The sequence below is a fragment of the Comamonas denitrificans genome (assembly GCF_042654745.1).
GTDB lineage: Bacteria > Pseudomonadota > Gammaproteobacteria > Burkholderiales > Burkholderiaceae_C > Comamonas > Comamonas denitrificans.
In genome coordinates this window covers 111823-226027 of sequence record NZ_JBHSEY010000010.1, presented here as the reverse complement: position 1 = coordinate 226027, position 114205 = coordinate 111823, and the positions used below count along the sequence as shown (strand labels likewise).

The window sequence follows — 114205 nt, the reverse complement described above, 5'->3', positions numbered from 1 at the left end:
CAAACGGGCATTTTTTGAAAGGGTGAGCATGCCATTTGCCATTTTGGAAACCCTGGCGCTGGATGGCGGCCAGCTGCGCCACCACGACTTGCACCTGGAACGCATGGCCAGCGCCGCAGCGCATTTTGCCTATCCCTGGGATGGGCACGCCGCCCACAGCGCCCTGGCCCAACTGGCCCAGCAGCACCCGCACGGACTATGGCGCTGCCGCCTGCAACTGCACGCCAATGGGCAGGTAGAGGCGCAGGCCTTTGCCTGCCCGCCCGCGCCGGCGCACATCACCTTGCAGTGGGCCAGCGCAGCTTTGGCGCAAGCGCACAGCGAATTTGTGCGCTTTAAAACCACCCGCCGCGCCCATTACGAGGCGCTGGCCCCGGCCGCCGACAGCGGCATTTTTGACAGCGTGCTCTTTAACGAAGCGGGCGAAATCACCGAATGCACGCGCGGCAACATCGCCGCCCAACTGGCCGATGGCCGCTGGGTCACGCCGCCCCTGGCCTGCGGCCTGCTCCCCGGCATTGGCCGCGCTGTGGCGCTGCAGCAAGGGCGGGTGGTGGAGGCAGTGATTCGGCTGGAGGATGCGCCCCAGGTGCGGGCCTGGGCTTTTATCAACAGCCTGCGCGGCTGGATCCCGGCGCAGCTATCAAAACCGCACCCCTAGCCGCAGGTAGTACGCCGCTCCGTTAAAACCAAAGGGCGCGTATTGGGAATAAGCAATGGGTTTGCCCACGCCAATAATGGGGTCGGTGGTCTGACCCCACTGGCTTGGCCGGGTATTGAGTAGATTGGTGCCGCCCACGGTCAGCGTGGTGTTTTTGCTCAGGTGGTAGCTCAGCTGGGCATCCAGCGTCCACTGGGCGGCAAAGCCCACCTTGTCGCTCCCGTAGGTGCTGGCGTAGCTACCGAAGTAATTGAGGTTGAAGGTCAGGTCGTACTGCGCGGTGCTGTAGCGGCTCCACAGCTTGGCGCTGTGCCTGGGCTGGCCCGCTTCCAGGGTGACGCGCGCGTATGGATCCAGCACCAGATCGGTCATATCCACCCCCAGCACCGAAGGGGCCGCGTTCACGCCGGTAATGCGGGTGGCCGCGTAGCTGTAGGCCGCCCGCAAGTGCCAGCGCCGACCAGGGGCCAGGTCGTGCTGGTAGTCCAGGCGCAGATCGACACCGTGGGTGCGAGTGCGTACGGCGTTGGTGAAGTAAGTGGCACCCTCCACCCCGTACTGCTGCAAGATCGCCTGGGCTTGGGGGCTGAGCTGCGCCAGGCTCGATTTGGCAATGTAGCTGGTGGGCATGATGCGATCGTCAATCTCGGTGACAAAGCCATCCATGCTGGCCGTCAGCTGCGGGCTGGGTTGCCAGACCGTGCCAAAAGTCAGGTGCCGGGATTTTTCCGGCTTTAAATCCTGGGCCCCCAGAGCGCGGGCCACCGGGTGGCTGACCCCGTAGTGGCCGTACTGCAAGAGGGCGCTGCCGTCAAGCACCGTCGAGGTGGAGGTGAAGCCGGTCTGGGTCAGCGAAGGGGCGCGAAACCCGGTACTCAAGCCGCCGCGCAGCAGCCATTGGGGCGTGGGCTGATAGCGCACGGCCAGTTTGCCATTCAAGGTAGGGCCAAAGTCGCTGTAATGCTCGGCCCGCAGGGCACCCAACACAGTCCACTGAGGGTGCAGGGCGTACTTGGCATCCAGGTACACAGCATGGCTGTCGCGCTGGACGTGGGTGGCGTTGTCGGGGCTGAAGCCACCAAACCCCTGGGCCCCGGCGTACCAGGGTGAATCGGGCCCCAGGGTGTACGAGGCGGGCTCGCCCGCACGGATGCGGTAATCGGCACGGCGGTATTCGTAGCCCCCCGCCAGGCTGTGTGGGCCGAAGTTGTGCTGCACATCGGCGTTGAGGGTGTGCTGAACAAACGCCGTGCTGCCACTGTCAAACCGAGTGGGCGAGTCAGCGCCCAAAGAGCGGTTGAGCGAGTTGCGTACAAAAAACCGGTAGTCGTTCATGCCTGCGGTGTAGGCCAAGCTCCAGGGGCTGCCGCTGGCCAAAATGCCTTTGACCCCGAAGGAAGCGGACAAGTCCGTAATGCGCGGCGCAATCTGCGGCAAAAAGCCCTGGGGGTAGATGCTGGGCAGATTTTTATCGCTGTCGGCATCACGGAAAAACGCTCCGGCCCTGCTGTGGCGGCGGCTCAGATGGCCATGGCTGAACAGTGTGGTGTCGCCCTGCGGCAACTCGGCGTTCCAGGCCAGTTGGCCGTCTTGGGTATCGGCATCGCCAAAGTGCAGCCGAGTCTGCCCATCCGCATCAGGCCGGGCCCGGTTGCTGCTGCCCCGGTCGCGCAGCTCGGCAGTGATATTGAAAAAACCATCGCTCGCCAAGGCCGTGCTGTGAAACAGGCTGGCCTGGCGCTGAATGCCATCGCCCTGGGTGGTGCGGCCCCAGCCCAGCAGCGCCTGGTTGGTCTGGCCATAGCCTTTGAGCACGATGTTGATGATGCCGGCAATCGCATCCGAGCCGTATTGCGCTGCCGCGCCATCGCGCAGCACTTCCACCCGCTCCACCGCCAGCAGGGGGATGGTGTTCAAGTCCACGCTGGAGCTGCCTCGGCCAATCGTGCTGTTGGTGTGCAGCAGCGAGCTTTGGTGCAGCCGCTTGCCATTGACCAGCACCAGCACCTGGTCGGGGCTGAGGGAGCGCAGGGTAAACGGCGGGGCATGGTCAGTGCCATCCGCAATCGAGGGGCGGGGGTGGTTGAATCCGGGCACCAAAGCGGCCAGGGCGTAGGCCAGGCCCATTTCGCCCACGGACAGCAATTGCTCGGTGGTGTACACATCGGTGGGCACGATGGCGTGCAGGGCGGTATGCGCCCCATCGCGCGTGCCAACATCCGCTTGCAGGGGCACTTGAACACGCACCAGCTCCTCCAGCGGCAGGTCGTACAGGGTCTGGCCAGCGACAACGGGCTCGGCCTGGGCCCTAGGCAGGCCCAGTACAACCAGCGACAGGAGGCACAAAAATAGCTTCATGGCGAATCTTTTCGAAGCACCGTTGCAATCGACAACAGCGGGGCAGCAATGCGCAGTCCGGAGGTCAGGGCCGCGTCGTAATTAATTTTGATCTGGACGTTCTGCGCCACCCGGGTCATTTGGATGATGCCACCTTGCTCGGCAAAGCCTTTGGCATCGCTGACCGTCAAGATGTGGGCACGGTGCGCGTAGGCGATGGCCGCCTGACGCTCAGCGACCGTGGGCAGGGCGATAAACAGCAGATCGGGCGGTTGTGGGCCCAGTGCGGCCAAACTGTCGGCCTGGGTAATGCGCACGGGCCGCCCATGGATAAGCTTGTCGGCATACAGCGCCTGCAGCTGCTGGCCAAAGGGATTGGGGCCGACGACAGCCATCTCAAAAACCTCGCGCTGCGACCCTTCGAGCCATTGCACGTAACTGGCAAAACGCCCCAAAAAGACGGCTTGCAGCTGCAGCTGCGCTTCGTTGGCATAGGCTGCAGGGCTGGCACTGCACAGGCACATTGCCAACAGCACGCCGTGCCACCAGCGTCGCAGCGTGGTCAGGCCGAGCACTAGGCGGCCCCCTCGGTATGGGCAACTACCCGATTACGCCCCGCTTGCTTGGCGCAATAGAGGGCTTGATCAGCCGCTTCAACCAACTGCATCATGGCTTCAGGAGTGGTGATGCTGGCTTGTACTCCCAGGCTAACGGTAACGCGCAGGGTGGCCCCCTGGGGGGTGGTAAATACCTGCTCGGCAACTACCGTGCGGATGCGCTCGGCCACTTGCACCGCCGTGGGCACATCGGTATCGGCACAGAGCACCAAAAACTCCTCCCCGCCAAAACGGGCCGCAATGTCGTCAGTGCGAATGCTGGACTGCAGCCGCTGGGCCACTTGCTGCAAGATCAAGTCGCCCACCGGGTGGCCATAGGTGTCATTGACCTGCTTGAAGTGGTCCACATCCAGCAAGATCACGCCCAGCGGGGTTTGGTTGCGCTCGGACTGGGCGGCCAAGGTCTGCATGGTTTCAAGCGCAAAGCGGCGGTTGGCCAGGCCCGTCAAAGGGTCGGTGGTGGCCAGGTGGCTAAGCTTTTCATCGCGCACGCGCACCTCGCGCAGCATGGCGTTAAAGCCCTGGTAAAGCTCGCCGAATTCGTCGGTACGGTCGGTGTGCAGCGTGGTGCTGTAGTCCTTGCTGCTGCCGATGTGGCGCATGCCCTGCACCAGTTGCGTAATGGGTTGGGTGAAAATCAATTGCAAGCGCCAGGACAGCAGCAGCAGGCCGGTAAAAATCAACACGGTCACACCGATTTGCAGCACCATGTATCGCCGCATCTTGGTGTACATGGCCTGGTTATCGGACAGCACGGCCAAACGACCAACGGGACTGCCCTCTAACTCAATAGGGTAGATGACGTAGTGAAACTCCCGATCCATGTGCTGCTGCAGGGCCGAGGGCTGCAGCAGCAGTTTGTGCCAGCGCGTGGCACGGTCGGCCGAGATGCTGGCCGCCTAGTACTGGGCCAGCACGCTGCCGCGCTCATCCAGCGCCACGGCGTACTGAATGTGGGGGTCGGCCTGCAAGGAGTGCAAGATTTTCTGGGCGCTGTGGCTATCGCGAAAGGCCAGGGCAGCGCGCATGTTTTCGCTGGTCACGGCCGTCACCTGGCGCAAAGTGCGCAGCGAGGCCTGCTGCTCGGCCACAAAGGTGGTGTACAGCGCCACGCCCGAGGAGATGAGCAGCCCTACCCCCAAGCTGGCACCCAGTAGCACCAGAAGTTTGTAGCGGATGGAGAGTCGGTTGAACATCAGGTGGGACGATGCCGCCAGTTTGTTTCTAAATGCAGCACTATAGCGAAGCCGCAAGACCAAAGCGAGAGGCCAACCAGCGGCCCTGCACCGCTGCAGTGCCAAATGAAGGAGCGCCTAAAGAGGCACATCGCGCCCTTAGAACTCCAGGTTGTCAATCAAGCGCGTGCTGCCCAGCCGGGCTGCGCCCAGGGCGACCAGCGGGGTGTCGGCCAGTTGCTCTGCAGCCGGGCTTTGCAGGCTGTCGCGCAGGCGCACCGTCAGGTAGTCGGTCTGCCAGCCCAGGGCATTGAGGGCTTGGGTGGTTTGCGCCTCCAGCACCGGCAGGGGCTGCTGGCCTTGGCGGGCCGCTTGCGCCAGGCTGTGCAGGGCGGCGGACAGGGCGCGGGCTTGCTCCAGCTGCTCGGCGCTTAAGTAGCCGTTGCGTGAACTCAGGGCCAAACCGCCTTCAGCGCGGGCGATTTCGGCCCCGACGATGGTGATCGGCAACGCCAGCTGCTGCACCATGCGTTCAATGACCAGGCGCTGCTGGTAATCCTTTTTGCCAAACACCGCTGTGCCGCCGCCGGTGGTGCCAAAGACGGCGTTAAACAGCTTGAGCACCACGGTGCAGACCCCGGTGAAAAAGCCAGGGCGAAAGTGCCCTTCCAGAATGTCGGCCAGCGCCGGGTCGGGGTGGACGGTGAACGTCTGCGGCTGGGGGTACAGATCGCTTTCTTTGGGGGCGAAAACGATGTCGCAGCCTTGGGCTTCTAATTGCGCACAATCGGCCTGCAGCGTGCGTGGGTAGCTATCAAAATCTTCATGCGGTAAAAACTGCAGGCGATTGACAAAGATGCTGGCCACCAGCACTTCGCCAAGCGGTTTGGCTTGGCGCACCAGGGCCATGTGCCCCGCGTGCAAATTGCCCATGGTGGGCACAAAGGCGGGGCGGCCACGCCCAGCCAGGGCGCTGCGCAGATCGGCAATGGTATGAACGACTTGCATGATTCAATGGCAATAAAAAGCGTAAACAAAAAGCTTAAACAATGAGCTTGCTGCGCAGATGAATAAAGGGTTTCAGCCTTGATTGGCCTTGAAACGCTTTATTTCAAAGCGGTAACAGCTATTGATAAAGAGTAGATCAAGCGGTGATCAAGACGTGATTTACCAGGCGTGCAGCGTGTTGTCCGGAAAGCTTCCGTCCTTTACCGCGCGCACGTAAGCGGCCATGGCCTCTTTGATGCTGCCGGTCTCCTGCATGAAATTGCGCACAAATTTGGGCATCTTGCCCAGGTTCATGCCCAGCATGTCGTGCAGTACCAGCACCTGGCCGGCGGTGCCGTTGCCCGCGCCAATGCCGATGGTGTGGCAGTGCGTCAGCTCCTCGGTGAGGCGGGCCGACAGCTCGGCCGGCACCATCTCCAGCACCAGCATGGACGCGCCCATGTCTTGCAGCTGCAGCGCATGGCGGCGCAATTGGGCCGCGCCTTCATCGCCCCGGCCCTGCACGCGGTAGCCGCCCAGGGCATGCACGGTTTGCGGGGTCAGGCCCAGGTGGGCGCACACGGGGATGCCGCGCTCCACCAAAAAGCGCACGATCGGGGCGGTCCAGCCACCACCCTCCAGTTTGACCATGTGCGCCCCGGCCTGCATCAGCACCGTGGCGCTGCGCATGGCCTGTTCGGCCGATTCTTGGTAGCTGCCGTAGGGCAAGTCGGCCACCACCCAGGCGGTACCCTGAGCGCGGCGCAGTCCCCGGGCCACGCTGGCGGTGTGGTAGGCCATGGTCTCCAGGCTCACGCCCACGGTGCTGGGCAGGCCTTGGCAGACCATGCCCAGCGAATCGCCCACCAAAATCGTCTCCACCCCGGCCGCATCGGCCACGGCGGCAAAGGTGGCATCGTAGGCGGTGAGCATGGTGATTTTTTCCCCGGCTGCGCGCAGCTGCGCCAGGCGCGGCAGGCTGATGGGCTTGCGCTGGGGCAAGGGGGAGGCAGGCGGAATGGTGCCGTAAGGGGTGCCAGCAGCGGCGGTGTCAGCGGACATGGGAAAGTTCTCTCTTGGAGGGGCTGCAAAAAGAAAAGCCGCAAGTCTATGCCCATGCACCGCCTTGTGCCAACACGGGTGTGGATTGGCACCTGGCCCACACCGTGCTGGGCATTGTCCGCAAGGGCCATACCTTTTTGGAATACCGCTATGCTTGGCGCCCTTCAAGCCCCCCTTGAAACCCCCCTTTCGAGACAACGCAACGTGGGTTTCCCCATCCACCTACCCTGTATGACTTTTGACAACATTGCTGCCCAGGCACAAGACGATGTGCGCCGCGCCTTGGCCGAAGACGTGGGCAGCGGCGACCTGACCGCCGCCCTGGTGCCCGCCAACCAACGCATCCGCGCCCACATTCTGGCGCGCGAAGCGGCGGTGATTTGTGGTGCTCCCTGGGCCGAAGCCGCGCTGCGGGCGCTGGACCCCCAGGTGCAATTGACCTGGCATGTGGCCGAGGGCCAGCGCTGCGCCCCCGACCAGGTGGTGCTGGAGATCGAGGGCGATGCCCGCGCCCTGCTCACGGCCGAACGCACGGCGCTGAACTTTTTGCAACTGCTCTCGGGCGTGGCCAGCAAAACGGCCGAATATGTCGATGCCGTACAAGGCACCAAGGCGGCGATTGTGGATACGCGCAAAACCCTGCCCGGCCTGCGCATCGCGCAAAAGTACGCCGTCAAAATCGGCGGCGGGGTAAACCACCGCATTGGCCTGTACGACGCGGTGCTGATCAAAGAAAACCACATTGCCGCCGCCGGTGGCATTGCCCCGGTGCTGCGCGAAGCGGAAAAAGTCGCCGGTCAGGCCCGTTTTATTGAAATTGAAGTCGAAACCCTGGCCCAGCTGCACGAGGCGCTGGAGGCGGGGGCCAAGATGGTGCTGCTGGACAATATGCCCCTGGCCGACTTGCGCCAGGCCGTCGCCATCAACGCCGGGCGGGCGATTTTGGAAATCTCCGGCGGTGTCACGTTTGAAAGCTTGCGCGCCTTGGCTGAGACCGGGGTCGATCGCATCTCCATTGGCGTTTTGACCAAGGATGTCAAAGCCACCGACTTTTCCATGCGCATGCAGGAGCTGTAATGACCAAAGCTGTGAATGTTATTGACGTTGAATACGAGCAACCCGAGCAAGAAGGCGCTGTTTGCGCCACCAAATACGCCTGGGCGCGCGTGCCGCCTGAGCCCAGCCAGGCCGAGCGCGGGGCGCTGAAAGACAAAATCCGCCGCCTGCTGAAAGAGAAAAACGCCGTCATGGTGTCGCACTACTACGTGCATCCCGATTTGCAGGACTTGGCCGAAGAAACCGGCGGCATCGTCAGCGACAGCCTAGAGATGGCCCGCTTTGGCCGCGACCACGCGGCGCAAACCTTGGTGGTCAGCGGCGTGCGCTTTATGGGCGAGACGGCCAAAATCCTCTCGCCCGAAAAAACCGTGCTCATGCCCGACCTGGATGCCACCTGCTCGCTCGATTTGGGTTGCCCGGTGGATGAATTCAGTGCTTTTTGCGACCAGCACCCCGATCGCACCGTGGTGGTGTACGCCAACACCAGCGCCGCCGTCAAAGCGCGGGCCGATTGGCTGGTCACCTCCAGCTGCGCCCTGGAGATCGTCAGCGCCCTCAAAGACAAGGGCCACAAAATCCTTTGGGCCCCCGATCGCCATCTGGGTGGCTACATCCAGCAGCAAACCGGCGCGGACATGCTGTTTTGGAACGGGGCCTGCATCGTCCACGATGAATTCAAGGCGCTGGAGCTGGAGCTGCTGAAAAAAGAGCACCCACACGCCAAAATCCTTGTCCACCCGGAAAGCCCGGCCGAAGTCGTCGCCCTGGCCGATGCCGTGGGCTCGACCAGCGCCATCTTGAAAGCCGCGCAAACCCTGGATGCCAGCGAATTTATCGTTGCCACCGACAAGGGCATGATGCACAAGCTGCGCCAGCTCAACCCCGGCAAAACCTTCTACGAAGCGCCCACCGCCGGCAACAGCGCCACCTGCAAAAGCTGCGCCCACTGCCCCTGGATGGCCATGAACGGCCTGGCCGGCGTGGCCCATGTACTGGAGACGGGGGCCAATGCCGTCCACGTTGATCCGGCCCTGATCCCCCGTGCCCGCCTGCCCATTGACCGCATGCTGGCATTTACCGCCGGGCTGAAAAACGGCCAATCCCCTGGGGCCTTGGTGCCGCATTTTGGCGCGGCATGAGGCCACTTCAGGCACCAAATAAGCGCGGTTAGCTATCAAAAATAACAAAAGGCAAGGTGGATACCTTGCCTTTTTTAATGGCTGCTAGCGCTCAATCTACAAGATTTTTACTATGTTTTAGCAGTGAAAGCCTTGTTTTATAAGCGCAAGCAGCTCCTTTATTGTTCATAGGCCACCTGGTTGCGGCCCTGTGTCTTGGCCAGGTACAGCTGGGCATCAGCCTGCGCTTGCAGGGCCTGGGCGCTGCTGGTCTGCGGCCCCAGGGTGGCAACGCCGATGCTGGCCGTCACGTGCCCATAGGGGGATTGGGCGTGGGCCAGGCCCAGGGCAGCCACGGCAGCGCGAATGGCCTCGGCAATCTGCACGGCCTGGGCCAGCGGGGTATCGGGCAGCAGGCAGACAAACTCTTCCCCGCCGTAGCGGGCCGCCAGATCGCTGGCCCGGGCAGCGTGCTGCTGCAAGACCTGGGCCACCGCACACAGGTAGTCGTCCCCCGTGGCATGGCCGTAGTGGTCATTCACGGCTTTGAAAAAATCCAAGTCCAGCATCAGCAGGCTCAACGGGCTGCCGCTGCGCTGGCTGCGGGCGTACTCTTGCGCCAGCACCTGGTCGTACCGGCGGCGGTTGGCCAGATGGGTCAGGGCATCGGTTTGGCTAACGCGCTCCAGCTGCGCATTGACGGCTTGCAAGGCGTGCTGTTGGGTGCGGATTTGTTGGTTGCTGCGCGCCAGTTGGCGAGTCAGGCGGCTGTAATAGCGCAACGCCAACAAGGCCACTATGGCAAGCAAGGCCGCACCGATGCTGGCCGCCTGCCATGCGCTGCGTTGCTGGCGCTGGGCCAAATAGCGCTCAATGAGCTGGTGCTCGCCTTGCGCATGGGCTTGCAGCGAGGCGCTGGTGTCCAGTGCCTGCACATAGCGGCCCATCACCTGGGCCAGGGTGCGGTGCGCGTCACTTTGCCCCAGGTAAAAGCCATAGCTGCGCGGGTATTCTTTGAGCGCATGGATGATCTCCAGGTCAAACAGCTCGTAGTGGTAGCGCTGCTCCTGATAAAAATCGCGGCTAAAGACGGCAATGTCAATCTGCCCATCGCGCAGGGCATCAAACAAACCACCCGCCGAAAACGACTCGCGAAAGCGCAGCAGCTGCGGGATGCTTTGCTGCAAGATCGGCTCCAGCGCCACACCAGCGACCACCCCCACCCGGTAGCGGGCCAAGTCTGCGGTACTCGCCACCTCCTGCATTTGCCCTTTGCGGGCAATGGCCACGTAGTGGCTTTGGTACAGCGGCGCGGTGAAATGCCCGCGCTGGCTGCGCTCGGGCGTGGGACTGAGGGGCAAGAAAATATCGGCCTGTCCGTTTTGCACCAGGGCTATTTTTTCCAGCACTTTGAGATGCTGGGCGCTTTCGATATGAAAGCGCAGCCCCAATTGCGCACTGATAAAGCACAGGGCATCAATGCCCAAGCCGCTGTAGCGGTCATGGGCCTGGTCGTACAGGGCCAAAGGCGGGGTGCCCACGGCAACCACGCGCAGCGGCTGGGGCAGTTGCTGCAACGCGGCCTGCTCCTGCGCCGTGACGACCACGGGCTGGCGCAGCTGCACCCGCGCCGGCTGCGGGCACTCGGTGGCGGCGTGGGCACAGGCGCAGCACAGCCCCAGGGCTGGCAGCCACCGACGCATAAGCAAAAAAATAAACAACCCCTGCGTATCAAAGCATTTGCGTGGGCACTTTGTGGCGCAGCTCGACCTGCTGGTTTTTTTCGTTCACAAACACCAGTTGGGGCTGGTGGCTGGCCACTTTTTCTTCGGCCACCTGGGCAAAGCTGGCAATGATGAGCAAATCGCCCGTGCAGGCACGGCGGGCGGCCGAGCCGTTCACCGAGATCATGCCGCTGCCGCGCTCGCCCTTGATGGCATAGGTGACAAAGCGCTCGCCGTTATCAACGTTCCAGATGTGAATCTGTTCGTTTTCCATGATGTTGGCGGCATCCATCAGGTCTTCGTCAATGGCGCACGAGCCTTCGTAGTGCAGCTCGCAGTGCGTGGTTTTGACGCGGTGGATTTTCGATTTGAGCAGGGTGCGGTACATGGTGTCTCTCGTAAAAAACGCGAAGTCTATGCAGGTTTTCACGAATTTGTCACATACCGTCCGTGTAATAGCCGCAGCCTCCGGGCTATTGCATAGATAGCTATTTCATTAAACCAATACCGTAGTGAAGACTGTATGAAAACCACACTTTTTGCCCTTGCTGCCCTCACCGCCACCGGCGGCGCTTTGGCCCAAAGCTCCAGCGTTACCCTTTTTGGGGTGGTGGATGCCTCTGTCGCCCATGTTTCTACCAAGGATGGCTCTGTCACCGGCCTGGCCAATAGTGGCAACGCCAGCAGCCGCCTCGGGTTTCGCGGTGTGGAAGACCTGGGCAACGGTCTGAAAGCCAGTTTCTGGCTGGAAGGGGGCATCAACGTGGACGATGGGGGCTCGGGCTTCAAGTTCGACCGCCGCTCCACCATCGGCCTGCTGGGCAACTTCGGCGAAGTGCGCCTGGGCCGCGACAAAACCCCCACTTACCAAAACCTGGAAACCTTCCACGCCTTTGGCGATTGGGGCATGGGCGCAATCAATGGGCACAACCTGATCAGCAGCTCCGCCGCCGGCACCATCGAGGGGAGCAACCCCAAGCGCTACTCCAACAGCATCAGCTACCTGCTGCCCAAAATGAACGGTTTCTACGGCCAGGCCAGCTATGCTTTTGGCGAAAAAGTCAAGGGCAATAGCAACAGCCTGTCCAGCAGCATGGGGGTGCGCCTGGGCTATGGCAACGGCCCGCTGAACGTGGCGCTGGGCTACGACACCACCAAGGGCGGCACCGCGGCCGACACCATCAACTACAAGACTTTCAACCTGGGCGCGTCCTACAACTTCGGCATGCTCACACCCATGGTGCTGATTGCCTCAGAGCGCGGCAACAACCAGCGCGTCGATTTGTACAGCGTGGGCGTGAAAGCGCCCGTCGGCCCGGGCGAAGTGCGGGCCGCCGTGTCTTGGTACAAAGACAAAAAGCGCAACGAGCGCGACTCGGTGCGCCTGGCCCTGGGCTATGGCTACAAACTGTCCAAACGCACCGAGCTGTACGCCACCGTGGCCCACATGAGCAACGACGACAACGCCACCCGCAAGCTGGGCACCTCCCTGACGCACACCGTGGCAGCGGGCAAAAACGCCACCGGTTACGAGCTGGGCCTGCGCCACAACTTCTAACCCCCTCATCGCGGCGCTGGGTGCCGCAACGCTTTTATTCCTTTTGACAGAGGAGGCGGCTGCGAAATATTTTTCGCAGCCGTTTTTTTGGTGGTTTTGCGGTATCGGGGTTGCGCTTGCGTGCAGGGAGTGAGTAGGCGCTGGAGTACTGCATCAGATCCGCGAAAGGATTGCTGGGTTTAGTAGTTGGCACCTTTCGGCCAGAAGCAGCCTTTCGAACATTGCTCGTCAAGAGCGATATCAAAATTTTTAGGCTTGTCTAAAAACTACGACAACGAATTTTGCTATTGAGTTGTTTACTCATACAGTATTAGACGAACCAGACATGCACATCGCTTGTCTTCTAAATCTAGTGGAATAGCTATAAATGGCCGCCTCGACCTTTAAAACCAACCCCATCGACCTAATCGAGCTGCTTGAAGATTGCCACCGCGGCAAGCTGCAACTCCCGGACTTTCAACGTAGCTGGGTATGGGACGAAGATCGCATTAAAAGCCTGATTGCATCAATCTCACGTTCTTTTCCAGTCGGTGCGCTAATGGCGCTGGACACAGGCGGTGACGTGAACTTTAAACCGCGTCCGGTGGAAGGTGCCCCGGTCGAAGCAAAGAACGCGACACCGCAATCCTTGCTTCTGGACGGTCAGCAGCGCATGACCTCGCTTTATCAGGTGACGCTGCGCAACAAGGTGGTCGAGACGGTCACACCAAAAAACAAGAAGGTAAAACGTTGGTTCTACATCGATATCCGCAAGGCGCTGGACCCGATGATTGACCGGGAGGAGGCAATCGTTGGCGTGCCAGAGGACAAGATCATACGCACTGACTTCGGCCGCGACGTGAGTCTGGATCTATCTGCTCCCACCAAAGAGTACGCTGCTCTGATGTATCCGCTGACTCAAGTCTTCGACTGGGATCGCTGGCAGGACGGCTTCGATCAGCATTGGCGTGGCAACGAGCATGAAGGAGTGCGCGACACCTTCCGCGCCTTCAAACGCCAGGTGCTGGAGAACTTCAAGTCCTACCGCGTACCGGTAATTTCACTGGACCGCGCTACGTCCAAGGAGGCGGTGTGCGTAGTGTTCGAGAAGGTAAATACGGGCGGCAAAGCGCTGGACGCCTTTGAACTGGTCACGGCGATGTATGCAGCAGAGGGGCACGAGCTGCGCAAGGACTGGTATGGCAACGACGAGCACAAGGGCCGGCACCGACGCTTCGTGGACACGATGCGCCCGGCCGATTCCCAGGCAGGGATTATCGCTAATGTGAGCAATACGGACTTCTTGCAGGCGATCTCGCTGTTCTACACGCGTGACCGCCGACGAGATGCGGAACGCGCTGGCAAATCAGGCAAAGAACTTCCGGCCGTGATCGGCAATCGCCAAGCGCTGCTAAACCTGCCGCTGTCAGCATACAAGCAGTACGAAAAGCAGGTGGAGCATGGCTTCGTACAAGCGGCGAAGTTCCTGCACATGCAGCACATCTATCGCATCTTTGATCTGCCCTATCAGTCGCAGATCGTGCCGCTTGCAGCGATCCTCGCGGACATCGGCGAGGCATGGGAGCATGAGGCTAACCGTGCCAAGCTGGTTCGATGGTATTGGAATGGCGTGTTTGGTGAACTATATGGTTCGGCGGTTGAGTCTCGCATCGCCCGCGATTTTATGGAGGTGCCGCGATGGTTACAGGGTGGGCTGGAACCTTCCACAGTGACTGAAGTAATATTCCGCGCCGATCGCCTGAAGACTATGCGTATGCGCCTGTCTGCCGCCTACAAGGGCGTGAACGCACTGCTGATGAAAGAAGGCGCACAGGATTTCCGATCCGGGCAGAAGTTCGACCATACGGTGTTTTTCGGCGAGAACGTCGACATCCACCACATCTTCCCGCAGGACTGGTGCAAGAAGCAGGGAATCAAGCCTGCGATATACGACTCCATCATCAACAAGACACCTCTGTCATTTCGTACCAACCGCATTATCGGCGGCGTAGCACCTTCCGAATACCTGACTAAGTTGGAGAAGGGCGATAAGCAGACCCCGGCTATTGAGCGGAATAGATTGGACGAATACCTTCGCACACACCTGATCGACCCAACCATCTTGCGTAGCGATGACTTCGAAACCTTCATGAGAGATCGGCAGAGGCAACTGCTTGAGCTGATCGAAAAAGCGACAGGCAAGGCTGCTTACACAGGAGATGTGTCAGAAGATGGTGTAGATGTAGGGGGTGATGCAGATATGGTGGAAGCCGAGATGGTGATCACATCTTGACCGACAAGAATATCTAACCCAAGCGTTAAAAATTTGGCTGTCTGCTTTGGGTCGCTAACGGTCATAACTCCACAGTCCGATTTGACCGTTTACCCATCTCCACCACCCCACTCCCACTACTTCACCGGCGGCACCAAAATCGTCGAGGCCGCCGGGGCGGCCAGATCGGGCCAGTCGCGGCTGAAGTGCAGGCCGCGGCTTTCGTGGCGCATTTGGGCGCTGCGCACGATCAGCTCGGCCACTTGCACCAAGTTGCGCAGCTCCAGCAGGTCGCGCGTGACGTGGAAGTTGGCGTAGAACTCTTGGATTTCGCTTTGCAGCAGGGCGATGCGGTGGGCGGCCCGCTCCAGCCGCTTGTTGGTGCGCACTATGCCCACGTAGTCCCACATGAAGCGGCGCAATTCGTCCCAGTTGTGCGAGATGACCACGGCCTCGTCGGCATCGGTGACGCGGCTGTCGTCCCACATGGGCAGTGCGGGGCGGTCGGTGATGGGGGTTTCTTGGATGTGCTTGGCAGCGGCACGGGCAAACACCATGCATTCGAGCAGTGAGTTGCTGGCCAGGCGGTTGGCCCCGTGCAGGCCGGTGCAGGCGGTTTCGCCAATGGCGTACAGGTTGGCAATGTCGGTGCGCCCGCCCAGGTCGGTCAGCACGCCGCCGCAGGTGTAGTGGGCAGCGGGGACGACGGGGATGGGCTCCTGGGTGATGTCGATGCCCAGCTCGGCGCACCGCGCCAGGATGTTGGGAAAGTGCTCTTGCAAAAATTGCGGGCTTTGGTGCGAGATGTCCAGGTGCACACAATCGAGGCCGTGCTTTTTCATCTCAAAGTCAATGGCGCGGGCCACGATGTCGCGCGGGGCCAGCTCTTCGCGTGCGTCATGCTGGGGCATGAAGCGGCTGCCCCCAACGTGCGGCGGGTGCTTGAGCTGCCCGCCCTCGCCGCGCACGGCTTCGCTGATTAAAAAAGATTTTTCATTGGGGTGGTACAGGCAGGTGGGGTGAAACTGGATGAACTCCAGGTTCGCCACCCGGCACCCGGCCCGCCACGCGGCGGCGATGCCATCGCCCGTGGCGGTGTCGGGGTTGGTGGTGTAGAGGTACACCTTGCCCGCTCCGCCGGTGGCCAAGATGGTGTGCGGGGCGCGGAAGGTGATGACTTCGTCGGTGGCCCCGTCCAGCGCATACAGGCCCAGGCAGCGCTGTGGGCCGGGCAAGCCCAGTTTGCGGCTGGTGATCAGATCGACTAGGGTGTGCTGCTCCAGCAGGGTGATGTTGGGCATTTGGCGCACATGGGCAATCAGTGTTTGCTGCACGGCCGCGCCGGTGGCATCGGTAGCATGCACGATGCGCCGGGCGCTGTGGCCGCCTTCGCGCGTCAGGTGCAAGCAGCCGTCTTCCTGAGAAAAAGGCACGCCTAATTGTTGTAGCCAGGCAATGGTGTCGGGGGCGTTTTCGACCACATAGCGGGTAGAGGCCAGGTCGCACAGGCCAGCGCCTGCGGTCAGGGTGTCTTGCACGTGGGCATCAAAGCTGTCGTCCTCGGCCAGCACAGCGGCAATGCCACCCTGGGCCCAGCCGCTGGAGCCGTCTTGCAACTGGCGCTTGGTAATCACTGCCACGCGGTGTGTGGGGGCCAGCTGCAGGGCGGCGGTCAAGCCGGCCAAACCGCTGCCGACAATCAGAACGTCAAAGTCTTGGGTGGTGGTGTGTGTCATGGCTACTTTCAGTGGCTCGCCATGACCCGCGTGGGTCTGGCGGGGGGTGTTAGTTTGCTTCGACCGTTTTAAGCGCCTGCACAGGCAGGGCCGAGGAATAGGTCAAACGCAGGTAAATGGGGGCAAAGGCTTCGGCCTGGGTAATTTCCAACAAACTTTCTTTGGCCAGCTCTAGCAGGGCGATAAAGGTGACGACCAGGACGGCGCTGCCTTGCTCTGGCGCAAAAACGGCTTCAAACGGGACAAAGCGCTGGCCTTGCAGTTGTTTGAGCACACGGCTCATGTACTCGCGCACCGACAGCGCCTCGCGCGAAATGTGGTGGTGCTGCACCAGCTTGGCGCGGCGCACGATGTCGCGCCAGGCGGCTTGCAGCTCGGCAACGTCCACGTCAGGAAAGCGCTGCGGCAAGCTTTGCTCAATCAGCACCTGGGCCTGCACAAAATCGCGGCCATGGTGGGGCAAGGCGTTGATTTGCTGGGCGGCCAGTTTCATCTTTTCGTATTCGAGCAGGCGGCGCACCAGCTCGGCGCGGGGGTCGGCGGCTTCGTCCTCACCCTCTTTGGCCTTGGGCGGCAGCAGCATGCGCGATTTGATTTCAATCAGCATGGCGGCCATGAGCAGGTATTCGGCGGCCAGCTCCAGATTGCGGCTGCGGATTTCTTCCACATAGCCCAGGTACTGGTCGGTCACCTGCACCAGCGGAATGTCCAAGATGTTGAAGTTTTGCTTGCGGATCAAATACAGCAGCAAATCTAGCGGCCCCTCAAAGGCTTCCAAAAACACTTCCAGCGCATCGGGGGGGATGTACAGGTCGTGTGGAATCTTGAACAGCGGCTGCCCGTACAGACGCGCCAAAGCCACCTGGTCGGTCAGAGCAGGTGGCGCGGTGTCGGCTAAGGGAGCAATATCAGCCGCAAGCGGGCTGACGGCATCCATCACGGTCGGCAGAGGCGATGGGCAAAGGCGGCGGCAGCAAGGCCCGCTTTAGATGGGGGTGGTGCGCTTGCCCGCCGGGGTGTAGGAGTAGTACACGTAGGCCTTTTGCGCCACTTTGCCGGCGCGGTAGTCTTGCCAAACGTCGGCATCCACCTCTTTGTCCCACAGCAGGCTGCGGCCTTGCTGTTGCTGGGCATCGAGCTGGGGCTTGTCTTTTTTCAGCTGTTCAATGAAGTTGGTCGCTTCCGACGTGTAGTGGGGGCGGGCAAAAATAGACATGGCGAGGGCTTTCGCGGCAGTTGGACAAAAGGGCCGATTCTAAGGCGCAATCTTGCATTGGACGGCCTGGGCCAGCGCCTGCAGCCCCAACGCGCCGCCCGCGCTCACCGATTGCGCCAGAACATGAATTTGAGCAGCTGGTAGGCCCGCTTGCCATACGGCGGCATGAGCAGGTCCACCGTGCGCCAGCGGCTTTGCTGGAAGACGGGGCGCAGTTTGGAAAACGTTAAAAAACCTTCATAGCCGTGGTAGTGGCCCATGCCGCTGTGGCCCACGCCACCAAACGGCAGATTGTGCAGGCCCGTGTGGATCAAGCTGTCGTTGATGCTGACACCGCCCGAGAGGGTGTGGTGCAGGTAAAAATCCTGCACCGCCTTGTCATGGCTGTAGATGTACAGCGCCAGCGGGTGCTGGCGGGCGTTGATGTACTGCACAACCTCCTCGTGGCTGCGGTAGGTCAAGATGGGCAGGATGGGGCCAAAAATTTCGCGCTGCAGCACCTGCATGGCGGGGGTGGCGTTCAGCACCAGAACGGGCGGCAAAATGCGCCGTGCAGCATCGCCCGCTTGGCCTGGCAGCAGGGGGATCAGGGTTGCGCCCTGCGCTTGTGCGTCTTTCAGCATGGCCTGCAGCCGGTCGTACTGGCGCTGGTCGATGATGGCGGTGTAGTCGCCATTGAGCAGGTTGGGAAAACGCGCTGCAGCAATGCGCCGGGCGTGCTCGATAAAGGCTTGCTCGCGCCCCTCGGGCAGCAGCAGGTAGTCCACATTGGTGCAAATCTGCCCGGCATTGAGCAGCTTGGCCCACAGCAGGCGCTCGGCGGCTTGGTCCAGCGCAAAGTCCGGGGCCACGATGGCGGGGGACTTGCCCCCCAGCTCCAGCGTGACGGGGGTGAGGTGGATGGCGGCATTGGCCATCACGGCTTGGCCGGTCTGTGGCGAGCCGGTAAAAAACAAATGGTCGAAAGGCAGTTGCGTAAACAGCGGGCCCAGCGACTGCCCTGGCCCGGCATCGTCATCGGCAAAAAAGCACAGCTTGTCCGCCGGGAAATACTGCGGGCTGATGCGCTGCAGCAGCCGCGCCAGATGGCCAGAGTTTTCTGACATTTTTACCATCGCCCGGTTGCCTGCGGCAAAGGCACCAATCAGCGGCTGAAAAGCCATCGCTACAGGAAAATTCCACGGCACCACGATGCCCACCACACCCAGCGGCTGGGCAAAGGTATAAGCCCGCGCCAGCGGGTATTGCAGCATGTCCAAGCGGCGTTGTTGCGGGCGCATCCACCGCTTAAGGTGGCGCAGCGCAGCCAGCGCAGCCTCTTGGCCTTGCAGCAATTCTGTGAGCAGCGTCTCAAAGCGGCTGCGGCAACCATAGTCCTGCTGCACGGCATCGACGATGGCTGCGCGGTGCTCCACCAGCAAGCGGTGCAGCTGGCGCAGATCGGCTCGGCGCTGCTCCACGCTGGGGTTGCGCTGCTGCTGAAAGGCCGCGCGTTGCAAGGCAAAGCTGTCGCGCAAAAGCGCAGGCAAATGCGCTGGTGCCGGGGATAAAAAAGGGAGCATGGCAGTGGCTTTCAGGCTGGGCAGGCTCTGTGCGCGCCAGTGTGCTGGTGCGGATTACTCCGCAACCGTGGTGGGCGCAGCAGTCAGCTGCACCCCCCGCAAACTGCGGCTGAAAGAGGTGGCGCTGGGATTGTCCACAAACACGCATTGCTTGCCCATGCGTTTGCAAAAATCTTTCACCCGCCAATAGGCGTTGTGGCTGATGCAGCCGGTTTGGCAGATCACCAAATCGGCCGCCGCCAGCACGGCATCCAGGGCGCTGTGCTTATCGTCAATGCCGCCATCGTGGTGGGCAAACTGGCCACCGGCCTGCTCAATCACCGCGCGGTAGTTGGCCACATTGGTGTGGCGGCCCCCAACGCACACCACTTTTTTGGCGTGCAGCTGCAGGGCCGGTTCAGGCACCGGTTCAGCCGCAGCCGGGGCGGGCTGCAGGGCTTCAAGGGCTTGCTGGCGCACCAAGCGCTCGGCCTGGGCCAGGGCGTGGCGCAGTTCGGCATTTTGGGTTTGCAGCTGGTGTTGGTGCTCGGTCAGCAGGGCCAGTTTTTTCTGCAACTTGGCGACTTGGTCGTGCGCGGGCTGGGCATTTTTCAGCTGCTCAATGTCTTGCTGCAAAAACCGAATTTGCGTGGCCTGGCCAATATTGCTGGCGCGCACATGGACCAGCTCGGCATGCAGTTGCTCGATTTCGGTGGATTTTTCGTTGATCACCCGCGTGCAACGCTCTTGCACCTTGCCCAGCTCCTGGGTCAGCACCGCGTTTTCTTTGCTCAAGGCCTGGAACTGGTGCAGATCCACCCGCACCGCCGCCCCGGCCTGGTGCTGCAGCATGTGCATGTCGCGCAGCAGCACTTCTTGCAAGGCTTCGTCGCAGCGCGGATGGGTCAGCGCAGCCCAAAAAGCACCGGAAACATCGCCCAAACGCACCGCCTGCGCCCACAGCTGGGCAACGGCTTTGGCCTCTTTGGCCTGCCGAAAAGCGCGAATATGGGGGGCAAACCGCGCTTCAACATCTTTGTGCAGCAGCTCGGTCAGCCGGCTGCGCTTTGCGCATTCGGCCACCGCCCCCAGGTGGATGTCGTAGTCATCGGCCACGGGCGGATTGCCCAAGGCTTTGTGTACCAACTGGCGCAGCCGTGCCAAAGGAAAGCACACGCCTATCACCGGGCAATGGCATTGCTGGGGCAAATCCCACAAACGACGGCGGCGTGAGCCAGTGGAAGCGGTGGGCGAAGGGCTGCAAGCGGCGCACATAAACAAGCTCCAGAAAAGTTAAACAAGAACGATTCTTATTTTAAATAAGAATTACTCTCATTCAAGAAGTTTTTGCCTTGCGCCCTGCTCTGCGTGCAGCGCGGCTGTTAATCTTGCTGCTTTTTATGCAAAGGACGCGCATGTTCAACCGCTTATGGCTGGCCGCCGGGGCCATGGGGGCCGGTGTACTGGGCCTGCTGGGCTGCGACCAGCAACGCATTGATGCGCTGCACGAAGGCCTGTCCACCGAAGCCGATGTTCGCGCCCAGTTTGGCGAGCCCGTCACCATCTGGCCCGAGGCCGATGGCAGCCGCACCCTGGAATACAACCGCCAGCCCATGGGGCACCAAAACTACATGATCACCATTGGCACCGATGGCACGATGAGCGCCCTGCGCCAAGTGCTCACGCCCAGCGTTTTTGCCCAGGTGCAGGTGGGCATGGGCCAAGAGCAGGTGCGCCGCCTGCTGGGGCAACCGGCCAAACGCATGGTGTTTGAGCTCAAGCAGGAAACCGATTGGGATTGGCGCTGGATCGACCCGCCCGCGCGCGAGATGGTGTTTACCGTTACCTTTGGCCCCGATGGTCGGGTGCTGCGCTCAGGCAGCAGCGAAAAACTACCGGAAGGGCGCTGACCATGGCCTCTGCAATGACGGCGGCTTACACCTACCTGGGCATCGCGATCGTGGCCGAAGTGGTGGCCACCTCGGCCCTCAAGGCCTCGGAGGGCTTTACCCGGCCCATGCCCAGCCTGATCACGGCGGTCGGTTACGCGCTGGCGTTTTATTGCCTGTCGCACACGCTCAAAAGCATTCCCACCGGCGTGGCTTACGCCCTGTGGTCGGGCGTGGGCATTGTGCTGATTTCAGCGGTGGGCTGGCTGTGGCTGGGCCAGCGGCTGGATGCCCCGGCGCTGCTGGGCTTGGGCCTGATCATTGCCGGGGTGGTGGTGATCAATGTGTTTTCCAAAAGCATCACACATTAAATAAGAGCTGCATGCGCTTTATTTATAGCGTTTTTAGCTACTATTAACCAAATATCTTTGGTAAATAAAGCGCAAAACGCTATTATTTTTATGTCACTGCCACATATAAAAAACCGCTGCGGTGCCCCCACCCTGCTGGCGCTGGGCCATGGAATCCGCCGAACGGGTTTGCAGCGTTGGCAGCTTTAGCAGCGCTTACAGCGTTTTGAACACTGCCCGCGCCGCTTCCAGCGTGCGGTCGATATCGTCCTGGCTGTGCGCAGCGCTCATAAAGCCGGCCTCGTACAGCGCCGGGGCAAAGTACTCGCCCTGCTGCAGCATGCCGTGGAAAAACTTGTTGAAACGCGCCTGGTCGGTGGTCATCACCTGCGGGTAGTGGGTGGGCAGCTCGGGCAGGAAGAAAAAGCCAAACAAACCGCCTTGCCAATCCACACTGAAGGGGATGCCGGCTGCGTCGGCCTCTGCCTTCAAGCCCTGCATGAGCTGGCCGGTTTTCAGGTGCAACTCAGCGTGAAAGCCGGGGACGCTGATCAGCTCCAGCGTTTTGAGGCCGCAGGCGGTGGCAATTGGGTTGCCCGAGAGCGTGCCGGCCTGGTACACCCCGCCGAGGGGCGAGAGTTTTTCCATGATCTCGCGCCGTCCGCCAAAGGCCGCCAGCGGCATCCCGCCGCCAATGACCTTGCCCATGACGGTGATGTCGGGCTGAAAGCCCTCGATCTGCTGCGCGTACAGGCTTTGGGCGCTGCCCAGGGCGACGCGAAAGCCGGTCATCACCTCGTCGTAAATCATCAGCGCCCCGTGCTCTTGCGTCAGCTCGCGGATGCGGCGGGTGAACTCCACGCTGGCGCGCACAAAGTTCATGTTGCCGGCAATGGGCTCCATGATCACGCAAGCGATTTCGCTGCCCATCTTGGCAAAGGCTTCTTCCAGCTGGGCCACATCGTTGTATTCAAGGACGATGGTGTCTTTCACCACATCGGCGGGCACCCCAGCGGACGACGAGCTGCCAAAGGTGGCCAGCCCCGAGCCGGCCTTGACCAGCAGCGCATCGGCATGGCCGTGGTAGCAGCCATTGAATTTGACGATCTTGTTGCGCCCGGTAAAGCCCCGGGCCAGGCGCAGGGCGCTCATGCCCGCCTCGGTGCCAGAGCTGACCAGGCGCACCATGTCCATGCTGGGCATCAGGGCGAGGATTTTTTCGGCCAGGGCCACTTCACGCTCGGTTGGGGCACCGTAGCTAAAGCCTTCATCGACAGCGGCGTGCACGGTGGCGACCACTTGCGGGTGGCCGTGACCCAAAATCATCGGCCCCCAGCTACCGATGTAGTCGGTAAAGCGTTGGCCGTTTTTGTCCCAAAAATACGCCCCCTGGGCGCGTTCAACAAAGCGCGGCACGCCGCCAACGGCGTTGAAAGCGCGCACGGGAGAATTCACGCCGCCAGGAATGACGCGCTTGGCGCGGGCGAGCAGGTCTTGGTTCAGGTCAGTGGTATGGGTCATAGTCATGCAAGAAAAGGCCCCGCAAGGGGCAAAAAATCAACAATCTAAAGATTAAGCAGAAGGGCTTGTCGGGGCCACCGGGGCCGCTGCCGGGGCACCACTGCGGCCCGCCGGCCCTTCTTGCTCATCATCGTCGGGTTGCGCCCAAAACATGCGGTCGGGAATCAGTCGGCCCATGCCGGGGCGAAACGCGCTGCCCAGGCATTGGTCCATGTATTCCAGGGCCTCCTGGGCCGCTTGGCCAAGGTCATCGCCCACCGCCAACAGGGCCGCCAAGGCAGCAGAAAGGGTTTCCCCGGCCCCCATGAATTCAGCATCAAAGCGCTCAAATTTGCTATTGCCAATCACGGTTTCAGTGCTGGCCAGGGCATTGTCAAAAAACTCTCCCGCTTGCACCATGCCGGTGACCAACACATAGGCCACACCGCGCACTTCGGCCGCTTTGGCAATGTCACGGGGCGTGGGCATGCGCTCGCTTTCCCAATCCGGCAGCAGCCAACGCGCCAAGGTGCCGTGGTTGCCTACCAGCACCGACACCTGCGGAAGCAGCAACTCTTCAAAGGCATCCAAATACTCTTCCAGGGCATCGCCTTCTTTCCACCAGGAAAGGTCGGGCATATAGCCAATGACGGGAATGTCGGGGTAATCGCTGCACATCCCGGCAATGGCACTGACATTGGCGGTAGAACCCACAAAGCCCACCTTGATCGCTTGCACCACCATGTCTTCAAGCACCGTGCGGGCTTGGTCCATCACCAGCTCATCCTCCAGCGCAATGTGGCTGAAGATACGATTGGTATCACTGATTTGTATACAGCACGCCACACTCACAGGATAAGCTCCTACGCTGGCAATGGTGAGGCTGTCGGCCGTCAGGCCCAAGGCACCAGTGGCATCTAAGGCATTGAAACTCATGATGCAAATCGCATCATTGGTTTGATTTTCAGGGGGGTTGGGGGCGGTGGGGAGCACTGCGGGGGAAAGGTCTGCCATGGATCTGCTATGCCTCCCTTGTAAACAAGAGTCAGGGTAAAAGTCTATATAGAATCGTTGCATTCTATGTGAAGCCGTTTTAAGCTGCGCCGGGTACAGAATCTGCCTCTTTTTGAAAAAAGCCAGCAGGCAGAAAAACGATTTTTGCATGGCCTAGTGATCCAACACCAACAAAGCTTGGAAAAGTTATAACCAAAAGGAACGATCCACTTGAGTACCTCCGGTTCAACATTCAAAGTGCTGGTCATTGATGACAGCAATACAATTCGGCGCAGTGCTGAAATTTTTCTAAAGCAAGGAGGGCACGAGGTCTTGCTCGCAGAAGATGGATTTGATGCTTTAGCCAAAGTCAATGACTTTGATCCGCATCTGATTTTTTGCGACATTCTGATGCCTCGCCTGGATGGTTACCAAACCAGTGCCATTATTAAGCGCAACGCTCGATTTTCCAGCACCCCCATTATTATGCTTTCTTCAAAAGATGGTGTATTTGATAAGGCACGCGGCCGAATGGTGGGATGCGAAGAATACCTTACCAAACCTTTCACCAAAGACCAATTATTGCAAGCCGTAAAAACGTTTGGCAAAAAGACTGGTTGATTTTTTTATTTCAGGGGTAAAAAATGGCTATTAAAAATGTTTTAGTCGTGGATGATTCAAAAACAGAATTAATGTTTCTTTCCGATTTATTACAAAAGCGTGGCTTTACTGCGCGAACCGCAGAGAACGCTGAACAAGCGATGCAAGCCTTGGCGGCAAGCAAGCCCGACTTGATCCTGATGGATGTCGTAATGCCGGGCCAGAACGGTTTTCAGCTTACCCGCGCCATTGTGCGAAATCCTGATTACGCAGATATTCCAATTATTATTTGCACCAGTAAAAATCAAGAAACCGATCGCGTCTGGGGCCTGCGCCAAGGTGCCCGCGACTACATTGCCAAACCTGTCGATCCAGCCGAATTATTTGCAAAAATAACGGCCCTGAGCTGATATGGCGCTGAGAGAATCAAAGCAGTCCCTGCAAGATTTGCAGAAGCGTTTAGCGCAACGCTTGCTGGCGGCGCAAACGGATAACTCTCAAGCAGCACAATGGCTGGCCATTCAAGTTGGCAAGGTGCATTACCTGATCCCGCTGGCAGAAGCTGGTGAAATTTACCCTTGGCAGGATGTGCAGGCTGTTCCGTATGCCCAGCCATGGTTTTTAGGGGTGGCCAACGTTCGCGGCAGCTTGCTCGGGGTGATTGACTTGGCTGCGCTGCTGGGCCATGCCGTTGAACGCACACAGCAATCTTTGCGCGATACCAGCTTGCTGGTGATTAATCCTGCCTTGCAAGTGAATGCGACTTTGGTGGTCGATAAATTGCTGGGTTTACGCAATGCCGATCATTTGCAGCTGACGGCCAATACTGAAAATCAAAGGCGTTGCCTCCAAGATGCCCAAGGTCAAATTTGGCAAGAATTAAGTTTGCAGGCATTGGTTCAATCGGCAGCATTTTTGCACGTCTCTCAGTAATTTATTCGAATACACGAGGTTCTAATGTCTTTCCTTCAGAAAATGGGTGTAAAGTTTGGTAAAAATAATATACCAGATAATAAATCTGACTCGGTAGCTACCGATACGCTGCTCCAGCAAACTTTACAAAGCGTACAAAATTCCGATTTTCTGGATGCGCACGCTCTGCTGGGGCAAGACAATATTACTTTGCCTATTTTTGGTACTGGCTCTGTAAACAGTCACCAGCGCAAATTATTGGTGATTTTGGCCATCAGCGGCATGGCTTTAGTTGCTTCATTCGGCTGGGTGCTGCGCGAAAATGACCGGGCTGCACAGCAGGTGGCCGCAACCGGTCAGGCCTTGATGCAGGCCCAACGGGTTGCCAAATCAGGGACGCAGGCGCTGCTGGGGGTGCCCCATGCTTTTATTGAGTTAAAAAACAGTGTGCAGGTGTTTGCCAGCAACGCGCGCGGCTTGGCGCAAGGAGATGCGGCATTGAATTTGGTGCCCGTCAAAGAGTCTTACCAAGCCGACGTGCAGGCCATGCTAAAGCAAGCCGAAACCACCGAGAAAAATGCCAAAGCAGTTTTAAAACAAGAAGATGTGCTGATTAAAGTGGCCCAAGCCCTGCGCAATGTGAATCAGCAATCGAGTGCCTTGCTTGATCTTTCTGAAACCGTTGGCTCCTTGCTCATCCAAGACAAAATCATTCGGGAAGAAATTGAGGCCATCACCCAGATGGGCATGCTGACGCAGCGCATTGGTAAATCTGCCAATGAATTTCAGTCCATTGAAGGCGTGAACCCCGAGGCAGTTTTTCTGCTGGGCAAAGACTTAAACACCTTCCAAGAGATTGTCAAAGGCTTGCTCACTGGCAACGAAGAATTGGGCCTGCCCGGTACCGCCAATCCGCAAGCACGCCAGCAATTGACCACTTTGTTGGCGCAGTACGAAGCCACGCGCGCCGATGCGGAAACCATTTTGAGCAACCTGCAGGGCCTGGTCTCAGCCCGTGAGGCCCAAAGTGCGGTGGTGGGCGACAGTGAACCCCTGCGCGAAAAACTCGAAGCCCTGCAGCAGCGCTTGTCGGCCGATGCCGGTGTGGGGCTGGTGCAGCTGGCCGTCCTGGGTGGTCTGGCGCTGATTGTGCTGCTGTCCGGTATTGGAATTGCGCGGGTGGCACTGCTCGATAGCCGCCAGCGCCAGCAACAGGCCGAGCAGCAGCAGCGCGAAGCACGCCTGCAAGAGCAAGAGGCCAAGCGCATTAACGATGCCAACCAAGCCGCTATTTTGCGCTTGATGAACGAGTTGCAAAACCTGGCCGATGGGGACTTGACCCAGGAGGCGACCGTGACCGAAGACATCACGGGGGCCATTGCCGACTCGGTCAATTACACGGTGGAGGAGCTGCGCCTGCTGGTCGGCAGCGTGCAAAAAACGGCTTCGCAGGTGGTCGATACCACCACCCAGGTGGACAACACATCCGCCCAGCTGTTGGCGATCTCTACCGAGCAGCTGCGCGAGATTCGTGCCACAGGCCAAGCAATTTTGGACATGGCCCAGCGCATTACCGAGGTTTCCGCGCAAGCCCAATCCTCGGCCGAGGTGGCCAACCAATCCCTGCTCTCGGCGGAGCAAGGGCAAAAAGCCGTGCAGGACACGATTGGCGGTATGAATGCCATTCGTGACCAAATGCAGGAAACGTCCAAACGGATTAAACGCCTGGGTGAATCGTCCCAAGAGATTGGTGAAATTACCGAGCTGATTTCGGACATTACGGAGCAGACCAACGTGTTGGCGCTGAACGCTGCCATCCAAGCCGCCTCGGCAGGCGAGGCCGGACGGGGCTTCTCGGTGGTGGCCGAAGAGGTGCAACGCCTGGCGGAACGCTCTGGCGAAGCAACGCGCCAAATTGCCACCTTGGTGCGCACCATTCAAACCGATACCCAAGACACCGTGGCCGCAATGGAGCGCGCCACCTTGGGGGTGGTCGAAGGGGCCCGACTGTCTGACTCAGCGGGTGCCGCTTTGGCCGAAATTCACAGTGTTTCGCGCCGCTTGGCGCAGCTGATTGACGAAATTTCCAAAACCACGCAGCACGAAGCCAGTCTGGCCAACGAGGTGGCCGACGACATTCAACATATTTTTGTGGTGACAGAGCAAACCGGAGAGGGCACGCGCAGCACTGCCGAGCAAGTGCGCGAACTGGCCCGCATGGCGCAAGAGCTGCGCCAGTCGGTGACACGTTTCCGAATTGCATAACAACTGCGAGCGCTTGGCTACCGCTGGGCAGACTCGTCAAGGATGAAGCATGTCATTGCATCAAGACACTTCTATGCAAACCCCACGCACAGGCTTGGTGGAGCAAGATTTAGGCCCGCTCGCGTGGGTTCAAGAAGAGCTGCGCAAGTCGCTCGAAAGTGCCATTCGACTGACTCGGCGTTTCGTCCTGGAAGCGCAAGAGTCGGGCGACTCCGATTTGGCGGCCCTGGACACCAGTCCACTGCGCATGGCCAAACAACAGCTGCACCAATCTTCCGGTGCGCTGGACATGGTCGATCAGCCCCAGGTGGGGCTGGTACTGCGCGCCATGGAAGCGGCCGTGCAGCACTACATCCGGCAGCCGCAAGACTTCACCCTCGCGGCCGTGCAAACCCTGGAAAAAACCAGCTTTGCATTGCTGGAGTACCTGGATGTGGTATTGGCTGGCAAAGCCGTGCTGCCCGTCGCGTTATTTACCCAGTACCGCAATGTGCAGGCCTTGTCCGGCCAAGATGCCAAAGTTCACCCGGCCGATTTATGGCCGGCTGAGCGCCGACTGCGCGAGCCCCAATGGCCCGCCAAAGTGGCCCCCGTGGCCTATGGGCCAGAAGCCCGCAGTGTCTTGGATACGGCGGTTTTACAAATCGTCAAATCGGCCGATAAGCCGGCTGCACTGCGCCTGCGGCAATTGAGTCTGGGCTTGGCCGAAGGCCAGTCCACGCCAGGATGGCGGACATTTTGGAAAATCGCAGCCGGCTTTTTTGATGCCTTTGCGCACGGTTTACTCAAAGATGACAACTACACCAAGCGCGTGGCCTCCCGCGTGTTGATGGTGTATGCCAGCGCAGCAAAAAATCAAGAAGCTGCTATCGACCGCCTGCTGCAGGATATGCTGTTCTTTTGCAGTCAAGCTGGCGACCCAGCAGCGGGAAAAGCTCCTGTTTTGCAAGCAGTGCGCAACGCCTTTGGCCTGCAACGGCACCAGAGTGTGGATTATGAACAAACCCACTTTGGCCGTTTTGACCCCGCCGTTTTAGCCCAAGCCCGCAAGCGGCTGGCCGCCGTGACCGAGCTGTGGTCCGCGTTGGTGGGTGGAGACAGGCAAAAAATCAAACCCGTGGCCGACCAGTTTTCTTTGGTCACCGATTCGCTATTGCACCTGCACCCTGGCAGCCGCCCGCTCGAGCAAGCCCTGACCCAACTGACCCAGCGCCTGGAACAAACCGGGCAGTTGCCCAGCACAGAAATCGCCATGGAAGTGGCCACCGCCGTGCTCTACCTGCAAGCGGCTTTTAATTCACTGGATATCAGTGAAGCCGACATGACGGCGCACACCCAAATTCTGGCGCAACGGCTGCAGCGCGTGATGGATGGCCACCCCCCTGCGCCTTTAGAGGCGTGGATGGAGCAGCTCTACCACCAAGTCAGCGACCAGCAGACCATGGGCAGCGTCGTCGGTGAGCTGCGACAAACCTTGAGCGAAGCTGAAAAACACCTGGACCAGTACTTTCGCACCCCAGAGGACATCAAGGTTTTGCAGCCGGTGGGCAGTTTATTGGCCCAGATTCGCGGCGTGCTCTCGGTGCTGGGGCTGGACCCCGCAGCGCAAGCCATGGGGCAAATGCGCCGCTATGTCGAAGGTTTGCAAACAGGCACGATTGCCAGCGAAGAGCGACAAGCCGTCTTTGACAAATTGGGCAACAGCTTAGGGGTGCTGGGCTTCTTGATTGATATGTTGAGCTACCAGCCCAACATGGCCCGCAAACTCTACCGCTACGACGAAGCCGCTGGAGAACTCAAACTCACCATGGGCCGTGCCCGCCAGCGACAAACCGACGAAGCAGCATCTGCGCCCGCTGCGCCAGCCGCCCCCGTGCTGGCAGAGCGGGCAGAGCAAGCCATCTCCACGCTCGTGCCCAACGTGCAGGTAGAGCCAGCGGCCGCGCCCCACCCGGCCCCCAGCCCGGCAGAGACGGCCACCCCAGCAGCCAGCGCCCCTGCGCCAGCGCCGGCACCAACTCCCGTGCCTGAACTGACTCCAGTACCAGCGCCAGAACTGCCCCCAGTACCAGTACCAGTACCGGCCCCAGCGCCCCCTGCCATCGCGCTGGCCAGCCAAGAAGACGAAGACTCCGACACCGAGCTGCGGGAGATCTTTCTCGAAGAGGCCGAAGAAGTGCTCGCCAATGGCCAAGCGGCCCTGCAAACCTTGGCACGCAATGCTGCCGATTTGAGTGAACAAACCGTTTTGCGCCGGGCTTTTCACACCCTCAAAGGCAGCTCCCGCATGGTGCAGCTCGATGAGTTTGGCGAAGCTGCTTGGGCCATGGAACAAATGCTCAACGCCTGGTTGGCCGAGCAAAAGCCCATGCCCGCCCCCATGCAAGCCTTGGCCAGCCAGGCCATGCACGGCTTTGCCCAGTGGGTACAGGCAATTCGCAATGGGCACGATGCGCCATGGCAAGCCACGCCCTTCAGGGCCAGTGCCGATGCCATGCGTTTGCACACGCAACTGGTGGACATTGATTTAGCCGCCGCCAGCGGGGCAGCCGCCCCGGTGCCCCAGCGAGAAGCCATCCAACCCGCGCAACAAGCCCAAGCCGACGCGCTGGAATTGGCACCAGAAGCCCCTGCGGCAGACCCTGTTCCCACCCTAGAGCCAGCACCAGCACCAGCCGACAGCCAGACAGAACTCAGCCTGGAGCTGGAGCTGGAACCAGAACCAGAACCTGCTGACAGCCAGACAGAACTCACCCTAGAGCCAGCGCCAGAACTCCCGGTCATTGAGCCAGAGCCCACCGCACTGCCGACGCAGCAGGCCATCCCGACGCTGGATGAAAGTTTTGAATTTAACTTTGACCTGCCAGCACCCGAGAGCGCTGAAGTAGCTGAAGTAGCTGAAGTAGCTGAAGTAGCTGAAGTAGCTGAAGTAGCTGAAGTGGCGGAAGTGGCGGAAGTGGCGGAAGTGGCGGAAGTGGCGGAGATTACCGAGCCAGAAGCCGCCGCAGTGCCCGCTTTACCGCCGCAAGAAGACGCAGCGCCTGCGCCTGCTGTTGAGGCAGCCCCTGTTTTCAGCGAAACGCTGGAAGCGCCCCCCCTTGCCTTCTCGCTGCCGGAAGAAGCGCCCACCAAGAAAATTGGTGACCTGCAAATTTCCCTGCCCCTGTACAACGTGTACTTGACCGAGGCAGAAGAATGGTCGCAAAAACTGTCCGACAGCCTGCGTGCCTGGCAAGCCAATCTGGCACAACCCCAGCCGGAAGGCGTTTTCGCCTGGGCCCACTCGCTGGCCGGCAGCTCAGCGACGGTTGGTTTTGCGACACTGTCCCACCTGGCGCGCCGCTTAGAACATGTGTTGCTGCATTTGCAGCCGCTGCCCAATGGAGAGCGGGCGCAAGTGCCCGTGTTGGTGGCGGCCGCCGATGAAATTCGGCGTTTATTGCACCAGTTTGCGGCCGGATTCTTGCCCAAGGCCCAAGAAGCCATTGAGGCGCAATTGAGCTTGCTGCTGGACATCCCCGTCCTGGAAGAAAAGCTGCCCGAGGCCGTGGAAACCACCGCCACCACCGCTGCTGCCCCCGTCCTCTCTGAGCAAATCGCCCAGGCCTTGCAAGCCCAGCACGAGCTGGATGCGGCCATGGTGCAGGCGATGGCGCTGGAGGACGACGACGATGACGATATCGACGTACTCGATATGGTCGACCCTGACCTGTTCCCCATTTTTGAGGAAGAGGCCCAGGAGCTGCTCCCCACCCTGAACGCCGCTTTGCGTGAATGGAGTGCCCACCCCCAACAGCCCCAGCCACGTGCGGCCCTGTTGCGGGCCTTGCACACCTTAAAAGGCAGTGCCCGCCTAGCAGGGGCCATGCGCTTGGGTGAAATGGCCCACCGCTTGGAGTCCACGCTGGAGCAGTTCGACATCGAAACGGTCACCAGCGAAGATTTAGAGCCGCTGTTTATCCGGCTCGACGCCATGGATGCCACCTTCCACCTGCTGCGCACCGTTGGCGAGCAGCAAGAAGAGATCATGGCTACGGCCGCTGCCCCTGCAACCGCTGCGGCGCCGCTGCTGGCTGACACCCCTGCCCCGGCCCCCACGGCGCCAGCCAGCGCACCCGCCCTGGCCACCGCACCTGTCCTGGCCACCGCCCCCTTGGCCGCGCCAACGGCGGTGCGTGCAGGCCCCCAATCGGTGGTGCGCGTGCGCACCCAGCTGCTGGACCGCTTGGTCAATGATGCGGGCGAGGTGATGATTACCCGCTCACGTTTGGATGCGCGGGTCGGGCAGCTCAGAAACCTGTTGGGCGAACTGTCCGGCAACTTGGAGCGCTTGCGCTACCAGCTGCGCGATATGGAAGTGCAGGCCGAATCGCAGATGCAATCGCGCCAGCAGCTGACCAAAGACAGCGGCAGCGATTTCGACCCCTTGGAATTCGACCGTTTTACCCGCGTGCAGGAACTCACCCGCATGCTGGCCGAGTCGGTCAATGACGTGGCCACCGTGCAGCGCAACCTGCAGCGCGAAGTCAACGGCGCGGAAGATGAGCTGCTCATTCAAGCCCGCTTGTCGCGTGAATTGCAGCGCGACCTGCTGCGCACCCGCATGGTGGAATTTGACTCGATCGCCGAGCGCTTGTACGCCGTGGTGCGCCAGGCCGCCAAAGACACCGGCAAGCAAGTCAAGCTGGAAGTGCTGGGCGGCACCATTGAGATGGACCGGGGGATTTTGGAGCGCATGACCCCCGCCTTTGAGCACTTGCTGCGCAACTGCGTGGCCCACGGCATTGAAGCGCCCGCGCAGCGCCAAGCCCTGGGCAAGCCCTCGGCAGGCAACATCAGCATTCGCATGCAGCAATCGGGCAATGAAGTCTCGGTGCGCTTTAGCGACGACGGGGCGGGCCTGAACCTTGAGCGCATTCGCGCCAAAGCCATCGAAAACGGCCTGATCGATGCCACCACCGAAGTGAACGCCGCCCGCGCCGCGCAGCTGATTTTCATGCCCGGTTTTAGTACCGCAGAGCAGGTCTCGGGCATCTCTGGGCGCGGCGTTGGGATGGACGTGGTGCGCTCCGAAGTGCTGGCCCTGGGGGGGCGGATTGAGACCTCCACCGAGCCGGGCCAAGGCTCGGTGTTTGAGCTGGTGCTGCCACTGACCACCGCCATGACCCAGGTGGTCATGCTGCGCATGGGCGATTTTGTCGTGGGCGTACCCGCCAGCTTGGTGGAAGTGGTGCGCCGCCTGCCCCTGCCGGAACTGGAGGCGGCCTACCAAAGCGGCACGCTGGTGCAGGCCGATGGCAGCCAGCTGCCCTTCCTGTGGGCCGGTGCGGTGTGGAGCCAATCACCACGCAGCACCGACAGCACCGGCGGCAAAACCCGCCCGGTCATCATCATCAACAGCGCCTCGCAGCGCCTGGCGCTGCACGTCGATGAAGTCTTGGGCAGCCAAGAGGTGGTGGTGAAAAACCTGGGGGTGCAGCTGGCCCGCCTGCCCGGCCTGGCAGGGATGTCGCTCCTGCCCTCGGGGGCGGTGGTCCTGATCTACAACCCGGTCGCCCTGGTGGCGGTGCATGGCGAAAAAATTCGCGCTCTGGGCCAAGGCCTGCCGGCCATTTTGGACGATGCCCAGGCCAAGCTGCTGCGCCAGCAGTCGGTCGCCCAGGATGTGCAAGCCGGTCGCCCCGTGGTGCAAGCGCCCCTCATCATGGTGGTGGACGATTCGATCACCGTGCGCCGCGTCACCCAGCGTTTGCTGCAGCGCGAGGGCTTTCGCGTCAGCACCGCCGTCGATGGTTTGCAGGCGCTGGAAAAACTGCAGGACGAGCTGCCCGATGTCATCCTCTCAGACATCGAAATGCCGCGCATGGACGGCTTTGACCTGCTGCGCAACATCCGCTCCAGCGAACGCCTGAAAGACCTGCCGGTGATCATGATCACCTCGCGCATGGCCACCAAGCACCGCGACCTGGCCATGGAACTGGGCGCCAACCACTACCTGGGCAAACCGTATGGGGATGAGCAATTGCTGGGCATCATTCACAGCTATACCGATGCGTAGCTAATAGATAAAAGATAGCTGTTAGCGCTGATTTAACAATGATTTTTAGGTTAAAAGCCAAAAATTCGTTGTCTATCAAGCGGTAACAGCTATTTTTTTTCATGATCGTGCCCACCACCATGCCTGTGCCCAGCCCCAGCCACAGCAGGATCGGCGGACATGGCGGCTGGGGGGCATAAAATCGCCGCCTATGTCTGAATCTGTGCTCAACCTTGCCAACCACTTTCTGATTGCCATGCCGCAGTTGGAAGACGAGTTTTTCGCCCGCAGTGTGGTGTATGTGTGCGAACACAACGAACGCGGCGCCCTGGGGCTGGTGATCAACAAGCCCGGCAGCTTGAGCTTCAAGGCCCTGCTGGAAAAGATCGAACTGCCCATGGGCCGCGCCGACTTGGCGGACCAACCCATCTTTCGCGGCGGCCCGGTGCAAACCGATCGGGGTTTTGTGCTGCACGATCCGGTGGTGCTCGATCCCCCGCATGCCGAAGAGGCGGTGTACGCCTCGACGCTCACCATTCCCGGCGGGCTGGAGATGACCACCTCCAAAGATATTCTGGAAGCCGTCGCCCATGGGGCCGGCCCCCGGCGCGTGCTGGTCACGCTGGGCTATGCCGCCTGGGGCGAGGGCCAGCTCGAATCCGAGCTGCGCGAAAACGCCTGGATGACGGTGGCCGCCAAAAGCGACATTATTTTTAACATCGCGCCAGAAGATCGCTACGCCGCCGCCTTGCAAGAGCTGGGTCTGCAGCCTTGGATGCTGCACACCGAGGCAGGCAACGCATGAGTGGCGCTGCCCCCACTGAGGCCGCCAGCGCGGGGCGCTTGGCCATACCGGCGCAGCAACAACAGTTTTTGGCGTTTGACTTTGGCAGCAAACGCACGGGCGTGGCCAGCGGCAACCGCCTGCTGGGGCTGGCCAGCCCCGTCACCACCATCCAAGCTGAAGGGGCTGAGGCCCGCTTTGCCGCCGTGCAACAGTTGCTTGCCCAATGGCAGCCGCAGGCGCTGGTCATTGGCGTGCCCTACCACCCCGACGGGGCCGCGCACGAGAACACCGCCCGGGCGCTGAAGTTTGGCCGCCAGCTGCGTGGCCGCTTTGGCCTGCCGGTCTATGAGGTCGATGAGCGCTATACCACCACCGAAGCCCTGGCCCTGGGCGCAAAAGATGCCGACGCGGCGGCCGCCTGCATCATCTTGGACCAATTTTTAAGGAGTCTTGCATGAATTCCCCCCCCACCGCGCCCCTCACCCCCAGCACCACCAGCCTGGTTCTGGATGCCGAAGCCCTCTACCGCGAACTGCTGCGCGGCGTGCGCAGCCTGATGGGGCCACAAACGCAGCTGGCGGGCATCACCTCGGGCGGAGCCTGGTTGGCCGAGCGCTTGCACCAGGATTTGGGCTTGGCCCAGCCGGTCAGCGTGCTGTCTTCGGCGCTGCACCGTGACGATTTTGCCCAGCGCGGCATGGCCATGAGTGCGCAAACCCAGCTGCATTTTGATGTGAATGGCGCCGATGTTCTGGTGCTGGACGATGTGCTGTACACCGGCCGCACCGTGCGCGCGGTCATCAACGAGCTGTACGACTATGGCCGCCCGGGCAGCGTGCGCCTGGCCGTGCTGGTCGATCGCGGCGGACGCCAGCTGCCGTATGCCGCCGACTTTGCTGCGGCCCGCGTCAGCTTGCCCTCCAGCCAAGTCCTGGCGCTGGCGCGTGCCGACGATGGGCGTTTTCACTTTGCCATTAAAGAAGCTTGAACCGAGGTAAACCGTGCTCGATAAGCGCAACCCCCAACTCAATAAAAACGGTGAACTGATTCACCTGCTGTCGCCCGAAGGCCTGTCGCGCGACATCCTTACGCACATCTTGGACACGGCGAGCAACTTTGTCAGCGTGAATGACCGCGAGGTTAAAAAGCTGCCCCTGCTGCGCGGCAAAAGCGTGTTCAACCTGTTTTTTGAGAACAGCACGCGCACCCGCACCACGTTTGACATTGCCGCCAAGCGCCTGTCGGCCGACGTGTTCACGCTCGACATTGGCCGCAGCTCCACCGCCAAGGGCGAGACGCTGCTGGACACCATCGACAACCTCTCGGCCATGGCCGCCGACATCTTCGTTGTGCGCCACAGCGAATCGGGCGCGCCCTACCTGATTGCCAAGCACGTGGCACCGCATGTGCACGTGGTCAATGCGGGCGATGGCCGCCACGCCCACCCCACCCAGGGCCTGCTGGATGCTTACACCATCCGCCACTACAAAAAAGACTTCACGCAGCTGCGCGTGGCCATCGTTGGCGACGTGCTGCACTCGCGCGTGGCGCGCTCGGACATCCACGCCCTGCTGGCGCTGGGCTGCCCCGAAGTGCGCGTGGTCGGCCCGCGCACGCTGGTGCCATCCGATCTGGCGCAAATGGGCGTGCGCGTGTTTCACAACCTGGAAGAAGGCATTCGCGACTGCGACGTGATCATCATGCTGCGCCTGCAAAACGAGCGCATGAGCGGGGCGCTGCTGCCCTCCAGCCAGGAGTATTTCAAAAGCTTTGGCCTCACGCCCGAGCGCCTGCAGCTGGCCAAGCCCGATGCCATCGTCATGCACCCTGGGCCAATCAACCGGGGGGTGGAAATTGCCTCCTCGGTGGCCGATGGGCCGCAGTCGGTCATCCTCTCGCAAGTGACGTTTGGCATCGCCGTGCGCATGGCGGTGATGTCCATCGTGGCCGGGAATGAAGCGTAAAAACATAAAAAACAATAGCTATTAGCGCTTTACTGATAAGCGTTAAAGCCATTAAATGGTGAAAACAATGCACATATTGATTCGCAATGGCCGCGTCATCGACCCGGCCTCGGGCCTGGACCAAGTGGGAGATGTGGCGATTGCCGACGGCAAAATCCTTGCCGTCGGCACGGCCCCGACCGATTTCACCCCCACGCAAACCATCGATGCCAGCGGCTGCTGGGTGCTGCCTGGCTTGGTCGATCTGGCCGTGCGCCTGCGCGAGCCGGGGCACGAGCACGCCGGCATGCTGCACAGCGAAATGCAAGCGGCCGTGGCCGGTGGAGTGACCAGCTTGGTGTGCCCGCCCGATACCGACCCCGTCTTGGACGAGCAGGGCTTGGTGGAGATGCTGAAATTTCGCGCTGAAAAACAGCACAAAGCCCGCCTGTTCCCCATGGGGGCGCTCACCCAGGGCTTAAAAGGCGACACCCTGACCGAAATGGCCGAGCTGACCGAGTCGGGCTGCGTCGCCTTTGGCCAGGCCGATGTGCCCATGGCCAACACCCAGGCGCTGGCCCGCGCCCTGGCGTATGCCACCACGTTTGGTTTTTCGGTGTGGCTGCGCCCGCTGGACAAAGACCTGGGCAAAGGCGTGGCCGCCAGCGGCCCCAGTGCCACGCGCATGGGGCTGGCCGGGGTGCCGGTGGCCGCCGAAACTATTGCCCTGCACACGATTTTTGAGCTAATTCGCGGCACGCAAACGCGCGTCCACCTGTGCCGCCTGTCCAGTGCGGCCGGGGTGGCCTTGCTGCGCCAGGCCAAAGCCCAGGGGCTGAATGTGACGGCCGATGTCTCCATCCACTCTCTGCTGCTGACCGATGCCGACATTGGCTTTTTCGACAGCAGCGCCCGCCTGATTCCGCCGCTGCGCCAGCAAGCTGACCGCGACGCGCTGGCCGCTGCACTGGCCGATGGCACCATCGACGCGCTGGTGTCCGACCACACCCCGGTGGAAGAAGATGCCAAGGTCAAACCCTTTGCCGAGGCCGAGCCTGGGGCCAGCGCGGTCGAGTTGCTGCTCTCGGCCGCCATCCTTTGGAGCCAGCGCGACGGTGTGCCCCTGCTGCGGGCACTGCAAACCGTTACCAGTGCGCCCATTGATGTGCTGGGCTCGGCCGTGGATGCCTTCCTGGGGCGGCTGGAAGTGGGCGGCCCGGCGGATGTGTGCATCGTCGATCCGCAAGCGCAGTGGACTGTCCAGCCCAGTGCCTTGCTCAGCCAGGCCAAAAGCACGCCTTTTAACGGCATGCAGTTGCCGGGCCAGGTGCGCACCACATTGGTCGATGGTGCGGTGGTGTTCAGCCGCTGATTGATTTTTTTACAAAAAGGGGGAGCGCATGATTTCACGCAGAGTGTGTTTGGCAGCCGTGGTGGCCTTGGGGCTGACCGCCTGCTTTGGCAGCGGCCCCGAGGCCGCAGTGCAGGGCTTTTACGGTGCGGTGGCCGAAGGCAATACCGATAAGGCCATGGGCTTTTTGGCGCTGGAGAGCGTCTCGGCCAACGAGATGGTCATGGTCAAAGGCAAGATTCAAATGATGGTGGCCGCCGGCAAAACCCAAATGGATGCCAATGGCGGTTTTCAAGGCGTAAAAATCACCAACCAGCAAGAACAAGGCGAAAACGCCCTGCGCGTGCAGTTGGAAATCCTGTTTAAAAACGGCAAGACCGACCAAGACAGCATGAACCTGGTCAAGCAAAAGGACGGCTGGAAAATCAAGCTGTAATGCGGTTGTCCATGCTGCAACTGCTGCAACGGGCTGCTGTGGGGGCAGCCCTTTTTTACGCCCAGGCACTGGCCTGGGCCCAGCTGCCGCCCCAAGCCCAGGCCGGGGATTTGATCTTTCGCCAGGGCACCGAGGCCGTCAGCCACATGGTGCGCACCGTCGATCAAGGGCTGTACAGCCATGTGGGCCTGCTGGTGGGCCAGGCCGGGGCGTGGCAGGTGGTCCACGCCACGCCGTCGGAGCGCCCAGGCCAGCCCGATGCGGTGGTGCTCGATAGCCTGGCGTTTTTTCTGGCCCCTGAGCGCGCGCACGCCTTTGCCATCTACCACCTGCCCCAGGCCAGCGCCGCGCAGCGCCAGGCTGCGGTGCAATGGGCGCTGGCCCAGCAAGGGCGGCCCTTTGCCCTGCAAGAAACCGGCGCAGGCATTTACTGCACCACCTTGGTCTGGCAAGCCTGGCAGCGCCTGGGGCTGGATTGGCAGGTGCGCTTTACGCCGGTGGATATCCCGTGGTTTCGCGGGCGCTACTTGCTGCCCAGCGCTTTGGCGGCATCGCCCCAATTATTAAAATTAGAAGCTGTTACCGCTTACAAATAAACGTTTTATTGGTTATTTATTCAAAAATTCTTTTTATTCATAAGCACAAGCAGCTCTTATTATTAAAAAACAAGTGGGGTGAGTGCCACCATCACCCCTGGGCACTGCAACCACCATGGTCTATTGGCTGTGCGCCGGGCGGGCCAGCACCCCCTGCAAGAGCAGCTGCGTGCATTGCTCGATGATCTGGTCGGCACTGTAGGCACCTTGCGGCTGGTACCAGCGCCCAATCCAGCTCAGCCCCCCGGCGATCACGAAGGCCGCCATTTTGGGGTCGCACGGGGCCAGCACGCCCTCTTGCACGCCTTGCTCGACCAGACGGCGAAAAGCATGGTCAATTTCCGACTTCAAGCGCCGCAGTTCGGTGCGGCTGGGTTCGGGCACCTCTTCGTCGCCCAGCCCCAGCTCATCCTGCTCGACGAGCCGTCGCTGGGCCTCTCGCCCAAGCTGACCGAAGACATCTTCGCCATCATCGCCCGCATCAATGCCGAGCGCGGCACCTCGATGCTGCTGGTCGAGCAAAACGCCACCGTGGCCCTGGCCGTGGCGCACAGCGGCTACATCATGGAAGGCGGCAAGATCGTCATCGACGGCACGGCCGAGCGCCTGGCCAGCGACCCGGACGTGCGCGAGTTCTACCTGGGCCAGGCCGGCAGTGGCGAGGCCAAAAGCTTTAAAGACATCAAACACTACAAGCGCCGCAAGCGCTGGTTGTCATAAGGATGGCGGACACCATGAACCTTCCCGAACTGACCCTGCCGCAGATGCTGCGCGAACGTGCCCGCCAGGATGCGCAGCGCGTGGCCATCCGGCAAAAAGACTTTGGCATCTGGAAGCCCTTTACCTGGGCGCAGTACTACGAGCGCTCCTGCCACTTTGGCCTGGGCCTGCTGGCGCTGGGCCTGCCAGTAGGCGGCCATGTGGGCGTGATTGCCGAAAACCGCATCGAATGGGTGTTGGCGCAAATGGGCGCGGGCCTGGTCGGGGCCGTCACCGTGGGGGTGTACCCCACCAGCCCGTCGCCCGAAGTGGCCTACGTGGTCGGCCATGCCGACATCTCCATCATGGTCTGCGAAGACCAAGAGCAAACCGACAAGGTACTAGAGGCGCTGGCCGAACTGCCGCGCCTGCAGAAAATCATCGTCATGGAAACCAAGGGCCTGCGCAGCTTTGCCCCCGAGCACCGCGCCCTGATCAGCACCTTTGACGAAGTAGAAGCCCTGGGCCGCCAGGCCCATGCCCAGGCCGGCGCAGCGCAAATCGAGCAGGTGCTGGCGCAGCAAACGCTGGACGACATCGGGCTGATGATCTACACCTCCGGCTCCACCGGCAAACCCAAGGGGGCGATGATCTCCTGGCGCAACATGCGCGGCGTGGCCCCGGGCATCATCGAGCGGCTGCAACTGGGCCGCGACACCTCGCACCTGTCCTACCTGCCGCTGTGCCACGTGGCCGAGCAGATGCTCACCACCTTCTGCCCGCTGTACCTGGGCTCCACCGTGAACTTTGGCGAATCCATCCGCACCGTGCAGGAGGATTTGCGCGAGGTAGCCCCCAGCATGTTCCTGGGCGTGCCGCGCATCTGGGAAAAGCTGCACTCGGCCATCACCATCAAGATGCTGGAGACCGGGCCGCTGCGCCGCAAGCTCTACCAGCAGGCCCTGGCCGCCTGCACCCCACTGGCGGAAAAACCGCGCAGCCAGTGGACGCTGACCGAGCGCCTGGGCTACGCCTGGCACTACTGGCTGGTGCTGCGGGCGCTGCAAAACTTCATCGGCCTGCGCAACGCCAAAGTGGCCCTGACTGGGGCCGCGCCGATTGCGCCGGATGTAGTGCGCTTTTTCCGCAGCATTGGCGTGCCGCTGATTGAGGTGTACGGCCTGACCGAATCGACCGGCATGGTCACCGGCCACCGGCTGGATGATGTGATCGTCGGCACTGTCGGCCCGGTCATCGACGGCGTGCAGTACCGCATTGCCAACCCAGACGACAACGGCAGCGGCGAGTTTCAGATTCACGGCGACATGGTGTTTGCCGGCTACTACAAAAACCCCGAAGCCACGGCGCAAACCATCGTTGATGGCTGGCTGCACACCGGCGACGTGGTGCGCGAGGTTGGCGGGCAGATCAAGATCGTCGATCGCCTCAAGGACATCATGATCACCGCCGGGGGCAAGAACCTCACCCCTTCCGAGATCGAAAACACCATGAAGGCCAGCCCCTATATCAAGGAGTGCATCGTCGTGGCCGATGGCCGCAAATACGTGGCCGCGCTGGTGCAGATCGACATGGAGACCGTCGGCAAATGGGCCGAGGCGCGGCGGCTGGCGTTCACCCACTTTCGCTCCCTGGTGGAAATGCCCGAGGTGCGCCAACTGGTGCAGGACGAAATCGCCACCGGCAACGCCAAGCTGGCCCAGGTGTCGCACATCCGCAAGTTCCACCTGCTCACCAAGGAGCTGGACCACGACGATGGCGAAGTCACCGCCACCATGAAGGTGCGCCGCTCCAGCATCTACAAAACCTATGCCGCCGAGATCGAAGCGCTGTATTGATTACAAAAAAGCCGAAAAACCCTTACACAGAAAGCGAAAGCAGCTATTTATTTATGACCCATCCTTTGCTCTTTTCCCGCGCCGACGGCATCGCCACCCTGCAGTTCAACCGCCCCGCGCAGCTCAACGCCCTGGATGTTCCCACTGCCCAGGCGCTGCTGGCGGCCGTGCAGGAGATTGCTGCCGACCGCAGCGTGCGGGCCGTGCTGCTCAAAGGGGCCGGGCGGGCCTTTGTCGCCGGGGGCGATCTGGCCACCTTGCAGGCCAACCCGGTGCAAGGGGCCCAGGATTTGCTGGAGCCGCTCAACGCGGCCGTCACCTTGCTGCACGGCCTGGATGCCCCGGTCATCGCCCAGGTACACGGCGCTGCCGCTGGCGCGGGCCTGTCGCTGATGCTGATGTGCGATTTTGTGCTGGCCGCCGAAGGCACGAAATTCAACCTGGCCTACATCAATCTGGGCACCAGTTGCGACGTGGGGGCCTCGTGGGCACTGCCACGCTTGGTCGGCCTGCGCCAGGCGCTGGAGATCGCCCTGCTGGGCGAGGGCTTCGACGCCGCCGAGGCGCTGCGCCTGGGCCTCATCAACCGCGTGCTGCCCGCTGCCGAACTGGACGCGGCCGCCCAGGCCTTGGCCCAGCGCATCGCCAGCGGCCCCACGGTGGCCTATGGCCAGATGCGCCGTCTGCTGCGTGACAGCCTGACGCGCGATTTGCCCGCACAGTTGCAGGCCGAGGCGCAGGCCTTTCTGGCCTGTGCCAAGACCCCCGATTTCAGCGAAGGCGTTGCCGCCTTCTTGGCCAAGCGCCCCGCGCAATTTGCGGGCTGAACATCGGCCTCATGCCCACCCCCAAGGAGAATCCATGACCATTCGCGACATCTTCATCGTCAGCACCGCCCGCACCGCCATCGGCACTTTTGGCGGCAGCCTGAAAGACGTGCCCAACACCCAGCTGGCCACCACCGTGGTCAAGGCCGCCATTGCCCGCGCCGGTATCGCCGCCGATGCCGTGGGCCACGTCGTTATGGGCAACGTCATCCCCACCGATACCAAAGATGCCTACCTGGCCCGCGTGGCCGCGATTGATGCGGGCTGCCCCATCGAAACCCCAGCCTTTAACGTCAATCGCCTGTGCGGCTCGGGCCTGCAGGCCATCATCAGCGCCGCGCAGGCCATTGCCCTGGGCGATTGCGATGTGGCCATCGGCGGCGGCAGCGAATCCATGAGCCGGGGCCCCTACTTCGACCAGGCCGCCCGCTACGGTGCGCGCATGGGCGATGCCAAAAGCATCGACTACATGCTGGGCATCCTGCACGACCCCTGGCAAAAAATGCACATGGGCATCACCGCCGAAAACGTGGCCGAGCGCTATGGCATCAGCCGCCAGATGCAGGACGAACTGGCCGTGCTCAGCCAACAACGCGCCGCCGCCGCCATGGCCGCCGGGTACTTCAAAGAGCAAATCACCCCCGTGGAAATCGCCACGCGCAAGGGCGTAGTGCTGTTCCAGGAAGATGAGCACGTGCGCGCCAGCACCACGCTGGAGACGCTGGCCGGCATGAAACCCGCTTTCAAGAAAGAAGGCGGCACTGTCACCGCTGGCAACGCCTCGGGCATCAACGACGGGGCCAGTGCCGTGGTGCTGGCCACGGGCGAGCGCGTGGCCGCCCTGGGCCTCAAACCCCTGGCCCGCCTGGTGGGCTACGCCCATGCCGGGGTGGAGCCCGCCTACATGGGCATCGGCCCCGTGCCCGCCACGCGCAAAGTGCTGGAGCGCACCGGCCTGAAGCTGACCGACATTGACGTGATCGAGGCCAACGAAGCCTTCGCCGCCCAGGCCTGTGCCGTGGCGCAAGAGCTGGGTTTTGATCCGGCCAAGGTGAACCCCAACGGCTCGGGCATCTCGCTGGGCCACCCGGTGGGGGCCACCGGCGCCATCATCACCACCAAGGCCATTGCCGAGCTGCACCGCACGGGCGGGCGCTACGCGCTGGTGACCATGTGCATTGGCGGCGGCCAAGGCATTGCCGCCATTTTTGAACGCGTGTAAGCGTTTAAGCCTGTGGGAGCGGATGGCCCGCTCCCATTTTTTAAGCATTTTTGGCCTTTAGCCCTTTACTGGTAAGCGCTAACAGCTCTTATTTTTATCATTCCATGCTGCCCCATACCCTGCTGACTGCCGATGCCCAGGCCGAGCTGGCCCTGTTCACCGATGCTTTGGAGCGCTTTTGCGATGCCGAGATCGAACCCCATTACCGCGCCTGGGAAAAAGCCGGCATCGTGCCGCGCGAGCTGTTTTTGAAAATGGGTGACAACGGCTACCTGTGCGCCGATGTCCCTGAGGAATACGGCGGCAGCGGGGCCAGCGTGCATTTTTCTTTTGCCGTCATCGAAGTGCTGGCCCGCCGGGGCTACGGTGGGCTGGTCGGCGGGCTGGAAGTGCACAGCGACATCATTCCTCCCTATTTGCTGCACTGCGGCACCGAAGCCCAGCGCCAGCACTGGCTGCCACGCCTGGTCAGTGGCGCAGCGATCGCCGCCATCGGCATGACCGAACCGGGCGCGGGCAGCGATTTGAAGGCCATTCGCACCACCGCCCGCAAAGAGGGCGATGGCTACGTCATCAACGGCAGCAAAATCTTTATCAGCAACGGCCAGCACTGCGACCTGATCGTGCTGGCCGCCAAGACCGACCCGGCCGGTGGTGCCAAGGGCGTGAGCCTGTTCCTGGTCGATACGCAAACCCCCGGCTTCTCGCGCGGGCAGAACCTGGAAAAAATCGGCCAACACGCGGGCGACACCTCCGAGCTGTTTTTCAACGACCTGCGCGTGCCAGCCGATGCGCTGCTGGGCGGCATCGAAGGCCAGGGCTTCACGCAAATGATGCGCGAGCTACCACGCGAGCGCCTGGTCATCGGCGTGCAATCCGTGTACGGGGCCCAGGGTGCCCTCAACGCCACGCTGCGCTACGTGCAAGAGCGCCAGGCCTTTGGCCAGCCGCTGGCCCAATTCCAAAACACCCGCTTCACCCTGGCCCAATGCGCCACCGAAGTGGCCGCTGCGCAGGCTTTTCTACACGCCAGCATCGCCGCCTACGAGCGCGGCCAGCTCACGCCCGAAGCCGCCAGTGCCCTGAAGCTGCACACCACCGAAATGTTTGGCCGCGTGGCCGATGCCTGTTTGCAACTGTTTGGCGGCTACGGCTACATGGCCGAATACCCCATCTCGCGCTTCTGGACGGATGCGCGGGTGATGCGCATCTACGGCGGCACCTCCGAAATCATGAAAGAAATCGTCGCGCGGGGGCTGTTGAAGCCCTAAGCGCCACCCAGGGTTACCTAGAGCGTCCCAAATTTTTAGGATTTCATAGATAATCCGCTCCATGATTCACTGTACAAAAAATCAGTAGCAACATGGACTCTCTTGAACTATGTGCCGGTGCCGGCGGCCAAGCTCTGGGCCTAGAGCGCGCTGGCTTCGAACATCGGGCATTGGTCGAAATTGATTCCCATGCCTGTGCCACGCTGCGACACAATCGTCCTCAATGGGATATCCGCGAAGGTGATTTAACCGCCTTTAATGCCGATAGTTTTCGCGGTATCGACTTGGTGGCCGGTGGTGTTCCCTGCCCCCCTTTTTCCAAAGCCGGTAAGCAGCTGGGATCACAAGACGAGCGCGACCTTTTCCCTCAGGCCATTCGTGTAGTCGATGAGAGCCGCCCCAAAGCGGTCATGCTAGAAAACGTACGCGGCCTCCTGGATCCAATGTTTAAGGATTACCGCGAAAAAATTTCCCTGCAACTTCAAGCCCTCGGGTACTGGACGGATTGGCATTTATTCAATGCCGCCGATTTTGGTGTGTGCCAACTGCGCCCCAGAGTCATTTTTGTTGCTCTACAGCGAGATATTGCCCCGCATTTCCGTTGGCCCGCTCCCAGCATGACACTCCCTCCCACAGTGGGAGAATTGCTTGGTGACCTCATGGCCGAACGCCACTGGGAAGGTGTCACCGATTGGCAGCAAGGTGCCAATAACATTGCGCCAACACTGGTCGGAGGAAGTAAAAAACACGGGGGGCCTGATTTGGGCCCAACACGTGCTCGACAGGCATGGGCCGCGCTGGGAGTAAATGGGAGCAGTCTGGCCGATCACGCTCCCGACCCTGACTTCATCGGCATGCCACGACTGACTGTACGCATGTGCGCACGGATTCAAGGCTTTCCAGACGACTGGCACTTTGTCGGGAAAAAAACGCCCAGTTACCGCCAAGTGGGCAATGCTTTCCCTCCTCCCGTTGCGCATGCCGTTGGCAAGCGCATTGCCCAAGCCATTGAAGCTGCCGCAACCGAACGCCTATCCCGAAAAGTCGCATGAATACACCTTCCTCTCGCCCGCTAGGTGCACGCAGCAAACTGCGTGCATTTTTTCTCGCCCATATTGGTGAAGTACTGGAAGCTGACACGCTGCGCACGGTTGCAGGCGGTATTAGCGAATGGGCACGCCGTATTCGTGAATTGCGTACCGAAGAGGGATACCTCATCCTGACCCACAATGACCGTGCAGACCTTAAGCCGGGTCAGTACCTGCTCGAAACCCCAAAACCACAACCAGCCTTCGCACGCGAGATTTCTAAAGAAACGCGTGCTTATGTCCTTGATCGCAACGGCTTTACCTGCCAGATGTGCGGTGCAGTTGCAGGCGAACCTCATCCCTACGATCCAAGCCGAAAAACTCGTTTGCATTTGGGACACATCATCGACAAAAGCCTGGGTGGTAGCGACGAAGCGAGCAACCTACGAGCCATCTGCTCGGTCTGCAACGAAGGTGCATCGAACATCACGCCCACACGGCCTGATCTTCAAAAACTCTTGGTACAAGTACGCCGTGCCAGCGTGGCCGACCAATTGGAGGTTTTAGCGTGGCTGCAAAAGAAATTTCACCACGCTAAACAGAATTGAAATTCCAATTTAAAAAAGGCCCGGCAGCCAACACTGCCGGGCCTTTTGCTTTTTCAAGAAAAAGCGTGTGCACCCATCAATGGCGGAAGTGGCGCACGCCGGTGAACACCATGGCCACGCCGCGCTCGTTGGCGGCGTCGATCACTTCCTGGTCACGCATCGAGCCGCCAGGCTGGGCCACGCAGGTGGCGCCCGCATCGACCACCACGTCCAGGCCGTCGCGGAAGGGGAAGAAGGCGTCGCTGGCGACCACGGTGTTTTGCAGCGAGAGCTGGGCCGCCTCGGCCTTGATGCTGGCGATGCGGGCCGAGTCCAGGCGCGACATTTGGCCTGCGCCCACGCCCATGGTCATGCCGTTTTTGCAGAAGACGATGGCATTGGATTTAACAAACTTGGCCACTTTCCAGGCAAACAGCAGGTCTTGCAGCTCTTGCGGCGTGGGCTGCTTGATGGTGACGACCTTCAGGTCGGCCAGGGCCAGCTCGTGGTTGTCAGCGGTTTGCAGCAGCAGGCCGGAGCCCACGCGCTTGGATTCGATGGCGTTGCGGCCCTGCTCCCAGTTGGTTTTACCGCCTTGGGGCAAGGCGATTTTCATCAAACGCACATTGACCTTGGGCTTGAAGATTTCCAGCGCTTCGGCGGTGAAATCGGGGGCCATCAGCACTTCGACAAACTGCTTGACCACGGCTTCGGCGGCGGCCTTATCGACGGTGCGGTTAAAGGCGATGATGCCGCCAAAGGCGCTGGTGGGGTCGGTCTGGAAGGCCTTGGCGTAGGCTTCGTGCGCGTCCTTGCCCACGGCCACGCCGCAGGGGTTGGCGTGCTTGACGATGACGCAGGCGGGCTCGTCAAAGCTCTTGACGCATTCCCAGGCGGCATCGGCATCGGCGATGTTGTTGTAGCTCAGTTCCTTGCCCTGCAATTGTTCGCCGGTGACCAGCGAGCCGGGCGCGGGGACCAGGTCGCGGTACAGCGCGGCTTGCTGGTGGCTGTTTTCGCCATAGCGCAGGTCTTGCAGCTTGATGAAGTGGCCGTTGCTCTGGCCGGGGAACAGGGCGCGTTCGGGCACGTAGTCCTCGGAGAGTTTTTCGTCCTCAAACTGAACGCTGGAGAGGTAATCGCTGATCGCGCCGTCGTATTGCGCAATGCGGTTGAAGGCGGCCACGGACAGGGCAAAGCGCAGCTTGTCGCTCAATTTTCCGGCGGCTTTCAGCTCGGCCAGCACGGCGGCGTACTGGTCGGCCGCGGTGACCACGCCCACATCCTTCCAGTTTTTGGCGGCGCTGCGCACCATGGCGGGGCCGCCAATGTCGATGTTTTCGATGGCATCGGCCAGCGTGCAGCCGGGCTTGGCCACGGTGGCTTCAAAGGGGTAGAGGTTCACCACCAGCAGGTCGATGGTGTCGATGCCGTGCTCTTTCAAAGCCGCCATGTGCGCGGGCAGGTCGCGGCGGGCCAGCAGGCCGCCGTGGACCTTGGGGTGCAGGGTTTTGACGCGGCCATCAAGCATTTCCGGGAACTGGGTGACTTCGGCCACCTCGGTCACGGGCAAGCCGGCATCGGCCAGCAGTTTGGCGGTGCCGCCGGTCGAGAGCAGTTGCACGCCCAGGCCATGCAGGGCTTGGGCAAATTCGACAATGCCGGTCTTGTCAGATACGGAAAGAAGAGCTTTCATCGCTTGGTTTTTCTATAAAGTTAAGATAAATATTGCCTAAATCGTTTAAATACAAACGCTCACAGCTATCAAAGTAATTCGTGCTGGAGCAGTTTTTTGCGCAGGGTATTGCGGTTCAGGCCCAGCCACTGGGCAGCGCGGGACTGGTTTTGGTCGGCCTGGGCCATGACCTCTTCCAGCAAAGGGCGTTCGACCAGGCGCAGCACCATGTCGTACACATTGCTGGGGGCTTCGCCGCCCAGGTCGTCGAAATAGGCTTGCAGGCTGGCGCGGATGCTGGCTTGCACGTCGCTGGCCGGATGGGGGCTGGCGGCAGGGCTGGTCGTGGTTAATGGGGTGGCTAACGGGGCAGTTAGCGGGGCGGCTAACGGGGTGGTCAATGGGGGAGTGGACAGGTCCATCACGCGGCCCCCTCAAACACAGCTTGCAAGGTTTTCTCCAAAGTCAAAGGGTTTGCGCCCGGTGCAGTCGCAGGCCTGCCTTGGGGCAGGCGCTCCATCTGCTGGCCTAGGCGCAAAAAATAGTCGTTCACGGCCTGGGTTTGCGCGGCGCAATCGTCCAGGGTGTTGGTGTGATGGCGCAGGGCATCGCCCCCAGGCAAATCACGCACATACCAGCCAATGTGCTTGCGGGCGCTGCGCACACCGGTGGCGCTGCCGTACAGGCGGTAGTGGTCGTCCAGGTGCTCCAGCAGCAAGCCGCGCACTTCTTCCACCAAGGGCGGGGCCAGATGCTGGCCCGTGGCCAGGTAGTGGGCAATTTCACGAAAAATCCAGGGCCGCCCCTGCGCGGCGCGGCCCACCATCAGGGCATCGGCCCCGCTGGCCTGCAGCGCAGCCTGGGCGGTTTGCGGGCTGGTGATGTCGCCATTGACCACCACCGGGATGCGCACCGCTTGCTTGACGGCGGCCACCGTGGCGTATTCGGCCTGGCCCTTGTAGCCCTGCTCGCGCGTGCGGCCGTGGATGGTGAGCATTTGCACGCCCACCGCTTCAAAGCGCCGGGCCAGGGCCACGGCGTTTTTATGCGCCTCGCACCAGCCGGTGCGCATTTTCAGCGTTACGGGCACGCCATGGGGGGCACAGGCGGCAACCACGGCAGCGGCAATTTCTTCGGCCAGGGCTTCGTTTTGCATCAAGGCCGATCCGGCCCATTTGTTGCACACCTTCTTGGCCGGGCAGCCCATGTTGATGTCAATGATCTGCGCCCCGCGCTGGATGTTGAACACCGCTGCCTCGGCCATCATGGCGGCATCGGTGCCAGCAATTTGCACGGCAATCGGCCCGGGTTCGCCCGCATGGTCGGCGCGGCGGCTGGTTTTCAGGCTTTCCCACAAATCCTTGCGCGAGGTGACCATTTCGCTGACGGCGTAACCTGCGCCCAGGCGTTTGCACAGCTGGCGAAAAGGCCGGTCCGTCACCCCGGCCATGGGGGCGACAAAAAGCGCATTGGCCAGCGTGTACGGGCCTAATTGCAGGGAAGACATGCGATTGAAGAAGGGGGAAAAAGAAAAAACCTGCCACACCAGTTGCAGGTAAACACAGTCAAAACGTGAAAGGGGCGTATTGTAGCTGCTCATTTTTTGGGCAGCCGCTTGCCGTTAAAAACTCGTCCGCACAGCACGCCTTCTCCCCAGCCTTGCCCCCCTACACTTGCTGCCCTTATGGATGCTTGGATTCCCACCCTTTTGCACTGGCTGGCCCTGCCTGAATTTGGCTTGAGCACGGTGTTTGTCATCGCCTTGATTTCTGCCACCTTGTTGCCCATGGGCTCAGAGCCGGCGGTCGTTGGCCTGCTGCAGCTGCGGCCTGATTTATTTTGGCCTGCCATTTTGGTGGCGACCGCAGGCAATACGCTGGGCGGCATGATCAGTTGGTGGCTGGGGCGCATGGCCCACCAGGCCCACCAGGCCTGGCAGGCCACCCACCCCGCAGCCGCCGCCAAAGCCGCTGCCATGCACCCCCAACGCAGCCGCCACAAACAACTGGCCCACGCGTGGCTGGTCCGCTGGGGGGCCAAAACCTGCTTGCTCAGTTGGTTGCCGATTGTGGGCGACCCTTTGTGTGCCGTGGCCGGGTGGCTGCGCCTGCCGTTTTGGGCTTGCTGCGGGTACATGGCAATCGGCAAATTCTTGCGCTATGTGCTGATGACCAGTGCCGCGATGTGGGCACTGGGCTAGCGGTCACCCCAGTCCCCGCACTGTCCCCGCATTTACTGCCGTGGCGGCAGGTCTGCGGCTAAGATTTGCCCTCCCCTTTCTTTGCTGCCAAGCCCCCATGTCCCAAGAGCGCCGCCAATTTCAACGCCTGCACTTTGATGCCCATGCCCAGCTGATATGCGCCGGGCAGGCCCATCCTGTGCACCTTTTGGATATTTCGCTGCAGGGGGCTTTGGTCAAGGCCGGTGCGGGGCTGCACTGGCCCAAAGAGGCTCCCTGCCAGCTCATCATCACCCTGGGGGAGGGCTGCCACATTGCCATGGCCAGTGAAGTGGCCCATGTGCAAGAGGCCTACATCGGCCTGCGCTGCCGCAGCATTGACCTGGACAGCATCACCCATCTGCGCCGCCTGCTGGAGCTGCAATTGGGCGACCCTGCATTGCTGGAGCGGGATTTAAGCCAGCTGTGTGCCTTGTGATTTTTCTTTGCCCGCTTTCTTGTTTTTCTTATCTATGCGCCCTTTGATTTTTGCCCACGCCAATAGCTTTCCAGCCGGAACCTACGACTACTTGTTCGCCCAGCTGCGTGCGCGCGGCTTTGCTGTGCATGCGCTGCCACGCTTTGGCCATGACCCCGCCTACCCAGTGACAGACAACTGGCCGCACTTGGTGCAGCAGCTCAAAGACTTTGCCCAGCCGCTGGTGGCGCAATGGGGGCAGCCAGCGTACTTTGTGGGGCATTCATTGGGGGGATTTGTCAGTCTAATGACGGCCGCCCAAACCCCCGAACTGGCCCGGGGCGTATTGCTGCTGGATTCGCCGCTGCTGGGGGGCTGGCGGGCCACTTCAGTGCAAGCGGCCAAGCGCTCGCGGTTGGTGAATATTTTTTCTCCCGGCAAGGTCAGTCGCAAGCGCCGCACCCGCTGGGGCAGCGCCCAAGAGGCGCTGGAGCACTTTCAGCGCAAACCCAGTTTTGCCCGCTGGCACCCACAAATACTGCAAGACTACATTCGCCACGGCCTGCACCAGGATGCACAGGGCCAGCTGACCCTGTGGTTTACGCGCGAAGAGGAAACGGCCATCTACAACAGCCTGCCGCACAACCTGAGCCCGCTGCTGCGCCAGCATCCACTGCGCTGCCCGGTGGCCTTCATTGGCGGGCGACAGTCACGCGAAATGCGCCAAGTGGGCATGGAAATGACCCAGCGCGTAACGCGGGGGCGCATCATGGTGCTGGACGGCAGCCACTTGTTTCCCATGGAGCACCCCATCACCACGGCAGCGGCCATCGAGGCCAGCTTGCTCAACCTGGACAGCATCACGGATGCACAAGTCTTTTGACTTTTTTGGTATTAATTTGGCGATTTCCCTGGATATAACCTTCACTTGTGATGCAACTGCACTATTTGGATTTTGATTTCAGTGAAGATGAGCTGGGCCACGCCTGCTGGGATGCCCTGGCCTGCGTCCCCCCTGAGCGCTGGGAAGCGCTGCTGGCTGAAGCCCAAGCCCTCTTGGCATGGTGCGAGCAACAAGGAGGGCCTGCTGGTGACATGGATGCCGGTTTTGGCTGGGATTTTGATCTGCAAGCCACCGCCGAAAGGGGGGAGCAAACCACCCCGATTGCCATCACCTGGGCCGCACCGTTTTTGCAAGCGACGCGCCCCCAAGATGGCAGCACACGCTGCTGTCTGGGCCTGAGCATCAGCACCACACCAGCCTTGACAAACGTCTTCAAAGAAGGCTTGCATCTCGAATAACGATAGCAAACCTTCTTTAACAAAATTTTTTAATTTAGTCTTTGAAATTTCAACAACAAATCAGTTTTTGTTGAAAGTTTTCACTGGTACAAACCCTTGCTTTTCCAAAAAAACAGGAAAAACTAAGGGTTTGCATCCGCGTGCATTGGTGTTCCCTCCTTAAAATTCCGCGCTGTTTCGGGATTGCCTGACCACGGCAACAGACCACTCCATCCCCTTGGTCTCCCCGTTTTTCGCCATTTTTGGAGACACCATGCAGGCTCTGCTCAAACTATCCAAGGCCATTGACGGTCTGAACGCCTTTGTCGGGCGTTACGTCATCTGGCTCATCTTGGCTGCGACCTTGGTCAGCAGCATCAACGCCGTCGTGCGCAAAGTGTTCCACACCAGCTCCAACGCCTTTCTGGAAGTGCAGTGGTATCTGTTTGCCGCTTCGTTCCTGCTGGCGGCGGGCTATGCACTGCTGGAAAAAGAACACGTCAAGGTGGACGTTATCAACGCCAAGCTGTCGCAACGCACCCGCGCCTGGATTGACGTTTTCGGCTTTATCTTTTTTCTCACACCGGTGTGCTTGATCGTGCTCAAGTACAGCATTCCCTTCTTTCTGCAGGGCTTTCACTCCGGTGAAGTCTCCAGCAATGCGGGCGGCCTGATTCGCTGGCCGGTGTACCTGATGATGCCCCTCGGCTTTGGCCTGCTGATGCTGCAAGGCTTCTCCGAACTCATCAAGCGCATTGCCTTCCTGCGCGGCTTGATTGACGACCCCATGGTCAAACGGGTGGAAAAGTCAGCAGAAGAAGAATTGGCCGAGGCCATTCGCCAGGCCAAAGAACTGGCTGCGGCCAAAAAAGCCCAAAACGCCTAAGCGCCCAGGAGAATTTACGTGGAATTCATTGCCAACAACCTCGCCCCGATCATGTTCGCGGGCCTGATCTGCTTTCTATTGATCGGCTTTCCCGTGGCGTTCAGCCTGGGGGCCTGCGGCCTGTTTTTTGCCGTCATCGGCATTGAAATGGGCGTACTGCCCGAAGCGCTGATGCAAGCGCTGCCCTTACGCATTTACGGCGTGATGCAAAACGAAACCTTGCTAGCCATTCCATTCTTCACCTTGATGGGGTTGATATTGGAGAGAAGCGGCATGGCCGAGGACTTGCTGGACACCGTGGGCCAGCTTTTTGGCCCCATCCGTGGCGGTGTGGCCATTGCCGTGATCGTGGTCGGTGCCATGCTGGCAGCGACCACCGGCGTGGTGGCCGCTTCGGTGATCTCGATGGGCCTGATCTCGCTGCCCATCATGATGCGCTACGGCTACGACCGGCGCATTGCCTCGGGGGTGATTGCCGCCTCGGGCACGCTGGCACAGATCATTCCGCCCTCGCTGGTGCTGATCATTTTGGCCGACCAGTTGGGCCGCAGCGTAGGCGACCTGTACAAAGGCGCTTTCCTCCCCGGCTTCATGCTGGTGGGCTTTTACATGCTGATGATCTTCGCCATCGCCATCTTCCGCCCCAGCATGGTGCCCGCCCTGCCGCCCGAAGCGCGTGACCTGAAAGACAAAAACGGCAACTCCGGCCTGCCTTCGCTGCTGGTGCTGACCATCATCTGCGTGGGCCTGTCCGTGTTTGCCGCGCAGAACATGGAAGCCATCCACACCTGGATCACCGGTGAAGTGGTGGAACACGTGGCCAAGGATGAAACCATCGTGTTTTCGATGTGCTTTGGCGTCACCCTGGCCTTTATCGCTGCCTCGATCAACCGCATCACTGGCATGGGCCTGCTGTCCACCGTGGCAGAAAAGGTCACCTTTGTGCTGATTCCGCCACTGCTGCTGATCTTCTTGGTGCTGGGCACCATCTTCCTGGGTATCGCCACCCCCACCGAAGGCGGTGCCATGGGTGCCATGGGTGCCATCATCTTGGCCATCAGCCGCCGCCGCCTGAGCTACAAGCTGCTGCAGCAGGCGCTGGTGGGCACCACCAAGCTGTCGTGCTTTGTGGTCTTCATCCTGATTGGCGCCACCATGTTCAGCCTGACCTTCCAGGGTGTGGACGGCCCACTGTGGGTGGAGCACCTGCTGTCCGACCTGCCGGGTGGTCAGTTGGGCTTTCTGATCCTGGTGAACATCATGGTCTTCTTCCTGGCGTTCTTCCTGGATTTCTTTGAGCTGTCCTTCATCATCGTGCCGTTGCTGGCCCCGGTGGCCGACAAGCTGGGCATTGACCTGGTGTGGTTTGGCGTGCTGCTGGCCATCAACATGCAAACGTCCTTCATGCACCCGCCGTTTGGTTTTGCCCTGTTCTACCTGCGCTCGGTCGCACCCGATAAGGAATACACCGACAAGGTCACGCGCCAGCGCATTGCTCCGGTGACCACTACGCAGATCTACCTGGGCTCGATCCCCTTCCTGTGCATTCAGCTGATGATGGTGGGTCTGGTGATTGCCTTCCCTGGCATCGTCTCCAGCGGTTTGGATGAAAAGGTCACCTACGACCTGGATGCCATCCGCGAGCAAATGGAGGCCAATATGCCCAGCGCGGTGGACTTTGAAAACCCCTTCATGACCGAAGACAGCGCCAGCGAGTCTGCCGCCCCTGCAGAGGATGACCCGCTCAAAGCCATGCAAGACGCTTTAGAGGCGGCCCCTGCCAATTAAGGCCAACTAAGAAAAAGCGCACACGCGCAACCATCCCCCCAGCCCCTGGTGCCTTTGGCCCAGGGGCTTTTTCATGGGCCACAATCGCCCGCAGGAGAAACTTATGCAACTGTCCACCTGGAACATCAATTCCCTTACCGTGCGCCTGCCCCAGGTGCTCGAGTGGCTGGAGGCCAACCCGGTCGATGCCCTCGGCCTGCAAGAGCTCAAGCTCACCGACGACAAATTCCCCCACCTGGAGCTGGAGGCTGCGGGCTACCAATGCGTGAGCCACGGGCAAAAGACCTACAACGGCGTGGCCATCGTCTCGCGCCTGCCGATCAGTGAAGTGGTGCGCAACCTGCCCAATTTTCCCGACGAACAAGCCCGCGTCATCACCGCCACCCTGGCCACGGCGCAGGGGCCCCTGCGCTTGATCAATGCTTATTTTGTGAATGGCCAAGCGCCGGGCACAGACAAGTTTGCCTACAAGCTGCGCTGGCTGGCCGCGCTGACCGAATGGGTGCGCAGCCAATTGGCGCACTACCCGCGTTTGGTGCTGATGGGGGACTTCAACGTTGCCCCGGACGACCGCGATACGTTTGACCCCATTGGCCTGGCCGGCACCATTCACCATACGCCCGAAGAGCGTGCCCATTTTCAGCAGCTGCTGGGCCTGGGGCTGCACGACAGTTTTCGCCTGTTTGAGCAGCCGGAAAAAAGTTTTTCTTGGTGGGATTACCGCATGCTGGGTTTCCAAAAAAACCGGGGCCTGCGCATTGACCACATCCTGATCAGCGATGCGCTCAAGCCCCAGGCCAGCGCCTGCCACATTGACCGCGCACCCCGCAAGAACAAGCAGCCCAGCGACCACACGCCGGTGGTTTTGACCTTGGCCTCCTAAAAAACGCCCCCATACACTGCCCTCTTCGTATGCCCTCCGCCCCTCCTGCCGCGCTTGTCTGGCTGCGCCGCGATCTGCGCTGCGATGACCATAGCGCCCTCTACCACGCACTGCGCCGTTTTCCCCGGGTGTATTGCGCCTTTGTCTTTGATACCGACATCCTGGATGCCCTGCCCACGCGCTGCGACCGGCGGGTTGAGTTCATCCACGCCAGCGTGCTGGAGCTGCACCAGCGCTTGCAGCAGCTGGCCTGGGACCATGGCGTGCCCGGCGGCGGGCTGATCGTGCGCCACGGCCCGGCCGTGCCGTGCATCGTGCAACTGGCACAAGAGCTGGGCGTGCAAGAAGTGCTGACCAACCGCGACTATGAGCCGACCGCCATCGCCCGGGACCAGCAAGCCGCCCAGGCATTGCACGCGGCAGGCATCGCCTTCAGCGATTACAAAGACCAGGTGCTACTCGAAAAAAACGAGGTGCTGACCCAGCAAGGCCTACCTTACAGCGTGTTTACCCCCTACAAACGCGCCTGGCTGCAAAAGCTTGATGCGTTTCAATGCACGCCCTACCCCGTGCAACGCTATGCACAGCATTTGGCGGCGCTGCCCAGCCCCAGCACCCCCCTGCCCACGCTAGAAGCACTGGGCTTTACGCCCACCAACCTGCCCACCCTGGCACTGCCAACGGGCATGAGCGGGGCCCAGCAACTGCTGCAAGACTTTCTGCCGCGCCTGCACGCTTACCATGAGGCCCGCGATTTTCCGGGGCGCAAAGGAGTCTCGTATTTGTCGGTGCATCTGCGCTTTGGCACCATTTCCATCCGCCAGCTGGCCGCACTGGCGGCCCAGCAGGCAGCGACCGGCTGCCAGGGGGCGCAAACCTGGCTGGCTGAATTGGCCTGGCGTGATTTTTATTTCATGATTTTGTACCACCACCCCCAGGTGGTCACCCACGCCTTCAAGCCCGAATACGACGACGTGCCATGGGACGAGGCCCCCGACCTGTGGCAAGCCTGGTGCGCAGCCCGCACGGGCTACCCCCTGGTGGATGCGGCCATGCGGCAGTTGCTGCAAACGGGCTATATGCACAACCGCCTGCGCATGGTGGTGGCCAGTTTTCTGACCAAGCACCTGGGGATTGACTGGCGCCGGGGCGAGCGCTTTTTTGCCCAGCACCTGAACGACTATGACCTGGCCGCCAACAACGGCGGCTGGCAATGGGCCGCCTCGACAGGGTGCGATGCACAGCCGTACTTTCGGATTTTCAACCCCATCCTCCAATCGCAGAAATTCGATCCCCAGGGGCGCTTCATTCGCCGCTACCTGCCCGAACTGGCCCGCGTACCGGACAAACACCTGCATTTTCCCGCCGCCATGAAACCGGCCGAGCTGGCCGCCTGCGGGCTGCGCCTGGGGGTGGATTACCCCCAGCCCATCGTCGAGCACGCCCAGGCCCGCACGCGCACCCTGCTGCGCTTTCAGCGCCCATCGCCCAGCCCTGAATAATCAAAAACAAGAGCTTTAACCGCTTTAAATACAACGTTTTTAGAGATTTTTACTAATAAATGAAACATCCATCAAGCCCCAGCTGCTGCACTAGCTGCAGCCCCTCCACCCCACGGGCACACCCTGGCGGTGGCGACCACGGGCATGGCCATGGCAACGATGAGCACGGCCATGACCATGACCACGGGCATAGCCATGGCGATCTGCCCTCGTGGCCGCGCATCAGCGCCGCGCTGATTTTGGCCTTGGGGGCCGAAGCCGCCCACTGGGGGCACAGCCAGTGGCCCGCCCTGCACTACCTTGGCATGGCGCTGGCCGTGGTGGCCATTGCCTTGGCCGGCCTGGGCATTTACCGCCAAGGCTTAACCGATCTGAAAAACCTGCACCTAGGCATTCACGCCCTGATGGCCGTGGCCGTTACCGGGGCCTTTTTGATTGGGCAATGGCCCGAGGCGGCCATGGTGATGGCGCTGTACGTCGCCGCCGAGCGCCTGGAAGACCAGGCCATGGACCGCGCCCGCCACGCCCTTGGGCAATTGCTGGCCAGCACCCCCAGCACCGCCCAAGTGCAGCAGGCCGATGGCCGCTACGCGAGCACAGCGCTAGAGGCCGTGCCGCTGCACGCCATCGTGCGCGTGCTGCCGGGCGAGCAAATTCCGTTGGATGGCACCATCACCGAGGGCTTTAGCAGCATCAACCAAGCGCCCATCACCGGCGAGAGCACCCCCGCTGACAAAGGCCCAGGCGATACCGTGTGGGCGGGCAGCATCAACCAGCACGGCTTGCTGCTCATCACCGTGGACAAGGCCAGCCACGACAGCCTGCTGACCCGCATCGTGCAGGCGGTAGAACAAGCCCAGGCCCGCAAAGCGCCCACCCAGCGCTTTGTGGATCAATTCGCCCGCATCTACACCCCCATCGTGCTGGTGCTGGCCATCGCCCTGGCCGTGCTGGCCCCTTGGCTGCTAGGCTGGAGCGCGACCGATGCCCTCTACCAAGCGCTGGCCTTGCTGGTCATTGCCTGCCCCTGCGCCCTGGTGCTGTCCACACCGATCACCATCGTCAGCAGCCTGACGGCGGCCGCCCGCAAAGGCTTGCTGCTCAAAGGCGGCAGCGTGCTGGAAACGGCCCACCGCCTGCGCCACATCGCCCTGGACAAAACCGGCACCCTCACCACGGGCCGCCCCAGCTTGCAAGACTGGCAAGTTCTGGGCTGCGCAGACAACGCTGCCCAAGCCAACGCTATCGCTGATGCGGCAGAGTGCGCACGCACCGCGTACGCCATCGCCAGCCAATCCGAGCACCCCGTCGCCCAAGCCATTGCCCAGGGGTTGCAAGCCAGCATCGCCCAGGCCCGCCTGCCCACGGTGCAGCACATTACCGCCCTGCCGGGGCGCGGCGTGCAGGCCCAGCGGGCCGATGGCCACCCCCTCTTTCTGGTCAATCTGCGCTGGGCCCAAGAGCAGGGCCTGGCCACCCCGGCGCTTGCCGCCATCGTGCAGGCCCAAGCCGCCCAGGGCCGCAGCATCAGCCTGCTGGCCACGCCGCAGCAGGTGCTGGCCTGGTTTGCCGTGGCCGACACCCTGCGCCCCGAAGCACCCGCCGCTATCGCCCAACTGCACGCCCTGGGGCTGCAAGTGCACCTGTTCAGCGGTGACCACCCCGCCACCGCCCACGCCGTGGCCACCCAAGCGGGCATTGCGCACGCCCAAGGCGGCCTGCTGCCCGAGGACAAACTGCGCCTGCTGGCCGATTTACAAACCAGCGGCCCCACTGCCATGGTGGGCGACGGCATGAACGATGCCCCGGCCCTGGCCCAGGCCGATGTTGGCTTTGCCATGGGCGGTGCCCACAGCACGGACATGGCAATAGAGACCGCCGATGTCGTCCTCATGCACGACGATCTGCGCCGCCTCCCCGACACCGTGCACCTGTCGCGCCGCACCCGCAATGTGCTGTGGCAAAACATCGCCCTGGCCCTGGGCATCAAACTTGTGTTCTTTGCCCTGGCCCTCACCGGCCACGCCAGCATGTGGCTGGCCGTTCTGGCCGATGTGGGCGTAAGCCTGCTGGTGGTGGCCAATGGCTTGCGGCTGCGCCGGTGGACAGGGCAGGAGGCTTAAACCCCTTTGCCGCAGGAAATCAGCGCAAATCTACAATCGCGCTGATTTTTCTTGAAACACCATGCCCCCCTCCTCTGCCCGCACTGATCCCGCTCCCCCGGCCATCCTCACCTCTGCCCCCGAAGCCCCTGCCCACACCTTGCCGGAAGATGGCGCTGCCATTGCCACCGGTGTTTTGTTGGTGGCCTTGGGGGTGGCGTTTTTTAAACAAGCGGGGCTGCTGACCGGGGGCATTACCGGGCTGGCCTTTGTGCTGCACTACAGCACCCACACCAACTTGGGGCTGTGGTTGTTTGTGCTGAATTTGCCGTTTTACTGGCTGGCGGTGCGCAAGCTGGGCTGGGCCTTCACCCTCAAAACTTTTTGCGCCGTGGGGCTGCTGTCGCTCATGACCGAGCTGCAACCGCATTGGCTGGCCCTGCACAGCATCCACCCGGCGTACAGCGCCATTGCGGGCGGCACCTTGGTGGGGGTGGGCATGCTGATCATGTTTCGCCACCGCTGCAGCCTGGGCGGCATTGCCATTGCGGCCCTGTATTTGCAAGAGCGCTACGGCTGGCGCGTGGGCCATGTGCAAATGGTGCTCGATGGCCTCATCCTGATCAGCGCCTTTGCCCTGCTGGAGCTTGACCGGGCGCTGTGGTCGATTCTGGCCGGGGTGGTGCTCAACCAGGTGCTGTCCATGAACCACCGCCCAGGGCGCTACGTGGTGGTGTAGGCCGTACCGGATACCGGGTACCGGGTATCAGCCCCAGCGCAGCAGCGGGAACTTTCAAGGCCCCAGCCCCCCTCTATCACCGGTCTTTTCTTTTGAGGTTTTTTATGCCACAGCACCGCCCCTCGCGCCGCAGCGCCCTTTTGCACCTGACCGCCCTGACCGCCCTGGCCACCGTAGCCGCCACCAGCGGGGCCAGCTGGGCTGCAGCCCCCACCGCCCAGCCCATCCCGGTAGAGCTGTGGAAAGACCCCACCTGCGGCTGCTGCCACGACTGGATCACGCACATGCAGGACAACGGCTTTGCCGTCACCGCCCACGACACCGGCAACACCGCCGTACGCGCCAAGCTGGGACTGCCGCCAGAGCTGGGCTCGTGCCACACCGCCTTGATTGGGGGGTATGTGATTGAAGGCCACGTTCCCGCCAGCGATGTGCGCAAGCTGCTGGCACAAAAGCCCAAGGCCCTGGGCCTGACCGTGCCTGGCATGGTCATCGGCAGCCCCGGCATGGACACCCCCGCCTACAACGGCCGCCAAGACCCCTACGACGTGCTACTGGTCACCAAAAAAATGCTGGGCAGCGGGGTGAACACCAGCGTGTTTACCAGCTACCGCCACAAAACCGGCTAATTTTTACTATAAAAAGAGCTGTTTTCGCTTATCCTGCAAGCGGTAACAGCTCTTTTTATTGATGTTATGACAGACGACCTTTTGGCCCACAACGGCCACCTTGCCCAGGTGCTGGGCCTGCACGTGGGCCACTTCACCCACCCCGATCGCCCCACCGGCTGCAGCGTGGTGCTGTGCCCGCAGGGGGCCACCGCCGGGGTCGATGTGCGCGGCGCAGCGCCCGGCACGCGCGAGACCGATTTGCTCCACCCCAGCCACTTGGTGCAACACGTCCACGGCATCACCCTGGCCGGGGGCAGCGCCTGGGGGCTGGATGCCGCCAGTGGCACCGCCCGCTGGCTGGAAGAGCACGGCGCGGGGTTGGACATTGGCGTAGGCCGCCTCCCCCTGGTGCCGGCGGCCGTGCTGTTTGATCTGACGGTGGGCGATATGCGCATCCGCCCCGATGCCGCCGCCGGGTACGCCGCCTGCCAAGCGGCCAGCCAGTCCACCCGCCATGAGCGCCCGGCCGAAGGCAGCGTGGGCGCAGGGGCCGGGGCGCTGGTGGGCAAAATTTTTGGTTTTGACCGCGCCATGCAAGGCGGCATTGGCACGGCCAGCTTCACCGTGCATGGGGTCACCGTGGGGGCCTTGATTGCCTGCAATGCCGTGGGCGACGTGTACCACCCGCGCAGCGGGCAATTGCTGGCCGGTTGCCGCAGCAGCGATGGCCGCCAGCTCTTGGGGGCCCGCGATGCCCTGCTGCAAGGCCATGCGCCCCAGTCCTTGCTGGCCGGTAGCAACACCACCATTGGCGTGGTCGCCACCGATATGGCACTGACCAAAGCCCAGGCCCAGCGCCTGGCCACCGTGGGCCACGATGGCCTGGCCCGCGCCATCAACCCCGTGCACACCATGAGCGATGGCGACACCTTGTTTGCCCTGGGCACCGGCCAAGCCCCCAGAGCGCTGGATTTAATGACCCTCTTCACCCTGGCCGCCGAAGTCGTGGCCATTGCCACCGCCCGCGCCGTGCTGCTGGCCCGCGCCTTGCCCGTGGCGGGCCAAACCCCGGCCCCCAGTTGGGCCGATATGCCACCATGTCTGTAATAAAACCCGACTCCACCCCCAGCACCGGCGTGCGCCTGGACAAATGGCTCTGGGCGGCCCGCTTTTTTAAAACCCGCAGCCTGGCGGCCGAAGAAATCCACAAAGGCCGGGTCAGCATCAATGGCAGCACCGCCAAGGCCGCCCGCGAAGTGCGCGTGGGCGACACCATTGCCCTGCGCCAAGGCAATATGCCCAAAACCGTGGTTGTGCGGGGCATCTCGGGGACGCGCGGGCCCGCCGCTGTGGCCCAGTTGCTCTACGCCGAAACCGAAGAAAGCCAGCAACAGCGCCTGCAACTGACTGTGCAGCGCCGCCTGGCCCCGGAACCGGCCGCCGCCATCAGCCAACAACGCCAAGGCCGCCCCACCAAACGCCAACGCCGCGATTTGGACACGGCCCGCAACAGCGGCAATTGGGGCGAGCGCTGGAGTGCGCACTGGCAGGAATAGCCCCGTGCCACCGCCCGCCTGCAGCGCTTAGAACGTGTTCATGATCTCGAATGAAGGTGTGGGGGATGCGGTTGGGGATGGGTTGCGAGGATTTGCAACGACGCAGACCGCCCGAAGCCGCGCCCGCACACCCATGAGGAGATCGTGAACACGTTCTAAGATCGTGCACACGTTCTTAAATCGCTGCCTCGTCCAGCTCTCCGGTGCGCACCCGGATCACACGCTCCACCGGGGTGACAAAAATTTTGCCGTCACCAATTTTGCCGGTGCGTGCCGCGCTGACGATGGCATCCAGGCAGCGATCCACGTCGGCATCGTTCACCACCACCTCGACCTTCACCTTGGGCAAAAAATCCACCACGTATTCCGCGCCCCGGTACAGCTCGGTGTGGCCTTTTTGGCGGCCAAAGCCTTTGACCTCGGTCACTGTCAAGCCGACGGTGCCGCACTCGGCCAAAGCCTCGCGCACGTCTTCGAGCTTGAAGGGCTTGATGATGGCGGTGATCATTTTCATAACAACTCCAGAAAAATAACAATAGCTAGTAGCACAGAAAAATAAAGGGCTAACCGGTAAAACGATGCGTCATCGGAATCTGCCAGTCGCGGGCAAACGCCGTGGGCGACAGGCGCGGCCCGCCGGGGCCTTGGCGGCGTTTGTACTCACTCAGGCGCAGCAGGCGCAAAGTTTTTGCCACCACCTCGGGGGCATAGCCCGCCGCTTCCAGCTGGGCCGGGCTGGCGTTGTGCTCCAGGTACTGGCGCAGCAGGGCATCGAGCACCTCGTAGGGCGGCAGGCTGTCTTCGTCTTTTTGATCGGGGCGCAGCTCGGCGCTGGGCGGGCGGGTGATGATGCGCTCGGGGATCGGTGCCACCAACCCCGTATGCAACGGGTCGTGCGCATTGCGCCAGCGGGCCAGGGCAAACACCTCGGTTTTCCAGACATCGCACAGCACGGCAAAGCCGCCGGCCATATCGCCGTACAAGGTGCCGTAGCCCATGGCCACCTCGCTTTTGTTGCTGGTGGTCAGCACCACGTGGCCAAATTTGTTCGACAGCGCCATCAGCAGCGTGCCCCGGCAGCGGGCCTGCAGGTTTTCTTCGGTGGTGTCCATCTGGGTGCCCGCAAACAACGGGGCCAAAGCGGTTTCAAACGCTTGCACCTGGGGGGTAATTTCAATCACATCGTGGCGCACGCCCAGGCCATCGGCCATGGCTTGGGCATCTTTCCAGCTGATGTCGGCCGTGTAGGGCGAGGGCATCATCACCGTGCGCACGCGCTGCGGGCCCAGGGCATCGACGGCAATGGCCAGCACCAGGGCCGAATCAATGCCGCCGGACAGGCCCAGCAACACGCCGGGAAAGCGGTTTTTCTCCACGTAATCGCGCACCGCCTGCACCAGGGCTTGCCACAAAATACAGAGTGGCTCCGGCACTGGATATAAGGAATTGGCTGACAAATCGTCATTTTTTATTGTTATATCAGCGCAAGCAGCTACGAAATATTCTAGTCTTTGCACCACGTGCCCGTGCCGATTGCTGGCCACACTGCCCCCGGCAAACACCCAGTGGTCAAACCCGCCCGCCCACTGGCTGCTGACCATGGGCCGCTGCACTGCCTGGGCTTGCGCGGCCAGCGCGGCCTCCAGCGCCTGGGGTTGGCCAGCATGAAAGGCTTGCAGGGGCAAGGCCACAATCACCTGGGCGCAGGCCGCCGCCGCATGGGCGCAGGCCGGGGTGAGAGCATCTTGGCCCAGCAGCACGGCCAGCCGGGTTGCGCCAATGCTGAACTGGCACGGCGCGGCCACCATGGGCTGGCAATGGCGCAGCAAGGCGGCATCGCCCTGCAGATGCTGCTGGCCGCCGTGGGCAATCTGCGCCCCATTGCGCACCACGCTGACGGCATGCACCAGTACGCCGTCTTGCACTGCGGGGTAGGACAGCACCAGCGCCACATCGGGCCAGGCGGTGCTGGCGCTGATGAGCTGGTGCAAGGCGGTTTGCACCGCTGCCAAAAAGCTGGGGCGCAGCACATAGTCGCCCGCCACGGGGCTGCCACACAGGGCCAGGGCCGGGGGCACCAGGCAGGCCACGCCATCGCGCTGAGCTTGCTCGGCCGCCGTGGTTAATTGCTGCACATTGGCCGCCCAATCGCCCAACACCCCATTGCTTTGCAGTACGCGTAGTTGCGTTTGCACGGCTGTTTGCTCCGCTGTGTGCACCGCTGCCCCTTTGTAAAACCAAAACCGGCGATTATCGGCGCTCAGGCCCCAACGCCAGCGCCGCCCACAAAAAAGGCAGTCCGCAGACTGCCTGATGGTGGGCGTTGGTGGGCAGTGTTGGGCTTTAAGCCCGCAGCGCCAGCGGCTTAGCCTTGGTAGTTGGCCATGCCATCAACGATTTCTTTGTGCGCTGCGTCCACGCCTTTCCAGCCCAGCACTTTGACCCATTTGCCTTTTTCCAGGTCTTTGTAGTGCTCAAAGAAGTGGGCAATTTGCTGCAAGGTCAGCGTGTGCACATCGTCCAGGGTTTCGATTTTGTCGTAGGCGGGCAGGATTTTTTTGGTGGGTACGGCCAGCACTTTGCCGTCCACGCCGGACTCGTCTTCCATCTCCAGGATGCCGATGGCGCGGCAGGGCACGACCACGCCGCTGGGCAGGGGGAAGGGGGTCAGCACCAGCACGTCCACCGGATCGCCGTCACCGGCCAGGGTTTGGGGCACATACCCGTAGTTGCAGGGGTAGTGCATGGCGGTGCCCATGAAGCGATCGACAAACACGCAGCCGGTTTCTTTATCGACTTCGTACTTGACGGGGTCGGAATTGGCGGCAATTTCAATCACCACGTTAAAGGTTTCAGGGGCATTTTTGCCGGGGGTGACTTTTTCGAAAGACATGCTGATCACACAAGAGAAGTGAAAAATCACGGCTTCCGAAAGACTTGCTGCCTCTGGATGCCGCACGAAAACCGCGCATTTTAGGCCCAGCTGTCTTGCACAAGGCTTGCAATGCGGCGCTGATTGCATTAAAAATAATTAAATTCAATAGCTGCAAGCGCTTATAAATAAAAGGCAAAAGCGCTATTTCATCCTAAAAATGCCAATACCAGAGTGACTGCACACCATGGCCAAGCTTTGCACAATCGGCCGGTTTTTTTGCTGAATTTTCTTGCCATGCCTTTATCTGCCCCGACGATTGACCGCCAACCCCGCCACATCCGCAGCGTGCGCTACCAAAGCTTTGAGCGCAGCGATGGCCTGTGGGATGTAGAAGGGGAGCTGATCGACACCAAGGCCATGGATGTCCCCCGGCTGGGCAGCGGCATCTTCCGTGCCGGTGAGCCCATTCACCACATGCACATCCGCGTGACCGTGGATACGCGCTTGGTCGTCCACGCCATTGAAGCGGCCATGGATGCCCACCCCATCCAAGGCTGCCCCGCTGCCCTGGATGCCATGCAGCGCATGGTCGGCTGCTGCATGGCCAAGGGCTGGCGCAAAGCGATTGAGGCCAATCTGGGAAAAGTGGCCGGTTGCACCCATATGCGCGAGCTGCTGATGAACATGGCCACCGCCGCGTTTCAGAGCATTGGCGCGGCCTTTAGCACCGGGGGCGACACCCCCCCTTTGTTCTTAGGCGAATGCCAAGGCTGGAGATTCGATGGCCCGGCCGTGGCCGAGCACTTCCCGAAATTCATCGGCTACCTGCGCCCGGAGCCAGCGGGCAAGCCCCCTCACGGGGCATAGTTCACCCACGCAGAACTTTTGCCCGAGCGCATCAGGTAGCCCCCCCCATCGGGCGCTCGCATCATCACCACATCGTCGTTTTCGGCGACAAACGCGGTGGTTGTCAGCGTTTGCAGGCGCTCGGCCCAGGGCGGGGCATCGGCCGCAAACGGGCTGCGCTCAATCAGATCGAACACCAGGCGATTGACATCGTAGTAGCTGACGGGGGCCTCCACGGTCAGCGGTGTGCTGGCTTGTCCATCGGGTGCATCGGGTGCCTTGGGCGCATTCGCAGTGGGCAGGCCAATCAGCTTTAAAGCGGCGGGCACCAGGGTGATGCGCGGGTTCGGAATTTCGCGCATCCCCGAGATTTGGTATTTATCGCCGCGCAAGGCAGCGCCATGCTCGGGCATGAGCAGCACCGCCACGGGGCGGCCGGTGCGTTCCAATTCGGTCAGAAACTGGTCAAAGTCGGCCAGCAATTTGCTCAGGCGGGGTTTGTAAGTGTCCAGGCTGGAGCGCGAGGCCACCCCCTCGATGCGATTGCCGTCATGCAGGCTCACGGTGTTGTAGTACAGCGCCACCGGCTGCGGCCCTTGGGTTTGGCGTTGCTGCCACCAGCGGCTGAGCAAGGCCCCGTCGGCATAAATCGGTGAGCCATCAAAATTGCGCATGGCAATGGGCACGCCCTGCGGGTTCTGCAGCCGCCCTGCCAGGCCACCGCGCGCTTGCAGCGTCTTGGCAAAGTCGTCAAACACCCCATCGTGGTTGAGCAGGCCCTGGGCGGTGTAGCCCAAGGCCTCCAGGCTGGGGAAGAGGTAACAGGCGGCATCCCCACCTTCGTACAGGTCATGGTGCGAAGTTTGACCGCACGCACCGCGCGTCAGGCGCAAGGCCGCCGGGCCGCTGTAGCTGGCCGCGCTGTTGAACTGGGTGAACACCACATCAAAACGCTGCAGCAAAGGGTGGTCACGCAGGCCGACAAACTCCATGTCGTCCCACGACAAGGAGCACACCTGCAGCACCACAATGTCAAAAGGCGGGGCGGCCTGGGGGGCCGGGGTGAGCTGGCGCTGGGCTTGGCTGGCATAAAAGGCTTGCAACTGCGCATCGGGGGTTTGCACCAGGGTTTGCCCATCGGCCTGCACCAAGGTGATGGTGGCAGGCGCAGGGGCAGCGCTCCACAGTGCGGCCACAGGCACGCTGAAAATCCCCAAAAAAACCACCGTGGCAAACCGAATGCGCCGCGCCAACAGCAAATACACCGCCACCAGCGCCAGGGCCGCCACCAGGGTGCGCACCTCCACCGCCCGCTGCAGCAGCTCGGCCAAATAATCCAGCCGAAACTGCGCCAAGGCGGTCACTTGCGACAGCACCCGGCCCATCGCCGGTAGGTAAGAGTCGTAATACAGCAAACCCAAGGCCAGGGGCCAGGCCACCCAGGCGCGCACGGTGCGCACCCGCCCGGGGGCCAGCGGCCACAGCAAGCCCAGGGCCAGCAGCAGGTTGGCTGGCCAATGAAAGTTCATGCGCCCGGCATAGAACAAGCCCAGCTTGGCCAAAAAATAAAAACTCCAGTGGTGCATGGTGGGGGTGGGTTGGGGTCAGGTCGGCACAGAGGCGGGGCGATTTTTCACGAAGCGATCGCGCAGATGGTTTTTCAGGGCCGTCCACATGGTGTGGTAGCCCTGGGCACCCAGGTGGGTAATTTCCTGCAGCCCCAGCAGCGGGCGGTCTGGTTCCTGGTTGTCATTCCAGTGCGTCCAGGAATCGGGGCGGGCAAAGGTGCACTGCACCAGGGCGATTTGCTGCTCTTTCGAGAGGTTTTCAAACTCCACGCCCAGCGTGCCCCGGCCCGGGTCGAGCATGACCTTGGCGGGAAAGGCGTGTTCGCAATCGTCCCACCACAGGCCGACATGCACCTCGGTGCCCACCGGCAAGGCCTGCCACTGTGCCGACGGCACTTGTTGCAGCTGCAGCCCCAGGCCACTGAGGGAATAGTCGGTGCACGTGGCGTGCAGGGCGCGGCCATCGGGCAGGTACAAGGTGGCGGGCAAGGTGGCAGCGACCCGGTGCATTTTGCGCACCTGGCGCGATTCAGCAGCCACGCCAACGGCGGCCCCCAGCATGAACAGGCTGTAGGCGGTCCAAATCAAGTTCATCACCACCGTGGAAGTCTCGTCGGTGTTCCACCAAAACAGGCGCACCAGGCCCACGCCAAAGGCGGCGATGTTGAGCACCATCAAGATGGTGTAGGGCAAGGAGGTGGTCCAGTCAAAGTAGGAGCGCTCCACCAGCCCGCCCTTGGCCGTGACGTTGAACTTGCCCAGCTTGGGGTTGATGATGGCCAAGGTGGTGGGCAGGGCCACGTACCAGGCCAGCACCGTCTCGTACACCTCGGCCCAGAAGGTGTGGCGGTATTTGCCTTGTACGTGGGCGTTGGCCACCCCGGCTTGCACGATGTAAGGCAGCACATACAGCGCCAGCAAAAACGCATGCGCGTGGATGATGTAGATGTGGAAAAACAAATACGCCATGGGGGCCGTCAAAAACACCAAGCGCGGCAGCCCGAAGAAAAAGTGCAGCATGGCATTGCTGTAGCAAATGCGCTGCCACAGCGTCAGCCCCTTGCCCAGCAAGGGGTTGTCGGTGCGGAAAATCTGTGCCATGCCCCGCGCCCAGCGAATGCGCTGGCCGACGTGGGCCGACAGGCTTTCCGTGGCCAGACCCGCCGCCTGGGCTTCGTTGATATAGGCCGTGGTGTAGCCCCGGCGGTGCAGCTTGAGGGCGGTGTGCGCATCTTCGGTCACGGTTTCAACGGCAATGCCGCCCACTTCCATCAATGGCTCGCGGCGAATCACGGCGCACGAGCCGCAGAAAAACGTGGCGTTCCAAAAATCGTTGCCGTCTTGAATCAGGCCGTAAAACAAGGCCCCTTCATTGGGCACGCGCCGAAAGGTGCCCAGGTTGCGCTCAAACGGGTCGGGCGAGAAGAAATGGTGCGGCGTTTGCAGCATGGCGCACTTTGGATCGCGCTGAAACCAGCCCACGGCGGTTTTCAAGAACGAGCGCGTGGGCAGGTGGTCGCAGTCAAAAATGGCGACCAGCTCCCCATCGGTTTTCTGCAAGGCGTGGTTCAGGTTGCCCGCCTTGGCGTGGTGGTTGTCCGGGCGGATGATGTACTGCACCCCCACTTCGGCCGCAAACGCCCGAAATTCCTCGCGCCGACCATCGTCCAGGAGATAGACCTTGAAGCGATCGGCCGGCCAATCCAACGCCATGGCCGCCAGCACCGTCGGGCGCACGACGGACAGCGGCTCGTTGTAAGTGGGAATGAACACATCCACGGTGGGCCAGGACTGGGCTGCGCCTTGCAAAGGGGCTGGCGCACGCTTGAGCGGCCACGCCGTCTGAATAAAACCCAACACCACGATCAGCCAGGTGTAGGCCTCGGCCGCCAGCAAGCCATAGCCCAAAACGGCTTGCGCCAAGGTCTCAAACTCCAGCGTCGTCGTCACGCGCCACCAGGCATAGCGGCCGGTGGCCAGCAAACTGACGGCCGCCAGGGCCAGCGCGGGAAAGCGCCCCGGCAAACGCCGCACCACCAAGGACAAGGCCCAGGCAAAAATAAAAAACAACAGCTGGCCAAACCAGTTGAACGGTGTCGTCATCACGATCATCGCCGCCACCATGGCCAGGCCCAAAGACAGCCAGCGCAGGCTGGGATACCGCATCAGCAGCTGCACGGAGCGCTCAATCCGCGCCGTGGTTTTTGGCTTATTTATAAGAGCTGCTAGCGCATCCAATCCGCGCAAAGTTATGCGCAATGGCTCCAAAATCAAATTAAAAACAACGGAAACAGCTCTTAATACTGTAGCAATATGCCGCCCCAACCAGGCCAGCAGCGGCCACCCCTGGGGGCGCTGCTCTGGGGGCAGTACCAAGGCCCGCCACACCCACTGCCACCACGGGGCGGCCTGCGGCACCCCCAGCACCTGGCGCAGCCATGCAAGAGCGTACTGTGGCCCCATCAAACACCTCCTGGGGGCCGCACCAGCGGTGGCTGGGCCAAGGTCTGCTCCAGCCAGTTGGCAATGCCTTGCAAGTCATGGGCGGATTGGGCGTAGGGGGCCATCTGGTGTACGCACAGGCCCTGCGCCTGGGCCTGGGGCAGGTGTTCGTCCTGGTGCAGGACGTAGGGCAACAGCTGCCCAGGCCACTGCAAGCGCAGCTGGGCCAAGGCATCGCGGCGGCTGGGGCTGCGCGGGTCCACCCCGGTGACCACCATCCCCACGCGCTGGTGTGGTTGCAAACCGGCCAGCAAGGCCTGCAAGGATGCGTGCAAATACACGGCACGCCAAGCCGCGTCCAGCACCACCAGCACCACATCGGCGCAGGCCAGCGCTTGCTGTGCCAAGGGGGCAGGCAGGGGCGGGGTGTCCAGCAGAACCACCGTGGGGTTAGGCACATCCAAAGCCTGCAATTGCTGCGCCAGCCAAGGGGCGGCCAGGGGCAGCGGGGCAGCGCACGGCCCATGCGCCAGCAAGCGCACGCCATCGGCGTTTTCCACTGCCGCATCGCCCAGCCAGCCACCGGCTTGCACGGCGCTGTGCCACCCCGTTGGGGGTTGCTCGCGCATGCCCAGGTACAGGCCCAGGGTGTTTTGCGCACTCAACTCCAGCGCCACCACGGGGTGCCCGCGCTCGGCCAGCAACGCCGCACTGTGCGCCACCAAGGTGGTACACCCAACACCCCCCAGGGCCGAAACAAAAGCCACAGTGCGCATGGCTTACTCCGGCTGCCCAGGCGCACGCTCGGCAGGCATGCGGTAGGGTTGCAAATACCGGGGCCTGCGGGACAAGGCCGACAAACCACCGTGGCGCCAGGCGATGGTGCCCAACGCGGCCCCCAGGGTTAGGCCCAGGACCAAATACCAACCGCTCATACACTGGACTCCAAAATTTTTGTGCTGCGCCGCCCAATCGGGTGGGCACGCCAAGGCTGTGCGGCACGCTCTGTCTGGGGCGGCGGGGGGGCCATCGGCGGCAGCAGCGTCATTGCCGCCGGTGCTGCCGCCACCACAGGGGCTGCGGCAGGCTCAACCGCAGGCTCAACCACCGCAGCGGCTGCCGCCTGCAAGGCCACCGTGTAATCCGGCAAGCGTGCGGCCTGGGTGCGCAATTGCTGCAAGGCATGGGCAATGCCAACCTCGGAGCTATCGACCGTTTGCGCCGCAAACAATTGCTCCAGCGGCAGGGCAAACATATTGTTCAGGGCGTAGGGCACATCCGACGGCGTACAGGCGAATAAAAAGAGCTGCAACCCCTGGGCATCGGCGGTGACCAAGTCCCCATTGCGCAAAACGCGGCAGGCTTGGAGTGCGTCCACATGGGCAATTCGGGGCAACAGCTGCAAATGCACCAGAGAATGGACCAACCCCACCGCCCGGCTGCGCTGCAGCATCTGGCGGGCCGCTTGTTCAAACGCCGCCGGGGCTTGGTAGCCGCGCACATGGGCGGGGGCAAAGGCCCCCAGCACCTGCTCCATCGTGCCTTGCACTGGTTGGGTGTGGACCAAGGTGCGTGCCGAGGCAATCATGCGCAGCAAGCGGGCAAAACCCAGCTCGCGGTAGGCCACCGCCGTGACCCCCAAGTGCAGCAAAGCCTGCTCGCTGTGCGCGCGCAATTTGCCCGAGGTCTCGCGCACAATGATTTTGACGCTGGGGGCCAAGCGGCTGCGCAGGCGGTACACCAGGGCGCACAAGGCATCAAAGGCCTGCGGATCGCCCACATCCAGCAGCACCGTGGCCCCCTTGGCCTGCTGGGCAGCGTGTTCTAAGGCGGCCCAGTCGGGCAGCACCACCCAGTGCGCGGGCACCTCAATGGGCGGGGGCACGCAGGCGGTGGTGGTGTACACCACCTCCAGATCGGGCGCTTGCACCAGCACCGGCACTTCGCCATGCGAGTAGCTGCCCGCATAGCACAACCGCCCGGCCTGCATGTGCAGGTCATAGCGCATATGAAACATCATCCCCTGGGGGCCATCCCAACTGTGCAGGGCCAACACTGGATGGTCGCCGGTGTGCTCCAGCGTGGCCAGATGGCCCAGGCCCAGGCTGGCCGAACGGGCCGCGCTGGCCAGCTGTTCCGCCTCGGCCAAAGAGGCCTGCAGGGCAGCGCCCCCCGCACTGGCTGGGGGGGCCAAGGGCAGCATCAGCACGATGGGCCAGGCGTGGCGTTTGGCAAAGCGGCGCAGCTGCCCGCCCAAACTGCGCAGTTGCGCTTGCGCTGCGCCCAAGAACATGGCCCGGGCATCCAAAATGCACAGACTCGCCCCAGCGGCCAGCCCTGCGCGGCGCACTTCGCTGGCCCAGGCCCCAAAATTTTATGTTCCCCCACCAGCCTCTTAAATGTTGCATGGCACGAGAGCTGCCACTGGCAGCTTTGTTGCAAAAAACATTGTCATTCGCAAGCAGTTGGGAGAGTGAACGCAGCGCTTCACTCCCCAATGCCTGTCACTGCCTCAACAAGGCAGTTGCTTTGGCGACACGCTCCAATTCAAAACCATGAATCGGACACAAAATGGACACCCACAGGCAGGTTGTTCACACGCAAGCTGACCGGCAAATCTACCAGCGGCTGTAACTTGACAACCAGTGCAGTGGAGGATGACTTCAGGCCATCATTTCCAGAGGAAGTTGGGCCTCGCTTTGCTTCCTTCGAAACTTGCTGCACCACGGCCTCAAATTCTTCGCCACTCTGGAAAGAAATTGTGGCCTTCTGCCCCACCTGGGCATACTTCAAATCCTCTGGCGGCAAATAGGCCTGAATCCAGGCAGTTTCATCACCATCCATCACCAGCAACTCATCACCAGCGCTGACCCACTGCCCATTCACCGCAAAAACCTGGCTCACTACAGATACAAGAGGTGCCACCACCTCTGCGATGGATTCCACAGAACGGCCGGACATTTGCTGACGTGTCACAGCAGAAGCCGACTGCCTCAGATCACGCATAGTCATCTGCAAACCAGACCGAAGCTCCAACAGCTGCATGCGAGCCGCATCCACCTCCTGGCGTGTGGCTGCCCCCTCACGAAACAGTGACTGCATTTGATTGAAGCGATTTTCCGCCAGTGCTACCCGTTCCTGTTCATTCTTCACAGCGCCTTCCAGCAAGCTTCTGCGCTCCCGCTCATAGCGCTCATCTTCCTGCGAAACCGTTCCAGACACGGATTCGGAGTCTTCCTTCAATCGCACCTTGTGCTTCAGCAAAGCAACCACCTGCCCCTGCTGCACAGTTGCGCCCTCCGTCACCAGCTCTTGCACCACGCCACTGGCAGGCGCGCGCACCAGCACAGACTCCAGCACGACCACACCATGTGCGTCGGACTCAAGCACTGCCTTCGCCAGACTCCAGAAGAAGTAACCTGGCAGCAACATGACCAGTGCCAGCGCCAGAAACCAGCGCCACTGCGGCACTTGGCGCTTACCTGCCGGGTAATTGACGTGAATTCCGTTGCTGACTTCCGCAGACTTTGGCGGTGCATCAAAGTTAATTTTCATAGTCTGGTATCCAAATATTCATCCCACGATTGCACAATAATTCCATTAAACCCAGTAATTTCAGCGTACAAGCTTTGGGCTATTTCTCCCCAGACCTTTGCAGCCTCAGTTTTACCTTTGGAATAAAAACTCTCCTGCGCTGAGAGTTCTTTTTCAATACTTTGCGCCACCGCAATTTGCATGCCTTCAGGCAATGGAGGCATTTTCCGCATGATTGCCAAAGTGGTCGCAGGGCTTGCGCTGTAAATCATGGGGATTACTTCCTTGACCCCAGTTTTTCCAAGATTCTCAATAAATCCTGGCAACATCAACTCTCGGTAGTGAGTGGTCAGCGAAATAGGCAGAGCGCTTTGGCTGGCCACCTCCGACAGCAGGGCAATCACATGCTTGTCCCAATCTTTCTGCTGCTGCTCGGGAAGCTGACTGCGCTCCAGGTCCAGATGAATCATGTGAAAAGGCAAGGACTGCAGGCTGGCAATCAAGCGATACAAATGCCCACGCCCCTCAGGCAGCACCCAGGTTGGTTCCCCCAGCAACAACTCCAGCCGGATATTGCGTTGCTGCGCCAGTTGCCCCAGCTGCTTGAGCTGTTGCGCCGATTTCCCTGCCTGACCAAGCTCCAGCAGCTCCTGTTCCTTGAAAGACAGCAGCAGGCGCTGCGTTCCTGGCGGCAATTGCGCCACCATCTCTGGATGATTCAGCCAATCCCGGCCAAACCATGCATACCAGCCTGTTCCGGCAGGAAACACAGGCCCAGCCGCAACATGCTTGCTATCTGTGCTGGCTTTGTGCGCGCCCACGGCGCTATCTCCCCCCGCCGTGGCCGTCAATACATTCACTGCAGCATCCGCAGCATCTTTATTGGCTTGCAAGACACAGCGCTCAAAGAAATAAGCCATATCCACTGCAGCCAGGTCTCGGGCCTCCAGCGTATCTATGTACTGCAGTGCCCGCTCATACAGCCTGTGCTTCGCACGAATGAGCTGTGCAAGGCCATCTCCATCCAGCGCATCTTTGCGTAACGAAGCAATGCGCAATGCTTCCTGCGCAGCCTTGTACTGCTGGAGCACCGGTTCAATGGCGTTCTCCCGCATCTGCCATTGCGCCAAAGCAGTTTCACTCTGCAAAAGCAACTTCTGCCGCTCTTGCTCGTACTCATGCTGTGCGAGCTCTTTTTCTGCCTGCAACTTGGCCGCCAAAGCACTCTTTTGCTGACGCCAGTTCCAGGGAATGGAAATATCCAGGGCAACACCGGTCGCATGCCCGGCATTGCCCTTCCAATCTTTGCTGATGCTTTGATTGAGCTGAACACCACCTTCAATCGCTCCATAGCGAGAAAGCGTGCTGCGCTCCTGGGCACCCTGCAATGCGATACGCGTGATTTCAAGAAACGGATGCTCAGTCTGTGCCGCAGTATCAGCACTGGTGGCCACGCATGCCTGCGGAATATTCAGTGGTGCAACGACCTGTGGCACCAGACTGCGCCCCGTCAAATACGCCATCTGTGACAGTGCTGCGCGCTGAATTTCCTGCTCACGCGCTGTACGTGCCTGGGCAACCTCATACAGGCTTTCCAGCTCCAGCGCTTCTGACTTGAACATCAGCCCTTGAGCCACCCTGCGCCGAGTGACGCCTGCTGCTTCCTGCTGACTGCGCAGGAACTGCGCCACCATCTGCTCACGCTGCTGACTACGCATGTAGCGCACATACATGCGCCCAGTCTCTGTCACGGACTGCATTTGCAGCAGGCGCCGCTGCGCTGCCTCCGTCTGCAATGCACCCCGGGCCTGTGACACCGCACGCTGTCGCTCTTCGGCAGCAGCCAGCAGACTCATACGCACCCCTACCTGACCATACGCACGGCTATAGCGGCGATCCAGGGTATCCGTCACCGACTCCTTGGCATGCGCGGCCCCAGTAGCGGCCACGATGCTTGCGCCGTTGTCTGCTTCCAGCAGCGTCACGTTCAGGCTCGCAATATGCTCTTTCAAGCGAGACAGCTGCACCGAAGGAGCAGCCTGCTGACTCCAGTCCTGCAGGTTGTCCCAGTTCCACTGCGGGCCTGGCGTCAGTGCATGTTGCTGCACCACCGGTGCCTGCGCCATGGCGAACTCACCCGCCACACCGATGACTGCGAGCAGACTCCCACGTGCTAGGTATTTCCGCACATCAAACAGAAAATTCATGACTGACACTCAGAACTTGTTTTTTTTCAGCACCCAAGTTGGTGCCATGGAAGAATCCAAATGCGATTTGGTAAATATTTCTACCAAGATGCAATAGACGGAGTAAATGCGCAAAAGCAACGCAAAAATTGGAAAAAGCGGCAAATATGGCAGGTATTTACAATCAAACCATACCCGCTCTGACACTGCTGCCAAATAGACAATATAAAAAATACCCAACACAAAAAGATAAAACGAATACAGAACAGCCACCTCTGCCAATACGACGACCAAGGGCTGCATCACCAATGCAGCAATCAGCGCAATGACAATCAGAAATGGCAATATCAGCTGCATCAAAATGCCATTAACAAGCGTAAACAGAAAGTTGGGCCACCCCAGCAGCGATGGCCGCAGGTTGAATCGAAACTTGCGAATGAAGATGTAGAACATGTCGCCATCCCAGCGCTCACGCTGCTTGGCAAAGACCCGCCACGTATCTGGCGCATCGGTGTGGCCTACGGCATGTGGCTCGAACTTGATCTTCATTCCGGCATGGCGACCAAAGTACTGCTTGATGCGCAGGGTCAGATCCAGATCCTCAGCACTGCCAGCATCCCAGCCGCCAACCAGGCGCACGATACTGGCGCGAAAGACGCCAAATGCCCCGGAAATGTTGTTGACCACATTGAACTCGGACAGCCCCGTCTTACCGCCACTGATGGACAACACGTATTCAAGCCCCTGCATTTTTGCTGCCAGCGACTTGTTCTGATTGCGCACGCGAAGATTGCCGGCAACACCAGCCACCTGTGGGTCTTCAAAATGCCGAATCGCTTTCTCGACCATGTCATTGTCAAATGACGTATCACCATCGAGGGCCATCAGTACCTCGCCGGTGGCAAAAGGCAGGGCCGCGTTCAGGGAAGAAACCCGTCCACCACGCTGCCACTTGGGCAACACCATGACTTCACGAAAAGGCTGATCACGCCAGCGCTGCGCTTCAGAGTGGGCGGCCTGCAGCGTCAAGTGATTTTTAATGGCACCGTCAATAATGGGAATGATTTGAATGTGCCCGGCATAGCGCTGGTTCACCAGCGTACTGATGGTCTTGCGCACATCCTCTCCTTCCGAGTAGCAAGTCACAAGACAAGACACAGAAGGGTAGTAGGAACTGGGCGCCCTACGCTTCCAGCGACGCAAGCCAAAGCGCAGCATCCCGATGATCACCAGCACATAAAAAGGCAGCTCCAGCAGCACGATGGTGGGGAATGCCACCGCCAGCGCATCAAAACCCTGGGCAGAGCTGCTGAGCATCAAGGCCTGAAATTCGGCGATGAACTGTTCCCACATCATTTTGCGGCTGCCTCTGCGGAGTACAGTTTTGCCATCTTCTGCATCATGCCCAGCGCCGTCGCCTTTTCAGACGGTTCACCTTCATAGGTACGGATCACAAGGCGCAGCTTGCGCACGTCACCATCTTCGCTGGCCATTTGAGCGAATATCTGCTCAATGCGCGCCTTCAGACCCTCAGGGCTCGTGAAAGGCAGCAGCAGCAACAGGCAGCTTTCTTCGATGCGAGTGATCACATCAGAGTCTCTGAGCTTTTCATTCAAGCGCAGCGCAAACTCATCGAGCATCAGGTACAGCCGCATCGCGCCCAGATGTTCCAGAATCTCAGCGGAGTGATGCAATTCCACCGTCATGAGATTGAAGCGGAACTCCTGATGCCGCAGCTGAATATTGGCAGCCCAGTCCAGCATTTTCTGGAACACCATCGGGTCCACATAGCTGCGCGCCTTCAATGCGGCAAAAGAGCCGAGCACGCCATCTAGTCGAATGGCATTGCGCCCCGCCGCACTGAGCTGCCATCGACACACCTTGCGGACATCCAGATCGGATGGCATGTTGCTGTGCCCGCAGTCAAGGCAGCGGGCCTTGACCAGTGGCTCCATGAAGGAGCGCAGGCATGAGCGACAGCTGTACTGCGCCAGCGGCTTGTCATAGTCCACCCCGATATGGCGCAGATGCGTGTGGCACTTGGGGCATTCCAGCTGTTCCCGCTCCAAAAACGTGGATTCAGGACCTACATAGCCGCAGGCAAAGCAGTGCAATGCCGATTCCTTGCGGATATCGATGTCTTCGCAATGTGGGCATAGATCCACAAAGTGGATGTGAGCGGAATGGCAACTGTTGCAATGGCGCGTACGGTCAACCAGACCATCATCACGCAGCAGTCCCCGGCGCACCAATGCATCAACGGCCTGCAGGCCATCTTCATGCTCAAAAGCCAGCAAATCTGCGACCGGATAGCGATACAGCTGCGCGCTGTTGCGATCCAGCAGAGGAGTCAAACTGGCCTGCATGCCTCGCTCATAGAGAAAAAAGAGCAGCCGCTCCTCCAGACCCACAAACTCGCTGGCGTCCGGCAGGCCTTGCCTGCGCAGCAGCATTCCCTGCGCAAATTCCTGCGCCTGCTCCACGCTGCACAGGCTATCAACATAAGGTTCAGCATCCTTGCTCTCTGGCGCTGAAAAAACCGGCAGGTTCCACCATGCACTGCGTCGAATGCCCTGGATGCTATCGAGCCAGTCAGTACCCGCACCGCACTTCACGTAAAAGCCCAGAGCACGGGCATCCTTCCCTTGCTGCGCTTCCCAGGCCTTGAACGAAGCAGATGTCTGCGCTACAGGGGTCTCAGAAAAATCACCTAAAAAAATCAGCTGCGGCTTCAGCAACGCGGAACTAGTCATATGAATCTTGAGAAGAGGGAGGCAGTGTGTGTCGCAGCTTCAGGTATGCGCCACGCAAGGCACAAACCACTGGTTTGTGTGGAAGATCGAGTACGAATCAGCAGGGGGATACAGGCAGCACGGCGGCGCTTTGCAATAGCGAGCGGGAGGATCGTGTGAGCAAGCTTTCAGCTTGTGATGCGATGAATTCTCTGCAGCTTGATATTTTTGCGAAATTCAATTTCATGGCGGATTCAAGACCCAAGTGTGATGTTGCCCCCGTATTCCCGTCCCCGTCCTAGTCGCAATAAAGCGCCTGGTCCATCGCCGGTTCCTGGCGCACTTGTGCGGCCCGCTGCCTCCTGAACTCCCGAGGCGAGCGCATTTTCAGCGATGAATGCGGATGCACCTCGTTGAAGTGCTCGAAAGCGCTGGGCAATCGCATCCAACTGCTCTTGGCTGTAGATGCTCAAGTCCGTGCCTTTGGGCAGGTACTGCCTCACAAGGCCATTGGTGTTTTCGTTGGAGCCTCGCTGCCAAGGGCTGTGTGGGTCACAGAAGTACACTGCCATACCCGTGTTCTGGGTGAGTTGTTTGTGTAGCGCCATTTCTTTGCCTTGGTCGTACGTCATGCTTTGGCGCATGGGCTGGGCAATGCCAAGCAGCTTGTCCGTGAAGGCTTGCATGACGTTGACTGCACTGGCCGGCTGGAACTCAGGGAGTTTGACCAGCATGAGCAAGCGGCTCGTGCGCTCGACCAAGGTCCCCACAGCGCTGGCGTTGCCAGCGCCCTTGATGAGGTCTCCTTCCCAGTGCCCTGGGAACTGGCGGGCTTCAATCTCGGGCGGGCGCATATGGATGCTGAGCATGTCCGAGATCTGGCCACGGCGGTCTTTGCCCTTGCTGCGAGGCAAGCGTTTGTTCTTCGCTTGGCGCAACGCTGCGATCAACTCTTTGCGCAACTCGCCCACTGGCTGAGCGTAGATGCAGTTGTAGATGGTTTCGTGTGACACGCGTAGCTCATGGCCTTTGGGATACAGGTGGGACAGTGTCAACGCAATTTGCTCAGGTGACCAGCGACAGCGCAAGAAATGAACGACCAATTGCCATAGAAGGCTTTGCGGGTGCAGCTTGGGCTGAGGTCTTGCGCAGCGCCTTCTTTGTTCGCTGCGCTGCTGAGCGCGTGTGCTTGCATATCCTTGCCCAGACACGCTGTTACGAGCAATCTCTCGACTGATGGTGCTGGCACAGCGGCCTAATACTCGAGCAATGCCACGTACGCTATAGCGCTGCTGTAGCAAGCTGGCGATGGTGAGGCGATCTTCGGGTTGGAGTTGGCTGTATGGCGAACGACTTGCAGACATCTGCTGACCTTAACAGTTGCAGGTGTTGCAGTTCAGATTTGAATCCGCCCGGTCTTTGGCCTGGTCAATGCTGTCGCTGGAGAGCAAGGCAAAGCGCGTTCCCGCATAGCCCGTAGAAGCGGCCATGCGGGCCACGGCGGCCAAGTAGGTTTGCACATCGGCCACCGTGGGCTGGCTGGGCAGCACAATTGCGGTCTGGGCCAAATCGGCGTATTTGGTAAACGGAAAGCCGGTATTGGCAAACGCGGCCAAATTGGGCATGGCGATGTAGTGATCAAACCCGGTGAGGTCGATGGTCGATTGCGGATCCAGCGCCGCCCGCAATTCCACCGGCTGGGTGGCGCGGCAGCGCCCCAAGTCTGCTGGCGGGATGGCAAAGGTAAATTGCATTTGGTTGTCGCCACCCACCATGAAGGCCGGAATCTTCATATTCGAGCGGGTCTGGCCTGGGGAATCCTCCACCAAGGGCAGCAGGGCGCTGACCTTGCCCTGGCTGTCCCCACTGGCGTACAGGCGGTAAGAGCGCAAAAACTGGTCATTGAGCGCCACATTCAACGCCCCCCGATCGGACAGCGGGGTCGGCGTGTACCGGTACTGCAACTGCAGGGGCACGCCTTTGGCATTCCACGTAAACAAATCCGGGGCCATGCGGGCGTTAATGCGAATCGTGTCGTACAGGGTGGTGCCACGCAATTGCAGCTCTTCAGGGCGCTCCACCAACTCCCCCAGCGGCACCACACGCTTTGAGGAAATCCAGCGCGGGGCATCGTAGGCCGCCCGCAGCGCAGGAAATTCAAATTGCGTCACCTGCAAACTGCGCCCGGACAAAGCGGCTTTGCCCAGCGCCAACACCTGGGCCGCTTGCTCCACCTGCGCCTCATCCTTGCCCAAAACCAGCAGCAGTTGCGTCCCCGGCACCAGGGGGTGATCCACCATGCTCAAAGTAGGCTGCTCCACAGGCGGGAGGTCGTGCAAAAAGTCAGGGCGGTGGGCATTGGTGGCAATCACAATCGCCGAGCGCAGGGGCAACTCATTTTCCAGCACCGACAGCTCGGTGCCCCGGTACGCAGCCAACGCCCCCAACCAGCCCGCCACGGTGCCAGCGGCTTTGAGCTCGCCCTGGTTGGGGCGGGCCGCGTACACAATTGGCACCTGCACCGGGCGGCTATCGCGGGGATCAAAAAACGGTGCTGGCAGCAAGGCCAAGTCCGTTTTCAAGGGCAGGCGGCGCAGCGTCAGATCCAGCCGACTTTGGCCACTGATTTCGGCCCACAGGCTGGAATGCTCCTGATCCTCACATTCCAGGGTGTAGTGCCCAATGAACTGAAACTGCAAACGGTTGTAATCGGCAAAGTAGGCCGGGGGAATGTCCAGCTCCACCTGGTGCATCAGGCCCAAGCGCTCTTTGGGCAACACAATGGTCTGGATCAGCTGGTCGTTGAACGACACCTTCAGGTGCGACAAATCGGCCAGCAGCGCCGGGGAGAGGGTAAATTGCAAACGCAAACGGGCCTGCTCCACCTGCTCATCGCGGCGAATGCCAAGACCTACGCTGACTTCGCTTTGCGTACCGCGCAAACGCACCACACCGCCCAGCCCCAAATCCTGCAACCGTGGCCGCCAGTGCGAGACGGGCAGCGGCGGCTGCCCCTGCGCCGCCTGTTGAACCCGCGCGGCGCCAATGTCGGACACCAGCACGGCCTCTTGAGACACTGCCTGTAGCGATAGCGCACCAAGCACAACCCCCATACCTAAGCGCAGCACCCACAAACCATCTCTTTGTTTCATAGCCATTTTTGCTTTATATGCGTTGTTCTGTTCCGCTGAAAGGGCACACCACCAAGCCCACTTCATTTCATTTCATTTTATTTCAGCTAGTAACAAAACTCTAACATTGGCAAGCGTCGATAGATTGTTAATTTTTTTAAAAAATGGAATCCTATTAAATATTAACTATGATGAATTGAGCGTGGCCACGCGTGCTGCTGCTTTCAGCAAACCCGCTTAGAACGTATTCACGTTCTTAGAACGTGTTCATGGTCTCGAATGAAGGTGTGGGGGATGCGGTTGGGGATGGGTTGCGAGGCGCAAACCACAGCAATAGCTTGGCTATTGCGAGGATTTGCAACGACGCAGACCGCCCGAAGCCGCGCCCGCACACCCATGAGGAGATCGTGAACACGTTCTTACACATGCCCCCAGTAGAGCAGCGCCTCCCGCCCCTGAACCGACAGCGACACCGTGGCCCCGACCGGCAGCAGCACCTTGGTGGGCACATGGCCAAACGGCAGGCCGGTCAGCACCGGGCAGGCCACTTGTCCGCGCAGCCGGTCCACCACGGTTTGCAGCTTGAAACCGGCATCGTGGCGGCTCAGGCTGTAGTCGGTGAACTGGCCCAACACAATCGCCTTTTGCCGCGCCAGCACCCCGGCGTGCAGCAGCTGGGTGAGCATGCGCTCGATGCGGTAGGGGTGTTCGCCCACGTCTTCTAAGAACAAAATCCCACCGTCAATCTGCGGAAAGTAAGGCGTGCCCAGCAAGGACACCAGCACCGCCAAATTGCTGCCCCACAAAATCGCCGCACCAGGAATGTCCACCCCCTCGGGCTGCGCCGTGGCCGCGCCGCGCTCTTTGGGCAGCCGCCAGCCTGCACCCTCGCCCTGGCCGCACAGCAGGTCTTCAAAAAAGGCCTGGCAGATCTCATCCACCCCATCTTTGGCACCAAAGTCGGCGCACAGCAGCGGCCCGGCCCAACTCACCGCGCCGGTCTGTGCCAGCAAGGCGTTTTGCAAGGCGGTGAAATCACTCATGCCCACAAACTGCGTGCCTTGGCTGACGGCCTTGGCCACAGCGGCGTAATCAATGGCGGGCAACAAGCGCGTCAAGCCATAACCGCCCCGGGCCATTAGCGCCACATTGGCCCCACTGGCGGCGGCACGGTGCAGGGCGGCCAGGCGCGTGGCATCGTCACCGGCAAAGCGTTGGTCACGGGCCAGGGCATCGGCATCGACCTCGACGGTGTGGCCCATGGCCTCCAGGCGGCGCACCCCGCGCCGAAACGCGGCCTTGTCGCGAATCACCCCCGACGGGGCATACACATAAATATGCCGAGCGCCCGTGGGGTGGTGGTGGGGGCAGTCACACGCTTGGGGGTGGTGGTGGGAATGTGCATGGTCATGGCCATGCTGGAAATCGTGGGCAGGATGGTGAGAAGACACGGTAGAGGGCAGGCCCAAAGGCCATTGAAAAACTAAGTGCCGAAGTATTCCATAGCCGCCCTGACCTGCACCTGCGCAGTGGCGGCATCGTGCGGCACCGTGCCATGCCAACGCGCCACCGTGGCCTGCACCGGCCACTGCGCCCAGGCCCGGGGGCCAGCGCGGTGCCCAGCATCAGGAAACGGGGCCTGCGCTGCCGCACCCAGCGGGGCCGGGCCTTGCAGGCACCAATCCCACGCTGGGCCGGCAAGGGCGGGCAAGACGGCGGCCGCCCCCTCCTGCGCTACCCAACGGGGCTGATGAATTTTTAAAAACAAGAGCAGCTCACGCACTATCTGCGTATGTTTTTGCGGTAAATGCCATTGCGTTTTTTTGGGCTTGTCGCTGCGCCCAAAGCCGGGCAAATCCACCGCCACCACCCGTTGCCCCGCTTGCAACAGCGCGGCCACCAGATAGCGCAGGCCATAGCTGCTGCCCACCCCATCGTGCAGCAGCACCCAGGCGGGGGCCGTGGGGGGGCCTTCGTCCACATAGTGCAGCCGCAATCCGGCCAGGCCGGGCAGATCGGCCACATACCGCGCCGCCCAGGGCCACGCCGGATCGGGGGCAAAGCAGCGCTCGGGCGTGCGCACAGCATCTGGGCGCAGCGGCTGGGCCTGCTGGCGCTGCTGCTGGCGGCGTTGCTGAAAAAATTCAGCCAGCACCGCCGCACATTCCTCGGCCAAAACGCCGCCCTCCATGGTGGTGTGGGCATTAAGCTGCGGCAGCGCAAACACATCCAGCACCGACCCGGCTGCCCCGGTTTTGGGCTCCCGCGCCCCATACACCACCCGGGCGATGCGGGCGTTGAGCAGCGCCCCGCTGCACATGGTGCACGGCTCCAACGTGACATACAGAGTGCAGCCGTCCAGCCGGTAGTTGCCCAGCCGCTGGGCCGCCTGGCGCAGCGCCTGCACCTCGGCATGGGCGGTGGGGTCATGCTGGCCAATGGGGGCGTTAAAGCCCTCGCCCAGCACCTGCCCGCCTTTGACCACCACAGCCCCCACGGGCACCTCACCGGCCGCCGCCGCTTGCCGGGCCAAGCGCAGGGCGTGGCGCATCCAGTGCTGGTCGGTGGCAGCGCCTTCAGACACTGCGGCAGGATCGGGAAAAAAGGGCTCGGGCATAGGCGGCGCATTATCCTGCGCGACAGGCCCAGCCCCTGCCACAAGCCCCCGCCCTGCACGCCTGATCGCACCCGCAGGGATAATTCGCGCCCTATGTCTCTCCTGCCCCACCAGCTTGAACTGCTTGCCCCCGCCCGCAATGCCGATATCGGTATTGAGGCCATCAACCACGGTGCCGATGCCGTCTATATCGGCGGCCCCGCCTTTGGTGCCCGTGCCACGGCGGGCAATGCCTTGGCCGATTTAGAGCGCCTGATCGCCCACGCGCACCGCTTTCACAGCCGCATCTTCATCACCCTGAACACCATCCTGCGCGACGATGAGCTGGAAGAGGCCCGGCGCATGGCCTGGCAGGTGTACGAGGCTGGGGCCGATGCCCTGATCGTGCAAGACATGGGCCTGCTGCAGCTGGATTTGCCCCCCATCCAGCTGCACGCCAGCACACAAACCGACATCCGCACGCCCGAAAAAGCCCGGTTTTTGCAAGACGTGGGCTTCTCGCAAATCGTCCCGGCCCGCGAGCTGGACCTGGCGCAGATTGCCGCCATCCGCGACGCGCTCCAGCCCAGCACGACGATCGAGTTTTTCGTGCATGGGGCGCTGTGCGTGGCCTACTCGGGCCAGTGCTTCATCAGCCACGCGCACACCGGGCGCAGCGCCAACCGGGGCGACTGCAACCAGGCCTGCCGCCTACCCTACGAAGTGCTCGATGCCCAGGGCCGCATCCTTGCGCACGAAAAGCACGTGCTGTCGATGAAAGACAACAACCAAAGCAACAACCTGCGCGCACTGATCGGTGCGGGCGTGCGCAGCTTCAAAATCGAAGGGCGCTACAAAGACATGGGCTATGTGAAAAACATCACCGCCCATTACCGCAAGCTGCTGGACGAAATCGTCGAAGAAGGCGAGTTCACCCGCGCCGCCTCGGGGCGCACCACCTTCAGCTTCACGCCCGACCCGGACCAAAACTTCAACCGCGAATTTACCGACTACTTCGTGCAGGGCCGCCAGATCGACATCGGTGCCTTCGACACGCCCAAAACGCCGGGCCGCGCCATCGGCTGGGTGACGCAGATCGGGCCCGCAGGCGACAAGTGGTTTGAGCTGGAAGTCAGCGACAAAACCACCCAACTGCACAACGGCGACGGCCTGTGCTACTACGACCTGCAAAAAGAACTGGTGGGCATCCACGTCAATCGCGCCGAATGCGTCCATGCCAAAAAAGGCATCTGGCGCATCTTCCCCAAGGATGCGCTGACCAGCTTCAAAGACTTGCGCAAAGGCCTGGAAATCAACCGCAACCGCGACATGGCCTGGAACCGCACCCTCGAGAAAAAATCCAGCGACCGGCGCATCGGCCTGTGGGCCAGCTTCAGCGAAACCCCGGACGGCTTCGCCCTGACGCTGACCGACGAAGACGGCTTTACCGGCCACGCCCACATCGCCCAGCCCCACCAAGCCGCCACCGACGCCGCCCAGGCCGAGGCCACGCTGCGCGAGCAACTGGGCCGCTTTGGCACCACCATTTTTGCGGCGCACGCCATCGCCCTGCAGCTGAGCCAGCCCTGGTTTGTGCCCGCCTCGGCCCTCAACCAGCTGCGCCGCGATGCCGTGGCGGCCCTGGAGAGCGCCCGCGCCCAGGGGCTGGCCCGCCTGCCCCGCGCCACGCCTGTGCAGCCGCCTGTGCCCTTCCCAGAAGACACGCTGACCTACCTGGCCAACGTCTTCAACCACCAGGCGCACGATTTTTACGTCAAGCACGGTGTCAAAGTGATCGACGCGGCCTACGAAAGCAAAGAGGAAGAAGGCGAAGTCAGCCTGATGATCACCAAGCACTGCGTGCGCTTTTCCATGAGCCTGTGCCCCAAACAGGCCAAAGGCGTGGTCGGCGTGAAAGGCACCATCAAGGCCGAGCCGCTGCAGCTGATCAACGGCAAGGAAAAGCTCAAACTCGTCTTCGACTGCAAACCCTGCGAAATGCACGTCGTGGGCAAGATGAAAAAATCCGTCCTGCACCAGCACGAGCGCCAAATGCACGAGCAGCCCCTGCAGTTCTACCGCACCCGGCCTGCTAAAAATAAAGTAGCATCATCCGCTGATATCTAAATAGAAAAAAGGCCAAAAGCCCAATAATTCCAATAAATAAAAGCGCCAAAAGCTATCGAATCAAAGAAACCCATGCCGCGCCGCACCGCCCCCAGCAAGGCCGACAGCGCCCTGCTCCAGCCCTGGACCCCCCTGCCAGACAGCGCCATCCAGGTGCCGACCACGGCCGCAGAATGGGCGCAAGCCCGCGCCGCCTTGCTCGCGGCCAGCGCCCTGGGTTTTGATACCGAGAGCAAGCCCATCTTCCGCGCCGGCCAGCACGACGACGGCCCCCACATCGTGCAACTGGCCACACCCCGCGCGGCCTGGGTGCTGCAACTGCGCCACCCCCAGGCCCTGGCGCTGGCCCGCGAGGTACTGGCCGCGCCCCACATCACCAAAGTCGGCTTCGGCCTGGACAACGATTTGCGCACCCTGCCCCAGCGCCTGGGCGTACAACCGGCCAACGTGCTGGACCTGGACAAAGTCTTTCGCCACCACGGCTTTGGCCACAACACCGGCGTGCGCGCCGCCATGGCCATCGTATTGCAGCGCAGCTTTAGCAAATCCAAACGCACCAGCACCAGCAACTGGGCCGCGCCAACACTCAGCCCGGCGCAAGTGCGCTACGCCGCCAACGATGCCCACGCCCCCGCGCTCATCCACGCCGCCTTGCCCGCCTGGCAGGCGCAGCAGCCCCCGCTGCCCCCCAGCAAACCGCCGCGCCCAAAAAAAACAGTGCGCTTACCGCAAGCCCCACAACAATCTGTACCGGCTAGCACCAACCACCCTAACCCCATCATGCGGTGGGTGCTACGTTTTTTTGCACTGCTGTGCCTGGGCCTGGGCATTGCCGGTGTCTTTCTGCCGGGCCTGCCCACCACCGTCTTTATCTTGATGGCCAGTTGGGCCGCCGCCCGCAGCAGCCCACGCATCCATGCCTGGCTGCACCGCCACAAACTGTTTGGCCCCATGCTGCGCAACTGGGAGGCCGGCGGCTACGTCAGCCGCCGCGCCAAATACAGCGCGGCCATCACCATGGCGTTGAGCGCCGCCATCTTGTGGTGGCTGGCCCAGCCCTGGTGGGCCCCCATGCTGGCCAGCAGCTGCATGGCCGGCGTGCTACTGTGGCTGTGGCGCAGACCCGAACCACCCACAGCAACCGCAAAAAATTAAAAAATTTCCCCACTTTGTTGCGAAAGCCAAAATTCCATGCCTATAATCGCGGCTCTTCCCTGATAGCTCAGTCGGTAGAGCGACGGACTGTTAATCCGCAGGTCCCTGGTTCGAGCCCAGGTCGGGGAGCCAAAATTTAAATAGATAGTTACCGAATATTCCCTGATAGCTCAGTCGGTAGAGCGACGGACTGTTAATCCGCAGGTCCCTGGTTCGAGCCCAGGTCGGGGAGCCAAAATAAAGCCAGACAGATGCCAATTTGTCTGGCTTTTTTTATTATTCCCGCCGTGACGACCGCACCTCCCCCCCTGCCCTGGCTCACCCCACACGACCCCTTCCCCCCGGTCAGCACCGCTTGGGGCCAGGACAGCCCCTTGCCCGGCCTGCTGGCGGCTGGTGCTGTGGTGGACGCACCCCATCTGCAAGCGGCTTACCAGCAAGGTATTTTTCCCTGGTTCAGCCCGGGCCAGCCACCGCTGTGGTGGTCGCCCGACCCGCGCATGGTGCTGCAGGTAGAACGCTTTCGCCTGCACCGCTCACTGCGCCAGACGCTGAAAAATTTTCAGCGCAACCCCCACTGCAGCATTCGCATAGATCACAGCTTTCGCCAAGTCATGCAGCACTGCGCCGCCACCCCACGCCCAGGGCAAGACGGCACCTGGATCGTGCCCAGCATCATCGATGCCTATTGCGACTTGCACGCCCAAGGCTTGGCGCACAGCGTGGAAACCTGGATTGGCGGGGAACTGGTCGGCGGTTTGTACTGCGTCGCCCTGGGCCGGGCGGTGTATGGCGAATCCATGTTCGCCCACCAGCGCGATGCCTCCAAAATCGCCCTGGCAGCCCTGGTGGCCCTGTGCCGCAGTGCAGGCGTGGTGCAAATCGACTGCCAGCAAGCCACCCAGCATCTGGCCTCGCTCGGCGCAGCAGAAATGCCCCGGGATGATTTTTTGCAAGTGGCCCAAGCCCAGCAAACCTATCCCGCGATGCATTGGCAGTTTTCGCCCCATTTATGGGCTACGCTTGGCCTGCCCACCTATGACTGAGCCTGTTCACCCCATCTTGCAGCTGTACACCACCGCCGAATACCCTTGCAGCTACCTGCCCACGCAGCAGGCCCGGTCGCTGGTCGTTGCCCCCAATCACCTGATTACCACCCCGGTCTATTCCAGCCTGATGGAACAGGGCTTTCGCCGCAGCGGAAATTTCACCTACCGCCCGCACTGCGCCCAGTGCCAAGCATGCGAATCACTGCGCGTTGTGGTGGCGCACTTTCAGCCCAGCCGCAGCCAGCGCCGCACTTGGCAGCGCCACGGGCACCTGGAGGCCAGCATCCAGCGGCTGCACTACAACCCTGCGCATTACGCCCTGTACCAGCGCTATGAAAAAACCCGCCACCCCGGCGGCGGCATGGACAACGACAGCGTTGCGCAATACCGTCAGTTTCTGCTGGATAGCCATATTGAAACCCGCCTGGTCGAATTTCGCGACCCCCGGGCCGAGAATGCTTTGGTGATGGTCTCCATCATTGACCTGCTCACCCAGGGCCTCTCTGCCGTTTATACCTTCTACGAAACCGACCACCCTGAGGCCAGCTACGGCACCTACGGCATCTTGTGGCAAATCGAGCTGGCCCGCAGCCTGAACCTGCCGTATGTGTACCTGGGCTACTGGATCGAAAAAAGCCCCAAGATGCGCTACAAGCAAGACTTTCATCCGCATGAAATTTTGCGCCACGGACAATGGCAAGCACACCAGCCGCAATGAAAGCAAGGCAAAGGCAAGCACGGGGCTAGAATGCGGCCCATTTGCCTCTCTATTTCACATGAAGAAAAACGACAACGAAACGCCCAACAAACCCAGCGTCCAAGTATTGGAGCGCATGTTCACCCTCATCGACGTGCTGGCCGCCAAGGAAGAACCCGTTGCCCTGAAGGAAATCAGTGAAAAAACCGGCCTGCACCCCTCCACCGCCCACCGCATCCTGAACGACCTGACCACCGGCGGCTTTGTCGATCGCCCCGAGGCAGGCACCTACCGCCTAGGGATGCGCCTGCTGGAGCTGGGCAACCTGGTCAAAGCGCGCCTGAGCGTGCGCGAGGCCGCACTGCCACACATGCGCCTGCTACACAAACAAATCCAGCAACCGGTCAATTTAAGCATCCGCCAGGGCGACGAAATCGTCTATGTGGAACGCGCCTACAGCGAGCGCTCCGGCATGCAGGTGGTGCGGGCCATTGGTGGTCACGCACCGCTGCACCTGACCTCCAACGGCAAGCTGTTTTTGGCCGCTGACGATCCGCAAAACGTGCGCAGCTACGCCATGCGCACCGGCCTGTCAGGCAATACCCACAACAGCCTCACACAGCTACCCCAGTTAGAGCGCGAGCTGGCCAAAGCACGGCAAACCGGCATCGCTTACGACAATGAAGAGTTGGAACTGGGCGTGCGCTGCATGGCCGCCGGGATTTACGATGACCAAGGCAAACTGGTGGCCGCCCTATCGATTTCTGCCCCGGCAGACCGCCTGGACGATAGCTGGCTGCCCAAGCTCAAAAGCTGCGCCCACCACATATCAGCTGCCTTAGGGTTTCAAGGCACGATGTAAGCGCCTGACTTGTTTCTGGACTGCGGCTTCAGTGCAAGTGCCGGGGCCGACGGCCACCACCGCGAGGACCACCACGCGGTGGCTGGCGGCCAAGGTCCAGGGAATTGACCAAGTTATCAAAGCGCTGGGCAAATAACTTGTCAATCTCGCCCACCACACCGGCCAATTCGGAGGCATCAAAGTGACGCTCCATCAGATGAATCACGTCTTGCACCAGCATGTCACGCTGCACACTCATGATGGCCGCCGGGGTAGGTCCAACAAAAAGCATGACAAAGTCATCGCGCGACTCTTCGCCTTCGCCCGCCTCTTCTTCGTCAAACTCGGCATCGTAGAAGGTCACTTCAATGGCTGCCCCCTCTTGCGCCAGCTCATTCAAGCCCATGCAAAAATCATCCAGGGCATAGCGAAAATCTTCAGCCCCAGAAACCGTCCAGCACATTTGCAGCATGTGGGCAGCGCTATCAAAAACGATGCCCGGTTCCTCTTCATAGGCACTTGCCGCCCCGTCTTGCAAAGAACGCGCGCCCGCGTAGGACCACAGGGGTTTCAAGGCTTCTTGTAACTGGGAAGGCGTGACATCCGGGCGCAAAGCCACTTGACCGTGCACATGAATTTCAAAAGGGGTGTTGTAGCGATTCATTTTTATGGCCTATGTGGTGCCTCGGGCCGGGATCGAACCGGCACGCCGCTTTCGCGGCACGGGATTTTAAGTCCCGGGTGTCTACCAATTTCACCACCGAGGCCACATTCACCTAAAGCTGTGCAGGAAAGCGATCTAGCTTACCTGATTTTCATCAACTCGCTTGTCTCTACAAGCCAGGAGAACATGAAAAAGGGAAGCGATTGCTTCCCTTTTATTTGGAGCGGGAAAACGGTCTCGAACCGTCGACCTCAACCTTGGCAAGGTTGCGCTCTACCAACTGAGCTATTCCCGCGTTTTCTGGAGGCGCGACCCGGAGTCGAACCGGGCTAGACGGATTTGCAATCCGTTGCATAACCGCTTTGCTATCGCGCCAAAATTTGGAGCGGGAAAACGGTCTCGAACCGTCGACCTCAACCTTGGCAAGGTTGCGCTCTACCAACTGAGCTATTCCCGCAAACAACCAGCAGCTACTAATGAAGTACTGGTTTTGGTTTTTCACAACTACAAAATTGCGAAGACCGCAACTATAACATTTTTTTCAATTTAAAAAAGAAATCTGCCAAAATTTTGCAACAGTTCAAGCAAGTCTTCCCAAGACCCACACACACCTATAGGGCGCTGCCTGCGCACTAGAAAGGCTCTGTTTTTTGCCGCTGTTTGCGCAAATGTTGCACATGGGCGCGATGCGTCGCCCAGGTGGGCGGCAAGCGATGCTTTTCAATTGTCTGGGCAATGGCCTGCACTTGCTGCTTGGGCAAAACTTTTTGCGTGAAGGAATCGATGTAAGCGTTCAGATCCGCCTTGGTGCAGACGTTGTCTGGAAAATCTGACTTCAGCTCGCAGTCCCCGGCAAACACAATGACCGAATGAAACACCGGGCTGGGCAAGCCCAGTAGGCGCTCCAGTGCCTGGGTATGGCGGTAGTTTTGCCGCAGCGGATTTTGAAATTCATACTGCCGACGGTAGTGCGTTTGCCTCCAATGGCTGTCGGCGACTCTTCCCGTAATCCAACCGCTGTAATTTTTGACTTCCAGCACAAAAATTCCGTATTCGGAGATAAGAATACTGTCAATCTGTGTGCTGCCGCGCTCATCTTGGACGGTGACGTTGTGCAGCGAGACCTCACTGGGTGCATGGAGACGTTTTTTGAGCAAATGGCGCACCAACCTTTCGCCGATCCAGCCTTTGAAGGCGACTGTTTTCAAGGCTGCCGCAACAACAAACAGCGGCAACAACCAAAGCAGAGGCTGTAACACGCCCAGCGCCGCAACCACCGTGTTGCCCAAAGGTGCTCCACGCTGTGGCGGATTTCCAGCCTTGGGCGGAGCGACTGGCACGGGCGCAGCAGTGGCTGCATTGTTGGGCTTTGGCAAGGCATCGCCCCATCCAATCGCCAAGGAGCGCTGGGATTGCCCAGTCAAGTTTTCGTATGAAATTTCTCGCTGCACACTCGCGCTGCGGCGTTGGGTGCCGGACATGTGATCGACACCACGGGTGGGCGTGACATCGACGGTGACGGCATCGGGGCAAGGGGTATCGGAATACTCAATCCGCCCCTCTAGCTGGCATTTAAACACCGTATTTTTTGCTGTGGTCGGCAATGTGGCTTGCGCTTTGGCCAAGCCGAGGCACAAGCATAAAAAATAGGCAAAAACAACGAAATACCTAGACCACATAAGCGCTATAAGCTCTCTTTTTTAATCCAATCTGTCCCCTGCAAACACTCAATAGCCTGGTCGGCCACCGCCATCAATTGCGCTGCGGTCACCACTTCGGGCGCCAACTCAGCCAGCGGCCGCAGCACAAAGGCCCGCTCCCGCATGCGCGGGTGGGGTACGGTCAAGCTAGGGGTGTTCAGCTGTGCATGGCCCCACAGCAGGATGTCCAAATCCAAAGTACGCGGTGCGTTGCGGTAGGGGCGCTGGCGGCCTGCGGCCTGCTCCAGGTGCTGCAGTTGCTGCAAAAACGCTTCGGGGCCGAAGTCGGTGGTCAAGACCGCCACGGCATTGAGGTAGTCAGGCCCCGTGGCCTCAATGGGGGCGCTGCTGTAGAGCGATGACACCGCCTGCAGCTGCGTCCCCGGCAACGCCGCCATGGCATGGACTGCCGCTTGCAAGGCTTGCCCCCGGTCACCGAGGTTGGCCCCCAAGCCAACATATACCGTTGTTGTTGGCATGGCTTGGGGCCTTATTCCTGCGCGGGGCTGGTGGTTTCACCCACGGGTTTTTTACGGCGGCGGCGGCGTTTTTTGGCGGGGGCATCGCCCTCCTCCCCGGCCTGCACGCCAGCAGCCTCTAGGGGGCTGGCGCTACCGTCATCGTCTGCCTTGGGTTTGCGTGCTGCTTTGGGTTTTTGCGTTTTCTGGCGCTGGCGCTGCTCGTCGCGGGCCTGGGCGATCAGGTCTTCGCGCTGGGCTTCGTCGGCGTACTGGAACAACTGCCACCAATTGGCCAGGGCTTCATCGGCATCGCCCACATCGGCGCGCAGGCGCAAAAAGTCAAAGCCCGCACGAAAGCGCCCCTGGGCCACGAGACTGAAGGGCGTGGCCCCAGTGCGCTTATCAAAGCGCGGCTGCATGGCCCAGATTTCGCGCATGTCGGCGGCCAGCTTGCCCCGGCCCGAGACATCGCCAATGCGCCGCTCGAACACTTCGTCGATCGCGTCTTGCAGCGCAGGAAAGCTGTGCGCACCGTTGTTCAGGCGCTGCTGCCAGCCAGTCTGCACGTCTTGCCAGAGCACGCAGGCCAGCAAAAAGCTGGGCACGCAGGTTTTGCCTTCGGCCACGCGGCGGTCGGTATCTTGCAGCACGGCCTGCACCAACGGGGTGGCAGCGCGCTCCACCACCACGTCCAGCAGCGGGTAGATGCCTTTGGCCAGGCCAAGCTTTTGCAGTTGCTCAATCGACGCTGTGGCGTGGCCGGTGAGCAGCAGCTTGAGCATTTCATCGAACAGGCGGCTTTGCGGCACATCGTGCAAGAGCGGCTCGCAGGCGACCAGGGGTTTGGCGGTTTTTGCCTCCAGCTTAAAGCCCAGGTGGGCCAGCTTGGCCCCAAAGCGCACGGCGCGGATGATGCGCACGGGATCTTCGCGGTAGCGTTGTTCAGGGTCGCCAATCATGCGCAGCACGCGCTTGTGTGCGTCCTGGATGCCTTTGTGAAAATCAACCAGCACTTGGCTTTGCGGGTCGTAGTACATGGCATTGATGGTGAAATCGCGCCGTGTGGCATCTTGGTCTTGCGGCCCCCAGACGTTGTCGCGCAGCACGCGGCCACTGGCATCGACGGCGTGCTGCATGCCCATGAGCTGCTGCTTGCTGGTGCGCTCGTTGCCGCTGACCTGCTCGGCCTGGCTGTTGTCCAAAAAGGCGCGGAAGGTGGAGACCTCGATCACCTCGTGCTCACGCCCGCGCCCGTAAACGACGTGGACGATGCGAAAACGCTTGCCAATGATGAAGGCGCGGCGAAACAGGCGTTTGACCTCTTCGGGGCTGGCATTGGTGGCCACGTCAAAGTCTTTGGGGCGCAGGCCCAGCAGCAGATCGCGCACGGCACCGCCGACGATGTAGGCCTCAAAGCCGGCGTTTTTTAGCGTGCGCACCACATCAATCGCACGGTCATCGACCAGCTCAGGATTGATGCCGTGGACGCTGGCCGGCAGCTCCTCGCGTTTGCCAAAGGGATTTTTGCGGCTGCGGGCGGTGGGTTTGCCCAGCAGTTTGTCGATAAAAGTTTTGATCATGAAAAGGGTTTATTTTTCTTTAAACAAGTCCAGCACCGGCCAGCCGCGCTCTTGCGCCAAGGCACGCAGACGCTCGTCGGGGTTGGTGGCCACGGGGTGCTGGACTTTCTCCAGCAGGGGCAGGTCATTCATGGAGTCGCTGTAGAAGGTGGCCTCCACATCGCTCCAGTCCCAGCCACGTGCGGCCAGCCAGGCAGCCAGGCGGGCCACCTTGCCTTCGCGCATATTGGGCTGGCCCGCCACTTCCCCGGTCAGCCAGCCGTCGGGGCCGCGTGCCAGTTCGGTGGCGATGAGCTCATCCACACCAAACGCCTGGGCGATGGGGCGGGTGACAAATTCGTTGGTGGCCGAGGTAATCACCACCACATCCCCGGCCTGTTGGTGGCGGCGCACCAGTTCGATGGCCGCCGGGCGGATGGCCGGGCGGATGATCTCGTCCATAAAACGCTGGTGCGCGGCCGCCGCCGCTTGCGGGCCGCGCTGCACCACAGCCTCGGTGGCAAAGCGCACGTAGTCATGGATATCCAAGCGGCCCGCTAAATAGTCCTGAAAAAAAGCATCGTTGCGCCGACCAAACTCGGCGCGGTCGCACCAGCCGATCTGCATGGTGAACTCGCCCCAGCCGTGATCGGAATCCAGGGGCAATAAGGTGTGGTCAAGATCGAACAGCGCAAGACGGTAAAGGGGTTTTTTCATATTAAAAAAGAGAGCTGCTAGCGCTTATCTACATTGTCTCTAGCATCGTTTTCAGCAATGGAATTGTGATTGCCCGTTTGTTGCGCAGGGCAAACTCATCCAGCATATCGAGCAGCTGCATCAGGCTGGACAAATCGCGGGAAAAGCGCTTGAGCATGTAATCGAGCACATCGGCGCTGTAGGTCACGCCCCGGGCGGCCGCCTCGTTTTGCAGGATGCGGCGGCATTCATCTTCATTGGGCACCTGCAGCTGAAACACATGGCCCCAGCCCAGGCGCGAGCGCAAATCATCGCGCAAGCGCAACTCGGCCGGGGGCGCATTGCCCGCCGTCAGCACCCAGCACGGCCGACCGCTGGGCGGGTTGCTGGCATTGACAAACCAGTTGAACGCCCGTTGCTGCTGCATGGGGGTGTAGCTGTGCACATCGTCCATCAGCACCGCGCCCCAGCGCTCGTCAAACTCCGGCGGAAAACCGGTGGTCACATCCATCCAACCCAGTGCCACGCCTTGCTCGCGCAGCAATTGGCGCACGGCTTGGAGCAAGTGGGTTTTTCCCGCCCCGCTTTCCCCCCACACATAGGTGGGCACTGGCATGTGCCCACCTTGGCGCTCAAACACCCAGGCACGTACATGCTGCGCCACGGGCGCGTTGCGCCCGGCATAAAAACGCTCTAACGAGGGGCCTGTGGGCAAGCCAATATCCAGCGCCAACTGCTTCATGCGCACAGCAGCAGCACCGCACAGCAAAGCGGCATGCAAATTAAAGGACGAAAGGGGTAGAACAAAAAAATATCGCTGAGGCTGCATTGGCCGACACCAGCGCCAGACCAACGTAAAAGGCGGCATTTTAGTCCCTGCCCATGCCGATCACCAGCGCGGGCCTTAGAATCGGCCGGTTTAGCCGTTTGCATGATGTGCAAATGCTGTCTCCCGCTTTACCTTGCCCCTGCCATGAGCACTGCTTCCACCCTCCCCATTTCCTACAAAGACGCTGGCGTCGATATTGATGCTGGCGACGCACTGGTCGAACGCATCAAGCCCCTGGCCAAGAAGACCATGCGCGAAGGCGTATTGGCCAGCATTGGCGGTTTTGGCGCTTTGTTTGAAGTGCCCAAGCGCTACCAAGAGCCCGTCCTGGTCAGCGGCACCGACGGCGTAGGCACCAAGCTGAAACTGGCTTTTGAGTGGAATATGCACGACACCGTCGGCATCGACCTGGTGGCCATGAGTGTCAATGACGTGCTGGTCCAAGGGGCTGAGCCGCTGTTCTTCCTCGATTACTTTGCCTGCGGCAAGCTGGACGTGGACACGGCCGCTGCCGTCATTGGCGGCATTGCCAAGGGCTGCGAGCTGTCGGGCTGCGCCCTGATCGGTGGCGAAACCGCCGAAATGCCCGGCATGTACCCCGATGGCGAGTACGACCTGGCCGGCTTTGCCGTCGGTGCCGTGGAAAAATCCAAAATCCTCACCGGCCAAAATGTTCAGGCCGGTGACGTGGTACTGGGCTTGGCCTCGGCCGGTGTGCACTCCAACGGCTTTAGCCTGGTGCGCAAATGCATTGACCGCGCTGGCAGCAGCACCCCGGCCACGCTGGACGGCAAGCCGTTCAAAGAAGCCATCATGCAACCCACGCGCCTGTACGTGAAAAACGTGCTGGCTGCGCTGGCCCAGCACCCCATCAAGGCGCTGGCGCACATCACCGGCGGCGGTCTGCTGGAAAACATCCCCCGCGTGCTGCCCGAAGGCCTGGCCGCACAGCTGCAACTGGGCAGCTGGCCCAAGACCGAGCTGTTTGCCTGGCTGCAAAGCACAGCGGGCATCGACGATGTGGAAATGAACCGCACCTTCAACAACGGCATTGGCATGGTGGTCGTGGTGGCCGCCGATCAGGCCGAAGCCACCGCCGCCACCCTGCGCAGCCTGGGCGAGACGGTGTACACCATTGGCCGCATTGCCCCGCGTGCCGAAGGCGCTGCTGCCGTACAGCTGCAGTAATCCACACAGCCCATAGCCCAAGCCACCAGGCACCGATCGCCCATGGCGCAACCACCGCACTCCAATCTGCCCACGGTCTATCCCTCTGTGGCCCCACCTGGGCGTGCGGTGCTGCTCTCCAGCTACCTGCTGATGGCCGCCGCGCTGCTGCTGGTCATGGTGCAAGGGCTGCTGCCGGGCCTGTTGTGCGCCTGCCTGGGCTTTTTGCTCACCCGCAAGCTGTCTGAGCTGCTCAATCGGCTCGATCGCCGCGCGCCAGCGGTCATCCCCCGGCGCTGGTCGCAAGTCATTGCGGCCACCCTGATTGGGCTGGCACCGCTGCTGCTGCTGACCAGCGCCCTGTCGCACACGCGTGGCTACGTGATGGAAGCACCCCAGCAGTACCGCGAGCTGCTCGACTACCTGGCCAGCACGGTGCTGGAACTGCAACAAAAGCTGCCGCCCGACCTGGGCGTGCTGCTGCCCCAGGGCAGCGAAGACATTCAGCGCACCATCGCCAACTACCTGGCCAACAAGGCGGGCATGCTGGCCTCGACCGGCAAAGTGTGGCTGGCCGGCCTGCTGCACGCCTACGTCGGCTTGCTGATTGGTCTGCTGGCCGCCGTGCGCCCCCGCCTGGAGCCCATCGCTCCGCTGACGCGCACCCTGCTGCAGCGTGTGCGCCTGCTGGGCGAAGCCTTTCGCCAAATCGTGGCCGCACAGTTCTGGATTGCGCTGTTCAACACCACCCTGACGGCGCTGTTTCTGCTGCTGGTCCTGCCCTGGTGGGATATGGCGCTGCCCTACACCCCGGCGTTGATTGGTCTGACCTTTGTGGCGGGGCTGATCCCCATCGTCGGCAATTTGTTTTGCAACCTGGTGCTGACCCTTGTGGGGCTGTCCGTTTCGCCCACGGCGGCGGCGGCCTGCCTGGGCTTTTTGATTTTGATTCACAAGGCCGAGTACGTCATCAATGCCAAGGTGGTCGGCCAGCGCACGCACATGGCGGTGTGGGAGCTGCTCTCGGTGATGTTTGTCGCTGAATCGGTGTTTGGCCCCGCTGGTCTGGTGGCCGCACCGCTGATGTACGCCTACCTGAAAAAAGAACTCGAAGCCGCGCACCTGGTGTGATGCGTCCCGCCAGGCCATCTGGAGGCGCACCGGTGGTCAGCGCAAAATTACAGCATTTTTCACCTCTATCGCTTATACAGCCTACGCTAGAAGCTACTCATTCAATAGCATCTCATCCGCTGCTGCGGCCAACAACCGCGTCAGCAGCGGGTGCATGACTTTGCGGGCGCTGTAAATCAGGTGGAACTGCTCGTGCACGTCGGGCGTGGTGCCCACCCACTCCAAGGCGCAGGTTTGCGCTAGGTGTGCGCCCAACGATGCGGGCGCGGGCATCACCCCCATGCCGCTGGCGGCAAAGGTGCTGAGCAGGGCACTGTCTTCAAACTCCCCAGCAATGTGCGGGCGGATGTGCTCACGCTCCAGCCAGTGGTTGATGCGCGCGCGCACGGCGGCGTGCTCGGTGGGCAGCAGCACCGGCACCTGCGCCAGGCTGTACGGAAAATTGGCCCGCGCCGCCTGCGCCCAGCGCGCCGGGGCGTACCAGGCAATGGCGCTGGTGCCCAATAGCTGGCTGGTGGTTTTCAGCGCGGGGTTGGGCGGGGCCGGGCGGTCGGCCAGCACGGCATCGAGCTTGTGCAAGGCCAGCTCGCCCAGCAGTGGCTGGAACTCGCCCTCGTGGCACAGCAGGCGCAGGTGCGGCTCGTGCAGCACGGGTTGGAGCAACCGGTGCATGGCCAGTTTGGCAATGCCGTCCGAAATGCCCAGGCTCAGCCGCAGCGTGGTGCCCGTGGCGGCTTCGCGCACGCGCTGGGGCAGCTGCTCGCCCAGGGCAAAAATGTGGTCGGCCTCGTGCAGCGCGGCCACGCCCGCCTCGGTCAGCACCAGGTTGCGGCCCTCGTTGCGCAGCAGGCTCACGCCCAGCGCTTGCTCCAGCGCGCGCACCTGGGCGCTGATGGTTTGCACGGCCATGTCCAGGCGCTCAGCGGCGCGGGCCATGCCGCCTTCTTTGGCCACCACCCAGAAGTAATACAAATGGCGGTAATTAAAGCTTTGGCTCATGGCAGTGTGGGGCGGGGAAGATGGTGAATAGTTCGTAAAAACCGAAGCAATATTACGTTGAATACAGGTTTTTAAATTAAATCTGCGGTTTTATATTCGCCCATCTTCAACTTTCTCTTGCGATAAAGCGCAACGATCATGGAAACAATCGGTACGTGGTGGATGTGGACGGCACTGGCCGTCTTTGTGGTGGTGGCCATTGCCATCGACCTGCTGGTGATGGAGCGCCAAGGCGCACACAAAGTCACCATGAAGGAGGCCGTGCACTGGAGCCTGCTGTGGTTTGGCCTGGCCTTTGTGTTTGTAGCGCTCTTGTGGTGGTACCTGGACAGCAGCCAGGGCCGCACGGTGGCCAATACGGTGTCGATGCAGTTCATCACCGGCTATTTGGTAGAAAAGAGCTTGTCGATTGACAACATCTTTGTCTTTTTGATGCTGTTTAGCTACTTTGCCGTGCCGCCGCAGTACCAAAAGCGCGCGCTCATCGTCGGCATCATTGGTGCCATCATCCTGCGCACACTGCTGATTTTGGTGGGCGCGTGGCTGCTGGCCACCTTCCACTGGCTGCTGTACGTGTTTGGCGCTTTCCTGGTGCTGACGGGCGCAAAGATGTGGTTTGCTGCGGGCCAGGAGCCCGACATTTCCACCAACCCGGTGCTGGGCCTGCTGAAAAAGCGCATCCGCATCACCGACCGCTTTGATGGCGAAAAGCTCTCCACCATGGTCGATGGTGTCAAGCACTACACCCCGCTGTTTGTGGTGCTGGTGCTGATTGGCACCACCGACGTTATTTTTGCGGTGGACAGCATTCCGGCCATCTTTGCCATCACCAGCGACCCGTTCATCGTGCTCACAGCCAACATCTTTGCCATCCTGGGCCTGCGCGCGCTGTACTTTTTGCTGGCCGATTTGGCCAACCGCTTTCACCTGCTGGCCTATGGTCTGGCGCTGGTGCTGGTGTTCATCGGTGCCAAGATGCTGCTGATTGATGTGGTCAAAATTCCCATTGGCTACGCGCTGCTGGTCACCGCTTCGCTGATTGCCGGGTCGATCTTTCTGTCGCTGCGCAACTCCAGCATGAGCGAGCTGGCACTGCCGTCCAAAGATGAACGCTAAGCCTGGGCGGCGGCGTATGGCGGAGCCCTCCAAGGCCCCGCCAACGGGCAGGGCATTGGTAAAATCCCTGCCCCGCCGCAGCAGCGCGGTGCCATTGCTTGCGCTGAACACCGGCTATGCTCTACAAATTGTTTTTCGTCTTTTTTACCCTTTGCCTCACCAAGGAAAGAGCACCCCATGACCATTCTTGTCGCCTACGCCCCCCGCCCTGAAGGCGAAGCCGCCCTCGAAAAAGGCATCGAGGCGGCCACCCGCCGCAATGAACGCCTGATCGTTGTCAATGCCGCTGTGGGCGGCCCTCAGGAAGACCCCAACATCGTCTCCGGCCACGATGCGGAACGCCTGGAGCAGCGCCTGCAAGGCCTGAGCATTCCTGCCGAATTCAAAATGTTTGTGCGCGGCCACAACGCGGTGGAAGAAATTCAAAACCTGGTACACCGCGAGCAAGTCTCGCTGCTGGTCATCGGCCTGCGTCGGCGCTCTGCCGTCGGCAAGCTGCTGCTGGGCAGCGTGGCCCACGATATTTTGATGTCCGTCCCTTGCCCGGTGCTGGCGGTGAAAGCCGAATAAGCCCGCCAGCAGCAAGCACCCATGGGAGGCCAGGCCTCCCATTTTTTATAGCTCATTCCGCTTACGCAGCAACAAATTTAGCGTTAAAAATACGAAAAAACAGCTTATTACCTGCGCAACAAGCTGCGTATTTTGACACCTGTTACCACCAAGCAGCCAAAATACACCACCGCACTGGCCAGCAAGCACCCCGCCATAATGCCGGCGCGCTGCCACTGCCCCAGGGCCAGCCAATCCCAGCGCTGGGCCAGCCCCAACAGCAAAGCCGCCAACAAACTGCACGCCAGCAGCACCTGGGCAAAATACTTGCCCCAGCCGCTGCTGGGCTGGTAAGCCCCCCGGCGCAGCAGCCCCAGCAGCAGCCACAGCGCATTGACCAACGCGCCCAAGCCAATCGACCAAGCCAAGCCGGCATGCTGCAAATACGGCACCAACACGACATTGAGCCCCTGCGTGAGCACCAGCACCACCACGGCAATCTTCACCGGCGTGCGCATGTCTTGGCTGGCAAAGTAACCCGGTGCCAACACCTTGATCGCCACCAGCCCCAGCAGCCCCACCCCGTAGCCCACCAGGGCCAGGGCAATTTGCTGCACATCACTGCCGTGCAAAGCCCCCCGGTGGAACAAGGTGGCCACCAGCGGCTGGGCAAAAGCCAACAACCCCACCGCACAAGGCAAGGCCAGCAGCAGCACCAGGCGCAGCCCCCAATCGAGCATGTGCGAATAGCGCTGCCCATCCTCGGCCGCCTTGGCCGCCGCCAATTGCGGGGTCAGCACCACCCCCAGGGCCACCCCCAGCAAGGCGGTGGGAAACTCCATCAACCGATCGGCATAAAACAACCACGTCACACTGCCCGGGGCCAGGTAAGAGGCAATTTGCGTGTTGATCATCAAACTCAGCTGCGCCACCCCCACCCCCAGCAAGGCCGGGGCCATCAGTTGCAGAATGCGCCGCACTCCGCCATCGGCCCAGGCCGCGCGAATGGCCGACCAGCGCCAGCCCACCCGTGGCAGCAAGTGCAGGCGCCGCAGCACCGGGATTTGCACCGCCAGCTGCAGCACGCCACCGGCCACCACCCCGGCGCACATGGCATAAATCGGCTCTATGCCCTGGCGCTCAAACCACGGTGCCAGCAACCAGGCCGCGCCAATCATGCAAACATTGAGCAGCACCGGCGTAGCGGCCGGCACGGCAAAGTGCTTGTAGGTATTGAGCACGCCCGACGACAGCGCCACCAAGGACATAAAACCAATGTAGGGGAACATCCAGCGCGTCATCAGCACTGCGGCCTGGGCTTCACCCTGGTTTTGAAAACCACTGGCCAGCAACCACACCAGCACCGGTGCCCCGACCACGCCCAGGACGCACACCACCAGCAGCACCCATACCAGCACCGTGGCCACATTGGAGATCAGCTGGTGGGTGCGCTCTGGCCCCTCTTTGGCGTGGCTGGCGGCCAGCACGGGCACAAACGCTTGGCTAAACGCCCCTTCGGCAAACAAACGCCGAAATAAATTCGGAATACGAAACGCGACGTTGAACGCATCGGTGAGCGCATTGGCCCCAAACATGGAGGCCATGAATAAATCGCGCACCAAGCCCGTGACACGCGAGGCCAGGGTCATGAGCGAGACGGTAGAAGCAGATTTAAAAAGCGACACGCCGCGCAGTGTAGCCACTGCACCCAGCGCTTGGCCTCAATTGCTGGCGCGGTTGCGCAAAAAAACCGCCGCGCTGGTTATAATGCCCGGCTTTGCTGGCAACATCCACAAACCAATCAAAGGATAAATACCATGGCAACTAAAGCCAAAAAGAACCCCCGCCTGGCCTCGGGCCGTAAACGCGCCCGCCAAAACGTTAAATTGAACGCTGCGAACACCTCGCTGCGCTCCAAATACCGCACCGCTGTGAAAAAAGTGGAAAAAGCGGTGTTGGCTGGCGACAAAGCCCTGGCCACCACCTTGTTCCAACAAGCCCAGTCGGTGCTGGACACGATTGCCGACAAGGGCATCTTCCACAAAAACAAGGCCGCTCGCGACAAGAGCCGCCTGTCTGCCAAGGTCAAAGCCCTGGCATTGGCCGCTTAAGCCATTCTTTAAGCACCGCACGGGTGCTGGCCTTGCCGCCAGTACCTGCCGTTTGCAAAACGGGTGCGCTGCCAGCAAAAAACAAAACAACCGCCAGCAGGCGGTTTTTTTGTGTCTCCAACAAAGCAACAAAGATCCAGCAGATTCAAAAGAACCGCCTGGCGGCGGTATCGAACAGGCCCAGGCCCATGCACAGGATTGGCGCTGGGGCTTACTTTTGCTCGTCTGGCAACAAACAGGCCTCGACCACTTGCAAATGGTTGTCGCGGGCGAAGTTCAACACAAAATCCCAGGCCATGGGCTCATGCTCGCGCAATGCAGAGCGCAGCACCACGCATTTGATGCCGCTCATGGTGGTGGGAATGCACCAGGGGGAATAGCCCAGATGGCACCCCGGCTGGGGGCCACCCGGGCGAAAGCGGCTCATCACCCCGGCCAGGCGCTCGGCCCAATCACTGGGACGAAAGGTCTTGCCATCAAGTGTCACGCCCTGGATAAATAATTCTTTAGAGTTCTCAAAGTCCATCGACATGCTTAAAAAAATAGCACGTCTCAAACCAGACGTGCAAAGGTTGCATTCACTAAAAACGTACTCTTGCGGTTAGCGTTCTATTTTAACTCTTATACAAGAGTTACCCCCATTCACCCCCAAATAGGCTATGGACTCATCCTTCAATTGCACCGCTGGCAGCACCGGCAAGGGCCGTCAGAGGCCCTAGAATCATGGCCTTTTGCGCGCGCGTGCAAATGTCCCCATCCCCACGCGCCCTGTGCACCTTCCTGCTGGAGATTTCCCCATGACCGTTGCGGCCACTTCCCCCCACGTTATGCCCACCTATGGCCGTATTCCCATCGCGCTGGAACGCGGCCAGGGCTGCCGCGTGTGGGATACCAATGGCAAAGAATATCTGGACGCACTGGCCGGCATTGCCGTCAATACCCTGGGACACAACCACCCCAAGCTGGTGCCTGCGCTGCAAGAGCAGCTCACCAAGCTGATCCACACCTCCAACTACTACCACGTTCCGTTGCAAGAGCAACTGGCCGCCTTGCTGACCGAGCGCGCAGGCATGACCAATGTGTTTTTCTGCAGCACCGGGCTGGAGGCCAATGAGGGGGCCATCAAAATTGCCCGCAAATACGGCATCGACAAAGGCATTGCCCAGCCGCAGATTGTGGTGTACGACCACGCCTTCCATGGCCGCTCGTTTGCCACCATGAGTGCCACCGCCAACCCCAAGGTGCGCAATGGCTTTGGTGCTTTGCTTGACGGCTTCATCCGCGTCAGCCCCAACGACTACACCGCCTTAGAGGAAGCCACCGAGGGCAACCCCAACATCGTCGCCGTCATGATGGAGCCCATTCAGGGCGAAGGCGGTCTGCACCCCATGCGCAAGGAATACCTGCAGCAAGTGCGTGCCCTGTGCGATGCCAAGGGCTGGCTGCTGATCTTGGATGAAGTGCAAGCGGGCATGGGCCGCACCGGCAAATGGTTTGCCCACCAGTGGGCCGGCATCACCCCCGATGTAATGACGCTGGCCAAGGGCCTGGGCTCGGGCGTGCCCATCGGGGCCATCGTGGCGCACCACGCCGCGGCCACCGTGCTGCAAGCGGGCAACCACGGCTCCACCTTTGGCGGCAACCCCCTGGCCATGCGGGCCGGGGTGGAAACCATCCGCATCATGGAAGAAGACGGCCTGATGGCCCATGCCACCGAGGTGGGCCAGTACCTGAAAAGCCAGCTCCAGACCCACCTGGGCAGCCTGCCCGGCGTGCTGGAGGTGCGCGGCCAGGGCCTGCTCATTGGCGTAGAGCTGAACAAGCCCTGCGGTACCCTGATTGGCCTGGCCGCCGAGGCCGGGCTGCTGCTAAGCGTCACCTCGGACACCGTGATCCGCCTGGCCCCGCCGCTGATTCTCACCACCGCCGAGGCAGATGAAATCGTGGCCCGCCTGCGGCCCCTGGTCGAGACCTTCCTGGCCGCTTAATCAAGGACTTGTATGCCTGCCCTGAAACACTACCTGCAGTTTTCCGACTTCACCGCCGCCGAGTACAACTACCTGCTCGCCCGCGCCGCACTGATTAAAAAGAAATTCAAAACCTACGAAAAACACCACACCCTGGTGGATCGCACCTTGGCCATGATTTTTGAAAAGGCCAGCACGCGCACCCGCGTCAGCTTTGAAGCGGGCATGTACCAGCTGGGCGGCAGCGTCGTCCACCTGACGACCAATGACAGCCAGCTGGGCCGCGCCGAGCCCATCGAGGACAGCGCCCGCGTCATCAGCCGCATGACCGATTTGGTCATGATCCGCACCTTTGGCCAGGACAAAATCGAGCGCTTTGCCCAGTATTCGCGCGTGCCTGTGATCAACGGCCTGACCAACGAATTTCACCCCTGCCAAATCTTGGCCGACATCTTCACCTTCATCGAGCACCGCGGCAGCATCGCCGGCAAGGTCGTCGCCTGGGTGGGCGATGGCAACAACATGGCCAACACCTGGCTGCAAGCGGCCGATCTGCTGGGCTTTACCGTGCATGTGAGCACCCCCAACGGCTACGAAGTGGATGAAAAACTGGCCTTTGGCGGCCGCACAGCGCGCGCAGGCTGCTACAAAATTTTTAGCAACCCGAAAGAAGCCTGCCAAGGTGCCCACCTGGTCACCACCGATGTCTGGACCAGCATGGGCTACGAGGCCGAAAACGAAGAGCGCCGCAAAGCCTTTGCCAACTGGTGCGTCGATGCCGACATGATGGCCGCCGCCCAGCCCGATGCCCTGTTCATGCACTGCCTGCCCGCGCACCGGGGCGAAGAAGTCACCGCCGAAGTCATCGACGGCGCGCAATCGGTGGTCTGGGACGAGGCCGAAAACCGCATGCACGTGCAAAAGGCCCTCATGGAATACCTGCTGCTGGGGCAGCAGTCCGCCTGATTCACTACTCCTTTAAAAAGAGCTTCTCCCGCTGATTTAACCTGGTTTTAAACGATAAACATCATGCAAAACCATTATCTATCAACGCAAGCAGCTCTTTTTTTATTCACCACCTTCCACGCAGCCGCTGAAGCTGCGCAGCAAGCAAAGCGCCCCGCCACACAACAGCGTATCGGTCAAGGCGCAACCACCTTCAGCACAGCCTGCGCATCCCGTCTGACTCACCGCAGTTGTCCGAACGCAGCGCCGCAGGCGCGCAGTGAGTTCTGCGGTGCCCAAGCTGCGCAGCACGCCTTCTTTGCCTCCTTTCTTGCGCGTGCAAGAAAGGGGGTCGCCCGCCGGGGCGAGACCCGGCCAACCGCCCTGAAAACAAAAAACAAAACCAGCCACGGCAACCCCTGCGTGCCCACACAGAGCCTGCACACCCGCCTCAAAGCCCCACGCTACCTGCTGGGCCACACCTAGTTTCCCCCTCTGGATGCCGCAGCCCTGCGCTGCCGGCCGCGCTGTGCCTGGCTGTCACCCTGTGACGCTGGCAGGCGCAAGCGGCCCTGAAAGTTTTTCGCCTATCGAACCCTGAACCCTTGCCTCCTCCTAGTGCCTGCCATGTCCTCCACCGACATCCACCCCTGCCTGACCTGCGGTGTCTGCTGCCAAAACTACCGCGTCGAATTTTCTGTGTACGAACTGCGCTCCATGGGCGGCACCGTCCCGGACGAACTGGCCCACGAAGCGGGCAGCAACCGCGCCCGCATGAACGGCACCCAGTACCGCCCCGTGCGCTGCGCCGCCCTGGGGCCGCTGCCCGTCGTGGGGGCCGACTGCGTCGGCTGCACCATCTATGACAGCCGCCCCCGCCCCTGCCGCGACTTTCCCTTTGCCAGCTACGGCTGCCACGACACCCGCGCCCAATTCGGCCTGCCGCCGCTGGAAGAGGCTGAGGTGCAGCACTGGCAAGAGGCGGCCTGATGGCGGGCACACACCCCTGCCTGAGCTGCGGTGCCTGCTGCGCGGCTTTTCGCGTGGATTTTTCGGTGTACGAATCGCAGGAACACGGCGGGCGCGTCCCCCTGGGCCTGATCGAACCGGTGACCGATTCCCTCTGCCGCCTGCGCGGCACCGACTACGCCCGCCCGCGCTGCGCAGCCCTGACCGGCACGGTGGGCCAGCAGGTCGCCTGCGGCATCTACGAATGGCGGCCCTCGCCCTGCCGGGAGTTTGCGGCGGGCTCGGATGCCTGCAACCGCGTGCGCCGCCAACATGGCCTGGCGCTGCTTGCGTAAACACCCTGGATGCACAGTTTTTCTGCCCATACACAACCCAATGCGCAATCAGCAAGCGATACTTGCCAATTTTTCGGTTCTTTATGGCAAGTTTTAACGATATTCAGCAGCGCGAGCGCGGCTTGCAGCAGCATTTGACCAGCGCCCAGATGGTGATGATCGCCATCGGCGGCGCGGTGGGCACGGGCCTGTTCATGGGCAGCGCCTTTGCCATCGGCTTTGCCGGGCCGGCGGTGCTGGTGAGCTATGCCATCGGGGCCTTTATTGCCCTGCTCTTGATCGGCTGCCTGGGCGAGATGACAGTGGCCCACCCCACCTCGGGCTCGTTTGGCGCGTATGCCGAGTACTACCTGGGCCCCATGGTCGGCTTTGTGCTGCGCTACGCCTACTGGGCGGCGCTGGTGCTGGCCGTGGGCATGGAGGTGACGGCCGTGGGCATTTACATGGCCTATTGGTTTCCCGCTGTGCCGCAGTGGATTTGGGTAGGCGTGTTCTCGGCCGTGCTGGTGGGGGTTAACCTGCGCAGCGTGAAGGTGTATGGCGCGGTGGAGTATGCGTTTTCTGCCATCAAGGTGGCGGCCATCATCGCCTTCATCCTGATCGGCAGCTATGTGGTGTTTGGCGCACCGGCCCCCGGCATGGGGTTGGCCAATTACCAGGTGGGCGGCGGTTTCTGGGCCAAGGGCATCAGCGGCATGTGGCTGGGCGTGATCGTGGCCATGTTCAGCTACCTGGGCGTGGAGGCCATTGCCGTGGCCGCTGGCGAAGCCCAGCACCCCGAACGCGCCGTGCAAAAGGCGATGAAAACCACGGTGCTGCGCCTGGTGCTGTTTTACCTGCTCACCCTGGCGCTGATGCTGGCCATCGTGCCCTGGACCGAGGCGGCCACGCAAACCAGCCCCTTTGTGCGCGTGATGGAGCTAACCCACATTCCCTACGCCGCCGGGGTGCTTAATTTTGTCGTGCTGGTGGCGGCACTGTCGGCCATGAACAGCCAGCTCTACACCACCTCGCGCATGATGTTCAGCCTGGCACGGGCCGGGCAAGCCCCCACGCGCTTTGGCCGCACCAATGCCAACGGGGTGCCGGTGGCGGCGATTTTGATCTCCAGCCTGGGTGTGGCCGTGGCCATGTTCATCAACGCTTTTTGGCCCGAAGACTCGTTTGTCTGGATGATGTCGATTGCCATGTTCGGCGCCATGCTGGCGTGGTTCATGGTGTTCGTCACCCACCTGGCCTTTCGCCGCCGCCGCAATCGGGAGGGGCTGGCGCCGCTGACGTTTCGCATGTGGGGCTTTCCGTGGCTGACGCTGCTGGGCGCAGTGCTGATGGGGGCGGTGCTGGTGACCACGGCGTTTACCCCGCAATTTCGCCTGACACTGGCTTTTGGCCTGCCCTGGGTGCTGCTGCTGGCAATCATCTACATGGTGCGCCATAAAAAATAGCTGTTTGCGCTTTTGTAGCCACGCCCCCACCCGCACGCGCTGAACAACGCCGAGGGCCCCCCCGCTCAGACACGTTGGCTACCGCACTGCGGCGCTGGTTAGGCTTGGGCGCTGTGACCATGTCGATACCGCCTTCCTCCTCCCCGCCCCCCCAACGCCACCACCCGCTGTGGCTGATGCTGCTGGCGCTGCTGACTGGCTTTGCCCTGAGCCAGGCTTTTCGCACCGTCACCAGCACGCTGGCACACGGGCTACAAACAGAATTTGGCCTGAGCAATGCCGGCCTGGGGGCGTTTGCCGGGCTGTTTGGCCTGTCCTTTGGCATTGCCCAGTTGCTGATGGGCATTGCGCTGGACAAATTCGGCCTGCGCCACACCATCGTCTGCGCCCTGCCGCTGGCGGTGGCGGGGGCTTTGCTATCGGCCCTGGCCCCCAGCTACCCGGTGCTGATGCTGGGGCAGTTGCTGATTGGCGTGGGCTGCTCGCCGGCGTTTTTGGTCTGCACCCTGTTCGTGGCCCGGCACTTTCCGCCTGAGCGCTTCGCCTTTTTCTCCGGCCTGTGCCTGGGGGGCGGCGGGCTGGGCCTGCTGTTTACCGGCACGCCCCTGGCCTGGGTGGTGCAAACCTGGAACTGGCGCGTGGGCTTTGCCGTGCTGGCTGTGCTGTGCCTGCTGGCCTGGGGGCTGATTTACCGCCTGGTACACGAGCCACCCTCCCCCCACGCACCGCCCCCCAGCCAAGAAGGCTGGGGCCAGGCGCTGCGGGGCTTTTTCCAGCTGTTTGCCCTGCCGCACACCTGGGGCATCGTGGTGCTGGGCATGTCGTGCTACGCCGCCTTCCTGAGTCTGCGTGGGCTGTGGCTGGGGCCGCTATTGATGGGGCGGTTTGATTTTTCCTTGGTGCAAGCGGGCAACGTGGCGCTGGGTGTATCGCTGATTTCGCTGTTCGCCCCCGGGCTGTTTGGCCGCCTTGATCCTGGCGTGGCCGGGCGCAGAAAATGGCTGGGCCGGGCCTCGCTGGCCCTGGCCGGGTTCTTTGTCGTACTGGCCTTCGCGCCCTGGGCCAGCGCCAGCGTGGCGCTGATTCTGTTCATGGGCTTGCTCTCGGGCTACGCGCCCTTGCAATATGCCGATGTGCGGGCCTCTTACCCCGCCGAGCTGACGGGGCGGGCCTTGTCGGTGTTCACCATGGCGATGTTTTTGGGCGTAGCAGCAATGCAATGGCTCACCGGCAGCGTCGCCGCCTGGGCCAGCGCCCAGGGCCTGGATGTTTACACCGTGGTGCTGTGCACGATTGCCACCTGGCTGGCGCTGGCCTCGGTGGCGTTTCGGGTGTTGCCCCAATCGCCCCTGCTGGCGCAAGCCAGCGAGCGCCCTACCAGCCCTACCAGCCCGTAGCGCACGCACCATCGCCCCGGTACAGCCAGGGCACATCCATCAAGCGGCTGCCCAGCAGGCGCAGGGCGCTGTCGCGCCCCCAGCGCATGAGGCCGGTGGCATGAAAAATCTCACCATTGCGAATCGAACGCGCCTGCACCCGGGCATTGCGCTGCCAGCGGTTGAGCGCGTAGCGGCGCAGGCGCGTGCTGACATCCAAGTCCGCCATCGCCAGCGCACGTTGCAGCTCTGCCGCATCCTCAATGGCCATACCGGCCCCTTGCGCCAAATAGGGCCGCATGGGGTGGGCAGCATCGCCAATCAAGCCTACCAGACCCCGGGCCATGCCCTGGGGGCCCGTCAAAGGCGCACGGTCCGACAGCGGCCACAACCGCCATTGCCCACCGCTGGCCTCGACGCTGCCCACCATATCCCGCAGTGCCGCGCAACTGCCTTGCAGCGCACGGGCCAATTGCAGGGCATTGGCGGCATGGTCCCATTGGGTCAGGTCTTCGGGTGCGGGGCCTTCGACAATCACCACCAGATTCAAAAGCTCGCCCCGGCGCACCGGGTAGTGCACGGCATGCAGCTGCGGGCCCAGCCAGACGTTCACCTCGTGGGCGCGCCAAGCAGCGGGCACATCGGCCATGGGAATCAAGGCCCGGTAAGCCAAATGACCACTGACGCGCGGTCGGCTCGTATCGCCCAGCACACCAGCTCGCAGCTGGCTCCAAACGCCATCGGCCAGCAATAAGGCATCGCCTTCAACGCAAGGGTAGGCTGGGGTGCGGATGGTGGCGACACCCTCTAAGCCCAAAATTTCTTCGACTGGCTGGCCGTGGTTAATAAACACCCCCTCACGCCCTTGCACCGCATGCACGAGCAGCTGGTGCAAATCCGCCCGGTGGATGGTGACGTAGGCCGCCCCATACCGCTGCACCATGCTGGCACCCAAAGGGGTTTGGGCCAATTCCCGCCCACTGCAAGCGCTGTGCGCCCGCAGCCGCTGGGGCATGGCACACACGGCCTGCAGCCCCTCTTGCAGCCCCCAGGCTTGCAAACGCCGCACCACATTGGGGCCCAGCTGCACCCCCGCGCCCACTTCGGAAAATTCCGCTGCGCGTTCAAACACCCGCACATCCCACCCGGCATGCGAAGCACCTAAAGCGGCTGCCATGCCGGCAATGCCCCCGCCCGCAATGAGTAATTGTTTCTTTTCGGCATCCATAGACTGAATTGTCCGGGCAAACCCTAGCGATTTTTCATACGGCCATAAAAAAACCCGCCAAAGCGGGCTTTTTAAAAGGCGCTAACCATTAATCACGAATCAGGAACTGGTCGCGGTCTTGGCCCTGAATCCACTTGGGGGGTTTGCCCCGGCCGGTCCAGGTTTCACCGGTGGCTTGGTTGCGGTATTTGGGGGCCACTTTCACGCCTTGGGTGCTGCTGATGCGACCACCACGGGCAGGCGGGAAAATATCGTCAGCCGTCAGACCATAATCGGTAACCAGGGTACGCACTTTGGCAACAGCGTCGGCCAGTTCACGGCGGCGAGCTTCTTCGATTTGTAATTCGAGAGCGTTGCGCTGAGCGAGTAATTCCTTGTAAGAACTCATGATGGAAACATCCTTTCAAAATAGTTGGGCGATTATAAATAAATAATTCCCAACTCTGCAAATTAATTAATATGGCCACTTATCTGATCGGCGACGTGCAAGGCTGCTTCGCCTGTTTGCAAAAACTTTTACGACAGATTGAATTTTCCCCAAGCACTGATAGTGTTTATTTATTAGGGGATATCGTCAATCGGGGGCCGCAATCCTTAGAGACTTTGCGCTTTTGCCGCGATATGCAAGGCAGCGTCCAGGTATTACTGGGCAACCATGATCTGCATTTATTGGCCTGTGCGCACAAAGTGCGCCCGCCCGGTCGGCGCGACACTTTAACCCCGATTTTGCAAGCACCTGATTGCAAAGATTTATTGCAATGGTTGGCAGCGCAGCCTTTGGCGCGGCATTTGCAAAGCCAGCAGGGGCAGGATTTATTACTGGTGCATGCCGGGGTATTGCCCAGCTGGAGCTTGCAAGCCACCATGGATTACGCGGCCGAGGTGCAGACCCAATTGCGCAGCAGCAATTTGCCCAATTTTTTGCAACAGATGTATGGCAACACCCCAGACCGTTGGGACGACACCCTGGTCGGCATGCAGCGCTGGCGCGTTATTGTCAATGCACTGACACGGCTGCGGTTTTGCAATGCCCTGGGGCAGATGGATTTCAGCAGTTCTGAGGCCGCCAGCGCGGCCCCGGCAGGGCTGATGCCTTGGTTTGATTGCCCCCACCGGCAAACGGCCAACACCTGCATTGCCTTTGGCCACTGGTCCACACTGGGACTGCACAATCAGAAAAATTTGATAGCACTGGACACAGGCTGCGTCTGGGGTGGGGCGCTGACAGCCTTAGAAATCTCTATGGCTGATTTTGACCAGCGCCAAATTCACCAGCTGCCTTGCCCGCCCGCGCAAACACCGGGCCAATAAGCCGCTGCCTGCCACCGGCGCAGCGTTTTACACGCTGCCTGCGGGTTTGAACAAAGCGGGCACTTTGCGCTTGGCCTTGATTTGGCGCAGGGTGCTGCCGGGCGCAGGTTTGCTCTCCCACGTGGGGGGGGCTTCGCTGGCGCTGGCTTCGTAGGGACGGTCAAAGAAAGGATCGGCCGGGGCTGCCCGCACGGGCCGCGCACCCCGCACAGGGCGGCTACTGGCGAAATGGCTGGCGCCATTGCGCGCCTCCTGGTGCCCAGAGGGGCGCTCGCTGCGCGGCTCGCCGATATCGCTGCGCTGGCGTGCACGGGCGCTGGGCATGGCCAGCGTTTCTACCGTGATGCGGGTCTTGATCAGCTTTTCAATATCGGCGACCAATCTGCTGTCGCTGGGGGCCACCAGCGTTACGGCCAAACCACTGGCACCGGCGCGGCCTGTGCGGCCAATGCGGTGCACATAATCTTCAGCATTAAAGGGCACGTCGTAATTGAACACGGCGGGCACATCCTTAATGTCCAAGCCCCGCGCGGCAACGTCTGTGCAAACCAGCAAATCGACTTCGCCTTGCTTAAAGGCCTCTAAGGCTTTGAGGCGTTCATCTTGGCTTTTATCGCCGTGCAAGGCCGCTGCGCGGTAGCCATCGCGCTCTAAAGCCCGGCTCAGGCGCGCGCAGCCTAATTTACTATTGGAGAAAATAAACGCTTGGCGAATGCCGCGCTCTTGGAGCACATGGCAAATGGTGCGGCGTTTATCGTCGTCATGGGCGGCATAAAAACGCTGTTCTACCGTCGATGCCGTCGCGTTGGCACGCGCCACTTCAATCGTCACCGGATTTTGCAAATAACTGCTCGCCAGGCGCTTGATTTCAGGCGAAAACGTGGCTGAAAAAAGCAGTGTGGTGCGCTCTTTGGGCAAATACGACAAGATGCGCTGCAAATCGGGCAAAAAGCCAATATCAAGCATGCGGTCCGCCTCGTCGAGCACCACATATTCCACTTGGTGCAGAACGGCGTTTTTCGCCTCAATATGGTCCAACAGCCGCCCCGGCGTGGCCACCAACACTTCCACGCCTTTTTTTAATTCAGCCGTTTGCGGCTTCATGTCCATGCCACCAAATACCACCGTGCTGCGCAATTTGGTGTGCTTGGCGTATTGGGCAATTTGCTGGGCTACTTGGTCCGCCAATTCGCGCGTGGGCAGTAACACCAAAGCCCGCACCGGGTGGCGGGCGGGCGAGGCCGAGCTGTTTTCATGGCGCATCAGGCGCTGCAGCAGGGGCAAGGAAAACGCCGCTGTTTTGCCCGTACCGGTTTGGGCGGCACCCATGACATCCTGGCCCGTGAGCACCACGGGGATGGCTTGGGCTTGGATGGGGGTCATTGTCTCGTAGCCCATTTCGGCGACCGCCTGGGTCAAACTGGGGGCAAGAGCGAGTTCGGAGAAAGAAAGAGTAGGACTTGTCATGAAGAAAGCGATTGTCGCATTGCCACCCGATCTGCGCGTGAGCGGGGAAAAATAAATCAAAGATAACTATTTTTAATATAGCTTTAACCGCTGAATTGACAACAAATTTATGGTGTTTTATTCGTTATTTTGTTGAATATAAAGCGGCAACAGCTCTACCTATAAAGCGTTGGACAACACGCAGTGAGCAAAAAAGCGCTGGCAAGCGTGCCCACGGATGGCGCGCCAAGGGGCCAGGGCAAGGCCTGCGGGTGGGCCACACTGCTTGCGTGGTGTTGCCCCTTAGAACGTGTTCATGATCTCAAATGAAGGTGTGGGGGATGCGGTTCGGGATGGGTTGCGAGGCGCAAACCACAGCAATAGCTTGGCTATTGCGAGGATTTGCAACGACGCAGACCGCCCGAAGCCGCGCCCGCACACCCATGAGGAGATCGTGAACACGTTCTCAGGCGCGGGGCAAGGTCACGCCGTGCTGGCCTTGGTATTTGCCGTTGCGGTCTTTGTAGCTGGTTTCGCAGACTTCATCGCTTTGGAAAAACAGCACCTGGGCA

General features: G+C 61.2%; 102 protein-coding genes, 6 tRNA genes and 5 pseudogenes (2 of these 113 running past the window's edge). 60 read left to right on the top strand and 53 right to left on the bottom strand.

Features of this window, described 5'->3' with window-relative positions:
- Positions 1–661, top strand: partial view of a bifunctional chorismate-binding protein/class IV aminotransferase gene (locus ACFO24_RS03035; protein WP_377736736.1) — the final stretch only. It extends 1136 nt beyond the left edge of the window; only the last 661 of its 1797 coding nucleotides appear in the window; the start codon falls outside the window, past its left edge; the stop codon is at positions 659–661.
- Here ACFO24_RS03035 and ACFO24_RS03030 read toward each other — a convergent pair.
- The 6 genes from ACFO24_RS03030 to panB form a co-directional block, all read right to left on the bottom strand.
- Entirely contained in the window at positions 644–3019 is a 2376-nt protein-coding gene (locus ACFO24_RS03030; protein WP_377736735.1) for a TonB-dependent receptor plug domain-containing protein, read from the bottom strand. The two genes, ACFO24_RS03035 and ACFO24_RS03030, sit on opposite strands and share 18 nt — an antisense overlap.
- Positions 3016–3573 (bottom strand): YfiR family protein, encoded by a 558-nt coding sequence (locus ACFO24_RS03025; protein WP_377736733.1) that lies wholly within the window; start codon positions 3571–3573, stop codon positions 3016–3018. The genes ACFO24_RS03030 and ACFO24_RS03025 overlap by 4 nt, the downstream gene beginning before the upstream one ends.
- Complete coding sequence (locus ACFO24_RS03020) at positions 3573–4439, bottom strand: sensor domain-containing diguanylate cyclase (RefSeq protein WP_377736731.1); 867 nt, start codon at positions 4437–4439, stop codon at positions 3573–3575. The genes ACFO24_RS03025 and ACFO24_RS03020 overlap by 1 nt, the downstream gene beginning before the upstream one ends.
- Before the next feature lie 75 nt (positions 4440–4514).
- Complete coding sequence (locus ACFO24_RS03015) at positions 4515–4811, bottom strand: CHASE sensor domain-containing protein (RefSeq protein ID WP_377736730.1); 297 nt, start codon at positions 4809–4811, stop codon at positions 4515–4517.
- A 138-nt stretch (positions 4812–4949) separates the two neighbouring features.
- Positions 4950–5798, bottom strand: coding sequence for a pantoate--beta-alanine ligase (gene panC / locus ACFO24_RS03010; RefSeq protein WP_207574872.1), 849 nt, complete (start codon positions 5796–5798; stop codon positions 4950–4952).
- Between the two features lie 159 nt (positions 5799–5957).
- On the bottom strand, positions 5958–6839 hold the full coding sequence (panB, locus tag ACFO24_RS03005; protein ID WP_377736728.1) for a 3-methyl-2-oxobutanoate hydroxymethyltransferase: 882 nt from the start codon (positions 6837–6839) through the stop codon (positions 5958–5960).
- Between the two features lie 231 nt (positions 6840–7070).
- On the opposite strand from panB, the gene nadC reads away from it, so the two are divergent.
- Together nadC and nadA are read left to right on the top strand one after the other, a co-directional pair.
- Positions 7071–7916, top strand: coding sequence for a carboxylating nicotinate-nucleotide diphosphorylase (nadC, locus tag ACFO24_RS03000; RefSeq protein WP_377736727.1), 846 nt, complete (start codon positions 7071–7073; stop codon positions 7914–7916).
- Positions 7916–9037, top strand: coding sequence for a quinolinate synthase NadA (nadA, locus tag ACFO24_RS02995; protein WP_377736726.1), 1122 nt, complete (start codon positions 7916–7918; stop codon positions 9035–9037). The genes nadC and nadA overlap by 1 nt, the downstream gene beginning before the upstream one ends.
- Before the next feature lie 158 nt (positions 9038–9195).
- On the opposite strand, the gene ACFO24_RS02990 is transcribed toward nadA, so the two are convergent.
- Positions 9196–10719 carry a transporter substrate-binding domain-containing diguanylate cyclase gene (locus ACFO24_RS02990; RefSeq protein ID WP_377736725.1) on the bottom strand — a complete coding sequence of 508 codons (1524 nt, stop codon included), beginning with the start codon at positions 10717–10719 and terminating at the stop codon, positions 9196–9198.
- A gap of 28 nt (positions 10720–10747) precedes the next feature.
- Positions 10748–11128 carry an aspartate 1-decarboxylase gene (gene panD, locus ACFO24_RS02985; RefSeq protein WP_207574877.1) on the bottom strand — a complete coding sequence of 127 codons (381 nt, stop codon included), beginning with the start codon at positions 11126–11128 and terminating at the stop codon, positions 10748–10750.
- 135 nt (positions 11129–11263) lie between these two features.
- Between panD and ACFO24_RS02980 the strand changes: the two genes are divergently transcribed.
- On the top strand, positions 11264–12298 hold the full coding sequence (locus ACFO24_RS02980) for a porin (protein ID WP_377736723.1): 1035 nt from the start codon (positions 11264–11266) through the stop codon (positions 12296–12298).
- Positions 12299–12665: 367 nt separating this feature from the next.
- On the top strand, positions 12666–14570 hold the full coding sequence (locus ACFO24_RS02975; protein ID WP_377736722.1) for a GmrSD restriction endonuclease domain-containing protein: 1905 nt from the start codon (positions 12666–12668) through the stop codon (positions 14568–14570).
- Positions 14571–14686: 116 nt separating this feature from the next.
- Here the strand turns inward: ACFO24_RS02975 and nadB are convergent, their stop codons facing one another.
- From nadB to ACFO24_RS02950, 5 genes are all read right to left on the bottom strand, one after another.
- Positions 14687–16285, bottom strand: a complete 1599-nt coding sequence (gene nadB / locus ACFO24_RS02970; protein WP_377736721.1) for an L-aspartate oxidase — start codon at positions 16283–16285, stop codon at positions 14687–14689.
- Between the two features lie 49 nt (positions 16286–16334).
- Positions 16335–17222 (bottom strand): segregation and condensation protein A, encoded by an 888-nt coding sequence (locus ACFO24_RS02965; RefSeq protein WP_207574881.1) that lies wholly within the window; start codon positions 17220–17222, stop codon positions 16335–16337.
- 48 nt (positions 17223–17270) lie between these two features.
- Entirely contained in the window at positions 17271–17501 is a 231-nt protein-coding gene (locus ACFO24_RS02960; protein ID WP_377736719.1) for a DUF3460 family protein, read from the bottom strand.
- A 104-nt stretch (positions 17502–17605) separates the two neighbouring features.
- Complete coding sequence (locus ACFO24_RS02955) at positions 17606–19063, bottom strand: coniferyl aldehyde dehydrogenase (protein ID WP_377736718.1); 1458 nt, start codon at positions 19061–19063, stop codon at positions 17606–17608.
- A 54-nt stretch (positions 19064–19117) separates the two neighbouring features.
- On the bottom strand, positions 19118–20317 hold the full coding sequence (locus ACFO24_RS02950) for a DUF2325 domain-containing protein (RefSeq protein WP_377736717.1): 1200 nt from the start codon (positions 20315–20317) through the stop codon (positions 19118–19120).
- A gap of 140 nt (positions 20318–20457) precedes the next feature.
- Here ACFO24_RS02950 and bamE point away from each other — a divergent pair, with 140 nt between their 5' ends.
- Complete coding sequence (gene bamE / locus ACFO24_RS02945) at positions 20458–20952, top strand: outer membrane protein assembly factor BamE domain-containing protein (protein ID WP_377736716.1); 495 nt, start codon at positions 20458–20460, stop codon at positions 20950–20952.
- Between the two features lie 14 nt (positions 20953–20966).
- Positions 20967–21302: an SMR family transporter gene (locus tag ACFO24_RS02940; protein WP_377736770.1), complete on the top strand. Its 336-nt coding sequence runs from the start codon at positions 20967–20969 to the stop codon at positions 21300–21302.
- A gap of 195 nt (positions 21303–21497) precedes the next feature.
- Here the strand turns inward: ACFO24_RS02940 and hemL are convergent, their stop codons facing one another.
- Both hemL and thiD read right to left on the bottom strand, forming a co-directional pair.
- Positions 21498–22802, bottom strand: coding sequence for a glutamate-1-semialdehyde 2,1-aminomutase (hemL, locus tag ACFO24_RS02935; protein WP_377736714.1), 1305 nt, complete (start codon positions 22800–22802; stop codon positions 21498–21500).
- Positions 22803–22853: 51 nt separating this feature from the next.
- Entirely contained in the window at positions 22854–23795 is a 942-nt protein-coding gene (thiD, locus tag ACFO24_RS02930) for a bifunctional hydroxymethylpyrimidine kinase/phosphomethylpyrimidine kinase (RefSeq protein WP_377736713.1), read from the bottom strand.
- A gap of 210 nt (positions 23796–24005) precedes the next feature.
- Here thiD and ACFO24_RS02925 point away from each other — a divergent pair, with 210 nt between their 5' ends.
- The 12 genes from ACFO24_RS02925 to ACFO24_RS02870 all read left to right on the top strand — a co-directional run bounded on the left by ACFO24_RS02925 (position 24006) and on the right by ACFO24_RS02870 (position 38701).
- Positions 24006–24395: a response regulator gene (locus ACFO24_RS02925; RefSeq protein WP_207576129.1), complete on the top strand. Its 390-nt coding sequence runs from the start codon at positions 24006–24008 to the stop codon at positions 24393–24395.
- A gap of 23 nt (positions 24396–24418) precedes the next feature.
- Positions 24419–24784 carry a response regulator gene (locus ACFO24_RS02920; RefSeq protein ID WP_377736711.1) on the top strand — a complete coding sequence of 122 codons (366 nt, stop codon included), beginning with the start codon at positions 24419–24421 and terminating at the stop codon, positions 24782–24784.
- A 37-nt stretch (positions 24785–24821) separates the two neighbouring features.
- On the top strand, positions 24822–25307 hold the full coding sequence (locus tag ACFO24_RS02915; protein WP_377736709.1) for a chemotaxis protein CheW: 486 nt from the start codon (positions 24822–24824) through the stop codon (positions 25305–25307).
- Positions 25308–25331: 24 nt separating this feature from the next.
- Positions 25332–27551: a methyl-accepting chemotaxis protein gene (locus ACFO24_RS02910; protein ID WP_377736707.1), complete on the top strand. Its 2220-nt coding sequence runs from the start codon at positions 25332–25334 to the stop codon at positions 27549–27551.
- A 49-nt stretch (positions 27552–27600) separates the two neighbouring features.
- Complete coding sequence (locus ACFO24_RS02905) at positions 27601–33609, top strand: hybrid sensor histidine kinase/response regulator (protein WP_377736706.1); 6009 nt, start codon at positions 27601–27603, stop codon at positions 33607–33609.
- Positions 33610–33799: 190 nt separating this feature from the next.
- The gene (locus ACFO24_RS02900; protein ID WP_377736705.1) at positions 33800–34393 is read left to right on the top strand and encodes a YqgE/AlgH family protein; all 594 of its coding nucleotides are present in this window, start codon (positions 33800–33802) and stop codon (positions 34391–34393) included.
- On the top strand, positions 34390–34833 hold the full coding sequence (gene ruvX / locus ACFO24_RS02895) for a Holliday junction resolvase RuvX (protein ID WP_377736703.1): 444 nt from the start codon (positions 34390–34392) through the stop codon (positions 34831–34833). The genes ACFO24_RS02900 and ruvX overlap by 4 nt, the downstream gene beginning before the upstream one ends.
- Positions 34830–35363: a bifunctional pyr operon transcriptional regulator/uracil phosphoribosyltransferase PyrR gene (gene pyrR / locus ACFO24_RS02890; protein ID WP_377736701.1), complete on the top strand. Its 534-nt coding sequence runs from the start codon at positions 34830–34832 to the stop codon at positions 35361–35363. The genes ruvX and pyrR overlap by 4 nt, the downstream gene beginning before the upstream one ends.
- 13 nt (positions 35364–35376) lie before the next feature.
- Positions 35377–36339 carry an aspartate carbamoyltransferase catalytic subunit gene (locus ACFO24_RS02885; protein ID WP_377736700.1) on the top strand — a complete coding sequence of 321 codons (963 nt, stop codon included), beginning with the start codon at positions 35377–35379 and terminating at the stop codon, positions 36337–36339.
- 67 nt (positions 36340–36406) lie between these two features.
- Complete coding sequence (locus ACFO24_RS02880) at positions 36407–37690, top strand: dihydroorotase (RefSeq protein ID WP_377736699.1); 1284 nt, start codon at positions 36407–36409, stop codon at positions 37688–37690.
- A 28-nt stretch (positions 37691–37718) separates the two neighbouring features.
- The gene (locus ACFO24_RS02875) at positions 37719–38105 is read left to right on the top strand and encodes a DUF4878 domain-containing protein (protein ID WP_377736698.1); all 387 of its coding nucleotides are present in this window, start codon (positions 37719–37721) and stop codon (positions 38103–38105) included.
- 11 nt (positions 38106–38116) lie between these two features.
- Positions 38117–38701: a YiiX/YebB-like N1pC/P60 family cysteine hydrolase gene (locus ACFO24_RS02870; RefSeq protein WP_377736697.1), complete on the top strand. Its 585-nt coding sequence runs from the start codon at positions 38117–38119 to the stop codon at positions 38699–38701.
- Positions 38702–38821: 120 nt separating this feature from the next.
- Here the strand turns inward: ACFO24_RS02870 and ACFO24_RS02865 are convergent.
- Positions 38822–39100 (bottom strand): annotated as a pseudogene (locus ACFO24_RS02865) (TetR/AcrR family transcriptional regulator); the annotation flags it as partial.
- Here ACFO24_RS02865 and ACFO24_RS02860 point away from each other — a divergent pair.
- From ACFO24_RS02860 to ACFO24_RS02830, 7 genes and pseudogenes are all read left to right on the top strand, one after another.
- Positions 39080–39421, top strand: a pseudogene (locus ACFO24_RS02860) (ATP-binding cassette domain-containing protein); the annotation flags it as partial. The pseudogenes ACFO24_RS02865 and ACFO24_RS02860 overlap by 21 nt on opposite strands.
- Positions 39422–39435: 14 nt before the next feature.
- Positions 39436–41256, top strand: a complete 1821-nt coding sequence (locus ACFO24_RS02855; protein ID WP_377736696.1) for an AMP-dependent synthetase/ligase — start codon at positions 39436–39438, stop codon at positions 41254–41256.
- Between the two features lie 53 nt (positions 41257–41309).
- The gene (locus ACFO24_RS02850) at positions 41310–42083 is read left to right on the top strand and encodes an enoyl-CoA hydratase/isomerase family protein (protein ID WP_207575914.1); all 774 of its coding nucleotides are present in this window, start codon (positions 41310–41312) and stop codon (positions 42081–42083) included.
- A 34-nt stretch (positions 42084–42117) separates the two neighbouring features.
- Positions 42118–43305 carry an acetyl-CoA C-acyltransferase family protein gene (locus ACFO24_RS02845; protein WP_377736695.1) on the top strand — a complete coding sequence of 396 codons (1188 nt, stop codon included), beginning with the start codon at positions 42118–42120 and terminating at the stop codon, positions 43303–43305.
- Positions 43306–43409: 104 nt separating this feature from the next.
- Entirely contained in the window at positions 43410–44576 is a 1167-nt protein-coding gene (locus ACFO24_RS02840) for an acyl-CoA dehydrogenase family protein (protein ID WP_377736693.1), read from the top strand.
- A 92-nt stretch (positions 44577–44668) separates the two neighbouring features.
- A complete protein-coding gene (locus ACFO24_RS02835) occupies positions 44669–45628 on the top strand; it encodes a DNA cytosine methyltransferase (RefSeq protein ID WP_377736692.1) in 960 nt (319 codons plus the stop codon).
- The gene (locus tag ACFO24_RS02830; protein ID WP_377736691.1) at positions 45625–46212 is read left to right on the top strand and encodes an HNH endonuclease; all 588 of its coding nucleotides are present in this window, start codon (positions 45625–45627) and stop codon (positions 46210–46212) included. Before ACFO24_RS02835 ends, ACFO24_RS02830 begins: the two co-directional genes overlap by 4 nt.
- A 76-nt stretch (positions 46213–46288) precedes the next feature.
- On the opposite strand, the gene purH is transcribed toward ACFO24_RS02830, so the two are convergent.
- The 3 genes from purH to dusB form a co-directional block, all read right to left on the bottom strand.
- Positions 46289–47887, bottom strand: a complete 1599-nt coding sequence (purH, locus tag ACFO24_RS02825) for a bifunctional phosphoribosylaminoimidazolecarboxamide formyltransferase/IMP cyclohydrolase (RefSeq protein ID WP_377736690.1) — start codon at positions 47885–47887, stop codon at positions 46289–46291.
- Positions 47888–47955: 68 nt separating this feature from the next.
- Positions 47956–48174, bottom strand: a complete 219-nt coding sequence (locus ACFO24_RS02820; RefSeq protein WP_377736768.1) for a helix-turn-helix domain-containing protein — start codon at positions 48172–48174, stop codon at positions 47956–47958.
- A gap of 113 nt (positions 48175–48287) precedes the next feature.
- Positions 48288–49373 carry a tRNA dihydrouridine synthase DusB gene (gene dusB / locus ACFO24_RS02815; protein WP_377736688.1) on the bottom strand — a complete coding sequence of 362 codons (1086 nt, stop codon included), beginning with the start codon at positions 49371–49373 and terminating at the stop codon, positions 48288–48290.
- Between the two features lie 177 nt (positions 49374–49550).
- Between dusB and ACFO24_RS02810 the strand changes: the two genes are divergently transcribed.
- The 13 genes from ACFO24_RS02810 (at position 49551) to ACFO24_RS02750 (ending at position 61850) form a co-directional block, all read left to right on the top strand.
- Entirely contained in the window at positions 49551–50066 is a 516-nt protein-coding gene (locus ACFO24_RS02810) for a YqaA family protein (protein WP_377736687.1), read from the top strand.
- A gap of 97 nt (positions 50067–50163) precedes the next feature.
- The gene (locus tag ACFO24_RS02805; protein ID WP_377736686.1) at positions 50164–50523 is read left to right on the top strand and encodes a PilZ domain-containing protein; all 360 of its coding nucleotides are present in this window, start codon (positions 50164–50166) and stop codon (positions 50521–50523) included.
- Positions 50524–50557: 34 nt separating this feature from the next.
- On the top strand, positions 50558–51385 hold the full coding sequence (locus tag ACFO24_RS02800; protein ID WP_377736685.1) for an alpha/beta hydrolase: 828 nt from the start codon (positions 50558–50560) through the stop codon (positions 51383–51385).
- Between the two features lie 50 nt (positions 51386–51435).
- Positions 51436–51804, top strand: coding sequence for a hypothetical protein (locus ACFO24_RS02795; protein WP_377736684.1), 369 nt, complete (start codon positions 51436–51438; stop codon positions 51802–51804).
- Between the two features lie 253 nt (positions 51805–52057).
- Positions 52058–52669, top strand: a complete 612-nt coding sequence (locus ACFO24_RS02790) for a TRAP transporter small permease subunit (protein WP_207575924.1) — start codon at positions 52058–52060, stop codon at positions 52667–52669.
- A gap of 18 nt (positions 52670–52687) precedes the next feature.
- Positions 52688–54457 (top strand): TRAP transporter large permease, encoded by a 1770-nt coding sequence (locus ACFO24_RS02785; protein ID WP_377736683.1) that lies wholly within the window; start codon positions 52688–52690, stop codon positions 54455–54457.
- Positions 54458–54560: 103 nt separating this feature from the next.
- Positions 54561–55340: an exodeoxyribonuclease III gene (gene xth / locus ACFO24_RS02780; RefSeq protein ID WP_377736681.1), complete on the top strand. Its 780-nt coding sequence runs from the start codon at positions 54561–54563 to the stop codon at positions 55338–55340.
- 29 nt (positions 55341–55369) lie between these two features.
- Positions 55370–56842: a cryptochrome/photolyase family protein gene (locus ACFO24_RS02775; RefSeq protein ID WP_377736680.1), complete on the top strand. Its 1473-nt coding sequence runs from the start codon at positions 55370–55372 to the stop codon at positions 56840–56842.
- 59 nt (positions 56843–56901) lie between these two features.
- Complete coding sequence (locus ACFO24_RS02770) at positions 56902–58965, top strand: heavy metal translocating P-type ATPase (RefSeq protein ID WP_377736678.1); 2064 nt, start codon at positions 56902–56904, stop codon at positions 58963–58965.
- Between the two features lie 61 nt (positions 58966–59026).
- A complete protein-coding gene (locus ACFO24_RS02765; protein WP_377736676.1) occupies positions 59027–59683 on the top strand; it encodes a YitT family protein in 657 nt (218 codons plus the stop codon).
- 104 nt (positions 59684–59787) lie between these two features.
- Positions 59788–60312, top strand: coding sequence for a DUF411 domain-containing protein (locus tag ACFO24_RS02760; protein WP_377736674.1), 525 nt, complete (start codon positions 59788–59790; stop codon positions 60310–60312).
- A 66-nt stretch (positions 60313–60378) separates the two neighbouring features.
- Complete coding sequence (locus ACFO24_RS02755) at positions 60379–61401, top strand: P1 family peptidase (RefSeq protein ID WP_377736672.1); 1023 nt, start codon at positions 60379–60381, stop codon at positions 61399–61401.
- Complete coding sequence (locus ACFO24_RS02750; RefSeq protein WP_377736671.1) at positions 61392–61850, top strand: RNA-binding S4 domain-containing protein; 459 nt, start codon at positions 61392–61394, stop codon at positions 61848–61850. Before ACFO24_RS02755 ends, ACFO24_RS02750 begins: the two co-directional genes overlap by 10 nt.
- 175 nt (positions 61851–62025) lie before the next feature.
- Here ACFO24_RS02750 and ACFO24_RS02745 read toward each other — a convergent pair whose 3' ends face one another.
- The 3 genes from ACFO24_RS02745 to ppa all read right to left on the bottom strand — a co-directional run bounded on the left by ACFO24_RS02745 (position 62026) and on the right by ppa (position 64743).
- Positions 62026–62364 (bottom strand): P-II family nitrogen regulator, encoded by a 339-nt coding sequence (locus ACFO24_RS02745; RefSeq protein WP_377736670.1) that lies wholly within the window; start codon positions 62362–62364, stop codon positions 62026–62028.
- A gap of 49 nt (positions 62365–62413) precedes the next feature.
- Positions 62414–64045 (bottom strand): NAD+ synthase, encoded by a 1632-nt coding sequence (locus ACFO24_RS02740; RefSeq protein ID WP_377736669.1) that lies wholly within the window; start codon positions 64043–64045, stop codon positions 62414–62416.
- A gap of 170 nt (positions 64046–64215) precedes the next feature.
- Entirely contained in the window at positions 64216–64743 is a 528-nt protein-coding gene (gene ppa / locus ACFO24_RS02735; RefSeq protein WP_207573923.1) for an inorganic diphosphatase, read from the bottom strand.
- 276 nt (positions 64744–65019) lie between these two features.
- Here ppa and ACFO24_RS02730 point away from each other — a divergent pair, with 276 nt between their 5' ends.
- On the top strand, positions 65020–65592 hold the full coding sequence (locus ACFO24_RS02730; protein ID WP_207573922.1) for a DUF2889 domain-containing protein: 573 nt from the start codon (positions 65020–65022) through the stop codon (positions 65590–65592).
- Here the strand turns inward: ACFO24_RS02730 and bcsG are convergent.
- The 14 genes and pseudogenes from bcsG to tadA all read right to left on the bottom strand — a co-directional run bounded on the left by bcsG (position 65580) and on the right by tadA (position 83781).
- Entirely contained in the window at positions 65580–67157 is a 1578-nt protein-coding gene (bcsG, locus tag ACFO24_RS02725; RefSeq protein WP_377736668.1) for a cellulose biosynthesis protein BcsG, read from the bottom strand. The two genes, ACFO24_RS02730 and bcsG, sit on opposite strands and share 13 nt — an antisense overlap.
- A gap of 18 nt (positions 67158–67175) precedes the next feature.
- Positions 67176–69602 carry a UDP-forming cellulose synthase catalytic subunit gene (bcsA, locus tag ACFO24_RS02720; RefSeq protein ID WP_377736667.1) on the bottom strand — a complete coding sequence of 809 codons (2427 nt, stop codon included), beginning with the start codon at positions 69600–69602 and terminating at the stop codon, positions 67176–67178.
- Entirely contained in the window at positions 69602–70357 is a 756-nt protein-coding gene (gene bcsQ / locus ACFO24_RS02715) for a cellulose biosynthesis protein BcsQ (RefSeq protein WP_377736665.1), read from the bottom strand. Before bcsQ ends, bcsA begins: the two co-directional genes overlap by 1 nt.
- A gap of 3 nt (positions 70358–70360) precedes the next feature.
- A complete protein-coding gene (locus ACFO24_RS02710; protein ID WP_377736664.1) occupies positions 70361–70516 on the bottom strand; it encodes a hypothetical protein in 156 nt (51 codons plus the stop codon).
- Entirely contained in the window at positions 70513–71931 is a 1419-nt protein-coding gene (locus ACFO24_RS02705; RefSeq protein ID WP_377736663.1) for a BcsE family c-di-GMP-binding protein, read from the bottom strand. Before ACFO24_RS02705 ends, ACFO24_RS02710 begins: the two co-directional genes overlap by 4 nt.
- Before the next feature lie 197 nt (positions 71932–72128).
- Positions 72129–73136, bottom strand: coding sequence for an HlyD family secretion protein (locus tag ACFO24_RS02700; RefSeq protein WP_377736662.1), 1008 nt, complete (start codon positions 73134–73136; stop codon positions 72129–72131).
- Positions 73133–75322, bottom strand: a complete 2190-nt coding sequence (locus ACFO24_RS02695) for a TolC family protein (protein ID WP_377736661.1) — start codon at positions 75320–75322, stop codon at positions 73133–73135. Before ACFO24_RS02695 ends, ACFO24_RS02700 begins: the two co-directional genes overlap by 4 nt.
- Positions 75323–75331: 9 nt before the next feature.
- The gene (locus ACFO24_RS02690) at positions 75332–76657 is read right to left on the bottom strand and encodes a glycosyltransferase family 2 protein (protein ID WP_377736660.1); all 1326 of its coding nucleotides are present in this window, start codon (positions 76655–76657) and stop codon (positions 75332–75334) included.
- Positions 76654–78054, bottom strand: a complete 1401-nt coding sequence (locus ACFO24_RS02685; RefSeq protein WP_377736658.1) for a TackOD1 domain-containing metal-binding protein — start codon at positions 78052–78054, stop codon at positions 76654–76656. The genes ACFO24_RS02690 and ACFO24_RS02685 overlap by 4 nt, the downstream gene beginning before the upstream one ends.
- Positions 78055–78331: 277 nt before the next feature.
- Positions 78332–78472 (bottom strand): annotated as a pseudogene (locus ACFO24_RS02680) (IS3 family transposase); the annotation flags it as partial.
- Positions 78468–79397: pseudogene (locus ACFO24_RS02675) on the bottom strand (IS30 family transposase); the annotation flags it as partial. The pseudogenes ACFO24_RS02680 and ACFO24_RS02675, both read right to left, overlap by 5 nt.
- 9 nt (positions 79398–79406) lie before the next feature.
- On the bottom strand, positions 79407–81185 hold the full coding sequence (gene bcsB / locus ACFO24_RS02670; RefSeq protein ID WP_377736656.1) for a cellulose biosynthesis cyclic di-GMP-binding regulatory protein BcsB: 1779 nt from the start codon (positions 81183–81185) through the stop codon (positions 79407–79409).
- Positions 81186–81583: 398 nt separating this feature from the next.
- Entirely contained in the window at positions 81584–82615 is a 1032-nt protein-coding gene (locus tag ACFO24_RS02665) for an LD-carboxypeptidase (protein WP_377736654.1), read from the bottom strand.
- A gap of 32 nt (positions 82616–82647) precedes the next feature.
- Entirely contained in the window at positions 82648–83781 is a 1134-nt protein-coding gene (tadA, locus tag ACFO24_RS02660) for a tRNA adenosine(34) deaminase TadA (protein WP_377736653.1), read from the bottom strand.
- A gap of 93 nt (positions 83782–83874) precedes the next feature.
- On the opposite strand from tadA, the gene ACFO24_RS02655 reads away from it, so the two are divergent.
- From ACFO24_RS02655 to ACFO24_RS02620, 8 genes and pseudogenes are all read left to right on the top strand, one after another.
- Entirely contained in the window at positions 83875–85887 is a 2013-nt protein-coding gene (locus tag ACFO24_RS02655; protein WP_377736651.1) for a peptidase U32 family protein, read from the top strand.
- A gap of 72 nt (positions 85888–85959) precedes the next feature.
- Positions 85960–86529 (top strand): annotated as a pseudogene (locus ACFO24_RS02650) (3'-5' exonuclease); the annotation flags it as partial.
- Between the two features lie 138 nt (positions 86530–86667).
- Complete coding sequence (locus ACFO24_RS02645; RefSeq protein WP_377736767.1) at positions 86668–87042, top strand: YbaN family protein; 375 nt, start codon at positions 86668–86670, stop codon at positions 87040–87042.
- A gap of 56 nt (positions 87043–87098) precedes the next feature.
- A tRNA-Asn gene (locus tag ACFO24_RS02640) sits at positions 87099–87174 on the top strand.
- Between the two features lie 27 nt (positions 87175–87201).
- Positions 87202–87277 (top strand) — tRNA-Asn (locus ACFO24_RS02635).
- 16 nt (positions 87278–87293) lie between these two features.
- Positions 87294–88088: a leucyl/phenylalanyl-tRNA--protein transferase gene (aat, locus tag ACFO24_RS02630; protein WP_377736649.1), complete on the top strand. Its 795-nt coding sequence runs from the start codon at positions 87294–87296 to the stop codon at positions 88086–88088.
- Positions 88081–88809: an arginyltransferase gene (locus ACFO24_RS02625; RefSeq protein WP_207573910.1), complete on the top strand. Its 729-nt coding sequence runs from the start codon at positions 88081–88083 to the stop codon at positions 88807–88809. The genes aat and ACFO24_RS02625 overlap by 8 nt, the downstream gene beginning before the upstream one ends.
- Positions 88810–88867: 58 nt before the next feature.
- Complete coding sequence (locus ACFO24_RS02620; RefSeq protein WP_377736647.1) at positions 88868–89650, top strand: IclR family transcriptional regulator; 783 nt, start codon at positions 88868–88870, stop codon at positions 89648–89650.
- A 28-nt stretch (positions 89651–89678) separates the two neighbouring features.
- Here the strand turns inward: ACFO24_RS02620 and ACFO24_RS02615 are convergent, their stop codons facing one another.
- The 10 genes from ACFO24_RS02615 to hda form a co-directional block, all read right to left on the bottom strand.
- Entirely contained in the window at positions 89679–90293 is a 615-nt protein-coding gene (locus tag ACFO24_RS02615; RefSeq protein ID WP_377736644.1) for a DUF6806 family protein, read from the bottom strand.
- 14 nt (positions 90294–90307) lie between these two features.
- Positions 90308–90396, bottom strand: a tRNA-Leu gene (locus ACFO24_RS02610).
- A gap of 116 nt (positions 90397–90512) precedes the next feature.
- Positions 90513–90588: transfer RNA gene (locus tag ACFO24_RS02605), tRNA-Gly, on the bottom strand.
- 6 nt (positions 90589–90594) lie between these two features.
- A tRNA-Cys gene (locus tag ACFO24_RS02600) sits at positions 90595–90668 on the bottom strand.
- A gap of 6 nt (positions 90669–90674) precedes the next feature.
- Positions 90675–90750, bottom strand: a tRNA-Gly gene (locus ACFO24_RS02595).
- A gap of 175 nt (positions 90751–90925) precedes the next feature.
- A complete protein-coding gene (locus ACFO24_RS02590; RefSeq protein ID WP_377736642.1) occupies positions 90926–91774 on the bottom strand; it encodes a nuclease-related domain-containing protein in 849 nt (282 codons plus the stop codon).
- 203 nt (positions 91775–91977) lie between these two features.
- Positions 91978–92472 carry a 2-amino-4-hydroxy-6-hydroxymethyldihydropteridine diphosphokinase gene (gene folK, locus ACFO24_RS02585; RefSeq protein ID WP_377736641.1) on the bottom strand — a complete coding sequence of 165 codons (495 nt, stop codon included), beginning with the start codon at positions 92470–92472 and terminating at the stop codon, positions 91978–91980.
- 11 nt (positions 92473–92483) lie between these two features.
- Positions 92484–94034: a polynucleotide adenylyltransferase PcnB gene (gene pcnB, locus ACFO24_RS02580; RefSeq protein ID WP_377736639.1), complete on the bottom strand. Its 1551-nt coding sequence runs from the start codon at positions 94032–94034 to the stop codon at positions 92484–92486.
- A 9-nt stretch (positions 94035–94043) separates the two neighbouring features.
- Entirely contained in the window at positions 94044–94730 is a 687-nt protein-coding gene (locus ACFO24_RS02575) for a histidinol-phosphatase (RefSeq protein WP_377736637.1), read from the bottom strand.
- 28 nt (positions 94731–94758) lie between these two features.
- Positions 94759–95451, bottom strand: coding sequence for a DnaA regulatory inactivator Hda (gene hda / locus ACFO24_RS02570; RefSeq protein WP_207573903.1), 693 nt, complete (start codon positions 95449–95451; stop codon positions 94759–94761).
- Between the two features lie 231 nt (positions 95452–95682).
- On the opposite strand from hda, the gene purM reads away from it, so the two are divergent.
- Together purM and ACFO24_RS02560 are read left to right on the top strand one after the other, a co-directional pair.
- A complete protein-coding gene (gene purM / locus ACFO24_RS02565; protein ID WP_377736635.1) occupies positions 95683–96726 on the top strand; it encodes a phosphoribosylformylglycinamidine cyclo-ligase in 1044 nt (347 codons plus the stop codon).
- A 42-nt stretch (positions 96727–96768) separates the two neighbouring features.
- Positions 96769–97836 carry an AI-2E family transporter gene (locus tag ACFO24_RS02560; protein WP_207573901.1) on the top strand — a complete coding sequence of 356 codons (1068 nt, stop codon included), beginning with the start codon at positions 96769–96771 and terminating at the stop codon, positions 97834–97836.
- Between the two features lie 93 nt (positions 97837–97929).
- Here ACFO24_RS02560 and ACFO24_RS02555 read toward each other — a convergent pair whose 3' ends face one another.
- Entirely contained in the window at positions 97930–98835 is a 906-nt protein-coding gene (locus ACFO24_RS02555) for a LysR family transcriptional regulator (protein WP_377736633.1), read from the bottom strand.
- A 138-nt stretch (positions 98836–98973) separates the two neighbouring features.
- Between ACFO24_RS02555 and ACFO24_RS02550 the strand changes: the two genes are divergently transcribed.
- Positions 98974–99951: a TerC family protein gene (locus ACFO24_RS02550; RefSeq protein WP_377736632.1), complete on the top strand. Its 978-nt coding sequence runs from the start codon at positions 98974–98976 to the stop codon at positions 99949–99951.
- Between the two features lie 177 nt (positions 99952–100128).
- On the top strand, positions 100129–100521 hold the full coding sequence (locus ACFO24_RS02545; protein ID WP_207573898.1) for a universal stress protein: 393 nt from the start codon (positions 100129–100131) through the stop codon (positions 100519–100521).
- Positions 100522–100628: 107 nt separating this feature from the next.
- Here ACFO24_RS02545 and murJ read toward each other — a convergent pair whose 3' ends face one another.
- A complete protein-coding gene (murJ, locus tag ACFO24_RS02540; RefSeq protein WP_377736765.1) occupies positions 100629–102185 on the bottom strand; it encodes a murein biosynthesis integral membrane protein MurJ in 1557 nt (518 codons plus the stop codon).
- 132 nt (positions 102186–102317) lie between these two features.
- Here murJ and rpsT point away from each other — a divergent pair, with 132 nt between their 5' ends.
- Complete coding sequence (rpsT, locus tag ACFO24_RS02535) at positions 102318–102611, top strand: 30S ribosomal protein S20 (protein ID WP_207573897.1); 294 nt, start codon at positions 102318–102320, stop codon at positions 102609–102611.
- A gap of 211 nt (positions 102612–102822) precedes the next feature.
- Here rpsT and ACFO24_RS02530 read toward each other — a convergent pair whose 3' ends face one another.
- Entirely contained in the window at positions 102823–103137 is a 315-nt protein-coding gene (locus tag ACFO24_RS02530) for a DUF3579 domain-containing protein (RefSeq protein ID WP_377736764.1), read from the bottom strand.
- A 271-nt stretch (positions 103138–103408) separates the two neighbouring features.
- On the opposite strand from ACFO24_RS02530, the gene ACFO24_RS02525 reads away from it, so the two are divergent.
- From ACFO24_RS02525 to ACFO24_RS02500, 6 genes are all read left to right on the top strand, one after another.
- On the top strand, positions 103409–104599 hold the full coding sequence (locus tag ACFO24_RS02525) for an aspartate aminotransferase family protein (protein ID WP_377736631.1): 1191 nt from the start codon (positions 103409–103411) through the stop codon (positions 104597–104599).
- A 21-nt stretch (positions 104600–104620) separates the two neighbouring features.
- A complete protein-coding gene (gene argF / locus ACFO24_RS02520) occupies positions 104621–105544 on the top strand; it encodes an ornithine carbamoyltransferase (RefSeq protein WP_377736762.1) in 924 nt (307 codons plus the stop codon).
- Between the two features lie 606 nt (positions 105545–106150).
- Positions 106151–106513, top strand: coding sequence for a YkgJ family cysteine cluster protein (locus tag ACFO24_RS02515; protein ID WP_377736630.1), 363 nt, complete (start codon positions 106151–106153; stop codon positions 106511–106513).
- The gene (locus ACFO24_RS02510; protein ID WP_377736629.1) at positions 106513–106827 is read left to right on the top strand and encodes a YkgJ family cysteine cluster protein; all 315 of its coding nucleotides are present in this window, start codon (positions 106513–106515) and stop codon (positions 106825–106827) included. The genes ACFO24_RS02515 and ACFO24_RS02510 overlap by 1 nt, the downstream gene beginning before the upstream one ends.
- An 83-nt stretch (positions 106828–106910) precedes the next feature.
- Positions 106911–108272, top strand: a complete 1362-nt coding sequence (locus ACFO24_RS02505) for an amino acid permease (RefSeq protein ID WP_377736628.1) — start codon at positions 106911–106913, stop codon at positions 108270–108272.
- 119 nt (positions 108273–108391) lie between these two features.
- Complete coding sequence (locus ACFO24_RS02500; RefSeq protein ID WP_377736627.1) at positions 108392–109669, top strand: MFS transporter; 1278 nt, start codon at positions 108392–108394, stop codon at positions 109667–109669.
- Here the strand turns inward: ACFO24_RS02500 and ACFO24_RS02495 are convergent.
- Together ACFO24_RS02495 and ACFO24_RS02490 are read right to left on the bottom strand one after the other, a co-directional pair.
- On the bottom strand, positions 109656–110876 hold the full coding sequence (locus ACFO24_RS02495; protein WP_377736626.1) for an FAD-dependent monooxygenase: 1221 nt from the start codon (positions 110874–110876) through the stop codon (positions 109656–109658). The two genes, ACFO24_RS02500 and ACFO24_RS02495, sit on opposite strands and share 14 nt — an antisense overlap.
- Positions 110877–110964: 88 nt before the next feature.
- A complete protein-coding gene (locus ACFO24_RS02490) occupies positions 110965–111264 on the bottom strand; it encodes an H-NS histone family protein (protein ID WP_377736624.1) in 300 nt (99 codons plus the stop codon).
- Between the two features lie 71 nt (positions 111265–111335).
- Between ACFO24_RS02490 and ACFO24_RS02485 the strand changes: the two genes are divergently transcribed.
- A complete protein-coding gene (locus ACFO24_RS02485; protein ID WP_377736623.1) occupies positions 111336–112187 on the top strand; it encodes a symmetrical bis(5'-nucleosyl)-tetraphosphatase in 852 nt (283 codons plus the stop codon).
- A 27-nt stretch (positions 112188–112214) separates the two neighbouring features.
- Here ACFO24_RS02485 and ACFO24_RS02480 read toward each other — a convergent pair whose 3' ends face one another.
- Positions 112215–113654 (bottom strand): DEAD/DEAH box helicase, encoded by a 1440-nt coding sequence (locus ACFO24_RS02480; protein WP_377736621.1) that lies wholly within the window; start codon positions 113652–113654, stop codon positions 112215–112217.
- Positions 113655–114099: 445 nt separating this feature from the next.
- Positions 114100–114205 carry the end of a dCTP deaminase gene (gene dcd / locus ACFO24_RS02475; protein ID WP_207573888.1) on the bottom strand. It continues 461 nt past the right edge of the window, so 106 of the gene's 567 nt are visible here — the last part of the coding sequence; its start codon lies off the right edge, out of view; its stop codon occupies positions 114100–114102.

Excerpts from the sequence above, each read along its gene's own strand:
- bcsG (WP_377736668.1), bottom strand. The coding sequence starts at position 67,157 with ATGCACCACTGGAGTTTTTATTTTTTGGCCAAGCTGGGCTTGTTCTAT.
- folK (WP_377736641.1), bottom strand. The coding sequence starts at position 92,472 with ATGCCAACAACAACGGTATATGTTGGCTTGGGGGCCAACCTCGGTGAC.
- pcnB (WP_377736639.1), bottom strand. The coding sequence starts at position 94,034 with ATGATCAAAACTTTTATCGACAAACTGCTGGGCAAACCCACCGCCCGC.
- nadC (WP_377736727.1), top strand. The coding sequence starts at position 7,071 with ATGACTTTTGACAACATTGCTGCCCAGGCACAAGACGATGTGCGCCGC.
- ACFO24_RS02525 (WP_377736631.1), top strand. The coding sequence starts at position 103,409 with ATGACCGTTGCGGCCACTTCCCCCCACGTTATGCCCACCTATGGCCGT.
- ACFO24_RS02840 (WP_377736693.1), top strand. The coding sequence starts at position 43,410 with ATGCTGCCCCATACCCTGCTGACTGCCGATGCCCAGGCCGAGCTGGCC.
- ACFO24_RS02905 (WP_377736706.1), top strand. The coding sequence starts at position 27,601 with ATGTCATTGCATCAAGACACTTCTATGCAAACCCCACGCACAGGCTTG.
- ACFO24_RS02800 (WP_377736685.1), top strand. The coding sequence starts at position 50,558 with ATGCGCCCTTTGATTTTTGCCCACGCCAATAGCTTTCCAGCCGGAACC.
- ACFO24_RS02550 (WP_377736632.1), top strand. The coding sequence starts at position 98,974 with ATGGAAACAATCGGTACGTGGTGGATGTGGACGGCACTGGCCGTCTTT.
- ACFO24_RS02910 (WP_377736707.1), top strand. The coding sequence starts at position 25,332 with ATGTCTTTCCTTCAGAAAATGGGTGTAAAGTTTGGTAAAAATAATATA.
- ACFO24_RS02555 (WP_377736633.1), bottom strand. The coding sequence starts at position 98,835 with ATGAGCCAAAGCTTTAATTACCGCCATTTGTATTACTTCTGGGTGGTG.
- ACFO24_RS02960 (WP_377736719.1), bottom strand. The coding sequence starts at position 17,501 with ATGTCTATTTTTGCCCGCCCCCACTACACGTCGGAAGCGACCAACTTC.
- ACFO24_RS02745 (WP_377736670.1), bottom strand. The coding sequence starts at position 62,364 with ATGAAAATGATCACCGCCATCATCAAGCCCTTCAAGCTCGAAGACGTG.
- ACFO24_RS02695 (WP_377736661.1), bottom strand. The coding sequence starts at position 75,322 with ATGAATTTTCTGTTTGATGTGCGGAAATACCTAGCACGTGGGAGTCTG.
- thiD (WP_377736713.1), bottom strand. The coding sequence starts at position 23,795 with ATGGCAGACCTTTCCCCCGCAGTGCTCCCCACCGCCCCCAACCCCCCT.
- xth (WP_377736681.1), top strand. The coding sequence starts at position 54,561 with ATGCAACTGTCCACCTGGAACATCAATTCCCTTACCGTGCGCCTGCCC.
- ACFO24_RS02770 (WP_377736678.1), top strand. The coding sequence starts at position 56,902 with ATGAAACATCCATCAAGCCCCAGCTGCTGCACTAGCTGCAGCCCCTCC.
- hemL (WP_377736714.1), bottom strand. The coding sequence starts at position 22,802 with ATGACCCATACCACTGACCTGAACCAAGACCTGCTCGCCCGCGCCAAG.
- ACFO24_RS02855 (WP_377736696.1), top strand. The coding sequence starts at position 39,436 with ATGAACCTTCCCGAACTGACCCTGCCGCAGATGCTGCGCGAACGTGCC.
- bcsB (WP_377736656.1), bottom strand. The coding sequence starts at position 81,185 with ATGAAACAAAGAGATGGTTTGTGGGTGCTGCGCTTAGGTATGGGGGTT.
- ACFO24_RS02480 (WP_377736621.1), bottom strand. The coding sequence starts at position 113,654 with ATGACAAGTCCTACTCTTTCTTTCTCCGAACTCGCTCTTGCCCCCAGT.
- ACFO24_RS02765 (WP_377736676.1), top strand. The coding sequence starts at position 59,027 with ATGCCCCCCTCCTCTGCCCGCACTGATCCCGCTCCCCCGGCCATCCTC.
- nadA (WP_377736726.1), top strand. The coding sequence starts at position 7,916 with ATGACCAAAGCTGTGAATGTTATTGACGTTGAATACGAGCAACCCGAG.
- ACFO24_RS02790 (WP_207575924.1), top strand. The coding sequence starts at position 52,058 with ATGCAGGCTCTGCTCAAACTATCCAAGGCCATTGACGGTCTGAACGCC.
- ACFO24_RS02685 (WP_377736658.1), bottom strand. The coding sequence starts at position 78,054 with ATGACTAGTTCCGCGTTGCTGAAGCCGCAGCTGATTTTTTTAGGTGAT.
- aat (WP_377736649.1), top strand. The coding sequence starts at position 87,294 with ATGCCAATTTGTCTGGCTTTTTTTATTATTCCCGCCGTGACGACCGCA.
- ACFO24_RS02730 (WP_207573922.1), top strand. The coding sequence starts at position 65,020 with ATGCCTTTATCTGCCCCGACGATTGACCGCCAACCCCGCCACATCCGC.
- rpsT (WP_207573897.1), top strand. The coding sequence starts at position 102,318 with ATGGCAACTAAAGCCAAAAAGAACCCCCGCCTGGCCTCGGGCCGTAAA.
- dusB (WP_377736688.1), bottom strand. The coding sequence starts at position 49,373 with ATGTCTTCCCTGCAATTAGGCCCGTACACGCTGGCCAATGCGCTTTTT.
- pyrR (WP_377736701.1), top strand. The coding sequence starts at position 34,830 with ATGAATTCCCCCCCCACCGCGCCCCTCACCCCCAGCACCACCAGCCTG.
- nadB (WP_377736721.1), bottom strand. The coding sequence starts at position 16,285 with ATGACACACACCACCACCCAAGACTTTGACGTTCTGATTGTCGGCAGC.
- ACFO24_RS03015 (WP_377736730.1), bottom strand. The coding sequence starts at position 4,811 with ATGTTCAACCGACTCTCCATCCGCTACAAACTTCTGGTGCTACTGGGT.
- ppa (WP_207573923.1), bottom strand. The coding sequence starts at position 64,743 with ATGTCTTTCGAAAAAGTCACCCCCGGCAAAAATGCCCCTGAAACCTTT.
- bcsQ (WP_377736665.1), bottom strand. The coding sequence starts at position 70,357 with ATGCGCACTGTGGCTTTTGTTTCGGCCCTGGGGGGTGTTGGGTGTACC.
- ACFO24_RS02880 (WP_377736699.1), top strand. The coding sequence starts at position 36,407 with ATGCACATATTGATTCGCAATGGCCGCGTCATCGACCCGGCCTCGGGC.
- ACFO24_RS03030 (WP_377736735.1), bottom strand. The coding sequence starts at position 3,019 with ATGAAGCTATTTTTGTGCCTCCTGTCGCTGGTTGTACTGGGCCTGCCT.
- panB (WP_377736728.1), bottom strand. The coding sequence starts at position 6,839 with ATGTCCGCTGACACCGCCGCTGCTGGCACCCCTTACGGCACCATTCCG.
- ACFO24_RS02835 (WP_377736692.1), top strand. The coding sequence starts at position 44,669 with ATGGACTCTCTTGAACTATGTGCCGGTGCCGGCGGCCAAGCTCTGGGC.
- ACFO24_RS02750 (WP_377736671.1), top strand. The coding sequence starts at position 61,392 with ATGTCTGTAATAAAACCCGACTCCACCCCCAGCACCGGCGTGCGCCTG.
- ACFO24_RS02975 (WP_377736722.1), top strand. The coding sequence starts at position 12,666 with ATGGCCGCCTCGACCTTTAAAACCAACCCCATCGACCTAATCGAGCTG.
- ACFO24_RS02900 (WP_377736705.1), top strand. The coding sequence starts at position 33,800 with ATGTCTGAATCTGTGCTCAACCTTGCCAACCACTTTCTGATTGCCATG.
- ACFO24_RS02620 (WP_377736647.1), top strand. The coding sequence starts at position 88,868 with ATGAAGAAAAACGACAACGAAACGCCCAACAAACCCAGCGTCCAAGTA.
- ACFO24_RS02515 (WP_377736630.1), top strand. The coding sequence starts at position 106,151 with ATGTCCTCCACCGACATCCACCCCTGCCTGACCTGCGGTGTCTGCTGC.
- ACFO24_RS02990 (WP_377736725.1), bottom strand. The coding sequence starts at position 10,719 with ATGCGTCGGTGGCTGCCAGCCCTGGGGCTGTGCTGCGCCTGTGCCCAC.
- ACFO24_RS02980 (WP_377736723.1), top strand. The coding sequence starts at position 11,264 with ATGAAAACCACACTTTTTGCCCTTGCTGCCCTCACCGCCACCGGCGGC.
- ACFO24_RS02495 (WP_377736626.1), bottom strand. The coding sequence starts at position 110,876 with ATGGATGCCGAAAAGAAACAATTACTCATTGCGGGCGGGGGCATTGCC.
- ACFO24_RS02830 (WP_377736691.1), top strand. The coding sequence starts at position 45,625 with ATGAATACACCTTCCTCTCGCCCGCTAGGTGCACGCAGCAAACTGCGT.
- ACFO24_RS02920 (WP_377736711.1), top strand. The coding sequence starts at position 24,419 with ATGGCTATTAAAAATGTTTTAGTCGTGGATGATTCAAAAACAGAATTA.
- ACFO24_RS02955 (WP_377736718.1), bottom strand. The coding sequence starts at position 19,063 with ATGCTCCCTTTTTTATCCCCGGCACCAGCGCATTTGCCTGCGCTTTTG.
- ACFO24_RS02875 (WP_377736698.1), top strand. The coding sequence starts at position 37,719 with ATGATTTCACGCAGAGTGTGTTTGGCAGCCGTGGTGGCCTTGGGGCTG.
- ACFO24_RS02500 (WP_377736627.1), top strand. The coding sequence starts at position 108,392 with ATGTCGATACCGCCTTCCTCCTCCCCGCCCCCCCAACGCCACCACCCG.
- ACFO24_RS02560 (WP_207573901.1), top strand. The coding sequence starts at position 96,769 with ATGGCGCAACCACCGCACTCCAATCTGCCCACGGTCTATCCCTCTGTG.
- ACFO24_RS02485 (WP_377736623.1), top strand. The coding sequence starts at position 111,336 with ATGGCCACTTATCTGATCGGCGACGTGCAAGGCTGCTTCGCCTGTTTG.
- bcsA (WP_377736667.1), bottom strand. The coding sequence starts at position 69,602 with ATGGGGCCACAGTACGCTCTTGCATGGCTGCGCCAGGTGCTGGGGGTG.
- ACFO24_RS02490 (WP_377736624.1), bottom strand. The coding sequence starts at position 111,264 with ATGAGTTCTTACAAGGAATTACTCGCTCAGCGCAACGCTCTCGAATTA.
- ACFO24_RS02845 (WP_377736695.1), top strand. The coding sequence starts at position 42,118 with ATGACCATTCGCGACATCTTCATCGTCAGCACCGCCCGCACCGCCATC.
- ACFO24_RS02950 (WP_377736717.1), bottom strand. The coding sequence starts at position 20,317 with ATGTGCGCCGCTTGCAGCCCTTCGCCCACCGCTTCCACTGGCTCACGC.
- purM (WP_377736635.1), top strand. The coding sequence starts at position 95,683 with ATGAGCACTGCTTCCACCCTCCCCATTTCCTACAAAGACGCTGGCGTC.
- ACFO24_RS02690 (WP_377736660.1), bottom strand. The coding sequence starts at position 76,657 with ATGATGTGGGAACAGTTCATCGCCGAATTTCAGGCCTTGATGCTCAGC.
- ACFO24_RS03020 (WP_377736731.1), bottom strand. The coding sequence starts at position 4,439 with ATGGATCGGGAGTTTCACTACGTCATCTACCCTATTGAGTTAGAGGGC.
- ACFO24_RS02795 (WP_377736684.1), top strand. The coding sequence starts at position 51,436 with ATGCAACTGCACTATTTGGATTTTGATTTCAGTGAAGATGAGCTGGGC.
- tadA (WP_377736653.1), bottom strand. The coding sequence starts at position 83,781 with ATGCCCGAGCCCTTTTTTCCCGATCCTGCCGCAGTGTCTGAAGGCGCT.
- ACFO24_RS02760 (WP_377736674.1), top strand. The coding sequence starts at position 59,788 with ATGCCACAGCACCGCCCCTCGCGCCGCAGCGCCCTTTTGCACCTGACC.
- ACFO24_RS02710 (WP_377736664.1), bottom strand. The coding sequence starts at position 70,516 with ATGAGCGGTTGGTATTTGGTCCTGGGCCTAACCCTGGGGGCCGCGTTG.
- bamE (WP_377736716.1), top strand. The coding sequence starts at position 20,458 with ATGTTCAACCGCTTATGGCTGGCCGCCGGGGCCATGGGGGCCGGTGTA.
- ACFO24_RS02510 (WP_377736629.1), top strand. The coding sequence starts at position 106,513 with ATGGCGGGCACACACCCCTGCCTGAGCTGCGGTGCCTGCTGCGCGGCT.
- hda (WP_207573903.1), bottom strand. The coding sequence starts at position 95,451 with ATGAAGCAGTTGGCGCTGGATATTGGCTTGCCCACAGGCCCCTCGTTA.
- purH (WP_377736690.1), bottom strand. The coding sequence starts at position 47,887 with ATGAAAGCTCTTCTTTCCGTATCTGACAAGACCGGCATTGTCGAATTT.
- ACFO24_RS02655 (WP_377736651.1), top strand. The coding sequence starts at position 83,875 with ATGTCTCTCCTGCCCCACCAGCTTGAACTGCTTGCCCCCGCCCGCAAT.
- ACFO24_RS02615 (WP_377736644.1), bottom strand. The coding sequence starts at position 90,293 with ATGAATCGCTACAACACCCCTTTTGAAATTCATGTGCACGGTCAAGTG.
- ACFO24_RS02810 (WP_377736687.1), top strand. The coding sequence starts at position 49,551 with ATGGATGCTTGGATTCCCACCCTTTTGCACTGGCTGGCCCTGCCTGAA.
- ACFO24_RS02700 (WP_377736662.1), bottom strand. The coding sequence starts at position 73,136 with ATGAAAATTAACTTTGATGCACCGCCAAAGTCTGCGGAAGTCAGCAAC.
- ACFO24_RS02965 (WP_207574881.1), bottom strand. The coding sequence starts at position 17,222 with ATGGATGCCGTCAGCCCGCTTGCGGCTGATATTGCTCCCTTAGCCGAC.
- panD (WP_207574877.1), bottom strand. The coding sequence starts at position 11,128 with ATGTACCGCACCCTGCTCAAATCGAAAATCCACCGCGTCAAAACCACG.
- ACFO24_RS02940 (WP_377736770.1), top strand. The coding sequence starts at position 20,967 with ATGACGGCGGCTTACACCTACCTGGGCATCGCGATCGTGGCCGAAGTG.
- ACFO24_RS02775 (WP_377736680.1), top strand. The coding sequence starts at position 55,370 with ATGCCCTCCGCCCCTCCTGCCGCGCTTGTCTGGCTGCGCCGCGATCTG.
- panC (WP_207574872.1), bottom strand. The coding sequence starts at position 5,798 with ATGCAAGTCGTTCATACCATTGCCGATCTGCGCAGCGCCCTGGCTGGG.
- ACFO24_RS02575 (WP_377736637.1), bottom strand. The coding sequence starts at position 94,730 with ATGAAAAAACCCCTTTACCGTCTTGCGCTGTTCGATCTTGACCACACC.
- ACFO24_RS02545 (WP_207573898.1), top strand. The coding sequence starts at position 100,129 with ATGACCATTCTTGTCGCCTACGCCCCCCGCCCTGAAGGCGAAGCCGCC.
- ACFO24_RS02645 (WP_377736767.1), top strand. The coding sequence starts at position 86,668 with ATGCGGTGGGTGCTACGTTTTTTTGCACTGCTGTGCCTGGGCCTGGGC.
- ACFO24_RS02870 (WP_377736697.1), top strand. The coding sequence starts at position 38,117 with ATGCTGCAACTGCTGCAACGGGCTGCTGTGGGGGCAGCCCTTTTTTAC.
- ACFO24_RS02805 (WP_377736686.1), top strand. The coding sequence starts at position 50,164 with ATGTCCCAAGAGCGCCGCCAATTTCAACGCCTGCACTTTGATGCCCAT.
- ACFO24_RS02530 (WP_377736764.1), bottom strand. The coding sequence starts at position 103,137 with ATGGACTTTGAGAACTCTAAAGAATTATTTATCCAGGGCGTGACACTT.
- ACFO24_RS02590 (WP_377736642.1), bottom strand. The coding sequence starts at position 91,774 with ATGTCCGGCACCCAACGCCGCAGCGCGAGTGTGCAGCGAGAAATTTCA.
- ACFO24_RS02505 (WP_377736628.1), top strand. The coding sequence starts at position 106,911 with ATGGCAAGTTTTAACGATATTCAGCAGCGCGAGCGCGGCTTGCAGCAG.
- ACFO24_RS02850 (WP_207575914.1), top strand. The coding sequence starts at position 41,310 with ATGACCCATCCTTTGCTCTTTTCCCGCGCCGACGGCATCGCCACCCTG.
- ACFO24_RS02625 (WP_207573910.1), top strand. The coding sequence starts at position 88,081 with ATGACTGAGCCTGTTCACCCCATCTTGCAGCTGTACACCACCGCCGAA.
- ACFO24_RS02755 (WP_377736672.1), top strand. The coding sequence starts at position 60,379 with ATGACAGACGACCTTTTGGCCCACAACGGCCACCTTGCCCAGGTGCTG.
- ruvX (WP_377736703.1), top strand. The coding sequence starts at position 34,390 with ATGAGTGGCGCTGCCCCCACTGAGGCCGCCAGCGCGGGGCGCTTGGCC.